Raw genomic sequence first — 99,900 nt, forward strand, 5'->3', positions numbered from 1 at the left:
TCGATAGGCAGCAGGAATGGCTTGTCAATCGCACGCTCTGGCTCTGGGATGTAAGAATCCAGGTAACCAGCCAGTTCGATGATCTTAGCTTCCCACTCAGCTTCGCCCTGCAGTGCTTTCAGTGCAGAACCGTGAACGATTGGGGTGTCGTCGCCTGGGAAGTCGTACTGTGACAGCAGGTCACGTACTTCCATCTCAACCAGCTCCAGCAGCTCTTCATCATCAACCATGTCACATTTGTTCATGAACACGATGATGAATGGAACGCCAACCTGACGACCCAGCAGGATGTGCTCACGAGTCTGTGGCATTGGGCCATCAGTCGCAGCAACAACCAGGATCGCGCCGTCCATCTGAGCAGCACCGGTGATCATGTTTTTCACATAGTCGGCGTGGCCCGGGCAGTCAACGTGCGCGTAGTGGCGAGTCGGGGTGTCATATTCAACGTGAGAAGTGTTGATGGTGATACCACGTGCTTTTTCTTCTGGTGCGTTATCGATCTGGTCGAATGCACGAGCAGAACCGCCGTAGGTTTTAGCCAGAACGGTGGTGATAGCTGCAGTCAGGGTAGTTTTACCGTGGTCAACGTGGCCGATAGTACCTACGTTGACGTGCGGTTTGGAACGTTCAAATTTCTCTTTAGCCACGACGATATTCCTTACTTTAATGCTCTCACCCTTTGGTGAGAGCATAGGATCAATATTTTAAAACTGTAGCTTATTTGCTACGAGCTTCGATAACGGCCTGAGCGACGTTGTTCGGCGCATCATCATACTTCAGGAACTCCATGGAGTAAGAAGCACGGCCTTTAGTCAGAGAACGCAGCTGAGTAGCATATCCGAACATTTCAGACAGCGGAACTTCAGCGTGAATCTGAACGCCAGTAGCGTTAGATTCTTGTCCTTTGAGCATACCACGACGACGGCTAAGGTCACCGATAACGTCACCGGTGTTCTCTTCCGGAGTCTCTACTTCAACCTTCATGATCGGCTCAAGCAGAACTGGAGTTGCTTTCTTAAAGCCGTCTTTAAACGCGATAGAAGCAGCCAGTTTAAATGCCAGCTCTGAGGAGTCAACATCATGGTAAGAACCAAAGTGCAGACGAACACCCAGATCTACTACTGGATAACCAGCCAGTGGACCTGATTTCAGCTGCTCCTGGATACCTTTATCAACCGCAGGAATGTATTCGCCAGGAATCACGCCGCCTTTGATGTCGTTGACGAACTCGTAACCTTTAGGGTTAGAGCCCGGCTCCAGTGGGTACATGTCGATAACAACATGACCGTACTGACCACGACCACCAGACTGCTTGGCGTGTTTACCTTCGATATCGGTAACTTTCGCGCGAATTGCTTCACGGTAAGCAACCTGAGGTTTACCGACGTTCGCTTCAACGTTGAATTCACGCTTCATGCGGTCAACGATGATGTCGAGGTGCAGCTCACCCATACCAGCGATGATGGTCTGGTTAGTTTCTTCATCAGTCCATACGCGGAATGATGGGTCTTCTTTCGCCAGACGGCCCAGAGCCAGACCCATTTTTTCCTGGTCAGCTTTGGTTTTCGGCTCAACAGCGATCGAGATTACTGGCTCAGGGAATTCCATGCGCTCCAGAATGATCACGCTGTCCGGATCGCACAGGGTGTCACCGGTAGTCACGTCTTTCAGACCGATAGCCGCAGCGATATCGCCCGCGCGAACTTCTTTGATCTCTTCACGTTTGTTGGCGTGCATCTGTACGATACGGCCCAGACGCTCACGAGCTGACTTAACCGGGTTGTACACGGTGTCGCCAGAGTTCACAACGCCAGAGTAAACGCGGAAGAAGGTCAGGTTACCCACAAACGGGTCGGTAGCGATTTTGAACGCCAGAGCAGCAAACGGTTCTTTGTCATCAGAGTGACGCACAGCCGGAGTGTCTTTGTCGTCGTCCAGCATACCGTTGATTGCTTCAACGTCATTTGGTGCCGGCAGGTATTCAACAACCGCATCCAGCATCGCCTGAACACCTTTGTTCTTAAATGCAGAACCACAGGTAACCAGAATGATTTCGTTTTTCAGCACGCGCTTACGCAGAGAAGTTTTGATCTCTTCTTCGGTCAGCTCTTCACCGCTGAAGAATTTCTCCATCAGCTCGTCAGAACCTTCCGCAGCCGCTTCAACCAGCTTCGCACGCCATTCTTCGGCCAGTTCCTGCATATCAGCTGGGATATCTTCGTAAACGAAGGTAACGCCCTGATCGGCGTCGTTCCAGTTGATCGCTTTCATTTTCACCAGGTCAACAACACCGGTGAATTTCTCTTCTGCGCCGATAGCCAGCTGCAATGGCACTGGGTTTGCACCCAGACGCGCTTCCATCTGACCAACAACTTTCAGGAAGTTAGCACCCATACGGTCCATTTTGTTAACGAACGCGATGCGTGGAACTTTATATTTGTTAGCCTGGCGCCATACGGTTTCAGACTGTGGCTGAACACCACCAACCGCACAGTAAACCATTACTGCGCCGTCGAGCACACGCATGGAACGTTCTACTTCGATGGTGAAGTCAACGTGTCCCGGGGTGTCGATGATGTTTACGTGGTGTGGCTCAAACTGCTTAGCCATACCAGACCAGTAACAGGTGGTCGCAGCGGAGGTGATAGTAATACCACGTTCCTGTTCCTGCTCCATCCAGTCCATGGTTGCTGCGCCGTCATGTACTTCACCGATTTTGTGGTTTACACCGGTGTAGAACAGAACACGTTCGGTCGTCGTCGTTTTACCGGCGTCGATGTGCGCACTGATACCGATATTACGGTAGCGCTCAATGGGTGTTTTACGAGCCATTTGATTCCTCTGATTCTCGGACGTTCTAAGTTAAATCCCAGCGGGTTGGTCACTTGAACGCCCACTGGGTTAATAACAACTACAGGGCTGTTACCAGCGGTAGTGAGCGAACGCCTTGTTGGCTTCGGCCATACGGTGAACGTCTTCACGTTTCTTAACTGCAGTACCTTTGTTTTCTGCAGCATCAGAAAGTTCGTTCGCCAGGCGCAGAGCCATAGATTTATCACCGCGTTTACGAGCAGCTTCTACGATCCAACGCATTGCCAGGGCATTACGACGAACCGGACGGACTTCAACTGGTACCTGATAAGTAGAACCACCAACGCGGCGAGATTTAACTTCCACGGTTGGGCGGACGTTGTCCAGGGCTACTTCGAAAGCTTCCAGCTCGTTTTTACCAGAACGCTGAGCCAGGGTCTCCAGCGCGTTATAAACGATAGCTTCAGCAGTAGATTTTTTACCATCTACCATCAGGATATTTACAAATTTGGCCAGCAGCTCTGATCCGAACTTAGGATCTGGCAGAATTTTACGCTGACCAATGACGCGACGACGTGGCATGGAAATACTCCGTTGTTAATTCAGGATTGTCCAAAACTCTACGAGTTTATTTTGACATTAAGGTTAAAACGTTTGGCCTTACTTAACGGAGAACCATTAAGCCTTTGGCTTCTTCACGCCGTACTTGGAGCGAGCCTGCTTACGGTCTTTAACACCTGAGCAGTCCAGCGCGCCACGAACGGTGTGGTAACGCACACCTGGCAGGTCTTTTACACGACCGCCACGGATCAGGATCACTGAGTGTTCCTGCAGGTTATGACCTTCACCGCCGATGTAGGAGGTAACTTCAAAACCGTTGGTTAAACGAACACGGCAAACTTTACGCAGTGCGGAGTTCGGTTTTTTAGGGGTAGTAGTGTATACACGAGTACATACACCACGTTTCTGCGGGCAGGCTTCCAGCGCAGGTACGTTGCTCTTTGCAACTTTACGTGCGCGTGGTTTGCGAACCAGCTGGTTAACTGTTGCCATTAAATAGCTCCTGGATTTAGCTTTTGCTTCGTAAACACGTAATAAATCACCTCGCGGAATCACGAGGCCGCGGAATTTTAGGGCTGAGCTTAAAAAGAGTCAAGAAATAACCAGGGGTACTGTCATTACCAGGTCATTTGCTGAGGGTTTTTAACCGCCAGCGCAACGAACTCAGTATAGCTTATCGCTGTCACGCTGGTTGAAATTTGACCAAAAAGCCCGCGAGCGTCAAGATCGTCTTTCAAAGCAAAGAGAGATATGGGGGCTTGAAGCAGTACTTCAAGTGCCGGGCTACCGGCCAGTGCGGCAATAACACCGTCCTGCATCAGCAGAACATCATCACCTTCCGCGAACAGCCGCACTACGGCATTCAGGTCACAGCGAAACGGCGAAGTCATCAAAGTATGCAGCATAGCTTCCTCAGAAAGTGAGCACCCGGTCGTATTCCGCCAGTCGACTACGCAGTTCTTCCGGGGCAAGCACTTCAGCGGGCAGTACGCGAACCGCGTCGACAGCCAACCCACGTTCCGCCAGCGCTGCTGCGCAAATATAGCAATGCTCTACGTCGTACAGCGGCAGCACGCCGAAGGTCGCAATATAGTTACGCGCCAGTATTTGCTGTGGCTGCTGCTCCGCGGTGAGCTGTAACACGCCGTCGCTGATAAAGAACAGCGCAACCTCATCACTCAATGCAGAAGTGGCCAGTACGGCATCTAATCCTTCACGGCCTGCACTCGTGCCATGCGGAGCCTGGCTGAAAACAAACGCAATACGATTCATTAAAACTGCACCATTCTGTCGCAGCTCAGTGCTGCTTCCGCCAGCGCCCCAAGGCCCGAAAGCTGAAACCCGTCTGCCAGGTTTGCCGCCGGCAGCCCCAGATTTTCCGCTTCCTGCCGATCGGTAATCCCCCGCCGCAGCGCCGCAGCCACGCAGATGTTTAAAGCAAAACCGTATTTCTGCTGTAGCTGCTGCCAGCTGCGAGTTAAATCGAACTCATCGCTGGCGGGGGCATTAAGCTGGCTGGCATTCAGCACACCTTCACGATAGAAGAACACGCTCTCAAGCTGATGCCCCTGTTCCAGCAGCGCGTTAGCGAACAGCCAGGCGCTGCTGGCCTGCTGTGTGCCGTAGGCCGGGCCGGTGACCATCAGCGCGAAACGCATTACTTATCCTGCCCGTGGAAGTCACCGTTTTTAAACTGGCGGATGTAGAGATAAACGGTGTGCTTGGAGATGTTTAAGCGGTCAGCCACCTGATTAATCGCATCTTTGATATCAAAAATCCCCTTCTCATAGAGATTCAGGACAATCTGACGATTTTTGGCATTGTTTGATACGTTACGGTCGGCGCTCACCTCTTCAATGGTGAACTCCAGCGTTTGCATCACCAGATCTTCCACCGAAGACGCAAAGTTCACCGACGAGGCGACATCAGGCGTTTCAGGCGGCATAAAGGTCGCCATAATCTGCGAGAACGGGACATCCAGGTTCATGTTGATGCACAGCAGGCCGATAACGCGCTGGTTGCCGTTGCGAATCGCGATGGTGACGGATTTCATCAGCACGCCGCTTTTAGCGCGGGTGAAATAGGCTTTGGAAACATTGCTGTCTGCATCGGTCATATCATGCAGCATACGCAGCGCGAGATCGGTAATCGGTGACCCGATTTTACGCCCGGTATGTTCACCATTAGCGATTCTCACCGCCGAGCATTTTAAATCTTCCAGTGAATGCAGCACGATCTCACAGTGCGAACCGATCAGCATGGCAAGTCCATCCACCACGGCTTCGTAAGACCTTAAAATATCAAAATCCGCTGGGACGAAGGGATGCTGCTCAAGCAGATCCGCATCCGTAATATCGGCGGGAAAAAATGAACCAGACATAGACGACACCACCCTTTGACAAGAGCCTGTCACACAGCGCAAGGGCAGACTCATTCTTATTAAATGCGCGTTGGCTAGTCTAGCAAATATCAGAAAGGTGTGTCCCGACTTTGTCGTGAAATGATGATCTAAGCAAAAAACCAGAAGAAACAGCGAGGTAAGAACGAGAAATAAAACCGCCACCCGAAGGTGGCGGCAGGCAGATATTACTGCTGTTTAGCGGCGCCTTCAGCCGGCGCGGCTTCCGGGGCTTCAGCTTTAGCCGCTGGTTTGATATCCAGCAGCTCAACGTCAAACACCAGTGTGGAGTTAGCCGGGATACCCGGAACACCGTTTTTACCGTAGGCCAGGTTCGGTGGGATAACCAGTTTGATCTTACCGCCTTTCTTAACCTGCTTCAGACCTTCGGTCCAGCCTGGGATCACGCCGTCCAGACGGAATGACAGCGGCTCGCCACGGGTGTAAGAGTTATCAAACTCGGAACCATCGATCAGGGTTCCTTTGTAGTTCACAACAACGGTATCGCTGTCTTTCGGCGCATCACCTGTACCGGCTTTCTCAACTTTATACAGCAGGCCAGATTCAGTTTTCTTCACGCCTTTCTCTTTAGCGAATTTAGCAGCGAAAGCTTCACCCTTGGTGGCATTCTCTTTCGCGTCTTTTTCCATCTTCGCCTGAGCTGCGCCTTTCACACGGCCTTCGAAGGACTGCAGCGTTTGTTCGATTTCCTGGTCGGAGAGTTTGCTTTTACCGGCAAACGCATCCTGAACGCCCGCGATCAGCTGGGTTTTGTCCAGAGCGATGCCCAGTTTTTCCTGTTCCTTCAGGGAGTTTTCCATGTAGCGACCCAGTGAAGCACCCAGTGCGTAAGCAGACTGCTGATCGTCGTTTTTGAACGCAGCATTCTTAGGTGCCTGCTCTGCCGCTTTCTGAGCCGGGGCCGCATCAGCAGCCATTGTCAGCGGAGCATTCAGCGCGAGGGCCATAGTGGTAGCTAACAATGTGACTTTAAATAATGATTTCATCCATTTCTCCAAAACCGAAGCGTCTCACCTCGGGAATCGTTTGCAGACCTTCGGTCCGTACTATAACCGGGCGCGGGAAAACAAAATACTCCCGCCTGAAATATAGAAGTTAACTTCCGACAATCCGGCTGCCGAAAAGTTTCACTGTCTGTGATGGCAACAGCCGCCTGACTTTTCAACCCTCAATCGCCAATTTACGCCATTTTACCTGTGTTAGCCTCTCTTTTGCCGTTAGAATCGGACAATTCACCCGCTCGAACGAACGGTAAGTAGTAACAAGAGGGAATAAAATGCAACAAACATTGCTGGAACAGCGAATTGAAGTGCTGGAGAGTAAACTGGCGTTTCAGGAACACACGATTGAGGAGCTGAACCAGACCGTGGTGCAGCACGAGCTGGATATGGCGCGACTGCGTGAGCAGATGCGCTTGCTGACCGATAAACTCAAGGCCGCCGCCCCTTCGCAGATCGCATCACAGTCGGAAGAAACACCTCCGCCACACTACTGAGTGTCACGCTGTACCCGCTTCCCTGTTACGCTCACACATCGAAAAAAAACCAAAAAAAAGCCGCTATCTGAGAAAGATAGCGGCTGCTCGCTTTTCAACTATCGGCGATTAGTGGCTGCAGCCACATCCGCCGTTACCACAGCCACCCTGACCGTGGTCATGGTCGTGATCGTGGTGATGGTCGTGCTCACCGTGAACGTGGCCGTGGGCCAGCTCTTCTTCGGTTGCAGCACGGATGGCGATCACTTCAACATTGAAGCTCAGATTCTGACCGGCCAGCATGTGGTTACCGTCAACCACAACGTGCTCGTCTTCCACTTCGGTGATTTCAACCGGAACCGGACCCTGGTCAGTTTCAGCCATAAATCGCATACCCACCTGCAGCTCGTCCACGCCCATAAAGACGTCTTTAGGAACGCGCTGAACCAGATTATCGTCATACTCGCCGTAGGCATCGTTAGAAGCGATTTTCACATCAAACTTATCGCCCACTTCACGATTTTCCAGCGCCTTCTCCAGGCCGGAAATCAGGGAGCCATGACCGTGCAGGTAGTCCAGCGGTGCACTCACCGGTGACTCATCAACCAACACACCATCTTCTGTACGTACCTGGTATGCCAGGCTGACCACAAGGTCTTTTGCTACTTTCATGATTTCTCCTAACCGTTGAGAGCGTTGAGCCCTTAGCTTCGCTGGCTATCATTACCAACGTTATGGACTCTAAGTGGCGTCAATTGTATCGAATTTCAATGCGGCTGTACGCTACAGCTTAAAAAAAGCTGGGCGGTAGCGCTAGTCGGGATGAAAAATACCGATCACCTGTTCCTTCTCGCGTACCTGTTCGCGGGCCTGTTTATCGGCTTCGCGCATCTGATGACCACACTTAACGCACTCAACCACATCAACATTATTCTCACGCCACAGAGCAAGAGTGTCTTTAGCCTGACAGCTGGGGCAGGTTGCACCAGCGATAAAACGTTTACGCATAATGATCCCAGAAAAATGATGATTTAGTTCTGTCGTACGGACGCTCGCCGAGAAATCGCCCGCTACTCGTTGCCGTCCCAGCCATCGAGCTGCCGTTTTTCCTGGCGCATCTCGGTCTGGAAGATATCCTCCAGCTCGCGCCGTGCCTCTTTCACCCTGGAGATATGCTGACTGTCGGTATGATTCGGCATCAGCTCACGCAGCATGCGCATATCCAGACGACGGAAGTGCTGCTGAGCGCGAAACGCCTGGTGCGGATGCATGCCCAGCGTCATCAGCGTCTTGCGGCCCAGCTCCAGCGCACTGCTGAAGGTTTCACGCGAGAACTGCATCACGCCGGCCTGCAGCAGCTCGTGGGCCTCTACTCGGCCACGGGCGCGGGCCAGAATTTGCAGATGCGGGAAATGCTGCTGGCACAGATGAACAATCTCCATCGAGTCTTCCGGACTGTTGCAGGTTATCACGATCGACTGCGCCGTTTCTGCGCCCGCCGCCCGCAATAATTCAAGTTCAGTAGCATCGCCGTAATAAACTTTGTAGCCGTATTTGCGCATCAGGCTAACGGCACTGATATCACGCTCCAGCACGGTAATGCGCTTTTCGTTCGCCATCAGCAGGCGGCCAATAACCTGGCCAAAACGCCCGAAGCCCACCACGATAACCTGCGGCTTATCATCTTCAACGAACGGTTTTTCCTGCGTGTCGTCCGCTTCGTTAAAGCGCCGGGCGAGAATACGATCCACTCCCTGCATCAGCAGCGGCGTGGTCATCATCGACAGTGTTACAGTCACCAGCAACAGCGGCATCTGATCCCCACTGAACAACTTTGCCGAAGCCGCAGCGGAGAACAGTACGAAGGCAAACTCTCCCCCCTGGCTCAGCACGCCGGCAAACTGCAAGCGCTCGGAGCTGCGCAGGCCGTAAACGCGGGCCAGCAGATAGAGAACCAGCGTCTTCACCGCCACCAGCGCGACGACGCCAACGAGGATCTCAATAATATGGGTATAGAGCACGCCAAGGTTGAGCGCCATGCCCACCGAAATAAAGAACAGCCCCAGCAGCAGGCCTTTAAACGGATCGATCGACACTTCCAGCTCGTGGCGATATTCGCTTTCTGCCAGCAGAATACCGGCGATAAAGGTGCCCAGCGCCATCGACAGCCCAAGTGCATCCATAAACAGTGCAGAGCCCAGCACCAGCAGCAGCGACGCGGCGGTAAACACCTCGCGCACGCCGGAGGCGGCAATAAAACGCAGGATCGGGCGGAGTAAATAGCGCCCGCCAATCAGCATACCGGCAAACGCCAGCACCTTGATGCCCACCTTCATCCAGTCGGTATGGCCGCTGTCGTTACCGGCCAACAGTGGAACCAGCGCCAGCGCCGGGATCACCGCCAGGTCCTGGAACAGCAGAACCGAGAAGCCGAGCTGGCCGGATTCATTGCGATTCATGCCCTTATCGCGCATCAGCTGTAATGCCATTGCCGTAGACGACATCGCCAGCCCGATCCCGCCGATAGTGGCAGCCTGCCACGAGAAATCGGTCAGATACAGCAGGCCACCCAGCACCGCGGCGCTGAGGATCACCTGCGCCGCACCGACGCCAAAAATCGAACGGCGCAGCTGCCACAGTTTCGAGGGATTCAGTTCCAGGCCGATGATAAACATCAGGAACACCACGCCCAGCTCGGAGAAGTGCAGGATCTCTTCCACGTCGCTGATAAAGCCTAAGCCCCACGGGCCAATGGCGATACCCGCCAGTAAATACCCCAGCACCGCGCCGATACCCAGGCGCGCCGCAATCGGCACCGCAATCACCGCGGCAAACAGGTATACCACGCCTGCGGTCAGGAGAGTTTCACCTTCCATTAAACACCTCCATAGGGCAGTGGATTTTCCAGCCAGTCATCGTAGGCATTGGCATAATTTTTTAATGTTTCCGGCGACTGGCGTCGCGCCCAGTAAATGATCATTGGCGTCAGCCAGTGCATCCGGCACATCTGCGCCGTCAGCTCAAACGGGCGCATGATCTCAGACATCGGATAACGGTTAAGCCCTTCCTGATGATAGGCCGCCTCCGGCTCGCCGGTGGTGATCACGCTGCGCCAGTATTTACCTTCCAGCACGTTACCGCCCGGTCCGCTGGCAAAGCCACGGGACAACACGCGATCCATCCACTCCTTCAGCAGCGCCGGGCAGCTGTAGGTATAAAGAGGATGCTGAAAAACAATGATTTGATGGTCACGCAGCAGCTGCTGCTCATGGTGAATATCAATAAAGAAATCGGGATAGTGCGCGTATAAGTCATGGACCGTCACGTGTTCCAGATTACGAGCCGGTTGCAGCAAAACACGATTAGCGATCGAATCTTGAGACTCCGGATGGGCATACAACAGCAGAACTTTAGGCGGCTGCGACATCATTCCCCTCCAAATCGTCGTCACGGACGGGGATTTCCGCTACCATGCACGACGCAACGGAATACGTGATTCCGACAAACTGATTATGATGACTTAATTTAACATACTCTGAACTTACGGCGCTTATGATTGTATTCTCCTCGTTACAAATTCGTCGCGGTGTCCGCGTACTGCTGGATAACGCTACGGCGACTATCAATCCCGGTCAGAAAGTGGGCCTGGTCGGTAAAAACGGCTGCGGTAAATCCACGCTGCTGGCTCTGCTTAAAAACGAGATAAGCGCCGATGCTGGCAGCTTCAGCTATCCCGGTAGCTGGTCACTGGCGTGGGTCAACCAGGAAACGCCCGCGCTGGACGTGGCCGCTATTGAGTATGTTATCGACGGCGACCGTGAATTTCGTCAGCTTGAGTCTGAATTAGCACACGCCAACGACATTAACGACGGCCATGCCATCGCCACGCTGCACGGCAAGCTGGATGCGATTCAGGCATGGACAATACAATCCCGCGCGGCCAGCCTTCTTAGCGGTTTGGGCTTTAGCCAGGAACAGCTACAGCGGCCGGTCAGTGACTTTTCCGGCGGCTGGCGTATGCGTTTGAACCTCGCGCAGGCCCTGCTCTGCCGTTCCGATCTGCTGCTGCTTGATGAACCGACTAACCACCTCGATCTTGATGCGGTGATCTGGCTGGAACGCTGGCTGAAAAGCTACAGCGGCACGCTGATCCTGATCTCCCACGATCGCGACTTCCTCGATCCGGTGGTGGATAAGATCCTGCATATCGAACAGCAAACTATTTACGAATACACCGGCAACTACAGCTCGTTCGAAATTCAGCGCGCCACCAAGCTGGCACAGCAGCAGTCGATGTTTGAGCACCAGCAGCAAAAAGTCGCCCATCTGCAAAGCTTTATTGACCGCTTCAAAGCGAAAGCCACCAAGGCCAAGCAGGCGCAAAGCCGTATCAAAATGCTGGAACGTATGGAGCTGATCGCCCCGGCGCACGTGGACAACCCGTTCACCTTCAGCTTCCGCGAGCCGGAAAGCCTGCCAAATCCCCTGCTGAAAATGGAAAAAGTCAGCGCGGGCTACGGCGACCGAAAAATCCTGAATTCCATCAAGCTGAACCTGGTACCCGGATCGCGTATTGGCCTGCTGGGCCGTAACGGTGCCGGTAAATCCACGCTGATCAAGCTGCTGGCGGGCGAACTGGCCCCGCTACAGGGTGATATCGGTCTGGCGAAAGGCATCAAGCTCGGCTATTTCGCCCAGCATCAGCTTGAATTCTTACGCGCGGATGAATCCCCGCTACAGCACCTGGCGCGGCTGGCACCCAAAGTGCTGGAACAGCAGCTGCGCGATTATCTGGGCGGCTTCGGCTTCCAGGGGGATAAAGTCACCGAGGAGACGAAACGCTTCTCCGGCGGCGAGAAAGCCCGTCTGGTGCTGGCACTGATCGTCTGGCAGCGCCCCAACCTGCTGCTGCTTGATGAACCAACTAACCACCTCGATCTGGATATGCGCCAGGCCTTAACTGAAGCGCTGATCGACTTTGAGGGTGCACTGGTGGTGGTTTCCCACGATCGTCACCTGCTGCGATCCACGACCGACGATCTCTATCTGGTGCACGACGGTAAAGTGGAAGCCTTTGATGGCGATCTGGAAGATTATCAGCAGTGGCTCAGCGACCTGCAAAAACAGGTCGCAGCAGAATCCGCCCCGAAAGTAGAAAGCGCCAACAGCGCACAGTCGCGTAAAGATCAAAAGCGCCGCGAGGCCGAACTGCGCACGCAGACCCAGCCGCTACGCAAGCAGATTGAAAAGCTGGAAAAGCTGATGGAGAAGCACAACCTTCAGCTGGCGGACGCCGAAGCGAAGCTGTCGGACAGCGCAATCTACGAGCAAAGCCGCAAGGCCGATCTCACCGCCGCACTGCAGCAGCAGGCGGCGGCAAAATCCGCACTGGAAGAGAGTGAAATGGAATGGCTGGACGCACAGGAACAGCTTGAAGCGATGCTAAACGCGGAATAATGCTCCATCAGGCAGAGGACGGTTTCAGCCGTCCCCTGCTCAGGCTGAACTCACACCTCGGATTCAGCCCGTATTGCCCTTCCAACTTCGTTTAGACGTTCTCTCTACGGCGGCATTATTCAGCGCGATAAAACGGCTTATCCCCGAGGATCGTCGCGCGGTGCATAATGCGCCGCTGTGGAAGATAATCCGCGTTCGCGTAGTGCTGAGTCACCCGATTATCCCAGATGGCCACATCCCCGACCTGCCAGCGCCAGCGCACCTGAAACTCCGGCTTGGTGATATGAGCAAACAGGAAACGCAGCAGCGCGTCGCTCTCTTTCTCCTTGATGCCGACAATACGCGTGGTGAAGCCTTCATTAACAAACAGCGCCTGCTTACCGCTGACCGGATGAGTCCGCACTACCGGATGCAGCAGCGGTGGATTCTTCGCGACCGCCTGCTGCCAGCGCTGGTGTTCCTCTTCGCTACCGCGATATTTGTACTCCTGGAACGATTTCTTAAAGTCATGTTCCGCCAGCAGCCCGCTCAGCAGCTGCTGCAACGGCTCGGACAGCGCATCCCAGGCGGCAATTCCGCTGGCCCACAGCGTATCGCCGCCGGTTTCCGGCAGGTGCTTCGCGGCAAGAATGGCACCGGCAGGCGGCGTCTCGATAAAGGTAACATCGGTATGCCAGTTATCATTATCCGGTGGATTATCGTCGTGGGTATCCAGCACGATAACTTCCTCCACGCCGGGAGCATGAGGATAGACCGGATGAATATGCAGATCGCCGAAGCGCGCGGCCAACGCTCGCTGCTGCTGCGGCGTGATCGGCTGATCGCGCAGGAACAGCACCTGATGGCGGATCAGCGCATGGTAAAGCTGTTCAAACTGACCGTCGCTGAGCGGAAGGCGTAAATCAAGATTGCTGACTTGAGCACCGATATACGGCCCAAGCGGTTGAATAGTAATACGTTCGTTCATGACTGTGCTCCGTGCCACGGGGTTAAACGACGCTGTAAGGCACGCAGCCCCAGCTCAAGTGCAAATGCAATCAGGGCAATCACCGCAATGCCTGCCAGCACGACGTCGGTGGCGAGGAACTCCCCCGCGGATTGCACCATAAAACCAAGGCCGCGCGTGGCCGCAATCAGCTCGGCCGCCACCAGGGTTGACCAGCCCACGCCAAGACCAATGCGTAAACCGGTGAGAATTTCCGGCAGCGCACCGGGCAAAACAACAAACCACAGGACCTGCCAGCGGCTGGCGCCAAGGGAACGTGCGGCGCGCAGGCGAACCTGCTGGGCGCTCTTCACCCCGGCCAGCGCAGACATCGCCACCGGGGCAAATATCGCCAGATAAATCAGTAAAATCTTCGAGGTTTCGCCAATGCCAAACCAGATCACCATCAGCGGCAGATAGGCCAGAGGCGGTACCGGGCGGTAAAGCTCAATCAGCGGATCGAGAATGCCGCGTACCGTCTCATTCAGCCCCATAAAAATGCCCACCGGCACGCCAATCACCACCGCCGCCAGCAGCGCAATCAGGATACGCGTCAGGCTGGCTCCCAGGTGCTGCCACAGAGTGGCATCCATAAATCCGGTCGAACCGGCGATGGTCAACAGCTTCTGCAGTACCTGCTGCGGCGGCGGCAGAAACAGCGGCGTCACCAGCTGTAGCGCGGTCACGAGCCACCACAGGGCCACTACCACCACCAGCGTGGCGCTACTCAATGTCAGCTGTCGGGACAGCGGCCAGCGTAAACGCCAGCGGCGCGGCGTGCTTTTTTCATTAATCAGTGAGCTCATACCAACACCTCGCGCTGATGGAATACCCGGCTAAGGACATATTCACGGCGTTCAATAAACGCCGGGTCAGATTTAATTGACCGGCACGGTTCGCCGTTGGCGTAGCGGCGGCCGAAATCCAGCGCAAGGCGTTCAACAATTCGGCCAGGGCCGGGCGATAACAGCACCAGCTCGCTGGCGAGAAATACCGCCTCTTCAATATCGTGGGTAATCAACAGAATTTGCTTGCCGCTGTCCCGCCAGAGCGTCAGCAGCAGCTCCTGCATCTGTTCGCGGGTGAAAGCATCCAGCGCGCCGAAAGGCTCATCCAGCAGCAGCAGCCGCGGATCGGCCGCCAGCGCGCGGGCGATGCCGACCCGCTGACGCATCCCGCCGGAAAGCTGCCAGATAAAGCGTCGTTCCGCGCCCGCCAGACCCACTTTTTTCAGCATCTGGCGGGCGATTTCCCGCCTTTCATTTTTTTCGACCCCGGCCAGCTGCAGGCCGAAGGCCACGTTATCCAGCACGTTACGCCAGGGCAGCAACCCTTCGTTTTGAAATACCACACCGCGATCGGCACCCGGCCCGTTGACCGGCTTGCCGTCCAGCGTAATGCTGCCGCTCTCGGCCGGGATGAATCCGGCAATCAGGTTCAGCAGCGTCGTTTTGCCGCAGCCGGATGGCCCCAGCACCACCAGCAGCTCACCGCTGTCGATCGACAGATTAATATCCTGGAGCGCCAGCTGGTTTTGATAGCGGGCGCTGAGATGAGAGACGGACAGCATCGGCTTTACCTCGCTTATTGCGTCAGCGGTTTAACAAAACGATCGGTGACGAAACTGCTGTAGTCGCTAGCCACCTGCGGCACCTTGCCCTGCTCTTTCAGGAAGTTAGCGGTATCAACAATCGCCTTATTCACCGGGCCGTTCAGCTCCTGCACCTGCTGCTGTGCGGTAAGATAGGTATTCCCTTTGACCAGCACCGGCACATCTTCGGTCGGTACGCCGCTCAGGCGCGACAGCTTGCTCAGGTTGTCATCCTGCTTCAGCCAGGCTTCCGGGTTGTCGATATAGGCTTTTTGCGGGGCCAGCGCGCTGCGGGCAAAGGCGGTCACCACCTCAGGATGCTTCTCGGCGAAGTCTTTACGCACTACCCAAACGTCGAGGGTCGGAGAACCCCATTTCCCCACCTGCGAGGAATCGGTCAGCACGGTGCCGTCTTTTTCCAGCTGGTTTACCGCCGGTGACCAGACGTAGGCACCGTCGATATCTCCGCGCTGCCAGGCGGCAATAATAGCCGGCGGCTGCAGGTTAATAATCTGTACCTGGCCCGGCTTGATACCCCAGTGCTTTAGCGAGGCCAGCAGGCTGTAGTGCGTTGTGGAAATAAACGGCACCGCGATGCGTTTACCAATCAGGTCCTTCGGGTCCTTGATGTTCTTTTTCACCACCAGCGCTTCGGAGTTACCGAGCTGTGATGCCAGCAGGAAGACTTCAATCGGCACGCCCTGGCTGGCCGCGACGGCAAGCGGACTGGAGCCGAGATTACCAATCTGCACATCGCCAGAGGCCAGCGCTCTCACTACGCTGGCGCCGCTGTCGAATTTGCGCCAGTCAACTTTTGCCCCGCTCTCTTTGGCAAAGGTGTCGTCGGCCTGCGCGACTTTCGCCGGTTCTGCTGATGTCTGATAGGCGACGGTCACGTCCACCGCCTGTGCGTTAAGTGCTGCCAGCCCCAGTGCCGCTGCCAGAATTGAAACTGTAAATTTACCCGCCATAGCCCGCTCCAGTATTGTTGTTATCGGTGAACACCTCCTTTGTAACCGGGCGCGACTATCGCAATAAAGTAATTAAAAATTCTTTTTTATATCTAAGTGTACTTAGTAATTTTTACGCAAAAGTTTGCCGGAAAGCGCACATAGCGCCGCGTTAAGCCGGCTTACAGATTCATCGATGCGACTCAGGCTGTTTGTCTCCTCGCCATTTCCTGTTAAGTTAAGCCCCTTAAATTACCGCATAAAAAATAAGGATATTCTTATGCCGGAACTCCCCCACTCTCCAAAGTTAACCGATAGCACCGCCCTTCCTGCTCTTAACGCAGAGGAACAGCAGCAGGTCACCGCGCTAATTGCTCAAATTGATATTGACGATCCACTAATGGCAATTGCCTATGGCGCCAATACCATGAACGGCATTTCGCGCTTTGCCGAGACGCTGATGAGTGAAGTTCGTGCGAAGAATGCAGGCGAAGTCGGGCAACAAATCACCGACCTGCTGCAGAAAGTGAAAGGTGTCGATCCCAACGTATTCGGTCAGTCAAAAAGCTGGCTGGCTGGCGTTCCGCTGATCGGCAGCCTGTTCAACCGTGTGGAACGCACGCTGCTCGAATATCAGACCCTGACCCGGCAGGTAGATGCGTTGACGCAAAAACTGCAGCAGGCGCAAACCGGATTGCTGCGTAATATTGCCACCCTGGAACAGCTGTTTCAGCGCAACCGCGACTTCTTCCAGCAAATCACCCTGCATATTATCGCCGGAAAACAGAAAGTTGAGCTGACGGAAAACCATGAACTGGCCGACGCACAGACCCGTGCCCGGGAAACGGGCGATGCGATGGATGCGCAGCGCGTGCGTGACCTGCTGGAGGCGATCCAACGCTTTGAACGCCGCCTGCACGATCTGCTGCTGTCGCGCACCCTCGCCATACAGACTGCGCCACAGATCCGCCTGATGCAAAGTAACAGCCAGTCGCTGGCAGAAAAAATCCAGAGCAGCATTCTCACCACCATCCCTGTCTGGAAAAGTCAGATGGTGCTGGGGATCTCACTCTACTCTCAGCGCCAGGCCGCGCAGCTGCAAAAAGACGTCGCCGATACCACCAATCAAATGCTGAAGCGCAATGCTGAACTGCTGCAAAGCGGTAGCCTTGAGACCGCAACCCAGGTTGAGCGCTCGGTAATCGATATCGAAACTCTGCGTGAAGTGCAAACGCGGTTACTCGGCACGCTGGAAGAGACCCTGACCATCGCGACCGATGCGCGCCACCGCCGACTGGAAGTGGAACAGGATCTGGTCAGCATGGAGCAGGAAATGAAGCAACGCCTGGCCGGAATTGTTCAGATGAAGGCAGCCTTACAGGACAAGGGCGAAACTGATGAAACCCATTGAAGCTCAACGTGCGATGGCAACAGACAAACTGAAAGGCGAAAACGAGAGCGGATTTAGCGGCTTCTACAACCGTTCACGAGGTTCAAAGCTCGCCGTACAGCTGGTGCTGTATGTTTTCGTCGCGCTGTTCATCAGCTTTTGCACAGTTTTGGGCCACTCAGAAGAATACTCCCAATCCACCAGCACCGATGGCCAGAATGGCTATCTCTTTCTCGTCTGGCCCAGCATGGTGGTACTGCTACACCTGTTTGTATACTGCCGCCGCTGTTTCTGCTGGTGCCTGTTGGCCGGAATGCTGTGGCTGTTTTTTGGCGATCCGATCGCAACGCCCTGCTGGATGGCCGCGTCAGGCTATTTTATTGCCCTCGTCAGCCGTCAAAATACTCCAGATATTTCTCCCCCGCTGCTACTGCTGGTTTCAGGTATCGCCTACGTGATGATTTACGAACACGTCGCGCATGACTGGTTTTTTGGTCTGTTTATTGCGTTAACGCTGCTTAGCGCTGTTCGGGAGAGGTGGCTTGTCGCCAGGGCCAGGCTGCACAAGGTTATTGCCACGGATGCTGAGCCGGACATCTGGTCCGGGCGAAAAAACTCATTACCGCCTACGGTGGAAAAACAGGCTGGTAGGAATGATGACAAGGCACCCAGCGACATACTGGAGGATGACGCCCCCCAGCTCCCCTTTGCCCCCTTCTGGCAGGAACTCTACCGATTACAGCAGCAGTCCCCGCTCCCGGTACTGTTACAAAAGGAGCTGGACGGGGTTATTGACTACGCGCAACGCATTCTGGGGTGTATGCAGGAGGATGCTGATGACGTTCAGCCCGGTACGGCCTTTTTACAACGCTATCTGCCGCAGGTTGCTAATGTGGTGAAGCGCGGCCTGTCGCTGTCGCAGCAGTTGAGTCTGCACGGCAGGACTGACGAAATTGAGCAGCAATGTTTACAGGCACTTGAGGCGCTGCACTCGGCGTTTGCCCAACAGCATATTCGCCTGCTGGAAAATGACACGCTGGAGTTTGAAACCGATCTCAGCGTGTTGAACAGCCTCTTAAGAACGGATGGATTTAAATCGTAGGGCGTGCCGATCACGCCCCGGAGATTAGTGCCAAATCAACAACACGCAGGCGGCGGTCAGCAGACCCATGAACACGTTGAAAATCGTCCATGCCCGACGGCTGCGCAGAATGCGGCCAATCAGCGTACCGAATCCCAGCCAGATCACCGCCGACGCAAAGTTCACGATTGCCAGCGCAATACTGATGGCGACGACGGAGCCGAGGTAACCCTTTCCGGCCAGGCTGAAGCTGGCCACCGCACCCAGCACCATCAGCCAGGCTTTGGGGTTAATCAGCTGCAGCAGACCACCCTGCCAGAACGGCATCGGGGACGCCGGGCCGTCACCGGTCTCCAGCTTCTCATATTTTGCCGTGCCGATTTTCCATGCCAGCCACAGCAGATAAAGGCTACCGGCAATCTTCATAAACAGATGCAGGGAGGGATAGAGCAGAATTAACCCGCCGATACCAAACGCCACCATCAGCAGCATGATCTGCATACCGAGCATAATGCCAACCAGCAGGGCCAGCGATCGCCAGAAACCAAAGTTGGCACCGGAGGCGGTGAGTAACATATTATTAGGGCCAGGTGTGATGGCGGCGACCCAGAGAAAACCTAACATAGACAGAAACAGGCTCAGTTCCATAGAACGGGTGCTCCCCACCCCTGAAGAAATAAACAACCCGAAGAAGCTAACAGCGAGTTATGGATACTACAAGCTCTGAACCACTGATTTTCAGTCACCTGGATGACAAATCTTTCAGGCCTCTACGCGGGGGTCGTAACCCTCATCTGCAAACCCTGCTACCCAGGCTGGTGCGCCGGCGCATCACCTTGCAGCCGCACTGGCAGCGCTTAACCCTGCCGGACAGCGATTTCGTCGATCTTGCCTGGAGTGAAGACCCGGCACAGGCGCGGCATAAACCTCGCGTGGTCCTGTTCCACGGTCTGGAAGGCAGCTTTAACAGCCCCTACGCGCACGGTCTGCTGCAGGCGTGGAAAGATCGCGGCTGGCTGGGCGTGGTGATGCATTTTCGCGGCTGTAGCGGTGAGCCGAATCGCCTGAACCGCATCTATCACTCCGGAGAGACCAGTGATGCCAGCTACTTCCTGCAGTGGCTGCGCGATGAGTGGGGCCAGGTGCCGACCGCCGCTGTCGGCGTCTCCCTCGGCGGTAATATGCTGGCCTGCCTGATGGGGCAACAGGGCGATAACTGCCTGCTGGATGCGGGCGTGGTCGTTTCCGCCCCACTCATGCTGGAACCCTGTAGCCAGCGGCTGGAGCAGGGGTTTTCCCGTATCTACCAGCGCTATCTGCTCAATCTGCTCAAGCAGAACGCCACGCGCAAGCTGATGGCCTGGCCCGGCACGCTGCCCATAGAGCTGCCGCAGCTGCGAGCACTGAAAAAGCTTCGCGCCTTTGATGATGCGATTACCGCCAGAGCCCACGGCTTTGCCGACGCGACCGACTACTATCGCCGCTGTAGCGGACTACCGCTGCTGCCCGGCATCAGCAAACCGCTGTTGATCATCCATGCGCTGGACGATCCCTTTATGACCGCTGAGGTGATCCCCGATCCGGCCCTGCTGCCGCCCAATATTGAGTATCAGCTGACCCGCTACGGTGGACACGTTGGTTTTGTAGGCGGTACGCTGCGCCAGCCACAAATGTGGCTGGAACAGCGTATACCGCAATGGCTTTCAACCTGGCTGGAACCCTGATGATTATTCCCTGGAAAGATCTCGACTCTGAAACGCTTGATAACCTGATTGAATCCTTTGTTCTGCGCGAGGGAACCGACTACGGTGAGCAGGAACGATCGCTGGAACAAAAAGTGAAAGACGTTCGCCGCCAGCTGGCCAGCGGAGACGCGGTGCTGGTGTGGTCGGAACTGCATGAAACCGTCAACATCATGCCGCGCGGGCAGTTTAACGGCTGAGGATAATTTTCCCGGTCGCCACGCGGCGAGGATGACTTTGCACCGATAAACATGTTAGGAATGATCCGTCCGCCTATCTCTCAGGGAGTTGTTTACCATGTCAGCCAAACACCCGGTTATCGCCGTCACCGGCTCCAGCGGTGCAGGAACGACCACCACCAGCGTTGCCTTCCGGAAAATATTCCAACAGCTTAATCTGAGGGCAGCGGAGGTCGAGGGAGACAGCTTCCACCGCTTTACCCGCCCCGAGATGGATATGGCTATCCGCAAAGCGCGCGATATGGGTAAACACATCAGCTACTTTGGCCCGGAGGCCAACGACTTCGGGCTGCTGGAGCAAACCTTTATTGAGTATGGACGTACCGGCAAAGGCAAATCACGTAAATACCTGCACACCTATGATGAAGCGGTACCGTGGAATCAGGTGCCGGGGACTTTTACCCCGTGGCAGCCGCTGCCCGAACCCACCGACGTGCTGTTCTATGAGGGCCTGCACGGCGGCGTACTGACACCACAGAATAACGTGGCGGAAAACGTCGATCTGCTGGTCGGTGTGGTGCCTATCGTCAACCTTGAGTGGATACAAAAGCTGGTACGCGATACCAGCGAGCGCGGCCATTCGCGTGAAGCGGTGATGGATTCGGTGGTGCGTTCAATGGAAGATTACATTAACTACATCACGCCACAGTTCTCCCGCACCCACCTGAACTTCCAGCGCGTCCCGACCGTGGATACCTCCAACCCTTTCGCCGCCCGTGGCATCCCGTCACTGGACGAGAGTTTTGTGGTTATTCACTTCCAGGGGCTGGAAGATATCGATTTTCCCTATCTGCTTACCATGATTCAGGGCTCATTTATCTCCCATATTAAAACCCTGGTAGTGCCAGGCGGAAAAATGGGCCTGGCGATGGAACTGATTATGGGCCCACTGGTTAAACGGCTTATCGAAGGGAAAAAAATCAGCTGATCGGAGGGTATCGCGACTATGACATAAGCTGCTGATGGATAAAGCCAATGTGCAGCTGAACGCCAATTGGCAGGACATCTTCATCAAGACGGAAGTGCGGATTATGCAGGCTCCAGCAGGTGCCTTTTTCCTCATTTCCCGAACCGATAAACAGGAAGCATCCGGGGATAACCTGCTGGTAGGCTGAAAAATCTTCACAGCCAAACATGGGATGCGGCATTATTTTCAACGCGTCGGCGCCCAGCGTATCCACCACATTTTTTGCGGCAAAACGACAGGCATCCGGGTGATTGAAGCCCAGCGTGTAACCCTTTGTCCATTCCAGCTTGTAGCTGGCCCCAACCGCCGCCGTCATGCCACCAAGCATCTGTTCCATCATTTTTGGGATTTCAGTGCGGGTGTTTTCACTCAGCGTGCGCAGAGTTCCTCTGAGATGCGCGGCATCCGGAATAACGTTGTAGCCCCCATCAGCTAAAAAACTGGCGATGCTAAGTACGGCACCCTCGTTAGGGTCAAGTCTGCGTGAGACGATTTGCTGCAGCTCCTGAACTACCCCGGCACCTAACACCACGGGATCGCACGCCGTATGCGGCAGAGCAGCATGCGAGCCTTTCCCCTGCAGAATCAGATCGAAATTATCACTGGCCGCGCTGAAAACACCTTCGGTGAAACTGACGGTACCGGTAGGAAAAGCCGGCATCACGTGCAGACCAAAAATCATCGAAACCCCATTAAGCACACCCAGAGAAACCAGTTCCTGTGCCCCACCCGGCGGCACCTCTTCCGCATGCTGAAAAATAAATCTCACGGTTCCGGCAATCTGTTGTTGCAGCTGGCACAGTACCCAGGCCGCTCCCATCAGCATAGCCGTATGCGCATCGTGACCACAGGCATGCATGACGCCCGCATTACGCGAGGTAAAAGGCTCCTGGTTCAGCTCGTGGATCGGCAGGGCATCCATATCAGCACGTAGCGCTATGCAGGGGCCAGGACGCGCCCCTTTTAACTCGGCCAGCACGCTGTTAGGTGTGGGACGGCTAAGGGTTAATGCACCCCATTGCTGAAGCTCGCTGGCGACGTAATCCGCAGTTTTTTGCTCATGAAAAGAGAGCTCGGCATGCTCATGAATATGTCGACGCCATTGCAGTACTCGTGGGGTGATATCTTTAATCAGTGACGCAGTTTGAGATTTCATAGTTACTCCTGTAACGGTGAAAAAGCAGCCAGAGCCGACTACCGGGCAGTGAAGCCAGTCACCCCATCCGTCACTCGCGTTCACCCGGTCAATCGCCGGGCCAACAGCCGTAGAAAACGTATTTCATGGGTAGGGTGAATAGGGTGATAAAAACACAAATCAGTGCAAGGTCTGTGGCGAACCGTGCCAAAACGGCCCTCTTACAACGGGCTTACAGATCCCTCTCAAGACAATAAAAACGACAGTCGCTCCTTTTCTCACTATGCTGAAGCGAGACAACATGACACAACACAAGACAGCCAGGTCAAGCTGTGCTACAAACGGTGCTGTATTATTATTCTGGCATTGCAATGCATGGTGAAAACGGGACAACAGGATGAGCCAGACTCTTAACGGTATGGCCCGTTTGATTTTCCTATGGGAAGCGCCTGACAGGGAACTCCTTCCCTGTGTACCCGAAATATTTCAAAAAGCAGTTAACATTTCTGCAACCTGAGTGATAAAAGGGTATATTTAGGCACGATTACAATAAGAGGATAACAGCGAATGGTTCTCGGCAAACCGCAAACAGACCCAACCCTCGAATGGTTCCTGTCACATTGCCATATTCACAAATATCCATCCAAAAGCACCTTGATCCATCAGGGTGAAAAGGCAGAAACCCTCTACTACATCGTCAAAGGCGCAGTAGCGGTGCTGATCAAGGATGAAGAAGGCAAAGAAATGATTCTTTCCTACCTCAATCAGGGCGACTTCATTGGCGAACTGGGCCTTTTCGAAGAGGGCCAGGAGCGAAGTGCGTGGGTGCGCGCTAAAAGTGCCTGTGAAGTAGCTGAAATCTCCTATAAAAAATTCCGCCAGTTGATTCAGGTTAACCCTGACATTCTGATGCGTCTTTCTTCGCAGATGGCACGCCGTCTGCAGGTCACTTCTGAGAAAGTGGGTAACCTCGCCTTCCTTGACGTAACCGGTCGTATTGCACAAACCCTGCTTAATCTGGCCAAACAGCCGGATGCCATGACCCACCCGGATGGCATGCAGATCAAGATCACCCGCCAGGAAATCGGCCAGATCGTTGGCTGTTCTCGTGAAACCGTGGGGCGTATTTTGAAAATGCTGGAAGATCAAAACCTGATTTCCGCGCACGGTAAAACTATCGTGGTTTACGGTACGCGCTAAGCGGTTGTGGATCTGTGGCGCGACAGCCTGGTCGCGCCTTTTTTTTCTGTGGTATTGGGCATGTGGCGGAGAATCATCTATCACCCTGAAGTGAACTATGCACTGCGACAAACGCTGGTGCTGTGCCTGCCGATAGCCGTTGGCTGGCTGTTGGGCGATCTTCGACAGGGTTTACTCTTCTCATTGGTTCCCGCCTGCTGTAACAACGCCGGTCTTGATACTCCCCATAAACGTTTTTTCAAGCGCCTGATTATCGGCGGCAGCCTGTTTGCCTTCTGTAGTTTTATGATCCTGTATGCCGGAGAACAGGGCGTACCGCTGCCGATCATCATGCTGGTGATGGCACTGATGCTGGGCGTCACTGCGGAAATCAGTCCGCTGCATGGCCGTCTGCTGCCCGCCTCGCTCATTGCCGCCATTTTTACCCTCAGCCTTGCCGGAAGAGTTCCCCTCTGGCAACCGCCGCTGCTCTATATTCTCGGTACCATCTGGTACGGGCTGTTTAACTGGTTGTGGTTCCGCCTGTGGAAAGAGCAGCCGATGCGTGAAACGCTTAGCCTGCTGTATCGCGAGCTGGCCGACTACTGCGAGGCGAAATATACGCTGCTGACCCGGCTGACCGACCCGCAGACGGCCCTCCCACCGCTGCTGGCGCGCCAGCAGAAAGCGGTGGATTTGATTAACACCTGCTATCAGCAGATGTATATGCTGGCCGCCAGCCAGGATAACCACTATCAGCGGCTAACGCGGGCCTTTCAGGTGGCACTGGATCTACAGGAACACATTTCCGTCAGCCTGCATCAGCCGGAAGAAGTGCAAAAACTGGTGGAACAGAGCCACGCCGAAGCGGTGATCCGCTGGAATGCGCAAACCATTGCCGCCCGGCTGCGAGTGCTGGCCGATGACATTCTCTATCATCGCTATCCTGAACGTTTCACCATGGATAAACCATTGCAGGCGCTGGAGAAAATCTCCCGGCAGAATAAAGACAATCCGGTGGGTAATTTCTGCTATTACCATTTCAGCCGCATCGCCCGTGTGCTCCGCACCCAGCGGCCGCTGTATCGACGCGATCTGATGGCGGATCGCCAGCGTCGGCTACCGCTGATCCCGGCGCTGAAGAGCTACCTGTCGTTGAAATCTCCGGGCCTGCGCAGCGCCGCACGCTATGGCGTGATGCTTGCCTTTGCCAGCTCGCTGGCGCTGTTTTTCAATCTGCCCAAGCCCTACTGGATACTGATGACGGTGATGTTCGTCAGCCTCAATGGCTACGGCGCCACTCGGGTTCGCATCCAGCACCGGGCAATGGGAACCCTGGCCGGGCTGGTGATTGCCGCCGTTATGCTGCGCCTGCACGCGCCGGAATCGGTGATGCTGCTGGTTATGCTGGCCCTGACGCTAATCGGTAATCTGTTTATCCGTAAATTCTACGGCTGGGCCACGATCGGTTTTACCATCACCACGGTATTCACGCTGCAACTGCTGTCGCTCAACGGTGTGCAGCTGCTGATACCGCGCCTGATGGATACGCTGATTGGCTGTCTGATTGCCTTTGGTGGCATGATCTGGCTGTGGCCGCAGTGGCAGAGCGGGCTGTTAAGGCAGAATGCTCACGATGCGCTGGAAGCCTATCAGGAAGCGCTGCAGCTTTTACTGGGACAGGAACAGGAACCGGCAAAACTGGCCTGGCAGAGGATGCGGGTCAATCAGGCCCACAACGCGCTGTTTAACTCACTGCATCAGGCGATGCAGGAACCAAACTTTAATGCCAGCTATCTGAAGGATATGCAGCTGTGGGTGACCCACAGCCAGTTTATTGTCGAACACATTAATGCCATGACGATTCTGGCGCGCGAGCACACCATGCTCACGGAATCACTGGCACAGCGCTATTTGCAGTCGTGCGAAATCGCACTGCAGCGCTGCCAGCAGCGCCTGGAATATGACGGCCCCAGCTCAGACAGCAACGTACTGGAAGCGCCGGAAGATTTTCATCAGGGTCCGGTGACCATCCTGGAACGGCACGTGAAGCGTATTCTCGGCCACCTCAGCACCATGCACACTATCTCGTCGCTGACCTGGAGCCAGCGCCCGCATCAGGGGCACTGGCTGTCCCGGCGTTTACGTAAGTCGCCCTAGCCTAAAACTTTTTCTACCGCTGCCGCAAAGCGCTTCATCCCTTCGGTAATATCCGCAGGATCGATAACCAGCGATGGCGCAAAGCGCATCACGTCCGTACCGGCCACCAGCACCATCACCCCTTCAGCCGCGGCGGCATTCAGAATGTCGCGCGCTTTACCGGCATGCTGCGGCTTCAGCGCGGCACCGATCAGCAGCCCCATTCCACGGATTTCGCTGAACAGATCCAGTTTGGCATCCAGCGCCTGCAGGGCATCAACAAACAGCTGACGCCGCTGCGCCACGCCGTCCAGCACCTCTGGCGTATTGATAATATCCAGCGCCGCTTCCGCGACCGCACAGGCCAGCGGGTTACCGCCGTAGGTGGTGCCGTGCACGCCAGGGGCCATCACCGATGCGATCTCGTTGGTGGTCAGCATCGCACTCACCGGGAAGCCGCCGCCCAGCGCTTTCGCCGTGGTGACGATATCCGGCTTCACGCCGTAATGTTCACAGGCAAACAGCTTGCCGCTGCGGCCCATTCCACTCTGTACTTCATCCAGTACCAGCAGCGCATTATGCTCATCACACAGCTGACGAAGCCCCTGCATAAATTCCTGAGTCGCAGGCGTTACGCCGCCTTCGCCCTGGATTGGCTCCACCACGATGGCGCAGGTGTGATCGTCGATAACCGCTTTGACCGCCGCCAGGTCGTTAAACGGCACATGGACGATGTCGGCAGGTTTCGGCCCAAAGCCGTCGGAGTACTTCGGCTGTCCACCGACGGAAACGGTAAACAGCGTGCGGCCATGGAAAGCGTTATGGAAGGCGATGATCTTGCTTTTAAACGGGCTGTGGCGCTGGGTAGCGTAATAGCGCGCCAGTTTGAATGCCGCTTCATTGGCTTCTGCACCGGAGTTAGCAAAGAACACGCGCTCAGCGAAGGTAGCCGCAATCAGCTTGCTGGCCAGGCGCAGGGCAGGTTCGTTGGTGAAGACATTGCTGGTATGCCACAGGGTTTCACCCTGGGTTTTCAGCGCTTCAACCAGTGCCGGATGGCAGTGACCGAGCGCCGTTACCGCAATACCACCGGAGAAATCGACGTACTCTTTCCCTTCCTGATCCCAGATGCGGCTCCCTTTTCCTTTTACCGGAACGAACTGCGCTGGTGCATAAACAGGCAAAATCACTTCATCGAATGTTGCCCGCGTTACCGCTAATTTTTCCGCTGCCATCAACCACCTCGCCGTTTAATCTTTGCATTAATGTGAAAATATAGTCATGAAATATGCATAAAAAATCAAAAAAAGGCAAACACTAACTCAGTAACGCAGGAAATTTTCCAGCAGCTGATGCCCCTGCTCGCTCAGGATACTTTCCGGGTGGAACTGCACGCCTTCCAGCGGCAGCGTACGGTGGCGAAATCCCATAATTTCATCCGGCTGGCCGTCGCGCAGCGTCCAGGCCGTCAGCTCAAATTCATCCGGCAGCGTCCCGGTCTCTACAATCAGCGAATGATAGCGGGTGACGGTCAGCGGATGATTCAGCCCGGCAAAAACGCCGCCGTCGTTATGCTCAATGGCCGATGTTTTGCCGTGCATCACCTGACGAGCACGAACCACTTTGGCACCAAACGCCTGGGCGATCGCCTGATGCCCCAGGCAAACGCCAAGTACGGGCAGCTTGCCAGCAAAATGACGGATCGCCGCCAGTGAGATGCCCGCTTCGTTGGGCGTACACGGACCGGGGGAGATAACCAGATGTTGAGGGGCCAGAGCGGCAATTTCAGCCAGCGTAATATCGTCGTTACGGCGAACGATGACCTCGGTGCCCAGTTCAGAAAAATACTGGTAGAGGTTCCAGGTGAAGGAGTCGTAATTGTCGATAAGCAGCAGCATGGCGAATTCCGGTAAACGATTTACGCCGCTATTTTACGGATTTTACGCCGTTTCGCTTATCTCTTTACTGTGCGGAAGATGAGGCAAAAACCTGAATCAGCCCCGCAGACCGATTCAGGCACAGTGCGTAAGCTTACGGCAGAACTTTGGCGGAGAGGATCACCACCGGAGTCACCGGCACATTCTGGTAAGGGCCGACATTCTGGGTTGGCACCTGGGCAATCTTATCAGCCACATCCATACCTTTAACCACTTTACCGAACACCGCGTAGCCAAAGTCCCGCTGGCCGTGGTCAAGGAAGGCGTTATCCGCCACGTTAATAAAGAACTGGCTGGTTGCGCTGTCTTTTTCTGCTGTACGCGCCATAGAAATGGTACCGCGTTTGTTCAGCAGGCCGTTATCCGCTTCATTTTTGATCGGAGCGTTAGGCTGCTTCTGCTGCATATCAGTGGTGAAGCCACCGCCCTGCAGCATAAAGCCCGGGATCACACGATGGAATGTGGTGTTGTTGTAAAAGCCGCTGTTGACGTAATCAACAAAGTTTTTTACCGAAACAGGGGCTTTCTGATTATTCAATTCCAGCTCAATGCTACCTGCTGAAGTGGTCAGCAGTACATGTGTATCCCCTTTCGCGGCGAATGCAGAAGCAGAGATCGATGACAGTGCGAGAACTGCCGCCACCGCGGTCAAAGTACGTTTCAACATGAAATATTCCTTACTGAGGGCAATAAGCCATAAATGCAACGCTGATTGTAAATAGGCACTTACCAACGCGCCAGCGTTTTACCTTTATTTACTCAGGAAGACATGGCTGTAAAAGTAAATGACCAATGAATAAATGTGACAAAAATCACACTAACAATGAAATTCGATAATTATTATTTCATTAAATATTCATGCAGATCACGAATATGGTTAAACTCCTACGGCATATCTCAGGTACCTCGCCTGAGAAACTTCCTTCCAGACAGGTTTCCACTATGACAAATCGCGATCGAATCGGACTTACCTGGATCAGCTTCTTCTCTTATGCGTTGACCGGTGCAGTGGTTATCGTTACCGGTATGGTACTGGAGAATATAGCAGAGTACTTCCAGCTTCCCGTGGCTCAGATGAGCAACACCTTTACATTCCTTAACGCCGGGATACTGCTGGCCGTATTCCTTAACGCCTGGCTGATGGAAATCGTGCCGCTGAAGCGCCAGCTGATGTTCGGCTTCGTACTAATGGTGCTGGCAATTCTGGGGCTGATGACCAGCCACAGCCTGAGCGTCTTCTCGCTCTGCATGTTCGTGCTGGGCGTGGTGAGCGGTATTACCATGTCGATCGGTACCTTCCTGATCACCCATCTTTATGAAGGACGCCAGCGTGGTTCGCGCCTGCTGTTTACCGACTCCTTCTTCAGCATGGCCGGTACTATCTTCCCGATTATCGCTGCCGCTCTGCTGGCGCGTGCGCTGCCGTGGTACTGGGTGTACGTGTGTATCGGCGTGATCTACGTGGCGATCTTTGTTCTGGCGCTGTGCTTCGAATTCCCGGTACTCGGCAAAAAAACGGCCAGCGGCGAGCCGGTCAAAAAAGAAAAATGGGGCGTGGGCGTTGGCTTCCTGGCGGTTGCCGCTCTGTGCTATATCCTCGGCCAGCTGGGCTTTATCGGCTGGGTTCCGCAGTATGCGACCAAAAGCATGGGCATGGATATCGGCCAGGCCGGTAGTCTGGTGGGCAACTTCTGGACCGCCTATATGGTTGGCATGTGGGCGTTCAGCGCCATCCTGCGCTTCTTCGATCCGCAGCGCATCGTTACCCTGCTGGCCCTGCTGGCTACCGCACTGATGTACTGGTTCATCACCACCACCGACGCCTCAATGCTGAAATGGATCATGCTGAGCCTGGGCTTCTTCTCCAGCGCTATCTACACCACCATCATCACCCTGGGTTCCCTGCAGACCAAAGTCTCTTCACCAAAACTGGTGAACTTTATTCTGACCTGCGGCACCGTAGGGACCATGCTGACCTTCGTGGTCACCGGCCCTATCGTGGAAAAAGGCGGCGCTCACGCAGCACTGGCAACGGCTAACGGCCTGTACGCGGTGGTGTTTGTGATGTGTCTGCTGCTGGGCTTCGTCAGCAAGCACAAGCTGCATGGCCATATGAACTCGCATTAATTCTCGACCCTTAATGCAGCTAAAAAGCCGGTGTCTGTGCACCGGCTTTTTTTATATTTCATTCCGGTAAATCATCCGTTACCCCTCCTCAATACCCGACCGACTTTCCTCTCACGTTAAAAATCATAAAAGCTATGATTTCATAATGTTATGTAGCTAACATTTTTTTTGCCACCTACCCACTAATGGGTATTTGCCGGGGGGGATTGATACACATCAATAACCGCGATATCTGAGCGGTTATCGTACGACCAGAATCTTATTAATGAGGCAAAGCATGAGTATCAAACTCGCCATCATTGGCAACGGTATGGTCGGCCACCGCCTGATCGAAGAACTGGTGGAAAAGTCACAGCCCGGACAGTTTGAGATCACTGTCTTTTGCGAAGAACCTCGCGTGGCCTACGACAGGGTCCACCTTTCCGCTTACTTCTCTCACCACACCGCTGAAGAGCTGTCGCTGGTGCGGGAAGGTTACTATCAGAAGCACGGCATCAATATTCTGATTGGTGAGCGCGCTATCCTGATTAACCGCGAAGAGAAAGTGATTCACGCCAACAGTGGCCGCCTGGTGCCCTATGACAAGCTGGTGCTGGCTACCGGTTCACGCCCGTGGGTGCCACCGATCCCTGGTGCAGAAGGTGCAGACTGTTTCGTTTACCGCACGATTGAAGATCTGAACGGCATTGAAGCCTGTGCCCGCCGCAGCAAACGCGGTGCGGTCGTCGGCGGCGGCCTGCTGGGGCTGGAAGCCGCTGGCGCACTGAAAAACCTCGGCATTGAAACTCACGTTATCGAATTTGCCCCGGTGCTGATGGCTGAACAGCTCGATCGCATGGGCGGCGAGCAGCTAAGACGTAAAATCGAGAGCATCGGCGTGCAGGTGCATACCGGGAAAAATACCCGGCAGATTGTGCATCACGCCCCCAGAGGTAAAACCCTGCAGTTTGCCGATGACAGCCAGCTCGAAGTCGACTTCATCGTCTTCTCCACCGGCATCCGCCCACAGGATGCGCTGGCAAGACAGTGCAATCTGGCTACCGGTGCGCGCGGCGGCATAGTGATTAACGACAGCTGCCAGACCAGCGATGCGGATATCTATGCCATTGGCGAGTGTGCCTCATGGCGTGAGCATGTCTATGGTCTGGTCGCACCGGGCTATAAAATGGCGCAAATCGCCGCCGACCATCTGTTAGGCGGCAGCAGCCACTTCGAAGGCGCGGACATGAGCGCCAAGCTCAAGCTGCTGGGCGTGGACGTGGGCGGTATCGGCGATGCCCACGGGCGGACTCCCGGCGCACGCAGCTACGTTTATCTCGATGAGAGTAAAGAAGTCTATAAACGCCTGATCGTCAGCGCGGATAACAAAACGCTGCTGGGCGCGGTGCTGGTAGGCGACACCAGCGACTATGGCAACCTGCTGCAGCTGGCGCTGAATGCGATCGAACTGCCGGCCAATCCGGATGCGCTGATTCTGCCTGAACACGCCGGAGCCAAACCGTCGATTGGCGTTGAATCGCTACCGGACAGCGCGCAGATCTGCTCCTGCTTTGACGTCACCAAAGGCACGATCGTCCAGGCGGTACAAAACGGCTGTCACAGCGTTGCCGCGCTGAAGGCGGAAACCAAAGCCGGAACCGGCTGCGGTGGCTGTATCCCGCTGATCACTCAGGTGCTGAATGCGGAACTGAGCCGCCAGGGCATCGAGGTAAACCATCATCTGTGCGAACACTTCCCGTGGTCACGCCAGGAGCTGTATCACCTGATCCGCGTCAATAACATCCGGTCGTTTAATCAGCTGATTAACAAATATGGCAAAGGCTACGGCTGTGAAGTGTGTAAGCCAACGGTGGGATCGCTGCTGGCATCCTGCTGGAATGAATATGTGCTGAAGCCGGAACATACGCCATTGCAGGACAGTAACGACCTGTTCCTCGGTAATATTCAGAAGGACGGCACCTACTCGATTATCCCTCGCTCGGCGGGCGGTGAGATCACGCCAGAGGGTCTGATGGCGATCGGCAACGTTGCCCGTCAGTACAACCTGTACACCAAAATCACCGGTTCACAGCGTATTGGCCTGTTTGGCGCACAGCAGGACGATCTGCCGGCCATCTGGGAGCAGCTGATTGCCGCCGGGTTTGAAACCGGTCACGCCTACGCCAAAGCGCTACGCATGGCGAAAACCTGCGTGGGCAGCACCTGGTGTCGTTTCGGCGTCGGTGACAGTGTCGGCTTCGGCGTCGAGTTGGAAAATCACTACAAAGGCATCCGTACGCCGCACAAGATGAAATTCGGTGTCTCCGGCTGTACCCGCGAGTGTGCCGAAGCACAGGGCAAAGACGTGGGGATTATCGCCACCGAAAAAGGCTGGAACCTTTACGTCTGTGGTAACGGCGGCATGAAGCCCCGCCATGCCGACCTGCTGGCCGCCGATCTCGACCGCGATACGCTGATGCACTATCTGGACCGCTTTATGATGTTCTATATCCGCACCGCCGATAAGCTTCAGCGCACTTCGGTGTGGCTGGATAATCTGGAAGGCGGTATCGACTATCTGCGGCAGGTGGTGATTCACGACAAACTGGGTATCAACGCGCAGCTGGAAGAAGAAATCAATCGTCTGCGCGCGCAGGTAGTTTGCGAGTGGACTGAAACGGTTAATGATGCGCAGCAGCGCGCTCGCTTTGCCCACTTTGTTAACAGCAGCGCACGCGATCCGCTGGTTCAGATGGTGTCGGAACGCGAGCAGCATCGTCCTGCTCGGGTGCAGGAACGCATTGAGATTATCCAACTGGAGGAAAATGTATGAGCCAGTGGCAGGAGATTTGCCCGTTGACCAGTATTCTGCCCGCAACCGGCGTTTGCGCGCTGGTTGGTAGCCAGCAGATTGCCATTTTCCGCCCGGGTGAAGATGAGCAGGTGTTCGCGTTAAGCAATATCGACCCGTTTGCCCACGCCAGCGTGCTGTCGCGCGGTATCATCGCCGAGCACCAGCAGGAGCTGTGGGTGGCCAGTCCGCTGAAAAAACAGCGTTTCCGCCTGCGCGATGGCCTGTGCATGGAAGATGAAAGCCACTCAGTTCCGAGCTATCCGGCTCGGATCAGTCACGGAATGATTGAGATAAACCTTGCGGCGGAAACCTCCGCCGCCTGACACATCCCTTACCGGCCGCACGCACCTTCGCATGCGGCCATCCTGCCGTTTTCTTTTGTGAGTCTTTATGGATTTTCTTCCTCTGTTCTGTCAGCTGCGTGATAAGCCCTGCCTGCTGGTTGGCGGTGGCGACGTCGCCGAGCGTAAAGCCCATCTGCTGTTGGCGAGCGGTGCCCGCCTGCGCGTCTGCGCCCGTGAGTTTTCACCGCAGTTCCAGCTCTGGCAGCAGGCGGGTAAAGCCACGCTGATTACCGATCCGTTTAGCCCGTCGTTGCTGGATGACTGCTGGCTGGTGATTGCCGCCACCGACGATGAGGCGCTGAACCAGCGGGTCAGCCAGAGTGCCGACGCGCGGCGGATGTTCTGCAACGTAGTCGATGCGCCGCAGAGCGCCAGCTGCATTATGCCGTCGATTATCGATCGGTCTCCGCTGATGATCGCCGTCTCTTCCGGCGGGAATGCGCCGGTCATGGCCCGGATGCTGCGTGAAAAGCTGGAAGCCCTGCTGCCGCTGCATCTTGGCAGGCTTGCAGCCTGGGGCGGTGCTCAGCGGCAGCGGGTTAAACAGCAGTTCAGCAGCGGGCAGCGCCGCCGCTTCTGGGAAAAACTGTTTAACCATCAGCGGCTGGCGCAGTCGCTGGCCAACGGCGACAGCCAGCAGGTAGAGCGGCTGAGCGAACAGTTATTTAACGAACCGCTGGAGCAGCGGGGCGAAGTGGTGCTGGTCGGCGCCGGCCCGGGTGATGCCGGGCTGCTCACTCTGAAAGGACTGCAACAGATCCAACAGGCCGACGTGGTGGTTTACGATCGTCTGGTATCCGATGAGGTGCTGGCCCTGGCGCGACGCGACGCTGAACGCATCTTTGTCGGTAAACGCGCGGGGCACCACTGCGTTCCCCAGCAAGAAATCAACCAGATCTTGCTACAGCAGGCGCAGAGCGGCAAACGGGTGGTTCGTCTTAAAGGCGGCGACCCGTTTATCTTTGGCCGCGGTGCGGAAGAGCTGGAGGCCCTACAGGGGGCCGATATCCCCTTCTCCGTGGTGCCAGGTATCACCGCCGCATCGGGCTGTTCGGCCTATAGCGGCATTCCGCTGACCCACCGTGACTACGCACAAAGCGTACGGCTGGTCACCGGCCACCTGCAGCAAAACGGCGAGCTGGAGTGGCAGCATCTGGCCGCAGAGCGGCAAACTCTGGTCTTTTACATGGGGCTGGCCCAGGCGGCAGAAATACGTCAGCAGCTGATCGCACACGGTATGTCACCGCAGATGCCGGTCGCACTGGTAGAAAACGGCACGTCTACGAGGCAGCGTGTGGTCTCAGGTTCACTGGCTGAGCTGGCAGAATTGGCTGAAGAAGTGGAAAGCCCGGCGCTGATTATCGTCGGCGAGGTAGTGGCACTGCGCGAGCAGCTGAGCTGGTTCTGACAAACAAAAACGGGTGGCAGGAAGCCACCCGTTTTTATATTCAGGATTACGGCTGGGCGACGAAGCCGACGGCAGCGTAAACCTTTTTCAGGGTTTCCTGCGCACGAGCACGGGCTTTCGCCGCACCGTCACGCATAATCTGATCGAGGAAGGCTTCATCGTTGCGATAACGATGATAGCGCTCTTGCAGCTCACTCAGCATACCGGATACCGCATCCGCTACGGCCCCCTTCAGGTGACCATACATCTGACCGTCGAACTCTTTTTCCAGATCGGAGACGGACTTACCGGTAACGCCAGCCAGAATATCCAGCAGGTTCGAGACACCCGGCTTGTTTTTCACATCGTAACGTACGACAGGTGGCTCATCGCCATCGGTCATCGCACGCTTAATTTTTTTCACCACCGACTTCGGATCTTCCAGCAGGCCGATGACGTTATTACGGTTGTCATCAGATTTGGACATTTTCTTGGTCGGTTCCAGCAGCGACATCACGCGCGCACCTGATTTCGGAATAAACGGCTCAGGAACCTTGAAGATATCACCGTAGATGGCGTTAAAGCGTGCGGCAACGTCACGGCTCAGCTCCAGATGCTGCTTCTGATCTTCACCCACCGGCACCTGGTTGGTCTGATACAGCAAAATATCTGCCGCCATCAGCACCGGATAATCAAACAGCCCGGCGTTAATGTTCTCTTCATAGCGCGCGGACTTGTCCTTGAACTGGGTCATACGGCTCAGTTCACCGAAGTAGGTGTAACAGTTAAGAATCCAGCCCAGCTGAGTGTGCTCCGGCACGTGCGACTGCACAAAGATAGTGCTTTTCTGTGGGTCGATCCCACAGGCAAGGTATAGCGCCAGCGTATCCAGCGTTGCCTTACGCAGCGCAACGGGGTCCTGGCGTACAGTAATCGCGTGCAGGTCAACAATGCAGTAAACACAGTGATAGTCATCCTGCATCTGTACCCACTGACGCAGCGCTCCCATATAGTTACCGATGGTCAGTTCACCTGAAGGCTGTGCGCCGCTAAATACAATGGGTTTCATGTTTCCGTCCTGATAATTACAGCCCTAACGCGGGCATTAAATCGTTAAAGTGATCGAGCGTGATGTCAGGCTGACTGGTGGCTACGGGCTCACCGTAGTTGTAGCCGTAATTCATGCCGATACAGGGACATCCTGCCGCCTGTGCCGCCAGAATATCATTGCGGGAGTCCCCTACAAACAGCAACTCACCGGGTAGCAGACCAAATTTTCCCAACACCATAAACAGCGGCGCAGGATGTGGTTTTTTGGCGGCGACGTCATCTCCGCCGATAACCAGCGAGAAGTAGTCCGCTATACCTAAAGACTGCAACAGCGGTGCGACAAACGGCGTCGGTTTATTCGTGACGATCGCCATCGGCAGATTCTGTGCCGCCAGCTTTGCCAGCGTCTCCTGCACATGGGGATAGAGCAGGCTACCGCTTTCTACGGTGTCGGCGTAGTGCTTATCAAACAGAATGCGCGCTTCACGCAGCGCCTCTTCACGCGGGGCGTGGCCCTGCGCCCAGTTCAGGGCGCGCTCGATAAGTATGTCGGCACCGTTGCCAATCCATGTCGAAACACGTTCTATCCCTGCCGCAGGCAGCCGCAGCTCGGTTAAAGCCGCATCAACTGCACTTGCCAGCCCCGGCGCACTGTCCACCAGCGTACCGTCGAGATCGAATGCCAGTGCGCGAATATCAGTGAAATGAGCCATGGCGGGATTTGTCCAGTTCAGTGCGCATATCGTCGATCACTTTTTTGTAATCGGGATGACCAAAAATTGCTGAACCGGCCACAAACATATCGGCACCGGCCGCTGCAATTTCGCCAATGTTATCGACCTTCACGCCACCATCGACTTCCAGGCGGATATCGTAGCCGCTGTCGTCAATCAGTTTACGAACCTCACGCAGCTTGTTCAGCGTACCGGGGATAAACGACTGACCGCCGAAGCCAGGATTTACCGACATCAGCAGAATGATGTCCAGTTTATCCATCACGTACTCAAGAATGCTGAGCGGCGTAGCCGGATTCAGCACCAGACCCGCTTTACAGCCGTGCTCTTTGATAAGCTGCAACGTGCGATCGACGTGTTCAGAGGCTTCAGGGTGGAAGGTGATGTAGTTAGCGCCCGCTTTGGCAAAATCAGGGATCAGACGATCGACCGGCTTAGCCATCAGATGCACATCGATTGGCGCAGTAATGCCATAATCGCGCAGGGCTTTTAAGACCATCGGTCCCATCGTCAGGTTGGGAACGTAATGATTATCCATCACATCGAAATGTATCACATCACCACCGGCAGCCAGCGCCTTCGCCGTATCTTCACCCAGGCGGGCAAAATCTGCTGCAAGGATTGATGGGGCGATTAAAAACTGTTTCATCCGTTTCTCCCAGGCTAAACCCCTGATAGCCGTGGCGGCAGCCGATGCGACTGCCGCCCGGGCCAAAGGGTCAGATCATTGTTGTTCACCGGCCAGCATAGAGCGCCAGTAATTCACTCACTTTACTCCGCGTGTTGCCACTGCGGCTAATCGAGCGGCGTACCTCAATCTCATGCAGTACCGCTCCCTGATACCAGTTCCGCGTGAGCGGCGTATCATGGTTAGAAATCAGCACCGTAATACTACTGTCCTGTGACAGTGTAGAAGCCAGCTCGGCAAGATGCTGCTGTTCACGCAGGCTGAAGCTGTTCGTGTGATAAGCCGTAAACTTAGCGGTAGCCGAAAGAGGGGCATACGGCGGATCGCAATAGACTACCGAGCCCGTCTTCGCCTTAGCCAGGGTAACATCATAAGATTCACAAACAAAGGTGGCATTCTGCGCACGTTCGGCAAACCAGAACAACTCGGCTTCAGGGAAATAAGGTTTACGATAGCTGCCAAACGGCACGTTGAATTCGCCGCGCAGGTTATACCGACACAGGCCGTTGTAGCAGTGACGATTAAGATACAGAAACAGCATCGCCCGGCGATACGGGTCCTGGCTGAGGTTGAACTCCTGCCGCCGGGCGTAGTAGACGACTGAGTCATTCGACTCAATTGTAAACAGCTTACGCACATCCTCAACAAAAGCATGGGGACGTTCCTTGACAATATTGTACAGGTTGATCAGGTCGCTATTGATATCAGCAAGGATATAGCTTGGATAGTGGGTGTTAAGGAATACCGATCCGGCACCGACAAACGGCTCGATCAGGCAATCACCTTCTGGCAGATGGCGTCTAATATCGTCAAGCAATGGATACTTGCCGCCTGCCCACTTAAGAAAAGCGCGATTCTTTTTCATGCCGTCGTTAATTTTTTACTCATCAGGCTGTGGCTACACCGACAGCATATCTGCGCTTTAAAAGGTCTGCGTGTCGTCACACACTCACACTTCATGAATAGCCGGGTTACCCCGGCACGGGATTAATTTCCTGCTTCTTTTTTAACCTGGCTCACCGGTTTTACCCAGGGATTTTGAGCTCGTACTTCAGCAGGCAGTGATGCCACTGCGCGTTTCGCATCAGCGGACGTATTATAGGAACCACTAACCAGGACATACCAGGGTTGCCCGTTACGCGTTGTCTGATACACGTGATAGCCGCTCAGGTTCTGTTTTCTCGCCCATGCGTTTAACGTGTCAGATCGCGAGGCACTGCTCAGCTGTAACGTGTAGTTACCACCGGGTTTAGCCGCACTGGAAACGCTGGTCGGTGTTTGAGCTCGCGGTGCAGCACTATGGCTGGCGGTCGCGGAAGGCTTACTTTCCTTAACTACCGGCTTAGCTGCTGAAGGTTTGCTGTGTACGGCAGCAGGTTTATTCTGCGGCACGGCGTTTTGATGCGGAACATTGGCAGTTTTGGTCGCAGCAGGTTTGCTGCCGGAACCCCCAACAGTGGCCTGCCCGGTAGGTAACGAAGACGAACCGATTCCGGCTTGAGAAGCCGCATCAACCTGCCCCTGCTGATTGTTCAGGGCGTTGTTAAGGTCACCAGGCAGCTCAACGCGCTGTTGATTCTGTGGTGTCTGCAACGGTGCAGCTTCAGTCGGCGTCGATGAAATTTGCGGAGCGCTAAGTTCCTGTGGGGACGAAGATTGACCAGCAGAGTTCGGCTGGCCAGCAGTTTGCCCACTCATGGAAGACGTACCGGAAAGATCGATATTTTTCTCACTACCTGAACGCCCACCGGCAGCAGGCTGCTGAGCCGTCTGGCCACCCGGCGCATCCGGGGTTTTCAACGCTGAACCAATACCCAGCACCAGGAGCAGCAGCACCAGAATACCCACGCCCATCATCATATGCTGACGTGAAACAGGGACTTTCGGTAGTGAAGACGTTTTGCGCGACCGCGGTGGTCGGCGGTCGCTGGTGTCAGGTTTCAACTCGTCTTCCGGTTTAAACTCGTCCATTTAGCCTCCTCCCATAGAGCGGTTACGCCGTTCACATCCTTTGAAAGGCGATAACTTCAGAATAGCAGCCATCAGGCCGATCTGATAATAACATTAAGAGTCAAGGCTTTTGGCAATCCTGAATGGATGCCAGCACCATATCATGCGGTACTCCGCTGCGCACTTCGGCTTTACCGATAGCGAGAGGTAACACCAGACGTAGTTTGCCTGCCAACACTTTCTTATCACGCATCATATGCGGCAAATAGTCTTCAGCAGCCATACTTTCAGGGCCATTGACCGGCAATCCGGCGCGCTGTAACAGTGCGATAATACGGTCGGTATCCGCCGGGTCGAACTGCCCAAGACGTTCGGCATTTCGTGCCGCCATCACCATTCCGGCAGAGACTGCTTCACCGTGTAACCAATTACCATAGCCCATATGCGCTTCAATCGCGTGACCGTAGGTGTGGCCTAAATTCAGCAACGCCCGCAGCCCGTGTTCATGCTCATCGGCGGCGACCACTTCGGCTTTCAGCTCGCAACAGCGGCGAATACAGTACGCCATTGCGCTGCCATCCAGAGCCAGTAGCGCATCCAGATTCTCTTCAAGCCAGCTGAAGAATTCGCCGTCAAGAATGATGCCATATTTGATCACTTCCGCCAGCCCGGAAGAGAGCTCACGTGACGGTAGCGTCTTCAGACAATCCAGATCAACCACCACTGCAGCGGGCTGATAAAACGCCCCAATCATATTCTTGCCCAGTGGGTGGTTAACGGCGGTTTTACCGCCAACGGAAGAGTCTACCTGTGCCAACAGTGTGGTAGGGACCTGGATAAAACGCACGCCACGCTGATAGCTGGCTGCGGCAAATCCCGTCAGATCGCCAATAACACCACCACCCAGTGCGATGAGGGTCGTATCGCGGCCATGAGGTTTTTCTAATAGAGCGGTGAATACCTGGTCCATAACGGCCAGACTTTTAAACTGTTCGCCATCGGGCAGGATAACCTGATCGACAACCACGCCAGCCCCTTCAAGGCGCTTGCGCATTGCATCAAGGTAAAGAGGGGCCAGCGTTTGGTTTGTCACCAGCATGGCCATATCGCCAGCCTTAAGCGGCCAAAAAGAAGCCGGATCTGCAAACAACCCGGCGGCGATAGTGATGGGGTAGCTACGTTCCCCAAGAGTAACGGTAATCCTCTCCATGACGCTGTATCACCTTTTCTGCTTTGCCCGCAGGCGAACAATCAGAGCATTAATCAGCTCTTTTCCAACATGTTGATAATTTGGTTAGCCACCACTTTCGCGCTCTGATCGTCAGTGCGAATTGTCACGTCGGCAATCTCCTCATACATTGGATTGCGTTCGCCAGCTAATGCTTCAAGCACTTCACGTGGTGGAGAATCAACCTGCAACAGCGGGCGCTTTTTGTCGCGCTGTGTCCGTGCCAGCTGTTTCTCGATAGTGGTTTCAAGATAAACGACTACACCGCGAGCAGAAAGACGATTGCGCGTTTCACGAGATTTGACGGAACCGCCACCTGTCGCCAGCACAATGCCCTGCTTTTCAGTTAGTTCATTGATAATTTTTTCTTCGCGATCGCGGAAGCCTTCTTCGCCTTCAACGTCGAAAACCCAGCCTACATCCGCTCCGGTACGTCGCTCAATTTCTTGATCGGAATCGAAAAATTCCATATTGAGTTGCTGAGCCAACTGACGCCCAATAGTGCTTTTGCCGGCACCCATAGGCCCAACCAGAAAGATATTGCGTTTCTCTGCCATTTTTTCGGTATTACTAAGACAATTCGTGGATGATACCCCGCCTAAACCAGACAGGACATGAACTGAAACCTCATGAGCTAAAGTGCGAGAGTCAGACGAAAAATTATCTCAACACTGAAGGGGTTTTGGCAACCGATTAAATTTACCTTGCTCATTGCACGCAGTAATCTGGCACGTTTCAGTCCGCTTCATTTATCAGCCGGATATGGTTGCATCGGCTACGCCGTTTGCGCGCGATAAAAAACGGTTATAATGTATTCGCTACTTAAGGCCACAGGCCTGATATTCAAAATCGCTAAACCTTGTAAGCTAATTCAGCCCTTGCGTCAAACGCAACCGTAACCAATTCAGGAAAAAACATACTGCCTATGTTTTTTGTCGCAAAAATCCTTAATCACTTCGAATTAGCCGAGGTGTGATGAAGATCACTAATTCTCTCCTTTTCTGCTCCCGTACGCTGTGACGGAACAGCCCACCCAGCAACGGAATTTCCCCCAGTAGCGGAACCCGAGTCTGCCCGGTGGCACTCTGCTGCTGGAAAATACCCCCCAGCGCCAGCGTCTGCCCGTCCTTTAACGCCACCTGCGTATCGATTTCCTGTTTATCAATCGTCAGCACCTCGTTTTCACCGCTGCGCATGGTGCGGCCCGGCACATTCTGGCTGATGTGCAGCTTCAGTAAAATCCGGCCGTTACCCTGAACTACGGGCGTCACTTCCATCCCAAGCACCGCTTCTTTAAATTCCATGGTCGTTGAACCACTATTACCGGTAGCCACTTCGTAAGGGATCTCAGTTCCCTGCTTAATGCTGGCCGTTTGCTGATGGGAAGTGAACAGCCGCGGACTGGCGATAATATCAGCCTGGTGTTCACGTTCCAGCGCGCTTAATTCCAGATCCAGCAGCCGGCCGTCCAGCTTCGCCAGGGTCAATCCCAGCATACCTGCGGGGCGCGCAACGCCAAGATCCACGCGAAGCTGGCTGGCGCGCAGCGCACCGGCGACCTGCTCTTCACCATTCAGCCCCCAGTTCACACCCAGTTCCCTCAATCTCTCTTCGCTGATAGTGACAATCTGCGCAGCAATCTCAACCTGTTCCAGAGGCACGTCCAGCTGCTGCAGCCAGCGGATGGTTTGATCCAGCGCCTTCCGGGTATCGCGAAGCAAAAGCGCATTGGTACGAGTATCTAAGGTCACACTGCCACGTGCGGTCATCAGCCTGCTGCGCTCATTTTGCAGGCTGGTATTTAACGCAGCAGCATCGGCATATTTGAACATCACCGTCTTCGTATGCAGTGGGCTGTTCAGCTCTGCGGCTTCTCGCTCTGCCTCGGCGCGCTGCTGTTTCTCCTGTTCACGCTCTTCCGGGAACACCAGCATCACGTTGCCTTCCCGTTCAATACTGAGCCTGCCCATTTTCATCACCAGCTCCAGTGCCTGCTGCCATGGAACATCCTGCAGCCGCAGCGTCAGCGAACCGTCTACTTCAGGGGCCACCATCAGGTTCAGCTGCTGGTACTCTGCCAGAGCCTGTAATACCTGGCCTATCGGCGCATCTTCAAATACCAGAGAGATGGGCGCTGCGCCTCTGCAGAACCCACTAACCAGAATCAGCCCCCACGCGATTTTCCTTAACATGATTTTCTCCTTTAAATGTCAGCTTCTGCGGTGGATGGCAGGCCTGTTCATCTGTCAGGGTGATGCCTCGCAGATCGATATGCTTAACCTGCCACCCCGCACCGGCAGGCCAATCGTTAACGCTGACGTGCAACCGCTTTCCTGAAAGAGAGATCAGCCAGCCCTCAAAGCGATCTGGCCGCCCGATAATGCCCTGAAGCCGCCACGGCACCGTAACCGCATTGCCTGCCGGGCAATGCCCCGCACCGGCCGGTAAAAACGGGTCCCTTGCCCCGACATCCATCGCCAGAAGTAAAAACAGCAGTGCGCTAAATTTCATAATGAAGTTGAATCAGCAAATGTAACCGTGGAGATTGCCCCTCTAGCGTCATCAAAGGGATCGTTACCGCCGGTCTCAACGTCATCAGATAACCGAGAAGATCGGTAAACTGCTGCCAGCGAAGAGAAATCGACAGTTCACCGCCGCGTTCATTCGGTTGCCAGTGTTCAAGCTCCCCGCCGCAGGCTGCCAGCAGTGCAGGTAAAGAGAAATGATGGTTATCTTCCACAGCAGCCTGCTCACCCAGCTGTTCAATCTGTTGTTCCAGCGTTGAAAGCGGCGGCAGCCGGCGCAGTACCGCAATTCGCTGCTGATAGCGAGATACAGACTCATCGGCCTGTTTGTCCAGCCGGTGCGATTTTTGCCCGGCCGGATATAGCCAGAACTGCCACATCAGCAGTGCCATTAGTGCCCCCACGCCGATAACGCTGAACATGTGAAGCCGGATATCCGCTTCCAGCCACCCCGCCAGCCAGCGATTACTCATTGTTCCAATCCTTGTTACCCAGCGTGAGTTGCATGCTGAAACTCACATCGGCAGACGGCTCACGACGAAGAGCGCCAAGCTTTACGGACGGTATTTCCTGTTGCTGATGCAGCCGGTCGCGAAAATGATGAAGCTCGGCGATGCTGCGGCTGAACCCCTTAAGTGAAACGCTCTGCTGATGCTTCTCCAGGCCTTTCAGCCAGATATTCTGCGGGATTTCCGCACTCAGCCGCTGGATAAACGCCGACCATCGGGAAAGATCCTGCCGCTTTAACATCTGCTGTCGTTGTGACTCTCTCAGCTGATCGAGCCGCTTTTGCGCCGCCAGAGTACGATTGTGCAGAGCAGCAACATCCTGCTGTATGACGGGCCATAAGCTGAGCAGCACCGCTCGCTGATGATTAAGCCGCTGCTGCCAGTATCCGTTTTGCATACCGAGGAGAATCAGCGCCAGCATCAGCGCTCCCAACAGCCGCCATTTCTGCCAACGCTGCCGCTGTCGGCGGTCTCGCCAGGGCATCAGATTAATGCAGACCATCAGCGATCCTCTGGGCGCATTGCCAGCCCTGCTGCAATGGTATAAGCCCCACCGCAGACCGGCAGCGGCGGCTGAAGGAATTGCAAGGCGGCAAAGGGGGAAAGCGCCGTGGTCCCTTCCGGCGGCGCATCATCCAGCGCAGAGCTGTACCAAACCGCGCTCTGCGGCGGCAGGTAGCGCTGCTGAAGTGCAGAAAAATCCGGAATATCTTCCCGCGGGCACCATCCCCAGGGGCGCTCAGCATGCTGTGGCGAATACCACAGCCAGTGGTCGCTCAGCCGATGAACCAGCGAAGCATCGGGTGCCAGCGTCAGTGCCCGGGCCAGCACGGAGAGCGCCGACGGCGTCAGGTCCATCACATCCGGAACCAGCCCAACCTGCTGCAGGCAGTCCAGCCAGCCCTGTAGCGCTTCCCGGCGGGTTGCGGTTAACGTCAGCTGGTTTTCGCCCCCGTCGCTCAGGCGAAAATCCAGCGCCAGTGCTTCCGGTTCAATCGGGAAAAAACGCTTTGCCGCCGCGTGAATATAGTCACTACGCGCGGCTTCACGCAGGTGTGTAGCGGGCAGGCTAAGCTGGCGCTGCATCACCAGCTGGGGCGGGAATCCTACGCGCAGCGCAATCCGCGATGGCAGCAACCTGCGCCAGCGCTGCAAAATGGAGATGAGGATCTCTGGCCGTTGCACCAGGCCATTTCTTAACGTATCTTGCGGCAACGTATGCTGCCACCAGTGGCGCAGCTGCCAGCCGTTGCGGCGGCGCTGGATAGCGATGGCGCAGAGCTGCCCGTTTTGTATATCCAACCCGACCTGCCATGTCTGAAAAGCCATTGACGAAATCTCCTTATCGTCAGTTACAAAAGGACGTATCCAAGGTACTGGCTTGCCTTTATACTACCGCGCGATTGTTTATAAACTGCCCAATCGACTCTTAATGGGAAATATCAGGTGAAGTTCGTAAAGTATTTATTGATCCTTGCAGTGTGTTGCATCTTGCTGGGAGCCGGCTCGATCTATGGTTTATACAAATACATAGAGCCGCAGCTTCCTGACGTTGCCACGCTGAAAGATGTGCGTCTGCAGACGCCAATGCAGGTCTACAGTGCCGATAACGAGCTTATCGCGCAGTACGGAGAAAAACGCCGTATCCCGCTGACCCTGCAACAAATCCCCCCAACGATGGTGAAGGCGTTTATCGCCACCGAAGATAGCCGTTTTTATGAGCATCACGGTGTCGACCCGATCGGTATTTTCCGTGCTGCCAGCATCGCGCTGGTCTCCGGTCATGCCTCACAGGGTGCCAGTACCATTACTCAGCAGCTGGCACGTAACTTCTTCCTCAGCCCGGAAAAAACCCTGCTGCGCAAAATCAAAGAGGTCTTTCTTGCCGTTCGCATCGAACAGATGATGAGCAAAGATGAGATCCTTGAGCTTTACCTGAACAAAATCTACCTCGGCTATCGCGCATACGGCGTGGGTGCTGCGGCTCAGGTTTACTTCGGTAAAAATATCGATCAGCTGTCCCTGAGTGAAATGGCGATGATTGCCGGTCTGCCAAAAGCACCGTCAACTTTCAACCCGCTCTACTCCCATGAACGTGCCGTGCAGCGCCGTAATACGGTTCTGGCACGTATGCTGGACCAGCATTACATCACCCAGGCTCAGTATGACGAGGCGCGTAATACCCCGCTGGTGGCAAACTATCACGCGCCGGAAATTGCCTTCTCTGCCCCGTATCTGACCGAAATGGTGCGCCAGGAGATGGTGAAACAGTACGGTGAAGATGCCTATAACGACGGCTACAAGGTCTATACCACCGTCACCCGCAAGCTGCAGCTGGCGGCGCAAAAGTCAGTTCAGGATAACGTGCTGGCTTACGATATGCGCCACGGCTATCGCGGCCCGGCCAGCGAACTGTGGAAAGCCGGTGAACCGGCCTGGGGCCAGGCGGAAATTCTGAAAACGCTGAAGTCCCTGCCGGTATACGGCCCGCTGTTCCCGGCGGTCGTCACGCAGAGCAACAGCGATTCCGCAACGGTGCAGATGCGCGACGGCAGCACCACGGATCTGAATCTGGATGCCGTACGTTGGGCACGTCCGTTCAAGTCCGATACGTTGCAGGGTGCAACCCCACGTGCCGTGAATCAGGTCCTGCAGCCGGGCCAGCAGATCTGGGTGCGCCATGCGGATAACGGCTGGATGCTGTCGCAGGTGCCTGACGTTAACTCATCGCTGGTCTCACTCGATCCCCATGACGGTTCGGTGCGTGCGCTGGTCGGTGGATTTGATTTCACCCTGAGCAAGTTCAACCGCGCCACCCAGGCACTGCGCCAGGTGGGCTCGAACATCAAACCGTTCCTCTATACGGCGGCGATGGATCGCGGGCTGACGCTGGCGTCGATCCTCAACGACCTGCCGATTTCCCGTTGGGATGCCGGTGCCGGTGCCGACTGGCGTCCCAAGAACTCCCCCAACACCTACGCTGGCCCGATTCGTCTGCGTCAGGGGCTGGGCGAGTCGAAAAACGTGGTGATGGTCCGTGCCATGCGCGCGATGGGCGTTGATTATGCGGCAGAATATCTGCAGCGCTTTGGTTTCCCGGCGCAAAACATTGTCCATACCGAGTCACTGGCGCTGGGTTCAGCATCCTTCACGCCGTTACAAATGGTGCGCGGCTATTCGGTAATGGCCAACGGCGGCTTCCTGGTTGACCCTTACTTCATCACTCGTATTGAAAATGAAGCGGGCGATAAGGTGTTTGAAGCGAAACCAAAAGTAGCCTGCCCGGAGTGCAATCTGCCGGTTATCTACGGTGAAACGCAAAAAGCAGTCGCACTGAGCGAAGACAGCGTGGAAAACGTCGCGGTTTCGCAGGAAGGGAAAACCGATGCCGTACCGCAGCCTCAGCTGGAACAGGTAACGCAGCAGCAGGTTCAGCAGGACGGCGAGCCGCAGTACGCACCGCACGTCATCAATACCCCGCTGTCGTTCCTGATCAAGAGCGCACTGAACTCAAACATCTTTGGTGAACCGGGTTGGATGGGGACCGGCTGGCGTGCCGGACGCGATCTGAAGCGTAACGACATCGGCGGAAAAACCGGGACCACCAACAGTTCGAAGGATGCCTGGTTCTCCGGCTACGGTCCGGGCGTTGTAACGTCGGTATGGATTGGTTTTGACGATCATCGCCGCGATCTGGGCCGTACGACGGCTTCCGGAGCCATCAAAGATCAGATTTCTGGCTATGAAGGCGGAGCGAAGAGTGCCCAACCGGCCTGGGATGAGTATATGCAGTCAGCGCTGGATGGCGTACCGGTACAGCCGCTTACGCCGCCGGAAGGTGTCGTGTCGGTGACCATCGATCGCAGCACCGGCAAGCTGGCCAACGGTGGAGGCAACACCCGCCAGGAGTACTTTATCGACGGTACGCAGCCGACTGAATACTCGGTACATGATGTGGGCACCACGCTGATGGATAATGGCGAAACCCACGAACTGTTCTGACAGATATTAACGCCTTAAAACGAAGAAGCCGGATTAATCCGGCTTCTTTTTTTGGTCAGAACAGAGAGCAGATCGCTGGCGGTCAGTAGCTGAGCCGCCCCTGCTTCACCAGCCATTCCCGCACAAGGAACAGCGCACTGACGTTACGCGCTTCACGAAAATCCGGCTCATCCAGTAAAGCCAGCAGGTTATCCAGCGGCCAACGCAGCTGCGGCAGCGGCTCCGGTTCATCCCCTTCCAGCTTTTCCGGATAAAGGCCCTCGGCCACCACAATATTCATCTTGCTGGAGAAATAGGAGGGAGCCATGGTGAGCTTACCCAGCGTTTCAAGCTGCTGTGCTCCGAAACCGGCTTCTTCTTTCAGCTCGCGATTTGCTGCTTCAAACGGTGTTTCACCTGGATCAATCAGCCCCTTGGGAAAACCCAGTTCATAACTTTCCAGGCCAACGGCATACTCCTGAATCAGGATCAGATGATTGTCGATAATCGGAACAATCATCACCGCTTCGCGGTCGGAGGGACGCATCCGCTCATATACCCGGCGGGCCCCGTTGCTGAAGACCAGATCCACGGCTTCAACGGTAAACAACCGCGAGCGGGCAACGGCCTCAACATTGAGGATTTCAGGTTTCTGTAATTGTCTGGTCATAAGGGCCCCAGGAATAAGCCGAAGATTAAACGTCATCGCCTGCACAAGGCAGAACGCTGACCATATTTACACTATTGTGCGGTAGCCGCATCAGGATGCCAATCATCGCACGGATCATTTTGCTTATTTATAACAAATCATTGTTAATATGAGGAAAATCTTTTAATAAAAGTCAATCTTAGCGGTGGGAAATAGGATTATACCGATTCTTAATACTGCAAATGCCTGGTAAGATTTAGGCAAGGAAAGGCATGCTATTATTTTATCATTATGATTTTAATAACTATTTTTGATTTCACCGCGGATTGTCAGCACAATCTGAGCCCACCGTTATTGGTTTAGATATGACCGAAGCCGTTCGCCAGAACCGTAACAGGAGCACCGTGGCAGGAATGAGGGAAGCATGGGCACACTAGTTAGCATATTGCTTGCCATACTGGCCTGCTCAATTGTAGCGGGTTGTGTATTTTGGTATGCACTACGCCGTCGCTCACCGCTGGCTAAGCCTCTACCATTCTTAAGCCCACCCCAACGTAAGCTGAGCGACGAAGAGCGCGCGGCCGTTGAGCGCTACCTGTCATCTCTGGCCCGCAGCCGTTCCACCATCTTACCTACCGGTGCCAGCAGCGCGCAGGAACAGCTGGTGCTGACTTCACAAAGTAATAACGTCTATCCCGTCACGCGTGCCATCACCCGCTACGGGCTTTCCACGGACGAACCGCATAAGTGGCGCTACTATCTTGATTCGGTTGAAGTTCACCTCCCGCCGCAGTGGGAACAGTACATTACCGACGAAAACTACGTCGAGCTGATCAAAACGCAGACCATCCCACTGGTGATCTCGTTGAACGGGCACCAGCTGACCCAGTACAACTGGGATATGCCCGTTTTACCACCCGCGCTGCGAACAACGACGCCGAATGCCTCCATCCGCAAAGCGGAAAGCGAACAAATTGAACTGCTCAGCGTCCGTAAAGAAAGCCCGGAAGAGTATGCACTCAGCCGTCCGGAAGGCACGCGTGAAGCACTGGTGATTGGCACCGCCCTGCTGCTATTTTTCTTCAGCCTTATCAGCCCCATCATGCTGACACCGTGGCTGGTACTGGCCGGAATAACCATGATACTGGTGAGCGGATGGTTCCTTTACCGTCGCCCTGCCGACAGCGATCTGCGGGAAATACACTGCCTGAGAGGCGCGCCAAAGCGCTGGGGACTGTTCGGTGAATCAAACCAGGGGCAGGCGAGCAATATCTCTTTAGGCAGTATTGATCTGATTTATCCCACGCACTGGCAGGAGTATCTGGCCCAGGACCTGGGGCAAACGACTGAAATTGATATCTACCTTAACCGTCATGTTGTGCGTCAGGGGCGCTTTCTGTCGTTACAGGATGAGGTGCGTAATTTCCCTATACAGCGCTGGCGAAAAAACCTCGTGCTTGCCGGCTGCTCGCTGGGGGTGATGGTGCTGTTGATTGCCCTTATCCCTTTGAGTATGCCGCTTAAACTCAGCATGGCCTGGATTAAAGGCACCGACAGCCTGCAGGTTACCCGGATTGCAGACCTGGAGAAAACCACGCTCCACGTCGGTGACAGCCTGAAGGTTCAGGGGACAGGTATGTGCTCCATCCCTGCGGCCTACCAGGGCAATCGTAGCTACGCTTTCATGCCTTTCGACTGCTCGGCACTCTACTGGAATAACGCTCCGGCCCTGCCTCTGCCGCAGTCGGATATTATCGATAAGGCAACGGCACTGCTGGACACCACGCGCCAGCAGCTCCATCCGCAAACCAGCACTGACCCAAAACTGAATCCGCAGCTGGCGACGGCGATTCAGAAGTCCGGCATGATCCTGCTGGATGATTTTTCAGATATCGTGCTGAAAACTCAGGACCTGTGTAGCCAGAAGCTGGACTGCGTACGGTTGAAAAACGCGCTGGTTAACCTCGGTAATGCCAAAGACTGGACCACGCTGGTGCGCCGTGCCAATTCCGGGGCACTGAGCGGTATGAACGTCCTGCTGCGCCCGGTGAGCGCCGAGGCGCTGGAAAATCTGGTGAATACCGCCACATCCACGTTTTTCTATCGCGAAACGCGCCGCGCCGCGGAGATGCTCAACAGCCCGCCGCCGGGAGGTTTTTTAATCTATAGCGATGAAGGCCGTTCTCTGGTCAGCCACCCGGCACCTTCCGTGTCGCTGTTTGATTATAATGCTCCCGATCAGTGGCCGGAGCTGCAGCGGCTGGCCGGTATGCTGCTGCAAACGCCGTTTACCGCCAACGGCATCGTCACCAATATCTCAACGGATGCCAATGGCACCCGACACATTGCGCTTCACAGCGAACCGAATTCAGTGACTCTGTGGCGCTATCTCGGCACCAGTCTGCTGCTGCTGATCCTGGCGGCAACGGTGACGATCAATCTGCTGCTGGCACTGCGCAGGATGAACCGCAATCGCGTTCGCCTGCAGGAGATCCAGCGTTATTACGATACCTGTCTTAATCACACCCTGAGTAACATCCGCTCCGTGCGGCCAATGTTTTGACCCGCGCATCTGTGCTATTTTTAAGACTGTTTATTTCCATCCTCAACGCATACCAACCTGCAGCTTGAAAGACGCGGGAATGACCCATACATAAGGGGCTTCCCGACAGGAGCAGCGATGAAAGAAAAACCCACAGAAGGGGTCAGACTCGATAAATGGCTCTGGGCTGCGCGTTTTTATAAAACCCGTGCCGTCGCGCGTGAAATGATCGAAGGTGGCAAAGTCCATTACAACGGTCAGCGCAGCAAACCCAGCAAACTGGTAGAAGTGGCCGCAGAGCTGACCCTGCGCCAGGGTAACGATGAACGTACGGTCGTTATTCAGGCGGTCAGCGACAAACGAGGCCCGGCAACGGAAGCACAGCTTCTGTACCGCGAAACGGAACAGAGCATTGAAAAACGGGAAAAAGTGGCGCTGGCGCGAAAAATGAACGCGCTCACCATGCCGCATCCTGACCGGCGACCGGATAAAAAAGAGCGCCGTGACCTGATGAAATTTAAAAATTCTGGCGACGAGTAATCCGCCATTAAGAGAGAAAAATTATGTCCCAGCAAGACCAAATGCATCGTTACCTGTTTGAAAACCACGCCGTGCGTGGTGAACTGGTCACCGCTTCCCAAACCTGGCGCGATATCATCGACGGCCACGATTATCCGCAGCCGGTTCAGCAACTCCTCGGCGAACTGCTGGTGGCGACCAGCCTGCTGACCGCAACGCTGAAATTTGACGGCGATATTACCGTTCAATTACAGGGTGACGGCCCGCTGAATCTGGCAGTGATCAACGGCAATAATCAACAGGAAATGCGCGGCGTAGCCCGCACTCAGGGCGAGATCGCTGAAGGCAGCAGCCTGAAAGAGATGGTCGGTAATGGCTACCTGGTGATTACCATTTCTCCGAAAGAAGGCGAACGCTATCAGGGCGTGGTTGGCCTGGAAGGCGATACGCTTGCTGCCTGCCTGGAAGACTACTTCATGCGTTCTGAGCAGCTGCCAACACGACTGTTTATTCGCACCGGCGAGCACAATGGTTTACCGGGTACCGCAGGTATCCTGCTGCAGGTGCTGCCGGCTCAGGATGCGAGTCTTGATGACTTTAATCACCTCACCACCCTGACCGAAACCATCAAAACTGAAGAGCTGCTCGGCCTGCCGGCCAACGAGGTGCTGTGGCGTCTGTATCACGAGGAAGAGGTGACCGTTTACGATCCGCAAAGCGTGGTCTTCAAATGCTCCTGCTCCCGTGAACGCTGTGGTGAAGTGCTGCTCTCCCTGGCGCAGGATGAAGTGAATCAGATTCTGGAAGAAGATGGCCAGATTGATATGCACTGTGACTACTGCGGCAGCCATTATGTTTATGATTCTGTAGATATTGCGGCAATCCGCAATGGTTCAGCGGGCGAGGTGGAACAGGTTCATTGATTCGCCGCAATGGCTAATAACCCATTGAAATATAAAGGAGCAGCTACGTTAGCTGCTCTTTTTTTTGGCTTTTTTACCTCGTTACATCCAATTTTAAAATCAACTTACAGGCAATCAGCACCGGTACTACGACCGGTTATAAATCAGCATCCGCTGTATTAGTGATGCAATGGCAATAAGATCACTCTACTCACCCGATGTTATCGTTTATTCACAGTTGAGGCTTTAAAAAATCAAACTGCGCTGACATCGGGGAAATAACTTTTTCATCAATACTTACCACCCACAAAGACCCAAAAATCACTCATATAATGCGTTATTCAGCGGTACTTTTCAGTGATTTATGCTCCTGCTCTCATTTCTGCCTTCAGCTCCTTTCCCTCCCGGATGAGAAGAGTAAACTGCGCGCGATCGTGATGGCTCCCCCCTCCCGCATCAGGAACCTGCGGGTTATCACGGTGAAGCAATCGAAATACCCTTACACTTTGCTGTAGTAAAAAAACCGAGATAAGGAGCAGTTATATGCGCACTAACGACCTGACCGGCCTGGACCTCGTCGCTTATGGCATCACTGATACGGTTGAGGTGGTTCATAATCCAGATTATGACACGCTGTTTAAGGAAGAGACCCAACCCGGTTTAACCGGCTTTGAGCGCGGCACGGTCACGCAATCCGGTGCAGTTGCCGTTGATACCGGGATTTTTACCGGCCGTTCGCCGAAAGATAAATATCTGGTCCGTGATGACACCACCCGCGACACGCTGTGGTGGAGCGACGAAGGGAAGGGGAAAAATGACAACCATCCTCTTTCGCCGGAAACCTGGCAGTCGCTGAAATCGTTGGTCTCCCGACAGCTTTCCGGCAAACGCCTGTTCGTGGTGGATACCTGGTGCGGTGCCAATCCGGATACCCGCCTCAGCGTGCGCTTTATTACCGAAGTCGCCTGGCAGGCCCACTTCGTCAAGAACATGTTTATCCGCCCGGATGCCGAAGGGCTGGCTAATTTCGTGCCGGATTTCGTGGTGATGAACGGGGCTAAGTGCACCAACCCGAACTGGCAGCAGCAGGGGCTGAATTCAGAAAACTTTATTGCATTTAACCTGACTGAGAAGATACAGCTGATAGGCGGTACCTGGTACGGTGGCGAAATGAAGAAAGGACTGTTCGCCATCATGAACTATCTGCTGCCGCTGAAGGGGATTGCTTCCATGCACTGCTCGGCCAACGTCGGTGAAAAAGGTGACGTTGCGGTGTTCTTCGGTCTGTCGGGCACAGGTAAAACCACCCTCTCCACCGATCCGCTGCGCAGGCTGATTGGCGATGATGAACACGGCTGGGATGATGACGGCGTGTTTAACTTTGAAGGCGGCTGCTACGCGAAGACCATCAAGCTCTCCGAGCAGGCTGAACCGGAGATCTATCATGCTATCCGCCGCGACGCGCTGCTGGAAAACGTCGTCGTGCGTGCTGACGGTTCGGTAGACTATGACGATGGCAGTAAGACGGAAAACACCCGCGTTTCTTATCCGATTTATCATATCGATAATATCGCCAAGCCCGTTTCAAAAGCGGGCCATGCGAAAAAAGTGATATTCCTCACCGCTGATGCTTTTGGTGTATTGCCGCCGGTATCACGTCTCACGGCCGATCAAACCCAGTACCACTTCCTTTCCGGCTTTACGGCTAAGCTGGCCGGCACCGAGCGCGGTATTACCGAGCCAACGCCAACCTTCTCTGCCTGCTTCGGTGCAGCCTTCCTGACGCTGCATCCCACCCAATATGCTGAGGTGCTGGTAAAAAGAATGGAAGCCGCCGGAGCGCAGGCGTGGCTGGTCAATACCGGCTGGAACGGCAGCGGTAAACGTATTTCGCTGAAGGATACTCGGGCGATTATCAATGCGATTCTGAGCGGTGAGATTGATAAAGCCGATAACGTCACGCTGCCCGTCTTTAATCTGGAAATCCCGCTGTCGCTGCCGGGCGTCGATGCCAGCCTGCTGGACCCACGCCATTCCTGGGGCGGCGAAGCAGAGTGGGAAGCGAAGGCACGCGACCTGGCGCAGCGGTTTATCGATAACTTCGATAAATTTACCGACACCAAAGCCGGTGCAGCGCTGGTGAAAGCGGGACCGAAGCTGTAAAAAAGCAAAAAAATGGACCGCATGGCGGTCCATTTTTTACTCATCAGCTACGATGCTGTGGCAGTCCACCCGCACCGGGAGCAGGAAACTCAGGTAGGGGAAGCCAGGCACGAACCGACAAGCCGCCTTTTTCACTTTTACCAATCTCCAGTCCCCCCTGGTGGGCATCAATAATGCGCTGCACTATCGCCAGGCCCAGCCCGGTGCCGCTGGTACTGCGGGCACTGTCACCCCGTACGAAAGGCTGGAACAAATGCTGAAGCTGATCGGGTTCAATACCCGGACCATCGTCCTCAATCTGGAACCAGGCACGCTGGAGTTCGCGACCTGAACTGACTTTAATCCAGCCGTTACCATACCGCGCAGCGTTGACCACCAGGTTAGCTACCGCACGTTTGATCGCCAGCGGGTTGATATCGACCATCAGTTCGACCGGCATCACCGAGCTTTCAATCTCTCTTTCGTAACCGCTTTCTGCCGCGATAACTTCACCCAGCACGCCGTTAAGATCGGCGTATTCAAACTGCATTTCCTGCCCGGTGCGCAGATAGTCGATAAACTGTTCGATAATCGCATTACACTCTTCGATATCTTTGTTGATCGACTCGGCCAGATAGCCGTCCTGCTCCGACATCATCTCCGTTGCAAGGCGAATACGAGTCAGCGGCGTGCGCAGATCGTGGCTGACACCGGCCATCAGCAGCGTACGGTCATCAGCCAGCTGCTTAACCCCTGCAGCCATCTGATTAAATGCACGCGTGACCGAACGGACTTCAGAAGCACCGTATTCACGCAGCGGTGGCGGGATCACGCCTTTACCCACCTGCAGGGCGGCATGCTCCAGCTCGACGAGGGGTCGGTTTTGTATTCGTATAAACAGCCAGGCACCGCCTATCGCCAGTAACATGATCGCCAGCGTATAGCGGAACAGCGGAGAGAAGTCTCCCTGATGGATTTCAGTCAGCGGCACGCGCACCCAGATATCCGGAGACAGCCAGGTTTTCAGCCAGACAACCGGGGAATTTTTGTTAACTTCAACGCGCACATCGGTCGGGCCGCCCAGCTGCTGCGCCATCTGCTGGCTAAGGAACTCGTAATGCTGCGCCCAGCGTAATCCGCTCTCTTCCGCCGCCGCATTGGTGTACAGCGAAATGCCCAGCTCGCGATAAATCTCACGACGGAACGCAGGCGGGACTTCCAGCTGCGTGCCATCCTCAAGCTGCAACCTGTCGGTCATCAGCATGCGCACTTCGTAAGCCAGCACCTTATTAAACTGCTGCAGGCTCGGCAAAATGGCAAAGTTCAGAACGACCAGATAGGTCGTTACCAGGCTGACAAACAGCAGGGTAACGATCAATAACAGGGTTCGGGCAAATGAACTGCGGGGTGAGAAGCGGATTCGCCTCATGCTTTACTGCCGTCCGGCACGAATACGTAACCCAGGCCCCAAACGGTCTGGATGTAACGCGGGTGCGCAGGATCTTCTTCCACCATACGGCGCAGGCGTGAAATCTGCACGTCGATAGAACGTTCCATCGCGCTGTACTCGCGGCCACGGGCCAGGTTCATCAGTTTGTCGCGTGAAAGCGGCTCACGTGGATGGCTAACCAGCGCCTTCAGCACCGCAAACTCACCGCTGGTCAGCGGCATGGGCTCATCTTCACGGAACATTTCGCGGGTGCCGAGGTTGAGCTTAAACTTGCCGAAGGCGATAACCGCTTCTTCCTGAGATGGCGCACCCGGCAGCTCGTTAGCCTGACGGCGTAACACGGCACGAATACGGGCCAGCAGCTCACGCGGGTTAAACGGTTTTGGAATATAGTCATCGGCACCGATTTCCAGGCCAACGATACGATCCACTTCTTCGCCTTTAGCCGTCACCATAATGATCGGCATCGGGTTGCTCTGACTGCGCAGACGGCGGCAGATAGATAATCCATCTTCACCAGGTAGCATCAGGTCCAGCACCATCAGATGGAAGGATTCACGGGTCAGCAAGCGATCCATCTGCTCGGCATTCGCTACGCTGCGCACCTGGAAGCCCTGCTCGGTTAAATAACGCTCCAGCAACGCACGCAAACGCATGTCGTCATCTACTACCAGAATTTTGTAGTTCTCTTGCATTTCGATACTCCCAAGGCGCTATTGCCTGAAGCTGATATTTTCAAAAAATAAGCCTGAATGTAACAGCCAATAATGGTTTATATTGTAGCTGAAATTGTTACAAAGCATATTAAACAGTAGGTTATCCTTAAAATTCATCGCTAAACGCGCTACCGATCACGTACGTAAATAAAAAATTCTTAGCGCAAACAGCGGCTAAAGTGCTCATCCCTCAGATGATTCGCTATTTCGAATCATGCTACCGCAGGTTTACATTACCGGGCATTAAAGCTTGTCTTCTGTCTCGCTACTGTTACCATCAATAATGATTCTCATTAACATTCAATGATGTCACCGCAGCCCCTCCTCCGTGCTGACGCCAGGGCTGAATTTATTCTGATAATTGTCAATTCATTTCACATTGGGAAAGAGTCAATGGCGGGTACTGCAAGGCGTTTTTTTCGTGTAAAACGGCATAACCCCGCCGCACTCAAGGAACTGAAAGCGCTGTCAATTCCCGAAAGCTGGGCGCGAATCATGCAGGTGGATCATCCGCGGGAAGGGGTCAATATTTGCTGCATGAACGGACGACCCGATGCGCCATGGACTTTCCCGGTCGAAGGTGGCGCATCGTTTTCAATGAGTATTTTGCAAAAAGGCTGCATTGAAGCGGGTTTTGACAATGGTGAGCGGTTCCGTCTTGAAGGCGGTTACGTCAGCCTGACTGCCACCGGAGAACACCTCTCCGGCTGGGATACTTTTACTGCCGAACAGGGATTTCGCCTGGTGAATATTCATCTTACGCCGGAGGCACTTTGCGGCCTGACCGGGCTGAACATGGATGATGTGCAAAGGTATATGAAATCCGCAATCGGCGTAATGCCGCATATCAATGCCAGTGTCGCGATGATGCCGATTTTTAGCAGTCTGCAAAGGCTGGCCGCCGAGATCGCCCAATGTAGCTATCTGGACAGCAAAGCGAGAAACGTCTTTCTCTGCGCTAAAGTCTGCGAGGCGATTGCCGCGATGCTGGACACCTGTTCCCGTGAGCAGGGCAGTGCCTCAACCCTGAAGGCGGTTCCGTCCGATCGCCTGCGACTACTACAGGCGCGCGCCATGCTGGAAGATCGTCATCATGAATCATGGAGCGTGCAGTCCCTGGCCCAGGCCGTTGGGCTGAATGAAAAACGACTGCAGGCAGGTTTTAACGCGCTTTACGGCAGCACTGTGCACGAATCTCTGACCCGAATCCGCCTTGACGTTGCGCTGGCAATGCTCTCTTCCGGTGCTAACGTGACGGATACTGCCCAGGCGGTGGGCTTTGCCAACGTCAGCCACTTCAGCAAAGTGTTTCGCAACACCTTTGGCATCTCCCCTAAGCGCTGGGTCCACGGCCACCGCGCCACGGAATAATCCCGATCTAACCCCGATTTCCTACAGAATAATCCCCACATTCCCGCATCACGGCGTAAGCAACATGTAAAAATGTTGCCGGATTAGACAACTTTTGTCTGAAATGCGGTAGCAGCGATTTTCGCCTTCCCCTAGCATCCTGGCTTCGGCAAAAAATGTGCGAGTCAATTACGAAATAATTCTAATTATCACTATCACTCGCATTTCTATAACCATGCAAAAGGTTATTCCTCTTCCTAACAGGCTGATAAAGACATGACTCGGGATCGTAAAGGGGCCAAAGACGGCGGCACTCTCACCAAAATCACCTTTCTTACTCTGATTTCATTATCCGGCGGGCAGGCGCTGGCACAGCAAACCACCGCAGATAGCTCAGCAGAATCGCCTGCAAAGCCTGCCACATCGGTGCCTGCGGATACCCTGACCGTGACCGAAAGCACCCCGGCTCCCCTGCCGCCTAAAAGCGGGATAAACGCCGGAGCCAGCAGAAAAGATATTGAGCGCCGCAATGCCAGCCATCTGAGCGACATCGTGGACCAAATCTCCGGGACCTCGATGAACAGTCTGTATGCACGCCCCGATGTGTCTATAGGTATTCAGGGCGTTGCCGGTTTTGGTCGCGTCTCCCAGCAGTTGGAAGGGGTCTCACAGAACTTTACCGCTTTCACCAAAGACATCGGCCAGACCGGCTCGATCTACGTGGAGCCGCTGTTCCTGCAGTCCATCGATGTCAGCCGCGGCGTCAACACCTCAACCAGTACTCTGGGCAGTCTTGGCGGCAGCGTGAACTTCCGCTATCTGGATATGGATGACGTGTTGCGCCCGGGTAAAAATCTGGGTGGCCTGGTACGGGGTTCCACCGGCTTCAGCCAGTACGGTAACGGACAGGAACCCTCCGGAGCGGCTTTCCTCGCCGGGCGCGATGAAAACTGGGACGTACTGTTGGGGGTATCCCGCAGTAAAAACGACGCCTACCGCATCGGCAGCCATTTTAATCAGGGCGCAATGTTGAATGGCTTTCACGCTACCAACATGCAGTTCTCTGACGATCAAAACAATACCTATTATTCTGCAGAAAACTGCCGCTACGGTAGCATCAACGGTATTTCAGGCGGCTATCAGGACGGCCTGAGCAACTGCATGCTTACCCCGCAGCGCCTGCAATGGTTACAGCAGGCGGCCAAATCCGGCGCATTAAAAGGCACCGAGCGCAAAGCCGATTCACAGATGCTGAGGCTGCGCCATTTCTTCAATGATGAGGCCACCCAAAGTCTGGAACTGTTCGCCTCCGCCAGCCATTCCCGCTATGAAAGCGATCAGCAGCCGAACGTGAAAGCGCTGAATGACGGTACGGAAGCGGAATGGGGCAGTAGCCCCTGGTCGGTAAAAAACGATCTCGACAGCCGGATGCTCAGCCTGAAGTATCAGGCGGCGTTCACCGATCTGTTCAATCCAAGCGTGCAGATTTATCACGAACAGCAGCGGCGTAAACAGGGGTGGCTGGGATCGGCAGGCTCATACGCTTATAACCAGGACATGCACTACAACGTTGATAACAAGTCCAACGGCATCAAACTGGCCAACAGCAGCCATTTCAGCCTGCCGGTTGTCGGGGACTGGCGGCTGGATAGCGGCGTGGAGTACCGCAGCGAAAAGAAAAAGGTCGACGCCTTCACCGAAGAGGATGCGTTACACAAGCAGTATCTGAGCTGGGGCTACGACTACCCGATCCCAAAGTGGGATAACGATTCCCGCACCACCACCAAAAGCCTTGCACTGGCGCTAAGCACCGATGATAACGGCCCGCTGCAAATTAGCGCAGGGGTGGGCTATCAGCGGGTGGATATGACGATCTACGATCCCCACTATCGCAGCGGTAACACCAGCAAGGCTGGCACGATCGCCAGTTTCGGTACATTGATCGACGGTTATGTTGGGCAGGGTTATGACTACAATCAAGCCTACGATCTGGCTTTTCAGGATCTCAGCGCCCAAACCAATGACCTGAAGATTGATCCAGAAGAAGGCACCACGCGCTGGGTCACCGATAATCAGAAACAGCATTACAACCTGAAATCCGGCAACCTCGCGGTGCAGTATACCCTTGCGGATACCGGGCTGACCCCTTACGCCTCACTGGGCTACAGTGAGCGCGCCCCCACCAGCAGTGAAATGTATGTTTCCGGAGTCTGGATGCGGCAGGCATTTCTGGTTAATCCCGACCTGAAACCGGAAAAAAACCTGTCGTTACAGCTGGGCGTCAATTATCACCGCCCTGCGCTGTTTATCGCTTCGGATGAGTTTACCGCCGGCGTGGGCTTCTATCGCAACCGGATCAAAAACTATATCGGCTACGGCCCGCTATGGATGCGCGATGATGTTATCGGGGAAAGTGGCGGCAGCACAGGCCAGAGCGTCGGTAACGTGAATAACCTCAACGCCGTGATCCGCCAGGGTTTTGAATTTAATCTGGCGTATAAACAACCGCTGTTCTACATCCGCAGCAATTTGACGGTTCCACTTCGCCACGACAATAAGATGTGCAGCGCGAATTCGCCAAGCGGAAGTTATTATCATCAGAGCTATAACGAAGCGGGTGACACCATCTATACCCAGGGCGGCGGCAACGGCGGGTCGCAGTGCTATTCCGGCTGGAACTGGATGGAAACCAGCCTGATCGAGCCAGTGCGGGGCAGTATCACCGCCGCAATCACCCCATATCACGGTAAGTTAGAGCTGGGAACCACCCTGCAATATCGCGGTAAACAGCGCGCTTCCTACTGGTATGTCAAAGATGCGCAGGCCGGTCCTTATGCGGAGCAAAATTCTCAGCTGCCGCTACCCGATGGCGACGGCTGGCTCACCGCCAACCTGTGGCCAAAAACCATTAAAGTCGATCTGTTTGCCAACTACCAGGCCACGGAAGATTTGAAGCTGGGAGTATACCTGGCCAACCTGACCGACCAGATGGACGGCACCCCGACCAGCATGGGCTACAACTTCTACCCGGGCCGCACGTTAACGGCGAATATGGAGTATCGCTTCTGATCGCATGGCCGGGTGGATTCCCGGCCTGATTCTTTTTTGGGGAGACCCATCTCCCCGCTGCTTTCTCATCATCCTGTGGGTTGCATCCCCGCCTCATCTCATCACAAAATAGCGTTTTCTCTGGTTACGGCATGGGTTAACGATGAAAACCAAACTGATCACCCGCGGCGGCTACAACCTGCTGAAGCAGGAACTGGACTACCTGTGGCGTGAAGAACGCCCGGAAGTGACAAAAAAAGTCACCTGGGCTGCCAGCCTCGGCGACCGCAGCGAAAACGCCGACTACCAGTACAATAAAAAGCGCCTGCGTGAAATCGACCGCCGGGTGCGCTATCTGACCAAGTGCCTGGAGCAGCTGCGCATTGTCGATTATTCCCCGCAGCAGGATGGCAAAGTCTTTTTCGGCGCCTGGGTTGAGGTGGAAAACGACGACGGCGACATCAAGCGCTTTCGCATCGTCGGCTACGACGAAATCTTCGGGCGCAACGACTATATCTCTATCGACTCGCCGATGGCCCGTGCGCTACTGAAAAAAGAAGTGGGCGATGCCGCCACCGTGCATACCCCGGTAGGTGACGCGCTGTGGTACGTGAACGATATCAGCTATATAGAAGAGTCCTAATTACGCGGCGATAACCGGTTGCATCACGATTACACCGCCTCAGGGTTGGCATTTTTCGCCTGCAATCCGTATAACTGTCCCCTATTTCTTAAGCCAAAAAAGTATCCCAATGATGAAAGATTCGCTGAGCCGCATTATTGCAGATGAACTCAAGGCCAGAGCAGAACAGGTAGAAGCCGCTGTTCGCCTGCTGGACGAAGGCAATACCGTTCCGTTTATTGCCCGCTATCGTAAGGAAGTGACCGGAGGGCTGGACGATACCCAGCTGCGTACGCTGGAGACGCGCCTCGGGTATCTGCGCGAACTGGAAGATCGCCGCCAGTCGATTCTGAAATCCATCGATGACCAGGGCAAGCTGAGCAACGAGCTTGCCGCCGCCATTAACGGCACGATGAGCAAAACCGAGCTGGAAGATCTCTACCTCCCTTATAAACCGAAGCGCCGCACCCGCGGGCAGATCGCCATTGAAGCCGGGCTGGAGCCGCTGGCCGATACGCTGTGGCAGGATCCGTCGCAGGACCCTGAACAGCGGGCTGCGGGCTTTGTCGATGCGGATAAAGGCGTCGCAGATGTGAAAGCCGCCCTCGACGGCGCGCGCTATATCCTGATGGAACGCTTTGCCGAAGACGCATCGCTGCTGGCGAAAGTGCGTGATTATCTGTGGAAAAACGCCCACCTGGTATCCCGCGTCATTGAAGGTAAAGAGGACGAAGGTGCCAAGTTCCGCGACTACTTCGACCATCATGAAGCGCTGGCCACCGTGCCTTCACACCGCGCGCTGGCGATGTTTCGCGGCCGCAACGAAGGTATTTTGCAGCTGTCGCTGAACGCTGACCCGCAGTTTGATGAGCCGCCGCGCGAAAGCCACGGTGAGCAGATCGTCACCGATCATCTCGGCCTGCGCCTCAACAACGCGCCCGCCGATGCCTGGCGTAAAGCCGTGGTCAGCTGGACCTGGCGCATCAAAGTCCTGCTGCACCTGGAAACCGAGCTGATGGGCACGGTACGCGAGCGTGCGGAAGATGAAGCGATTAACGTCTTTGCCCGTAACCTGCACGACCTGCTGATGGCAGCACCGGCGGGCATGCGCGCCACCATGGGCCTTGACCCGGGACTGCGCACCGGGGTGAAAGTGGCCGTGGTTGACGCCACCGGCAAGCTGGTTGCCACGGATACCATTTACCCACACACCGGGCAAATCGCCAAAGCGGCTTCCGCCGTTGCCGCGCTGTGTGCGAAACACCATGTGGAGCTGACCGCTATCGGTAACGGAACCGCCTCCCGCGAGACCGAGCGCTTCTACCTGGATGTACAAAAACAGTTCCCGCAGGTACAGGGCCAGAAAGTGATCGTCAGCGAGGCCGGTGCATCCGTTTACTCGGCTTCCGAGCTGGCAGCACAGGAATTCCCCGATCTGGATGTATCGATTCGCGGCGCGGTCTCCATTGCCCGCCGCCTGCAGGACCCGCTCTCCGAGCTGGTGAAAATCGACCCGAAATCCATCGGCGTTGGTCAGTACCAGCACGACGTCAGCCAGAGCCAGCTGGCGAAAAAGCTGGATGCGGTCGTCGAAGACTGCGTTAACGGCGTCGGCGTGGATCTCAACACCGCCTCAGTACCACTGCTGACCCGAGTGGCGGGCCTGAGCAAAATGATTGCCCAAAACATTGTCAGCTGGCGCGATGAAAACGGCCGTTTCCAGAACCGCCAGCAGCTGCTGAAAGTCAGCCGTCTGGGGCCGAAAGCGTTTGAGCAGTGCGCCGGCTTCCTGCGCATCAGCCAGGGCGATAACCCGCTGGATGCCTCCACGGTTCACCCGGAAGCCTATCCGGTCGTCGAGCGTATTCTGGCGTCAACCGGGCAGTCACTGGGCGACCTGATGGGCAATCCCAGTGAACTACGCAACCTGAAGGCGGTGGATTTCACCGATGAGCGCTTTGGGGTGCCGACCGTCAGCGACATCATCAAAGAGCTGGAAAAACCAGGCCGCGACCCGCGCCCTGAGTTTAAAACCGCCCAGTTTGCTGAAGGCGTGGACACCATGAACGATCTGCTGCCGGGCATGGTGCTGGAAGGATCGGTGACCAACGTCACTAACTTTGGTGCCTTCGTTGATATCGGCGTACATCAGGACGGGCTGGTGCATATCTCCTCGCTGTCGGATAAGTTTGTCGACGATCCGCACAAAGTGGTGAAAGCCGGGGATATCGTTAAAGTGAAGGTCATGGAAGTGGATTTACAGCGTAAGCGCATCGCCCTGACCATGCGTCTTGACGAACAGCCGGGGGAAACCAACGCCCGTCGCGGCGGCGGCAACAATAACAGCAGCGCCAATAACCGGGACAACGCCCGCCCGGCGAAAAGCACTAAACGCCCTGCCGCACAGCCTGCGGGCAACAGCGCGATGGGCGATGCGCTGGCTGCCGCATTCGGTAAAAAACGCTAACAGCTCCACGGGCGGATCGATCGATCCGCTCTCTTTGCTACGATCTGCTGCCACATGCAGTGCCAACATTGCGCCATATCAATACCATCGATAATCACTCTCATTAAAATTTTCATTGGTTGATTATCACTCATTTTTATCTACATGGCGGGCACAGGCATGCAACTGATACCAAAACAGCGTTATCGCATTCTTCGTTTTTCTCCCGAGGTCAGTCCGGTATTCCGCCAGAAACTGATGGCCCTGGGCTTACTGCCCGGTTCAACATTCCAACTGGTTCGCATCGCACCACTCGGCGATCCGTTACAAATTAAAACGCCGCGCATCAGCCTGATGCTGCGGAAGAAAGATCTCGCCCTGCTTCAGCTTGAAAGCCTTGCGGCCGCCGGGGCAGAAATATGAAATCCTGTACTATCGCACTCACCGGTAACCCCAATGTGGGTAAAACCACCCTTTTTAATCAGCTGACCGGATCGCGGCAGCGGGTCGGTAACTGGGCGGGCGTCACCGTTGAACGCAAGGAGGGAATGTTCAGCACCCCGCAGAATCAGGTGCGGCTGGTTGATCTTCCCGGCACCTACTCACTCACCACGCTGTCTACGCAGGCGTCGCTGGACGAGCAGATTGCCTGCCATTACCTGCTCAGCGGAGAAGCGGAGCTGGTGATTAACGTGGTGGATGCCAGTAATCTGGCGCGCAATCTTTATCTCACCACTCAGCTGCTGGAAATGGGGCAGCCCTGCATCGTTGCGCTGAATATGCTGGATATCGCCGAGCGCCAGCAGATTCATATTGATAGCAACGCGCTCTCGCTGGCGCTGGGTTGCCCGGTAATACCGCTGATCTCCACCCGTGGCAAGGGCATCGATGCGCTGAAACAGGCTATCGATCGCCACGATCGGACCGGGCCAGAGATGATCGTTGACTACCCGCAACCGCTACAGGAGGCAATCGATCGTCTTGTCGCCGCGCAGCCGGAAGCATTACCGGACAAACAAAAGCACTGGCTGGCGCTGCAAATGCTGGAGGGTGATATCTGGAGCCGACAGCAGGCCGGTGAAGCCACCGCGCTACTGGCGGATCTCCTCCATAACCTCGGCGACGATGCCGCGCAGTCCATTGCCAGCAGCCGTTACCAGAAAATCGATGCGCTGTGCATTGATGCCATCGCCCACGGCACAACCGGTGCCAGTTTTTCGCAGCGGCTCGACCAGCTGGTAATGAACCGCTGGCTGGGGCTACCGATATTTTTCCTGGTGATGTATCTGATGTTCTTTATGGCGATCAACCTGGGCGGTGCGCTGCAGCCACTGTTCGATCTCGGTTCCGCCGCCATTTTTATTCAGGGTACCCAGTGGCTGGGCGCCACTCTGCATTTTCCGGACTGGCTGACGCTGTTCCTCGCTCAGGGAGTCGGCGGCGGGATCAATACGGTGATGCCGCTGGTACCGCAGATTGGCTTGATGTTTCTGTTTTTATCGCTGCTGGAAGACTCCGGCTATATGGCGCGTGCCGCCTTTGTGATGGATCGCCTGATGCAGGCGCTGGGGCTACCCGGTAAATCCTTTGTACCGTTAATTGTCGGCTTTGGCTGTAACGTTCCCTCTGTGATGGGAGCCCGTACGCTCGATGCACCACGCGAACGCTTAATGACCGTCCTGATGGCGCCGTTTATCTCCTGCGGTGCGCGTCTGGCCATTTTCGCCGTTTTCGCCGCGGCTTTCTTTGGCCAACACGGTGCACTCATTGTCTTCAGCCTTTATGTCCTGGGCATTGTGGTCGCTATTCTGACCGGGCTGGTGCTGAAACACACGCTGATGCGCGGCACCGCCAGCCCGTTTGTCATGGAGCTACCGGTCTGGCACATTCCGCATCTGAAAAGCCTGCTGCTGCAAAGCTGGCAGCGTCTGCGCGGTTTCGTACTTCGTGCTGGCAAGGTAATCGTGCTGGTCAGCATGCTGATTGGGGCACTGAATAGCTTTTCGTTAAGCGGAGAACCCGTCAGCGATTTGAACCAGTCCGCCCTTGCCAGCGTTAGCCGCACGCTAACGCCGCTGCTTTCCCCAATCGGCGTGACGGACGATAACTGGCAGGCGACCGTCGGCCTGCTAACCGGTGCCATGGCGAAAGAAGTCGTGGTCGGTACGCTGAATACGCTGTATACCGCAGAAGCTATCCAACATCAGCCGTTTGATGCCGCGGAGTTCAGCCTCTCCCACCAGCTGCTGGAAGCCCTTAACGAAACCTGGCAGGGGGTGAAAAGCACCTTCAGCCTGAGCGTACTCTCTAACCCGATTGAAGCCAGCAAAGGTGATGCTGAAATGGCCGGCGGCGCAATGGGGACCATGCACAGTAAATTTGTCAGCGATGCTGCGGCCTACAGTTATCTGATTTTCGTTCTGCTGTATGTTCCCTGTGTATCGGTAATGGGCGCAATCGCTCGTGAAAGCAGCAGCCGCTGGATGCTGTTTTCCATTTTCTGGGGGCTGGATCTCGCCTGGTCTCTGGCTGCGATGTTTTATCAGCTAGCCAGCTTCCAGCAGCACCCGGGGAGCAGCAGCCTGATTATCGCTATCGTCGTGCTGGTCAATATTGTGGTGCTGGCGCTGCTGCGCAGGATCAAGCTTAAACCGATGCTAATCCCGGTTAAAAATATTACCCACGCCTGCAAAGGCTGCGAGCAAAGTAAAAACTGCCACTAATATTCTGCGGCGGAAAGGACAGAAGAAGTTGCGAATCTGATACCAGAGTCTACAGTGAAAAATAACGCCTGAACTCTTCGCCTGCGGTGGCCCGTTCACGACACATGGATATCATCAGTAGCTTAATCGATCGCATCTATGACGCTTCCTTTCCCCCTGCCGCGCTGCATCGGCTGCGCGCGCAAATTGACGATGCGCGCGAGCGTATATGCTATCAGCGCAAGCCGCACTGGGATGAAAAAGATGTGGTACTGATAACCTATGCCGACCAGTTCCGCGAGGACGACACCGCCACATTAACCACCTTTACCCGCTTCTATCTGCAACATCTGCAAACAACGTTTAACCTGGTTCATCTGCTGCCTTTTTTCCCGTGGTCCTCGGACGATGGCTTTTCCGTTATTGATTACCACCGCATCGATCGGCACTGCGGAGACTGGCAGGATATTGCCCGGCTCCACCAGCATACCCGGCTGATGTTCGATTTTGTCTGTAATCATATTTCGGCAGAAAGCCGCTGGTTCAAAGGCTATCTGGCACAGGACCCACGCTGGGATGACTTTTTTATCAGCATGCCACCCGCTACCGATCTGAGTGCCGTCACCCGCCCGCGCACCTCCCCGCTGCTAACGCCGTTCACTCTGGCAGATGGCGAAACGCGCTTTGTCTGGACAACCTTCAGCGCTGACCAGATTGACCTCAATTTTGCCAACCCGGAAGTGCTGATAGACATGATGGCGGTGCTGCTGGACTATCTGCAAAAAGGGGCAGACTACGTACGGCTGGATGCGGTTGGCTATATGTGGAAAACTCCCGGCACCTCCTGCATTCACCTGGAGAAAACTCATCAGCTGGTTAAACTGATGCGCGCCGTTGCCGATGAGGTCGCGCCGGGGACGGTGATCCTGACGGAAACCAACGTGCCGCACAAAGATAACATTAGTTACTTTGGCAGCGGCACGGATGAAGCGCAGATGGTTTACCAGTTCTCACTGCCGCCGCTGGTACTGCACGCCATCCATTACGGGTCGTCACGCGCCCTGAAGCAGTGGGCCGCATCGCTCGACGCCAACAGCGGTAGCACCACCTTTTTTAACTTCCTTGCCTCCCACGACGGCATCGGACTGAACCCGCTGCGCGGCATTCTGCCGGAAACCGAGATCGTCTCGCTGGTGCGCGACCTGGCAAACGAAGGCGCGCTGATCTCCTATAAAAACAATCCCGACGGCACCACCAGCCCGTACGAAATTAACGTCACCTACATGGATGCGTTAAATAAAAAGGATGATGACGACGACACCCGCCTGCGGCGCTTTATGCTGGCGCACGCGCTGCTGCTGGCGTTTCCCGGCGTACCGGCGGTCTATGTGCAAAGTCTGCTTGGCTCGCGCAACGATGTTGAAGGGGTCAGGCGTGCCGGCTACAACCGGGCCATCAACCGAGAGAAGTATTCACTGGGTGATATCGAACAGGCACTAACCGATCCCGCCACGCTACGGCATCGGGTGTTTAATGCGATGCGTGAACTGATTCAGGTTCGCCAGCGGCAGCCTGCTTTCCATCCCGATAATCCACTAAAAATTCTGGAAAGCGAAAACACGCTGCTGGTGATGCAACGCGAAGCACCGGGCAGCGGAGATACCCTGCTGTGCATCTACAATTTGAGTGAGAAGGCGATGAGCTACGCGCTACCGGATGACAGGCTGTATCGCGACGTGATTAATGGAAATCGGATGAACAAAGCGGGGCCACTCAGTCTGGCCCCGTGTGATTATTACTGGCTGCAGGCGGAATAAAGCGCCATGCAACGGGGCTTATTTATAAACTTCAGCTTCTGCCAGCGTACGGCCACGCTCTTCAGCGGCGATAATCACGTAGTAACGGCCGCCTAATTTATCCGCCTTGGCAGACAGATCCGCTTTAGCATCCATTGGCGCATTGGTGCCGGTAGTGGTAATCACACCAATTTTATCCAGATTCATGTCCTGAACCTGCTGGCGGCTGATTTCTTGGGCGGCTGAAGCATTAAATGCTAACGTTGCTGTGAATAATAATGCAGTAGCAGAAATAATTTTTTTCATGATTTGTCCTCTCCTTAGGCTAGATCCGAATAACTTCGGCAGCGTAAAGACTCTCACGCCGCCGACTTCATTATTAACCGGATCTGACAGACAAACCAACCGGATAACCTACGATATTATGGACAAAAAGTGGCATTTCCCTGTCCATCATTCGCTTATTTTTTACACTCATCATTATTGGCCGTCTGAGAGCAAAAAAATGGGTTATCAAAAAGTTAAACCATATGATGGGTTTTATATTATTTTGTAAAATCAATAATATATTGGCTAAACTCTTCGGGGTGAGAAATAAACGGCGCGTGCGCGGCTTTTTCCATGATAATGCTGGAACTGGCTGGCCATAGCGTATCCAGCAGCGGGGCAACCTTACGCGGCACCAGACCATCGAGTTTACCGTACACACGCAGCAGCGGAAGATTCAGTGAAATCAGGTCCGTTCTTAAATCAACATCCCTGAGTATTTCCAGCCCGGCATTCAACACCTCAACGGACGGCATCGGATGATCCAGCACCGCGCTTTTCAGCGATCGGGCGTCCTGACGGGCGCTCTCAGTACCGAGGGTTTGCAGGGCAAGAAAGCGTTCAACCGTTCGCTGGAAATCTTCACTGAGCTGCTGCTGAAAGCCGCTCAGCGTTTCAGGCCGGATACCCGGCCAATCCTCTGCTGCGCTGAAACGTGGTGAAGACGCTACCGTAATCAGTGCTTCAACCCTGTCGGGATGCTGGAGCGCAAGTCTGCTGGCAACCAGTCCGCCCAGCGACCAGCCAAGCCATACCGCCTTCTCGGGTGCCTGCGGCAGTATCGATGCCACCATTTCATCCAGCGACATCGCCGGAAAGCCCTGGCTGCGGCCATATCCCGGCAGATCCACCAGGTGCAGACAAAAATGCGCGCTGAGTCGATCGCTGATGCAATGCCACACGCTGGCATTCAGCCCCCATCCGTGCAGCAGCACAAGATGACGATCTCCCTGGCCAATGGTCTCCCAGTAAAGCGGCTTCATAGGTTATGGTCCTGTGTTTTACGTCGATGAGGTGATCATGCTACCAATGCCAGCCGCCTGTTGGCTATGCCAGATGCCGCTGAATCTGGCACACCACGGCGTATGCAGCGTCTGCCTGCGCCCTTTACTGCGGCAATACCCCAGCTGCCCGCGCTGTGGTTTAGCCAGCGGCCATTCATCACGCCCCTGCGGGCGCTGCCTGCTGCGCCCACCGCCCTGGCAGCATCTGCTGGCCGTAACGCCGTGGCAGCCGCCGTTAAAGATCTTAGTGAACCGGCTAAAATTTTATCGTGCCACCGCACAGGCGGTGATGCTGGCGCGGCTGATTTTGTTAAGGTGGTTAGATACACGCCGCAATAACGGGCTGTTACGCCCTGATTTATTACTGTGTGTGCCGCTGCATTCCCGCAGAGCGTGGCATCGCGGCTATAATCAGTTAGATGATATGGCGCAGTGCCTGGCCCACTGGACGCGCTGCCGCTACGACCGCCGGGGCCTGATGCGCATCCGCAAAGGGAAAATCCAGCATCGACTCAATGCGCTGGCCCGCCGCCGCAACCTGCGCGGTGCTTTTCGGGTCATGGCGGAGGTCAGCGGGCGTCATATTGCCCTGCTGGATGATGTCGTGACTACCGGCAGCACGGTTGCCGAAATCAGCCGTATACTACTGGCCGCCGGTGCCGCCAGCGTACAGATATGGTGCCTGTGCCGAACCTTGTAGCGGGTCGGAGATGGGCGTATTATAACCAATGAATTTTGTTAACTATTGAGCAATCGCCATGATCGTTATTACTGACTCTGCACAAGAGCACTTTGCAAAACTGCTGTCAAAGCAGGAAGATGGCACCCAGATTCGCGTATTCGTTATTAACCCGGGTACGCCCACCGCCGAGTGCGGCGTTTCCTACTGCCCGCCCGATGCAGTAGAAGCAACCGATACTGAACTGAAGTTTGACAAGCTGTCGGCATTCGTTGACGAGCTCAGCGCACCGTACCTGGAAGACGCAGAGATCGATTTCGTTACCGATAATCTCGGCTCACAGCTGACGCTGAAAGCGCCAAACGCCAAAATGCGTAAAGTGAACGATGATGCCCCTCTGGTTGAGCGCGTTGAGTATCTGCTTCAGGCGCAAATCAACCCACAGCTGGCCAGTCACGGCGGTAAAGTTTCGCTGATGGAAATCACCGACGAAGGCTTCGCCATTCTGCAATTCGGTGGCGGCTGTAACGGCTGTTCCATGGTTGACGTCACGCTGAAAGAAGGGATTGAAAAAGAGATGTTGCAGGCCTTCCCTGAACTCAAAGGCGTGCGCGATCTGACCGAACATCAGCGCGGCGAGCACTCCTTCTACTGATCGCAGCCGGTTATTCTCTCTTCCCGGGCGGCCTTATGGCCGCCTTTTTCATTTATGCCTTCGCTATTTCTCTCACTTTTGCATCTAAAAAAAGTTCGTTATACAGAAAGAGCTTAACGCAGGTTTAGCTATGGATCTTTCAGCTTACACGTGTACACTGAAATTTCCTTTCGTAACCCGGGTGAAAGCATTATCTATGAATAATATAAGAGTGGTTATTACCGGCATGGGGCTAACAGGCCCTCTGGGAAACGGCGTGAACGGCAGCTGGCAGCGCCTGGTTGCAGGTAAATCAGGTGTTTCTGCACTCCCTGCAGATGCCTACGGCGACACGGCCATACGCGTGGGTGGACAGGTTCCCGATGTGAATCAGGACCCTGAGTATGGGTTAGATCTTGATGCTTTAATCCCGCATAAAGAACAGCGAAAATCCGATCGTTTTATTCATCTGGCGCTGGCTGCGGCCGAAGAAGCGGTCAACCAGGCTAACCTGCGTAACCTTAGCGAAGCGGCACGGGTGCGGGTTGCCACCATTATTGCCACCGGTATTGGCGGCTTCCACGCTATCAGTAATGCGGTAAAAACCGTGGCGGAAAAAGGCAGCCGTCGCCTCTCCCCCTTCACGATTCCTTCGTTTATTGCCAACCTTGCCGCGTCACAGGTAGCGATAAAATATGGCTTTAAAGGCATGCTGGGCACGCCGGTTTCCGCCTGTGCCGCCAGCATTCAGAGCATTGGCGATGGCCTGCGCGCCATTCGCTGTGGCGAAGCCGATATCGCCGTGGTCGGCGGCAGTGAGTCCTGCATCAATCCGGTTTCGCTGGGCGGTTTCCAGGCCGCGCGCGCACTTTCTACCGCCTGGAACGAACAGCCGGAACGGGCATCAAGGCCGTTTGATGCCGGGCGGGACGGTTTCGTGATGGGTGAAGGAGCAGGCATGCTGGTGCTGGAAGAACTCGAGCACGCTCGCCAGCGCGGTGCAACCATCCTCGGAGAGGTTGTTGGCTACGGTACCACCTCGGATGCTTATCACATTACCTCCGGGCCGGAAGATGGCGAAGGCGCCGTCAGATCGATGCAGATGGCTCTGGCACAGGCGAAGCTAACCGGCAGTGATATCGACTATGTTAATGCTCATTCCACCTCAACCCCGGTGGGCGATCTGGCGGAAATTAACGCCCTGCTGAAAGTGCTGGGGGAAGGCGCGAAAACCGCGATTTCGTCTACCAAGTCGGCTACCGGTCACCTGCTGGGTGCGGCCGGAGCGGTAGGTTCGATCTTCTCTCTGATGGCAATACGTCAGCAGATAGCACCGCCGTCGCTGAATATTGAGCGGCTGGATGACGCAGCGAAAGGATTAGACGTGGTGCGGAATACCGCCCGTCCGATGGCGATCCACACCGCGCTGGTAAACGGATTTGGCTTCGGCGGCGTGAATGCCTCGGTAATATTTAAAGCCTTTAAAGAGTAATCTGTGGCCGCCTCCGCCACGCTAAGTGACAGAGGCGGCAGTTCAGGCGTTTTTTCCTGCTCTGCGGCGTCGATCGAGGTCGCTAATCAACCGGTTTATCCCTTCATCAGCAAACATGTCCTCTATGCTGAGGCTGAGTTTTCTGCGCCAGTTGGGGTACTGATCGGTGGTACCGGGTACGTTGACCGGCTTCGCCATATCCAGCCAGTCCTCCGGTTGCAGTCCCAGCAGCGCGCTGTTGCTGTCGGCAATGTAACGCTGCATCCCGCGATTCAGGGTGGCATCCATTTCACGTTTATCCGCCCGCTTAGCATAGCGCTTTGGTACGCAGCCGAAGCGGTGTAACGCATCCAGCAGCGCCTGCTTCTGCTTCGCACGGTCAGCAAACAGCCCGCTTAGCACCACTTTATCCGGATACAGGCCCAGCGTTTCTCCCAGGGTTAAATCCCCGACATTCCAGAACCCACGCAGCGTTGGCAGATCGTGCGTAGTCGCGCTGGCCATGGACTGACGCGGCCAGTCAGCCGGTGGTCGCCAGGTGTCTTTATCCTGCTGCTCGAAGTACAGCACCTTCCACGAATAGATCCCGCTGTCACGCAGCTTACCGACGATTTCAGCCGGAACGGTGCCCAGATCCTCACCGATCACCATGCACTGATGACGCTCGCTTTCCAGCGCGAGGATCGCCATCAGATCGTCAACCGGATAGTAAACGTACGCGCCAAAATTGGCGGTTTCACCATAGGGTATCCACCACAGGCGCAGCAGCGACATCACATGATCGATACGCAGCGCGCCGCAGCTGGCCATATTGGCCCGCAGGAGATCGATAAAGGGCTGATAGCCGCGGGCCGCCATCACATGCGGGTCCATCGGCGGCAGCCCCCAGTTTTGCCCCAGCGGCCCGAGAATATCCGGCGGAGCGCCTACCGATGCCTTCAGACAATACAGCTCGCGATCGCACCAGGTTTCCGAACCGCCCTCGGCAACGCCAACCGCCAGGTCACGATAAAGGCCAATCGGCATGCCCTGCTGCTGGCTGAACTGCCAGCATTCATCAAACTGGCGGTGCGCCTGCCACTGCAACCACAGCCAGAAGCGCACCTCATCCTCGTGGCGCTGGCAGAACTGCTGCACCGCATCGCTGTCGCCATGCTGCCAGGCTTCCGGCCACACCGGCCAGCCCCAGCGGCTGGCATCCTCTTGCAGCATATAAGCGTGGATAGCATCGTAGGCTGCCTGGTTAAACAGGCTTTCCCCACCGCAGGTAATAAACTGCTCGAATTCCAGACGCGTCCGGTCCTCGGGCAGCCGGCTGCTGAAGTGCTGCCACGCATAGCGCAGGCCCTGAATTTTTAGCGCGCCCACCGGGCCATAATCCACCCAGTCGGCTTCGCGTACCGCCGCCAGCGTGGCCTGAGTTTCGCTCTGCTGCCACCAGCGCTGTGCTTCCTCGCTCTGCTGGAAATCAACTATTGCCGCAACGTCGATATACATCACGTTCAGCCAGCGACGGGAGGATGGACTGTACGGACTGGCATTCTCCGGCGCGGCCGGATAGAGGGCGTGAACGGGGTTCAGGCCGATAAACGCGCCGCCTCGCTGAGCCACTTCGCCGACCATCCGCTTCAGATCGCCAAAGTCGCCCATCCCCCAGTTATGGGCGGAACGCAGAGTATAAAGCTGGACGCAGGAACCCCACAGCTTCTCGCCCTGCTTCAGGGCGGCAGGCTCATAGCAGCGCTTCGGCGCGATAATCACCCGGCACAGCCACTGCTTTTTCCCTTGGCTAAGCAGCAGCTGATGGTAGCCGTTCGGCAGGCGTGACGGCAGTGTCAGCGTTTCTCCCGCCGCAACTCGCCCGTGAAACTCTTTGCCCTTTTCCGTATGAAAATGCCACTGGTACTCACCGCTGCCGCCGATGCTGAGCCGCTGCTCGCGCTTGCTGAGCAGCACTTTGCACGGCGGCAGCGGCACGCGATCGGCTTTTGGCACCTCGTGCATCGCCGCCAGCAGCTTTTGCCGCGTTGCCAGCGGAATCACTTCCGGCTCACCTTTGGCGTTGATGTATTCCGCTGCGATACCTGCGGCAGCGGCGGCATGTTCAAATTGCTGATGATCCATAGGCTGTCCTTAGCGTTTTGCCTGCCAGATGCGCTGCTGATAATCGCGGATTGAACGATCGGAGCTGAACATTCCGGTACGCGCGGTGTTGAGAACGGCCGCGCGGCTCCAGGCTTCCTGGTCGCGATACAGTGCTTCCACCCGCAGCTGCGCCTCGCAGTAGCTGGCAAAGTCCGCCAGCACCAGCCACGGATCGCCGCCTTTCGTCAGGCTGTGCAGCATCATATCGAAGGCGTGTTTATCGCCGCCGCTAAAGAAGCCGTTCTCCAGCTCTTTCAGCAGGCTATCCAGGTGCTTATCTTTTTTACGCAGCTTCAGCGGATCGTAGCCTCCGGCCTTCAGCGCCTTCACATCGTCCACGCGGTTACCAAAGATAAAGATGTTCTCTTCGCCAACCTGCTCGGCAATCTCAACGTTAGCGCCGTCCATCGTGCCGACAGTCAGCGCGCCGTTCAGCGCCAGCTTCATATTGCCGGTACCGGAAGCCTCATAGCCCGCCGTGGAGATCTGCTCGGAAAGATCCGCCGCCGGGATCATCAGCTCCGCCGCCGTAATGCGGTAGTCAGGGATAAACACCACTTTCAGCTTATCGCCGATCAGCGGATCGTTATTGATCTTCTCCGCTACCTTATTGATGGCAAAGATAATATTTTTTGCCAGATAGTAGCCCGGCGCGGCTTTGGCACCGAACAGGAAGACCCTCGGCACCCAGTCCTGCTTCGGATTGTCGCGCAGGCGCTTATAGCAGGAGAGGATATGCATCAGCCCCAGGTGCTGGCGCTTGTATTCGTGCAGGCGCTTGATCTGCACGTCGAACAGGGCATCCGGGCTGACCACAATGCCGGTGCGCTGCTTAATGTACTCCGCCAGGCGCACTTTATTATCGTGCTTGATCTGGCGGTAGCGCTGACGGAAGGCCTTGTCATCGGCGTACTTTTCCAGCCCGCGCAGGGCATCCAGATTATTGGCCCACTCTTCCTTCAGCGTCTCGTCGATCAGCGCAGAGAGCGCCGGGTTACACTGCTTCAGCCAGCGGCGCGGCGTAATGCCGTTGGTGACGTTATGGAATTTCTCCGGCCACAGCTGGTGATACTCAGGGAACAGATCCTTAACCACCAGATCGGAGTGCAGCGCCGCTACGCCGTTAACGGCAAAGCCGCTGACCACGCACAGGTTCGCCATCCGCACCTGCTTGTCATGAACGACAGCCAGCTTCGCCCAGACTTTTTCATCCCCCGGCCACTGCTTTTCAACCTGCTTTTTAAAGCGGCGATCGATCTCTTTGATCAGCGTAAAGTGGCGCGGCAGCAGGCTGCGAACCAGACGCTCGTCCCAACGCTCCAGCGCTTCCGGCATTAGAGTGTGGTTGGTGTAGGCAAAGGTTTTGCTGACGATCGCCCAGGCGTCGTCCCAGCCGAGCTGATGCTCGTCAATCAGCACCCGCAGCATTTCCGGGATAGCAATGGTCGGGTGGGTGTCGTTGAGCTGGATCACTTCGTAGTCCGGCAGCTCGTGCAGTTTGCGGCCGGCCTGGTGATGGCGGCGCAGAATGTCAGCCACCGAGCAGGCGCACTGGAAATACTGCTGCATCAGGCGCAGGCGCTTGCCTTCCTGATGGTTATCATTCGGATAAAGCACCTTGGTCAGCTTCGCGGCATCAATGCCCTGCTGTTCCGCCTTGAGGAATTTGCCATCGTTAAACAGGGTGAGATCGAACGGATGGGCATGCGTCGCCTGCCACAGGCGCAGCGGCTGCACCACACCGTTGCGATAACCGGTGACAGGCAGATCCCAGGCCTCGCCGCGCAGGGTAAAAGCGGGCTGCCAGCTAAAACCGCCGGAGCCATTCTTCACCACCTTACCGCCGATGCCGACATTCACATCCAGCGCCGCGTTGTGGCGGAACCACGGATAGCTCTCACGGTGCCAGTCATCCGGGGCCTCTTTCTGCTGACCGTCGGCAAACGACTGCCGGAACAGGCCATACTGATAGTTGAGGCCGTAGCCGGTTGCCGACTGCCCCACTGTAGCCATGGAGTCAAGATAGCAGGCCGCCAGGCGTCCAAGACCGCCGTTGCCCAGCGCCGGATCAACCTCCTCTTCCAGCAGTTCGCTCAGGTCACGCTGGTGTTCCGCCAGTGCGGCTTTCACCTCGTCATACCAGCCGAGATTCAGCAGGTTATTGCCGGTCAGTCGTCCAATCAGAAATTCCATCGAGATATAGTTAACGTGCCGCTGCTTTTTATCCACTTTTGCCACCGGCTGCGCCGCCAGCAGTTCGGCCAGCGCACCGCTAATCGCCTGCCACCACTGGTGAGAATTCATCTCAGCGGCGGAGGAATAGCCCAGATGCTGCCACTGACGCGTCAGAGCCGCGTCAAAACGTGCTTTATTGAATTGCTGTTGCGACATAACTTCCCTCACAAAATGGTTTCAAATTGACCAACTACCGTCATGACCCGAAATACTGTGATAAACCGATGCGCACATGCTAACGACGCCGGATGACAGGGCATCATCCCCGGGCAATTTTTACCAGGGAGGAGCCGTGGGGCGTAGGTGAAAATGTGATCGCCAGCACCTTACAGTTAAGACGCCAATGCGAAAAAAAGCTCATCGCATAATGCGATGAGCAAATAAATAACAAGAATGACAATCAGAGGGTATAGCTTGCCGGACCCGTGGCCCGGATGAAACGCACAATCAATCGGCAAAGCGCACTGCCTGGCTAAAAAAAGGTGAGGGAGGTGTGTGTTAAAAGTAATGCGATGTAATTAAGTATGAGTCAATTCATTAATCGCGCCAGCATCTCACGATGTAAAAAATCATAAGGAAATGTGATGCAGTGCAACTTACAGAACGTCCATTTACGCTGCGTCTTGCAATACACGTTATCCTGGTCGAAGGTACTTTAATTACACGCTGCGAAATAATTCATTTTATTTCTTCTTTCGCCATCACACAGTGAAGTGTTCGCCATGCTGATACCCTCAAAACTAAGCAGACCGCTAAGGTTAGAGAATACGCTGGTACGCGATCGCCTGATCGCCAGGCTGGCCAACAGCCATCTGTACCGTCTGGTGCTGGTCACCAGCCCGGCAGGCTACGGTAAAACCACACTGATGGCCCAGTGGGCAGCGGGGAAAAATAACCTGGGCTGGTATTCTCTCGATGAGAGCGATAACTATCCCGAACGCTTCGCCAACTATTTTATGGCGGCCATTCAACAGGCGACCGGCGGCCACTGCGTGCGCAGTGAAGCTCTGGCGCAGAAACGTCAGTATGCTTCACTCAATGCGCTGTTTTCACAGCTGTTTATTGAGCTGGCCGAATGGCAGACGCCACTCACCATTGTGATTGACGATTATCACCAGCTTAATAATGACGTGATCCATCAGGCGATGCGCTTTTTCCTGCGACATCAGCCGGAAAACCTGACGCTGGTGATCCTCTCCCGTAACCTGCCGTCGTTGGGCATTGCCAATCTGCGCGTGCGCGAGCAGCTGCTGGAAATTAACAGCCAGTCGCTGGCCTTCACCCATGAAGAAACCCGCGCGTTTTTCGCCGGCCGCCTGCAGCAGCCGATAGCCGAACAGGAATCACAGCGGCTGTGTGATGAAGTGGCCGGATGGGCCACCGCGCTGCAGCTCATCGCTCTCTCCGCCCGCCAGTCCAATACGCCAACCCATCAGTCTGCCCAGCGTCTGGCCGGGATTAACGCCAGCCACCTGGCCGATTATCTGGTGGATGAGGTGCTGGACTGCGTCGACGATGCCACGCGAAACTTCCTGCTGCGCAGTTCGGTGCTGCGCTCGATGAACGACGGGCTGATTGCCCGCCTGACCAGCGAAGAGTGCGGCCAGCGGCGACTGGAAGAAACTGAACGCCAGGGGCTGTTTATTCAGCGCATGGATGAACACGGCGAGTGGTTTAATTTCCACCCGCTGTTTGCTTCATTCCTGCGACAGCGCTGCCAGTGGGAGCTGGGCAGCGAACTCCATGCGATCCACCGCGCCGCTGCCGAAGGCTGGATGGCGCAGGGTTACGCCGGTGAGGCGATTCATCACGCGCTGGAGGCGGAAGATATTCCGCTGCTGCGCGATATCCTGCTGCGCCACGCGTGGACCCTGTTTAACCACAGCGAGCTGACGCTGCTGGAAAAAGGCTTACATGCGCTGCCCTGGAAACAGCTGGTCGAGAATCCCCGGCTGATCCTGTTGCAGGCGTGGCTGGCGCAGAGTCAGCACCGTTATAACGAAGTCGACCGCCTGCTGGCGCGTGCCGAACAGGAAATGGCGCTGGAGCAGGTAGTGGTGGACGATCTGCTCAGCGCCGAGTTTAACGCGCTGCGCGCGCAGGTGGCGATCAACGCCGGTCGCCCGGATGAAGCCGACCGCCTGGCGCTGCTGGCGTTAGATACCCTGCCGCTGAGCTGCGCCTTCAGCCGTATCGTCGCCACCTCGGTGCGCGGCGAAGTGCTGCACTGTCGGGGTGAGCTGGCGATGGCGCTGATGATGATGCAGCAGACCGCGCAGATGGCACGGCAGGAGAACGTCTGCCACTACGCGCTGTGGGCGCTGCTGCAGCAGAGTGAAATACTGATTGCCCAGGGCTATCTGCAAACCGCCTGGGATACGCAGGAGCAGGCTTTCCGCCTGATTGCGGAAGAAGGGCTGGAACAGCTGCCGATGCATGAATTCCTGCTGCGCCTGCGTGCGCAGCTGTTGCTCTCGTGGGCACATCTGGACGATGCGGAGAAAGCCGCTCGCGCCGGGCTGAAGGTGCTGGAGAACTTTCATCCGCAGCAGCAGCTGCAGTGCCTGACGGTGCTGGCGAAATGCGCCCTGGCGCGCGGCGATCTGGATAACGCCCGCCGCTATCTGACCCGCTGTGAGAATCTGCTCAGCAACGGCCACTACCACAGCGACTGGGTCACCAACGCCGATGAGGCGCGGGTGATCTACTGGCAGATGACTCACGACGTCACCACCGCTGGCAGCTGGCTGGGCCTGACCCTGAAACCGGCGGATGCGGATAATCACTTCCTGCAGGGTCAGTGGCGCAATATCGCCCGCGCACAGATCCTGCTCGGGCAGTTCAGCCAGGCGGAAGTGGTGCTGGATGAACTGAATGACAATGCACGCCGCCTGCTGCTCACCAGCGATTTAAACCGCAATCTGCTGCTGGCCAACGCGCTCTACTGGCGGGAAAGTCGCAAAGCCGAAGCCCAGCAGGCGCTGATTGAGGCGCTTACCCTGGCCAACCGTACCGGCTTTATCAGCCACTTTGTCATTGAAGGCGAACCGATGGCGCAGCAGCTCCGCCAGCTGTTACAGCTCAACACGCTGCCGGAAATGGAGCAGCGGCGCGCTCAGCGCATCCTGCGCGATATTAATCAGCACCACCGCCACAAGTTCGCCCACTTCGACGAAAGCTTTGTCACCCGCCTGCTGACCCATCCGCAGGTGCCGGAACTGATCCGCACCAGCCCGCTGACCCAGCGCGAGTGGCAGGTACTGGGGCTGATTTATTCCGGCTACAGCAACGAGCGCATCGCAGGCGAGCTTGACGTGGCGGCCACCACCATCAAAACCCATATCCGCAATCTGTATCAGAAGCTTGGCGTGGTACATCGTCAGGAGGCGGTACAGCAGGCACAGCAGCTGCTACAGCTGATGGGGATGGGCGTAAGTAACTGACAAATAAACCGGGCCGAACGGTTTACGTCGGCCCGGCTGCTGTCAGTATCCTGCCGTTAAATCATCAATCGTACGCGGATCGGAAGCGCCATAGCGCATGCCGTCCGGCCCCAGCATAATGCTCTGGGTACTGCCCATCGCCGGCATCACCTTCACCTGCTGGCCCTTCTCGCCCAGCAGCTTCAGCGTATCCGGGCTGAAGCCTTTCTCCACCCGCAGCTGGTCCGGCAACCACTGATGGTGGAAGCGCGGCGCGTTGGTGGCTTCCGCCACGTTCATACCAAAATCGATGCTGTTGACCACCATTTGCAGCACGGTGGTGATAATACGGCTGCCGCCCGGGCTGCCGGTAACCAGCCAGGTTTTACCGTCTTTCGCCACAATGGTCGGCGACATGGAAGAGAGCGGGCGCTTATACGGCTGCACCGCATTGGCCTCACCACCGACCAGACCGTACACATTTGGCGTGCCGGGCTTGGCGGAGAAGTCATCCATCTCGTTATTCAGCAGAATGCCGCTGTCACTGGCTACGATGCCGCTGCCGAAGTTGGTGTTCAGCGTGTAGGTCACCGCCACCGCATTGCCGTCTTTATCCACCACCGAGAAATGCGTGGTCTGATCGCTTTCATACGGGGCCAGCTTGCCCGGCTTGATCTCCGACGACGGGCGCGCCTTCGCCAGGTCGATCTGCTGCGCCAGGGTTTTCGCATAGGCTTTGCTGGTCAGTGCCTGAGTCGGCACCTTAACGAACTCCGGATCGCCGAGGTATTCCGAGCGGTCGGCATAGGCATATTTCTCGGCTTCCGCCATCACCTGGATCGCATCCGCACTGCCGAAGCCCATTTTCGCCAGGTCAAAGTTTTCCAGAATATTGAGGATCTGCACGATGTGGATACCGCCGGAGGACGGTGGCGGCATGGAATAGACTTCATAGCCGCGATAGCTGCCGCTGACCGGCTTGCGCTCGATGGCACGATAGTTGGCCAGGTCCGCTTTGCCAATCAGCCCGCCGTGCTGCTCCATTTCCGCCGCGATTTGATCGGCAATTTTCCCTTTATAAAACGCATCCGGCCCCTGGCGGGAAATCAGCTCCAGGCTGTTCGCCAGATTACGCTGCACCAGCTTCTCGCCTTTCTGCCACGGCGTGCCGTCGGCCTTAAAGAAGATCGCCTTGCTGTTCGGATGGCTGAGCAATACCTCTTTGCCGTAGACGCTGAGATCGTCGGCCAGCGATTCGTTGACCACAATCCCCTTGCGCGCCAGCTCCAGCGCGGGCTGGATTAGCGTGCTCAGCGGCAGCGTGCCGTACTTTTGGTTCGCCAGAGAGAAGCCCGCTACCGTGCCGGGAACGCCGGACGCCAGGTGAGAGGTCAGTGATTTTTTACTGTCGGCATTGCCCTGCGCATCAAGGAACATATCGCGGCTGGCGCGCACCGGAGCCATTTCACGGAAATCAATCGAGGTGGTGTTACCGGAGGCGGTACGCAGCAGCATAAAACCGCCGCCGCCCAGGTTACCCGCCTGTGGATGGGTCACGGCCAGCGCATAGCCGACGGCCACCGCCGCATCCACCGCGTTACCGCCCTGCTCAAGGATCTTCACGCCGACCGCCGTAGCGGTGGCATCCACCGAGGCCACCATGCCGTGCGCCGCTTTCACCGGATGGAAGGTATCCGCGCCTACTCCGTAGGAAACCGGTGCCGCTGCCGGAGCAGGCTGCGCCGTCGGCGTGTCGGTGGGGGCTGCACCTGCCCCCTGCCAGACCAGTAACCCGGCCAGCAGTGACAAGGACAGGCGACGCATCTTACCTTGTGTCATCATTGTTACATCCTTTAAGTTTATTTACGTTATGTTTGCCATTGATAAATATGCACAAAAACGACAGGTTCGCGAACTTTGCGTGAAATCAGGAGCACTCCTGGCCTCAGTACATTGCGTCTGACGTAAAATAAGGGAAGTAACACGGAGGAATCACAATGAAAACGAAAGTGTTAGTGATGCTTGCCGCCCTGCTGCCGCTGAGCGGTATGGCGAATATGTTAAACAACGGCAATAACCCGAATCAGCCGGGCTATAACCCCAGCACGCAGCGAATGCAGCAGCAGATGCAGAGCCAGCAGTCTCAGCAGAAGCTGAAACTTCAGCAGGATCAGCAGCGGCAGCAGCAGGATCTGCAGCGTAAAATTCAGGAGCAGCGCGACAGCGCCTCGCAGCGCACGTTGAACAATCAGCCGGGCCACAGCAACAACACGCAGCCGTCTAACTAACCCCGCGCGATATTGCCCGTTTTCTTTACTCCCATGCCCTGTCGGTTAGCCGCCAGGGCATTTTTTCGTGGCAAACAGGCAGAACATCGTCGCTGACGGCAGGCTTAGCGCAGGCTTTTTTCAAACGGCAACTCGCCACCCCGGGCTTCGGGGTCGCCCTCAAGATCGAACAGCGGCGTATAGCCCGCAGTGCCCTCAGCGAAAATCCGGCCCGATCACGTCAATGCGGTCGGTACAAATCGCATCCACGCCCCACTGCAGCAGCTGATGCGCGCGCTCCGGCTCGTTAACCGTATACACCAGAATACGCAGCCCGGCCTGCTTAAGTTCGGCGGTGCGCTGTTCATCCAGCAGTTTGTGATTCAGATGGATGGAGAGGCAGCCCAGCGCGTCGGTCATCTGCCGCCAGTTATCATCCCACTCATGCAGCAGCAGGCCACGCGGCAGCTCCGGAGCGGCTTTCTGCGCCGCTTCCAGTGCTTCGTAAGAAAACGAAGAGAGCAACGGTGCTACCTGATCCTGCCACAGATCGCGCGCGGCCAGCGCCACTACCCGACCGGTTTCAACTTCAAGGCCGGTAGTCGGCTTGATTTCGATATTCGCCATCAGTCGATGCTGGCGGCAGCGATCCGCCACCTGCGCCAGCAGCGGCAGGCGCTCGCCGTCGAAGGTTTTGCCAAACCAGCTCCCGGCATCCAGCTGCACCAGCTTATCCCAGGGCAGCTGCCCCGCCACGCCCCAGCCGTTGCTGGTGCGGTCGAGCGTGTCGTCGTGCAGCAGGAAAATCTCACCGTCCTGCGACAGTTTGGCGTCAAACTCGATCATCAGATGGCCCAGCTGCGCGCCAAGATCGATAGCGGCCAGGGTATTTTCCGGGGCCAGTTTACCGCCGCCGCGATGGGCGACAATCGGTGGGTAAGGCCAGGCACGATTAATCATTCAGTACGTTGTCCATTTTGGTCAAAGAAGTGCAGCGAGTGCGGTGGCAGATGCAGCCACAGGGTGCTGCCTGCTTCCGGACGCAGCGAGTGCGGCAGGCGCACCACCAGCTTATGCTGGCCCCATTTGCCGTGCGCCAGGTTGTCTGCTCCCAGCATTTCCAGCGTGTCCACCACCAGCGGAATCCCGCCGGCTTCGGCAGAAGACAGCTCAATATGCTCCGGGCGAATACCCAGCGTCAACGCCTGCCCGGCCTTGCCTGCCGATGGCGCACTGATCGGCAAGGCAAAACGCTCATCCAGGCTGAAGCGAGAGCCGTCGGCGCTGAACTGACCGTCCAGCAGATTCATGGCGGGCGCACCGATAAAACTGGCGACGAAGCGCGTCGCCGGTCGCTCGTAAATTTCGGTTGGCGTACCCAGCTGTTCCAGCACGCCTTTGTTCATCACCATCACGCGCTGCGCCAGCGTCATCGCTTCCACCTGGTCGTGGGTAACGTACAGGCTGGTGGTTTGCAGGCGGCGGTGCAGCTGCTGAAGCTCAAGGCGCATCTGCACGCGCAGGCGGGCATCCAGGTTCGACAGCGGCTCATCAAACAGGAACACCGCCGGTTCGCGGACGATAGCGCGCCCCATCGCCACGCGCTGGCGCTGGCCGCCGGAAAGCTCACGCGGACGGCGCTTCAGCAGCGGTTCCAGCTCCAGGCTGCGCGCCGCTTCCAGCACCTTTTGCCGGATCTGCTCTTTGCCCATGCCGCGAATTTTCAGGCCCCAGGCCATATTCTCTTCCACGCTCATATGCGGATAGAGCGCGTAGTTCTGGAATACCATCGCGATGCCGCGATCTTTTGGCTCTTCATCGGTGACGCGGCGGGAATCGATATAGATATCGCCCGTGGTCACTCGTTCCAGCCCCGCCACCATCCGCAGCAGGGTCGATTTTCCACAGCCGGACGGCCCGACCATCACCATAAATTCGCCATCCTGAACGGTCACGTCCAGCGGTTGGATGATCTGGATTTTTCCGTCGTAGGATTTGGTTACTGCCTGAAGTCTTACACCAGCCATAGATTATTTCTCACTCTCTACCAGACCGCGCACGAACGCACGCTGCATGACTAATACGATCACCACCGGTGGGATCAGGGTTAACAGCATCGCCGCCATCACTTCATTCCACTGCGTTGGCGAACCGCTGGTGGAGATCATGCTTTTTATGCCCGCCACGGCGGTGCTCATCGACGCATCGTTGACGATCAGCAGCGGCCACAGATACTGGTTCCAGCCGTAGATAAAGGTAATGACAAACAGCGCCGCCAGATTGGTTTTCGACAGCGGCAGCACAATGTCACGGAAGAAGCGCATCGGGCTGGCACCGTCAACGCGCGCCGCTTCCATCAGCTCATCCGGCATCGACATAAAGAACTGGCGGAACAGGAAGGTGGCGGTAGCCGAGGCCATCAGCGGCAGCGTGAGGCCGCTGTAGCTGTCGAGCATATTCAGATCGGCAATCACCTGCACCGTCGGGAAAATACGCACCTCCACCGGCAGCATCAGGGTGATAAAGATCATCCAGAAAAACAGACCGCGCAGCGGGAAGCGGAACCATACCAGCGCAAATGCCGAAATGATGGAGACGCTGATTTTGCCGATGGTGATCGCCAATGCCATCAACAGGCTGTTCATCAGCATCAGGCTGAAGGCCGGTCCACTGCCGTTCACCCCCCGCACCCAGATATTGCTGATGTTTTCCCACAGATGGCTGCCGGGGATCAGCGTCATCGGCACCTGATAAACGGCATTGTTATCCAGCGTGGCGGCCACAAAGGCCACATACAGCGGGAACAGGATGGTCAGGATGCCGAGGATCAGCAGGGTATGGCTGAAGATATCCAGCCCGCGACGATTTTCAATCATTGGTAACGCACCTTACGCTCAACAAAGCGGAACTGAATCACCGTCAGCACAATCACCAACAGCATCAGCACCACCGACTGGGCGGCAGAGGAAGAGAGATCCAGCCCGGCAAAGCCTTCGCGGTAAATTTTATAAATCAGCGTGGTGGTGGCCTGCACCGGGCCACCGCCGGTGGCGGCATCGATCACCGGGAAGGTATCGAAGAAGGCATACACCAGGTTCACCACCAGCAGGAAGAAGCTCACCGGGGTAATCAGCGGCAGCGACAGCGCGAAGAAGCGCCGTACCGGGCCAGCACCGTCAATCGCCGCCGCCTCAACCAGCGACTTCGGAATCGACTGTAGTGCGGCAAAGAAAAACAGGAAGTTGTAGCTCATCTGCTGCCAGATGGAGGCCAGCACAATCAGAAACATCGCCTGGCCGCTGTTCTGCGCGTAGTTCCAGTTGTAGCCCCACTGGTTCAGCAGGTGGCTGAACAGCCCCAGCCCGGGGTTAAACAGAAACATCCACAGCACCGCCGCTACGACCGGTGCCACGGCATAAGGCAGCAGCAGCAGCGTCTGATAGGTTTTTTTCAGGCGGATAACATAGTCCACCAGCGCCGCCAGCAGCAGCGACAGCCCCATGCCGAAGAACGTCACCAGCCCGCTGAATTTGATGGTGGTCCAGAATGACTCGAGGTACAGACCGTCGCTGAACAGCCGCTCAAAGTTCTCCATGCCCACAAAAGTACTGGAGATACCAAACGGATCGATGCTTTGCAGCGAATACCAGAGCGCTTCGCCCGCTGGCCAGATAAAGAAAATCGCCGTAATTACCAGCTGCGGCAACAGCAGCAGATAGGGCAACAAGCGATTGCGAAAGACGGGACGGGGCTGAGCCATAGTGGATTATCTCGTGCGGAACGGGGTCGGTATTAACGAGCACATCACCGATCGCCCCACGGGAGAGATCGGTGATGTGCCTTTGCAGGCAGACCGCCGCCCGGCCCGGAGGCGAGCGGCGGTCTGCACCGGCAACAGGTTACTTCGTCTGCTGCTCGAAGCGGCGCAGCAGCTCGTTACCACGCTTAACGGCGTTATCCAGCGCGGCCTGCGGCGTTTGCTTACCGGTCCATACGCCTTCCAGCTCTTCATCAACAATGGTACGGATCTGCGGCATGTTGCCCAGACGCATCCCTTTGGTAAACGGCAGCGGATCTTTGTTCAGCATCTGGCGAGTCGCGATATCCGCACCCGGGTTCTTGTCATAGAAGCCCTGCTGTTTGGTCAGCTCGTAGGCGGCGGTAGTGATCGGCAGGTAGCCGGTTTTTTGATGCCACTCGGCAGCGATTTCCGGCTTAGCCAGGAACTGCATAAACTCGGCGACGCCCTTATAGGTGGCATCGTCTTTGCCCTTCATCACCCACAGGCTGGCTCCGCCGATAATGGCGTTCTGCGGCGCGTTCGGCACGGTTTCGTCGTACGGCATCATGCCCACGCCGAAGTTAAACTTGGCGTATTTGCGGATGTCGGCCAGCGAGCCGGAAGAGGCGGTGGTGATCGCACAGTCGCCGTTGTAGAACTTGGAAGTGGATTCATCTTTACGGCCGAAGTAGGTGAAATCACCCTTCTTGTTCAGATCTTCCAACATCTGGATGTGGCGCACCTGCACCGGCTTGTTGAACTCCAGCACGGCATCGGTGCCGTCGAAGCCGTTATTTTTGGTGGCGACCGGGAGACCGTGCCAGGCGCTGAAGTTTTCAATCTGAATCCAGCCCTGCCAGCCGCTGGCGTAGCCGCAGGACATGCCCGCTTTACGCAGCGCGTCGGTATCCTTCGCCAGTTCCTGCCAGGTTTTTGGCGGCTGGTCCGGGTTCAGACCGGCTTTTTTGAAGGCGTCTTTGTTGTAGTACAGCACCGGCGTGGAGCTGTTGAACGGCTGGGAAATCAGCTCGCCTTTCGAATCGCTGTAGTAACCGGCTACCGCAGGCACGAACTGCTTCGCATCCATCGCGATACCGGCTTTTTTAAAGACTTCATTAACCGGGACGATGGCTTTCGATGCCATCATTGTGGCCGTACCCACTTCATATACCTGCAATACAGCCGGTGCTTTGCCGGTACGCACGGCAGCAATACCCGCCGCCAGGCTCTGTTCGTAGTTGCCTTTGTAGGTCGGCACAATTTTGTAATCGGGGTGAGTTTCGTTAAAACGCTTCGCCAGTGAGTCAACCTCTACGCCCAGCTCGCCTTCCATCGAGTGCCAGAACGGAATTTCGGTAGCGGCCAGCGCGCTGCCGCTGAAGGTCAGTCCCAGCACCATGCTGAGAGCGGTACGACGGAATGCGGTAGATGACATATCGGTTTCCTGTGCCCGTTTTAATGATGCGCGATTCCGCGCACTGTGTGAGTCGGCAAGTAACATGCCACGGCTAAATGACAGATTAATAATAGTGATGTGACGGAAATGTGACGGACGAATGACGGGAATTTCGAAACGCGACGGCAGAAGTGAGAGGAATGTAACAACTTTGGTAATCAACAGAGAGAAGACGATCACAGATTTAGCGCACAATTGCCCGCACGTTCGGGGCAAAAAAAGGGCAGCCGCGTGGACTGCCCTTATGGTTTAACCGCCGAGGTAGGCGCTTCTGACCGCCTCGTTGGCGAGCAATGCCTCACCCGTGTCTTCGAGCACCACATGACCGTTTTCGAGCACGTAGCCGCGGTCCGCCAGCTTCAGCGCCTGATTCGCATTCTGCTCAACGAGGAAGATGGTCATCCCCTCTTTGCGCAGCTGTTCGATGGTGTCGAAAATCTGCTGAATGATAATCGGCGCCAGGCCCAGCGACGGTTCATCCAGCAGCAGCAGGCGCGGCTGGCTCATCAGCGCACGGCCAATCGCCAGCATCTGCTGCTCGCCGCCGGACATAGTTCCGGCGCGCTGAATGCGGCGCTCCCACAGGCGCGGGAACAGTTCGTAAACGCGCTTGATGCGTTCCTGATACTGCTGACGCTCGGCAAAGAAACCGCCCATCGCCAGGTTCTCTTCCACCGTCATGCGGGAAAATACCCGGCGGCCTTCCGGCACGATGGCGATGGCTTCCCGCATAATGCGCGCGGTCTGCCAGTCGGTAATATCCTGACCATCGAAGACGATAGTGCCTTGAGTCGCACGCGGTTCGCCGCACAACGTGCCCAGGATAGTGGTTTTACCCGCACCGTTGGCACCAATCAGGGTGACAATTTCCCCCTGATTAATATGCAGGCTGACGTTGTGCAGCGCCTGGATTTTCCCGTAGTGCGCGCTGATGTTATTCAGAGAAAGCATGGGTTTACTCATCTTATGCCTCCCCGAGGTAAGCGCGGATCACATCCGGGTTGTTACGAATTTCTTCCGGCGTACCGTTCGCCAGCGGCGTGCCCTGGTTCACCACGTAAATACGGTCAGAAATGCCCATTACCAGTTTCATATCGTGTTCAATCAGCAGTACCGAGACTTTATGCTCACCGCGCAGTTCTGCAATCAGCTCATCCAGCTCGTGAGTTTCTTTTGGGTTAAGCCCCGCCGCCGGTTCGTCCAGCATCAGGATTTCCGGGCGCGTCACCATGCAGCGGGCGATTTCCAGACGGCGCTGCTGGCCGTAGGCGAGGTTACCCGCCTGACGGTTAGCCAGCTCCAGCAGCCCGACGCGCTTCAGCCAGGTGGCGGCGCGGTCCAGCGCATCGCTTTCCGCCCGGCGGAAGGCCGGGGTTTTCAGCAGGCCGGAAAAGACGCCGCTTTTCAGATGCTGATGCTGTGCCACCAGCAGGTTTTCAATCACCGTCATTTCACGGAACAGGCGCACGTGCTGGAAGGTACGCACCACGCCCATGCGGGCGATCTGCTGCCCCGGCAAACCGGCGAGCTGTTTATCGCCCAGCATAATCGAACCGCCGGTTGGCTTATAGAAGCCGGTCAGGCAGTTGAACACCGTGGTTTTACCCGCCCCGTTCGGGCCGATAAGCGAGACGATTTCCTGCGGACGGAGTTCAAGCTGAACGTTGTTGACCGCCAGCAGACCGCCAAAGCGCATCATCAGGCCATTGACTGCTAACAAAGGCTGACTCATGCCTGCTCTCCTTTTTCCGCATTTTTCAACTTCAGGTGCGGACGCTTCATCGGCAACAGCCCCTGCGGACGCCAGATCATCATCAATACCATTAATCCACCGAGCACCAGCATGCTGTACTCGTTGAGGTCACGCATCAGCTCACGCGATACCACCAGCAGAATTGCCGCAAGGATTACCGCAAACTGCGATCCCATGCCGCCCAATACCACGATCGCCAGAACAAAGGCGGACTCAGCAAAGGTGAAGGATTCCGGGCTGACGAAGCCCTGACGGGCGGCGAACAGGCAACCGGCGAAACCGGCAAACGCGGCGCTGATGGTGAACGCGGTCAGCTTGATGCGCGTCGGGCTGAGGCCCAGCGAGCGGCAGGCGATTTCGTCTTCACGCAGCGCTTCCCACGCGCGGCCCAGCGGCATACGCAACAGGCGGTTGATCACGAACAGGGTGATCACCACCAGCAGCAGCGCCACCATGTAGAGGAAAATAATACGGTCGCTTGGGTCGTACTTCAGGCCGAAGAAGTTATGGAAGGTGTCCCAGCCGCCGTCGCGTACGCTGCGGTTGAACTCCAGACCGAAGAAGGACGGTTTCGGGATCTGGCTGATGCCGTTCGGGCCACCGGTGATTTCGGTGTTGTTCAGCAGCAGAATACGCACGATCTCGCCGAAACCGAGCGTCACAATCGCCAGATAGTCACCGCGCAGACGCAGTACCGGGAAGCCCAGCAGCAGGCCAAATCCTGCAGCGACCATACCGGCCAGCGGCAGCGACTGCCAGAAGCCCAGGCCGTAATAGTGATTCAGCAGCGCAAAGGTGTAGGCACCGATGGCGTAGAAACCGCCGTAGCCCAGCACCAGCAGGCCGGATAGCCCGACGACCACGTTCAGCCCCAGGCCGAGCATCACATAGATCAGCGTCAGGGTAGCGATATCCACCGTGCCGCGTGAAACGATAAACGGCCACACCGCCGCCGCGACGATCAGCGCCAGCAGGAACAGCTTCTGTTTCGGCGTTGAGCCATCAATGCCCGGCAGCACCAGCGAAGGGCCGGAGACTTTTTTCAGGCTGCTCTGTACCAGCGGGCGCAGCATCTGGAAGATAAACACCACACCGCAGCCGACGGCGATCCAGTTCCAGCGCACGTCTCCGGCGTTGTTAACCACCAGATGTGTACCGTCGAGGTTCAGCCGCAGGCCCATAAAGAACGCGGCCAGCACCAGCAGCATCAGGGAGGAAACGAGCGCATTCAGCAGGTTAAGCTTTTTCATACTTTCTCAACCTCCGGACGGCCCAGAATACCGGTTGGCATCACCAGCAGCACCACAATCAGCAGCGCAAATGACACCACGTCTTTGTACTCGGTGCTCAGATAAGCGGAGGTCAGCGCCTCGGCAATACCGAGGATCAGTCCGCCCAGCATCGCGCCTGGGATACTGCCGATGCCGCCCAGTACCGCAGCGGTGAAGGCTTTCATCCCGGCCATAAAGCCGATGTACGGGTTGATTACACCGTAGAACTGGCCCAGCAGTACGCCGGCCACCGCCGCCATCGCCGCACCAATCACAAAGGTCAGCGAGATCACACGGTCGGTATTAATACCCAGCAGGCTGGCCATTTTCAGGTCTTCAGCACAGGCGCGGCAGGCGCGGCCCATGCGGGAGTAGCGAATAAACAGCGTCAGCGCCAGCATGGCGAGGAAAGTCACCGCCCAGATCACCATCTGCATGGTAGAGATGGTGGCGGCAAAGCCGTTGCTTTCTCCCAGCGTCCACTGTCCGGTGACCAGGCTTGGCAGCGCGAGGTCGCGCGAGCCCTGAGTCAGGCTGACGTAGTTTTGCAGGAAGATGGACATCCCGATAGCGGAGATCAGCGCGATCAGGCGCTTGGAAGAGCGTACCGGCTTGTAGGCCACGCGCTCGATGCTCCAGCCGTAGCAGCTGGCGATCACCACCGCCACCACAAAGCCGCAGCCGATCAGCAGCCAGCTGGCATCGATCCCCATCATCATCAATGCAGCGATGACGATAAACGAGACGTAGCTGCCGATCATATAGACTTCGCCGTGGGCAAAGTTAATCATGCCGATGATGCCGTACACCATGGTGTAACCGATGGCGATCAGCGCATAGGTGCTGCCCAACGTCACACCGTTGAACATTTGTTGCAGGAAATAGAGAAACTGCTCGGACATACCTGAATACCTTACGATTCCTCCTGCGCAGGCAGGGCAGAAGGATGAATACAACAAAGGGCCGGGCAGGCCCGACCCCAACGGGGGATAGTCATCTCGCCGCAGGGGCCAGGCTGACCTGGCCCGCAGACAGGTTTATTTCACCGCCGAGGAAGAACCATCAGCATGCCATTTGAAAACGCCGAACTCGAAGCCTTTCAAATCGCCCTTCTCATCCCAGTTGAGATCGCCCATTACGGTTGGCACCGCCGCACCGGTTTTCAGGTTGTTGGCGATATCGGCTGGCTCTTCGCTCTTGCTGCGCTCCATACCGGCAGTCAGAGACTGCAGCGCGGCATAGGTTGTCCAGACGAACGGACCGGTTGGGTCCAGTTTTTTCGCTTTCAGCGCATCAACGATTGGCTGGTTAGCCGCAACCTGATCGTAACGCTTAGGCAGCGTCACCAGCATGCCCTCTGATGCCGCACCGGCAATGTTAGACAGTGAAGAGTTGCCCACGCCTTCCGGACCCATAAACTGAGTTTTCAGGCCTGCCGCACGCGCCTGGCGCAGGATCTGGCCCATTTCCGGGTAGTAGCCGCCGAAGTAAACGAAGTCGACGTTCTCTTTCTTCAGGCGCGCAACCAGCGTAGAGAAGTCTTTATCACCGGCGGTGATACCTTCAAACATCACCACGTTGCCGCCGGATTTTTTCAGGCTGTCCTGAACGGAACGCGCCAGGCCTTCACCGTACTGCTGTTTGTCGTGAACCACGGCGATGCGCTGCGGTTTGATGTCGTTCAGGATGTATTTGGCAGCGGTTGGGCCCTGATCGGAGTCCAGACCGGTGGTACGCATCACCAGCTTATAGCCACGGCTGGTCAGATCCGGTGCGGTAGCCGCCGGGGTGATCATCAGCACGCCTTCATCTTCATAGATATCTGAAGCAGGCTGAGTAGAAGAAGAGCACAGGTGGCCGATCACGTAGCGGATACCGTCGTTGATCACTTTGTTGGCAACCGCAACGGCCTGTTTCGGGTCACAGGCATCATCGTATTCCACGCCTACCAGTTTATTGCCGTTCACGCCGCCTTTGGCGTTGATGTCAGCAATCGCCTGCTTGGCACCGGTAAACTCCATGTCGCCATACTGCGCCACCGGACCGGACATCGCACCCACGATCGCCACTTTGATATCTTTTGCTAACGCAGCGTGGCTCATCGCCAGGGCTACGCAGCCCGCCAGGAACGCACTACCTTTACTGATTTTCATCCGAACTTCCCCATCTGTTGTGATTTGGCTATTTTCTGCCGTCATTTTTCCTAATCGCTTTACAAAGAAAGGCTTAGGGATTAATGCGGCATTTTTTTGGTATAAAGGCGTTAAATTTCAGGTTATTAAACAGGAATATTCTGCTGTAAATCAACTGACATATTCACTAAATCGCGGATGCAGCAGCATAATAAGCTGGCATTAACGATTGCTTTTAAGCCAGTTAACCAGCTTTTTATGCTGGACAATTACTAACCGAATAATGATTTACTCGGTAAATTGTTTAAATCAGAAACAGAACAGCTCGTTTTTGTACAGAAAAACTTCCACGCTTTAGTATGGTCAACTTCGCTACAATATGCCTTTCTGACCGACGAGTTTTTACAATGAAACTAACCATCATTCGCCTGCAACAATTCTCATTGCAGGACCACAGCGATCTGCAAAAAATCTGGCCACAGGCCGATAGCCACGCGCTGGAACAGCAGCTGGATGACCAACATCAGCTCTACGCCGCGCTATTTAATGAACGACTGCTGGCGGCGGTACAGGTTGTGATTACCGGAAATGAAGGCAGGCTGTCGCAGCTGATGGTGCGGGAAGTGACGCGCCGACGCGGCGTCGGGCTGTATCTGCTGGAGGATACGCTGGCGCAGAATCCACATATTACTCGCTGGCAGGTGGCAAACGACGGTGACGACAGTGCAGAGGCTATCGCCGCCTTTATGCAGGCGGCGGGTTTTCAGTTTGATGCGGAACTACAGCACTACATCCACCAGCAGAGTAAATAGAACACCGCCAGAATCAGCAGCACGCTGAGTACCATATTGCGCACCCGCGCGGCAATCAGCACGCCCGCCAGTGCGCCATACAGATAGGGATTATCGCTCAGGGCGCGGACTTCACCGTGATTCAGCAAAATAATCGGTCCGCAGATTGCGGTCAGCAGGCAGGGCGCGGAATATTTCAGCGCTTCGCGGATTGCGGCGGGCAGCCTGACCGGCACCGCCGGTTCAAGGAACAGATAACGGTTAAAAAACACGACCGCCGCTAGCGTTAACAGTAAAAACCAGCTCATCATGCCTCCTGCCGCAAACGGGCAATCATTACCGAACAGAACATGCCGCACACCCCGGCAATGGCGATGGCCCCTTCAATCTGATACAGACTAAGCACCATCGACAGCAGCAGCGAAACGATCACGCCGCACAGCACGTTAAGGTTTTTTATCATCGGCACCACGATGGTGATAAAGGTGGCGACGATCGAGAAATCAAGATGATAGCGATCCAAATCCGGGATCGAGGACGCCATGGCAATCCCCATCAGGCTGAACAGCGCCCAGCTGAGATAAAACGTCAGCCCTGCGCCAATCAGATAGCCCGGCGTCAGCTTCTCTTTCGGCTGCGCGCAGCTCAAAGCAAACAGCTCGTCGGTCAGCAGAAAACCGATCGGCAGGCGATATCGCGTTTTCAGCACTGACACGGTTTCGCGCATCGTCAGGCCGTACAGAAAATGTTGGGCGGTGATAAAAAACACCGAAATGACAATAGTCGCCACGCTGGCACCGGACAGCATCAGTCCGAGCGTCACCAGCTGCGCCGCGCCGGCGAAAATCACCGTCGACATGGCGATACTTTGCGACAGGCTCAGCCCGCTCTGAATGGCCATCGATCCCGCCAGGATGCCCCACGGCACCACAGACAGGCAGAGAGGCAGCATGCCGCTGGCTCCGCGCCAGAAGCCGGACCACGGCGCGGGCTGCGGGGAAGAAAGGGAAGTAACGGGATGATTCATCTGACGGCTCCTGAGTAGATTCAGCAGCAGTGTGGCAGGCAGCATCGGCGGAGGATTGAATAAAATTGCCTGACTCGGCCAGGGCAACGCTTTTAACTCAGCCGTCACCATAAGATTCGATCCGCTCATTCCTGCATCATCAGCCAATACAACTGCAGAGGCTGTGTTTCTGTTTATCCCCGGCGGCCCCGTTTCAGCGCCTGCACGTATTCGCCCGGCGTAACGCCCATCGAGTTTTTGAAATGGCGGGTGAAATGGCTTTGATCGGAGAAACCGCACAGGCTGGACACCTGAGCGATAGTCTCTCCCTGCTTCAGCCGTGCCTGCGCTTTCTGCAGCCGGGCCTGCACCAGCCAGGCGTGCGGCGTCATACCGATGCTTTTCTTAAACTGGCGCAGGAAGTGCCACGGGCTGAGACAAGCGACATCAGCGAGCTGCTGCAGCGACCAGTTCTTTTCCGGGCAGCTGGCCATCAGCTCCTGCACCGGCAGCACCGCGCGGCAGGCATCGGCCAGGTCGGGCGGCACAACGCGCGTGCGGCTGTAGCGCATCACCAGCCAGGAGAAGGCCGTCAGCAGCAGAGACTCTTTCAGCAGGCTGTTGCCCTGCTCCGGCAGCAGCGAGAACACCAGCCGCAGCTGGGCGGACAGCAGCGGATCGTGCAGCACCGCATCGGGGAACCACGGCACCGGGCCTGGCTCGCTGCCTGCCGACAGCCGGGCGAAAAGATCGGGATGAGGATAGATAGCGCGATAGGACCAGCCGCCCGCCACTTCCGAGCAGCCGGTGTGCACTTCGTCGGCGTTAACCAGAATGATATCGCCGCTCGGCGCTACGTGATCGCCCCCGGATCGCCAGAAGCGCTGCGCGCCGGTCTCAATCACCCCAACGCAGAAGGTGTCATGCACGTGGCGGGGAAAGCGGCGATGGCGATAGCTGGCATCCAGCATATTCATGCCGTTGAATTCCTCCACGCAGAACAGCGTGGCGCGCTCCTGCGGCGTATTCAGCGTCTCCATTTTCCCTCTCCCGCTTTAGAATAAAATTGCTGTGCTGGTTGGTTTATTCTGACAACAAAAAACCGCCCCTGGAGGCGGTTTTTTTGTCTGGGCATCGCAGACGCCCGAAGCATTATGCTCAGGCTTCGATAGCCATACGCAGTTTCTTCATGGCGTTCTTTTCCAGCTGACGAACGCGCTCTGCGGAAACGCCGTAGCGATCGGCCAGCTCCTGCAGCGTGGTTTTGTTGTCGTCGTCCAGCCAGCGTGCGCGAATGATGTGCTGGCTGCGTTCGTCCAGTCCCTGCATCGCGTCGGACAGCTTATCGGCAGCGTGATCTTCCCAGTTATCTTCCTCGATGCCGTTGGCAAAGTCAGAAGTTTTATCCTGCAGATAGAGCATCGGTGCCATAGAACGACCTTCGCCTTCATCTTCCGGCGTTGGGTCAAAGGTCATGTCCTGCGCGGCCATGCGTGATTCCATTTCGCGAACGTCTTTGCTGCTCACGCCCAGCTCGCGTGCCACCATTTCCACTTCGTCCTGGTTGAACCAGCCCAGACGCTGCTTGGTTTTACGCAGGTTAAAGAACAGCTTACGCTGAGCTTTGGTGGTGGCGACTTTCACAATACGCCAGTTGCGCAGCACGTATTCATGAATCTCGGCTTTAATCCAGTGCACGGCAAAGGAAACCAGGCGCACACCCACTTCCGGGTTAAAACGGCGCACGGCTTTCATCAGGCCGATATTACCTTCCTGAATCAGGTCTGCCTGCGGCAGGCCGTAACCGGAGTAGTTACGAGCAACATGAACAACAAAGCGCAGGTGAGACAGGATCAGCGTCTTAGCTGCTTCCAGATCGCCCTGGTAATGCAGCCGTTCAGCCAACGCTTTTTCCTCTTCTGCCGTCAGCATAGGCCAGGCATTAGCCGCCCGGATGTAGGAATCCAGGTTGCCTAAAGGAGCAATAGCTAAAGTTTGCATTTCTTTGGTCATTCAAACCCTCTCAGTGTTTAGCATCGTGACTACGTCAGATCCTGACGCGACTGATACCCTACGCGAAGTACAGCGCTAAATAGAAAGCATTCCGTGCGAATATCAATCTCAACAGGGATAAGACGCCGAAGTTATCCACAAGTTCAATTTTAATCAGGGATAATTTATACACGTTCTTAATGCCGTTGGCGAGTGCCGGATGAACAGCGGGAAGCGATGCGTTTTAACTTCCTCTGCGGCAAACGCTGATGCAGCAGAGGAGATTATATCAAAAAAACGTGTAGAGGGGTTACTGCGGCGTAAATCGACGTAAATGTTGTACCGTCGCCAGCCAGGCGGCAATCCAGCCGATCATCGCAGCAATCAGCAGCAGCAGCAGGCTTTCATCCCACGTCATGCCGTGCAGAACAAAGGTGGTGCCGAACACCGTCGCAACCTGAGCCACAACGGACTCCAGCCGCATGACCAGCACGCCGGAAAGCACCAGCGACAGCAGTGCACCGCTGAAGCCCAACAGCGCCCCGCCGTACAGGAACGGACGCAGCACAAAGCCATCGGTCGCGCCTATCAGCTTCTGCACGTTAATGGTATCGCGGCGGGCAAAGATGCTGAGGCGCACGCTGTTGCCGATAACCAGGAACACCGCCACAATCATCAGGATGCCGATCATCGCTGCCACCTGCCCGACCAGCCCGGTCAGCGCAGCCAGCCGCGCAAACCAGCTGTCATCCATCTTCACTTCGTCCACGCCTTCCACTTTCGACACCCGCTCGCGCAGGCTGTCCATCGTGTTGGAACTCTGGAAGTTCAGCTTCGGGGTGATAATTGCCACCGCCGGTAGCGGATTCTGCTCCAGCATATCCATCGCGCCGCCGAAGCCAGACCAGTTGCGGAACTCGCCCAGCGCCTCTTCGCGCGACAGATAATTCACTTTATCCACGCCATCTTCGGCCTTCAGCTTCGCCACCACACCTTCAGCCGCATCGTCATCCAGCGTTTTGCTGAAATAAACGGTGAGCTGCGGGGCCGGATACCACTGATCCGCTGCGGTACTGACGTTTTTCCACACCATATAGCACACGCTGGGCAGGGTCAGCGAAATAGCGATCACCATCACCGTCAGCAACGTAGCCAGTGGCTGACGCCACATTTCAGACAGCGATCCGCGCATCGCATAGCGCCACTGTTCCTGCCAGCCGCCCTTCAGCGCTTTGCTTTTTGACGGCATTTTAGGCTTTGCGGCTTTCGCAGCGGCCGGGCGGGCGTTACGTTTATTCACCACGATAACCTCCGTGCAGACGGCCCTGGTTCAGCGTCATCAGGCGGTAGTTACGGCGGGCAATCAGCCCCATATCGTGGGTGGCCATTAACACGGTGACGCCCACGCGGTTGAACTCTTCAAACAGCCGCAGGATATCCTCAGACAGCGCTTCATCAAGGTTACCGGTCGGCTCATCCGCCAGCAGCACCGCTGGCTTATTCACCACCGCACGGGCAATGCCCACGCGCTGCTGTTCACCGCCGGACAGCTGAATGGGGAAACTCTTCGCTTTGTCGAGCAGGCCAACCTTATCCAGCGCGGCCGACACGCGGCGGCGGATATCTTCCCCGCTGGCACCGGCGATAATCAGCGGGATCGCGACGTTGTCATAGACCGAACGATCCATCAGCAGATGGTGATCCTGGAATATCATGCCGATCTGGCGGCGCAGAAACGGCACTTCGCGGCTTTTCAGACGGCTGATATCGTGGCCGCTGAACCAGATATGCCCGGCGCTCGGGCGCTCAATGCCACAAATCAGCTTCAGCAAGGTACTTTTCCCTGCCCCGGAATGTCCGGTCAGAAACGCCATTTCGCCGGGGCGCAGATGAAAATCCACCCCCTGCAGCGCTTGCCGACCGCCGAGATAAGCCTTACTGACTTCTTCAAAGCGAATCATCCTAAATTAATCCTCTCGGGCAAATAGTGCCTCTATAAAATCGTCAGCCTTAAACGATCGCAAGTCTTCAATACTTTCACCTACGCCAATATAGCGGATAGGAATGTTAAACTGGTCAGCCACCGAGAAGATCACTCCCCCCTTCGCCGTGCCGTCAAGCTTGGTCAGCGTAATGCCGGTCAGGCCAACGGCTTCATGGAACAGTTTAGTCTGGCTGATAGCATTCTGTCCGGTGCTGGCATCAATGGTCAGCATAACCTCATGCGGCGCATCCTCATCCAGCTTCTTCATCACGCGGGTGATTTTCTTCAGCTCTTCCATCAGATGCGATTTATTCTGCAGACGACCGGCAGTATCGGCAATCAGCACGTCCACACCGCGCGCCTTCGCCGCCTGAATGGCGTCAAAGATCACCGAGGCGGAATCTGCACCGGTATGCTGGGCCACCACCGGAATATTGTTGCGCTGCCCCCAAACCTGCAGCTGCTCCACCGCCGCCGCACGGAAGGTGTCACCCGCCGCCAGCATCACCGATTTGCCTTCGGCCTGGAACTGGCGCGCCAGTTTACCAATCGTCGTGGTTTTACCCACGCCGTTAACGCCCACCATCAGGATCACAAACGGCGTCTTGCCGCTGACGTCCAGCGGTGCTTCAACGGTAGACAGGATGCCCGCCATTTCGGTTTTCAGCAGACCGTACAGCGCTTCGGCATCGCGCAGATCCTTACGGGTGGCCTGAGCGGTCAGGTTAGCAATAATACGGCGGGTGGTTTCCACACCCACGTCGGCGATCAGCAGCTGCTCTTCCAGCTCTTCAAACAGATCGTCATCAATTTTTTTGCCACGGAACAGGCCGATAAAGCCGGAACCGAGGTTCTGGCGGGTTTTCACCAGGCTGCGCTTCAGGCGGGCAAAGAAGCCTTCCTTCGTGGGGCGAACCTGCTCGGCGGTAGCGGCAGCTTCGGCTTCCGCTTCGGCACGGGCGGCAGCTTCGGCTTCTGCACGGGCGGCAGCTTCGGCTTCAGCACGGGCGGCAGCTTCGGCTTCAGCGCGGGCAGCGGCTTCGGCTTCAGCGCGGGAAACGGCTTCTGCTTCAGCGCGGGCAGCAGCTTCCGCATCAGCACGGGCAGCAGCTTCCGCATCAGCACGGGCGGCGGCTTCGGCTTCGGCACGGGCGGCGGCTTCCGCTTCTGCGCGAGCGGCAGCTTCAGACTCTGCACGGGCAACGGCTTCCGCTTCAGCGCGGGCAGCGGCT

Annotated in this window: 90 protein-coding genes; 31 read left to right on the top strand and 59 right to left on the bottom strand. The window is 55.9% G+C overall.

Annotated elements, in window-relative coordinates:
* The 9 genes from JOE09_RS24175 to fkpA form a co-directional block, all read right to left on the bottom strand.
* A partial coding sequence (locus JOE09_RS24175; RefSeq protein WP_205067632.1) for a GTP-binding protein occupies positions 1-647 on the bottom strand: 647 nt, incomplete at its 3' end.
* A 70-nt stretch (positions 648-717) separates the two neighbouring features.
* A complete protein-coding gene (gene fusA / locus JOE09_RS24180; RefSeq protein ID WP_205067633.1) occupies positions 718-2,832 on the bottom strand; it encodes an elongation factor G in 2,115 nt (704 codons plus the stop codon).
* A gap of 90 nt (positions 2,833-2,922) precedes the next feature.
* Positions 2,923-3,393, bottom strand: a complete 471-nt coding sequence (gene rpsG, locus JOE09_RS24185) for a 30S ribosomal protein S7 (protein ID WP_105594005.1) — start codon at positions 3,391-3,393, stop codon at positions 2,923-2,925.
* Between the two features lie 96 nt (positions 3,394-3,489).
* Positions 3,490-3,864 carry a 30S ribosomal protein S12 gene (gene rpsL / locus JOE09_RS24190; protein ID WP_075182598.1) on the bottom strand — a complete coding sequence of 125 codons (375 nt, stop codon included), beginning with the start codon at positions 3,862-3,864 and terminating at the stop codon, positions 3,490-3,492.
* Between the two features lie 125 nt (positions 3,865-3,989).
* Positions 3,990-4,277, bottom strand: coding sequence for a sulfurtransferase complex subunit TusB (gene tusB / locus JOE09_RS24195; protein WP_205067634.1), 288 nt, complete (start codon positions 4,275-4,277; stop codon positions 3,990-3,992).
* A 7-nt stretch (positions 4,278-4,284) separates the two neighbouring features.
* Positions 4,285-4,644 carry a sulfurtransferase complex subunit TusC gene (gene tusC / locus JOE09_RS24200; protein WP_205067635.1) on the bottom strand — a complete coding sequence of 120 codons (360 nt, stop codon included), beginning with the start codon at positions 4,642-4,644 and terminating at the stop codon, positions 4,285-4,287.
* Positions 4,644-5,030: a sulfurtransferase complex subunit TusD gene (gene tusD, locus JOE09_RS24205; protein WP_105594008.1), complete on the bottom strand. Its 387-nt coding sequence runs from the start codon at positions 5,028-5,030 to the stop codon at positions 4,644-4,646. The genes tusC and tusD overlap by 1 nt, the downstream gene beginning before the upstream one ends.
* A complete protein-coding gene (locus JOE09_RS24210) occupies positions 5,030-5,752 on the bottom strand; it encodes a helix-turn-helix transcriptional regulator (protein ID WP_105594009.1) in 723 nt (240 codons plus the stop codon). Before JOE09_RS24210 ends, tusD begins: the two co-directional genes overlap by 1 nt.
* A gap of 206 nt (positions 5,753-5,958) precedes the next feature.
* The gene (fkpA, locus tag JOE09_RS24215) at positions 5,959-6,777 is read right to left on the bottom strand and encodes an FKBP-type peptidyl-prolyl cis-trans isomerase (protein WP_205067636.1); all 819 of its coding nucleotides are present in this window, start codon (positions 6,775-6,777) and stop codon (positions 5,959-5,961) included.
* 290 nt (positions 6,778-7,067) lie between these two features.
* Between fkpA and JOE09_RS24220 the strand changes: the two genes are divergently transcribed.
* Positions 7,068-7,286, top strand: a complete 219-nt coding sequence (locus tag JOE09_RS24220) for a protein SlyX (protein WP_105594011.1) — start codon at positions 7,068-7,070, stop codon at positions 7,284-7,286.
* 108 nt (positions 7,287-7,394) lie between these two features.
* Here the strand turns inward: JOE09_RS24220 and slyD are convergent, their stop codons facing one another.
* From slyD to kefG, 4 genes are all read right to left on the bottom strand, one after another.
* Positions 7,395-7,937, bottom strand: coding sequence for a peptidylprolyl isomerase (gene slyD, locus JOE09_RS24225; protein WP_205067637.1), 543 nt, complete (start codon positions 7,935-7,937; stop codon positions 7,395-7,397).
* Positions 7,938-8,078: 141 nt separating this feature from the next.
* Entirely contained in the window at positions 8,079-8,279 is a 201-nt protein-coding gene (locus JOE09_RS24230; protein WP_105594013.1) for a YheV family putative zinc ribbon protein, read from the bottom strand.
* Positions 8,280-8,335: 56 nt separating this feature from the next.
* Positions 8,336-10,141 carry a glutathione-regulated potassium-efflux system protein KefB gene (gene kefB, locus JOE09_RS24235; RefSeq protein ID WP_205067638.1) on the bottom strand — a complete coding sequence of 602 codons (1,806 nt, stop codon included), beginning with the start codon at positions 10,139-10,141 and terminating at the stop codon, positions 8,336-8,338.
* Positions 10,141-10,692 (bottom strand): glutathione-regulated potassium-efflux system ancillary protein KefG, encoded by a 552-nt coding sequence (gene kefG, locus JOE09_RS24240; RefSeq protein ID WP_205067691.1) that lies wholly within the window; start codon positions 10,690-10,692, stop codon positions 10,141-10,143. The genes kefB and kefG overlap by 1 nt, the downstream gene beginning before the upstream one ends.
* A 125-nt stretch (positions 10,693-10,817) precedes the next feature.
* On the opposite strand from kefG, the gene JOE09_RS24245 reads away from it, so the two are divergent.
* On the top strand, positions 10,818-12,722 hold the full coding sequence (locus JOE09_RS24245) for an ABC transporter ATP-binding protein (RefSeq protein WP_205067639.1): 1,905 nt from the start codon (positions 10,818-10,820) through the stop codon (positions 12,720-12,722).
* Positions 12,723-12,837: 115 nt separating this feature from the next.
* On the opposite strand, the gene tauD is transcribed toward JOE09_RS24245, so the two are convergent.
* Genes tauD through tauA form a run of 4 tightly spaced genes read right to left on the bottom strand, consistent with a single transcriptional unit; the run spans position 12,838 to position 16,269 of the window.
* On the bottom strand, positions 12,838-13,689 hold the full coding sequence (gene tauD / locus JOE09_RS24250) for a taurine dioxygenase (protein ID WP_205067640.1): 852 nt from the start codon (positions 13,687-13,689) through the stop codon (positions 12,838-12,840).
* Positions 13,686-14,513, bottom strand: a complete 828-nt coding sequence (gene tauC / locus JOE09_RS24255; protein WP_205067641.1) for a taurine ABC transporter permease TauC — start codon at positions 14,511-14,513, stop codon at positions 13,686-13,688. The genes tauD and tauC overlap by 4 nt, the downstream gene beginning before the upstream one ends.
* Complete coding sequence (gene tauB / locus JOE09_RS24260) at positions 14,510-15,277, bottom strand: taurine ABC transporter ATP-binding subunit (protein ID WP_105594019.1); 768 nt, start codon at positions 15,275-15,277, stop codon at positions 14,510-14,512. Before tauB ends, tauC begins: the two co-directional genes overlap by 4 nt.
* A 14-nt stretch (positions 15,278-15,291) precedes the next feature.
* Positions 15,292-16,269: a taurine ABC transporter substrate-binding protein gene (gene tauA, locus JOE09_RS24265; protein WP_105594020.1), complete on the bottom strand. Its 978-nt coding sequence runs from the start codon at positions 16,267-16,269 to the stop codon at positions 15,292-15,294.
* Between the two features lie 259 nt (positions 16,270-16,528).
* Between tauA and JOE09_RS24270 the strand changes: the two genes are divergently transcribed.
* Both JOE09_RS24270 and JOE09_RS24275 read left to right on the top strand, forming a co-directional pair.
* Positions 16,529-17,659, top strand: a complete 1,131-nt coding sequence (locus JOE09_RS24270; RefSeq protein ID WP_205067642.1) for a toxic anion resistance protein — start codon at positions 16,529-16,531, stop codon at positions 17,657-17,659.
* Positions 17,646-18,740 carry a hypothetical protein gene (locus JOE09_RS24275; RefSeq protein WP_205067643.1) on the top strand — a complete coding sequence of 365 codons (1,095 nt, stop codon included), beginning with the start codon at positions 17,646-17,648 and terminating at the stop codon, positions 18,738-18,740. Before JOE09_RS24270 ends, JOE09_RS24275 begins: the two co-directional genes overlap by 14 nt.
* 24 nt (positions 18,741-18,764) lie before the next feature.
* Here JOE09_RS24275 and JOE09_RS24280 read toward each other — a convergent pair whose 3' ends face one another.
* Positions 18,765-19,367 carry a LysE family translocator gene (locus tag JOE09_RS24280; protein ID WP_200546721.1) on the bottom strand — a complete coding sequence of 201 codons (603 nt, stop codon included), beginning with the start codon at positions 19,365-19,367 and terminating at the stop codon, positions 18,765-18,767.
* Between the two features lie 59 nt (positions 19,368-19,426).
* Between JOE09_RS24280 and JOE09_RS24285 the strand changes: the two genes are divergently transcribed.
* From JOE09_RS24285 to JOE09_RS24295, 3 genes are all read left to right on the top strand, one after another.
* Positions 19,427-20,443, top strand: coding sequence for a hydrolase (locus tag JOE09_RS24285; RefSeq protein ID WP_205067644.1), 1,017 nt, complete (start codon positions 19,427-19,429; stop codon positions 20,441-20,443).
* Positions 20,443-20,661 carry a YheU family protein gene (locus JOE09_RS24290; RefSeq protein WP_105594023.1) on the top strand — a complete coding sequence of 73 codons (219 nt, stop codon included), beginning with the start codon at positions 20,443-20,445 and terminating at the stop codon, positions 20,659-20,661. Before JOE09_RS24285 ends, JOE09_RS24290 begins: the two co-directional genes overlap by 1 nt.
* 97 nt (positions 20,662-20,758) lie before the next feature.
* Entirely contained in the window at positions 20,759-21,628 is an 870-nt protein-coding gene (locus tag JOE09_RS24295; protein ID WP_205067645.1) for a phosphoribulokinase, read from the top strand.
* A 16-nt stretch (positions 21,629-21,644) separates the two neighbouring features.
* Here the strand turns inward: JOE09_RS24295 and JOE09_RS24300 are convergent, their stop codons facing one another.
* Complete coding sequence (locus JOE09_RS24300) at positions 21,645-22,823, bottom strand: amidohydrolase (protein ID WP_205067646.1); 1,179 nt, start codon at positions 22,821-22,823, stop codon at positions 21,645-21,647.
* A gap of 546 nt (positions 22,824-23,369) precedes the next feature.
* On the opposite strand from JOE09_RS24300, the gene crp reads away from it, so the two are divergent.
* Together crp and JOE09_RS24310 are read left to right on the top strand one after the other, a co-directional pair.
* Positions 23,370-24,002 carry a cAMP-activated global transcriptional regulator CRP gene (crp, locus tag JOE09_RS24305; protein ID WP_048917664.1) on the top strand — a complete coding sequence of 211 codons (633 nt, stop codon included), beginning with the start codon at positions 23,370-23,372 and terminating at the stop codon, positions 24,000-24,002.
* Positions 24,003-24,062: 60 nt separating this feature from the next.
* Complete coding sequence (locus JOE09_RS24310) at positions 24,063-26,141, top strand: YccS/YhfK family putative transporter (RefSeq protein ID WP_205067647.1); 2,079 nt, start codon at positions 24,063-24,065, stop codon at positions 26,139-26,141.
* Here the strand turns inward: JOE09_RS24310 and argD are convergent.
* The 3 genes from argD to ppiA form a co-directional block, all read right to left on the bottom strand.
* On the bottom strand, positions 26,138-27,355 hold the full coding sequence (gene argD / locus JOE09_RS24315) for a bifunctional acetylornithine/succinyldiaminopimelate transaminase (RefSeq protein WP_205067648.1): 1,218 nt from the start codon (positions 27,353-27,355) through the stop codon (positions 26,138-26,140). The two genes, JOE09_RS24310 and argD, sit on opposite strands and share 4 nt — an antisense overlap.
* An 87-nt stretch (positions 27,356-27,442) precedes the next feature.
* Complete coding sequence (locus JOE09_RS24320; RefSeq protein ID WP_205067649.1) at positions 27,443-28,018, bottom strand: aminodeoxychorismate synthase component II; 576 nt, start codon at positions 28,016-28,018, stop codon at positions 27,443-27,445.
* A 133-nt stretch (positions 28,019-28,151) separates the two neighbouring features.
* Complete coding sequence (gene ppiA / locus JOE09_RS24325) at positions 28,152-28,724, bottom strand: peptidylprolyl isomerase A (RefSeq protein WP_105594028.1); 573 nt, start codon at positions 28,722-28,724, stop codon at positions 28,152-28,154.
* Between the two features lie 275 nt (positions 28,725-28,999).
* Between ppiA and tsgA the strand changes: the two genes are divergently transcribed.
* From tsgA to cysG, 4 genes are all read left to right on the top strand, one after another.
* Positions 29,000-30,184, top strand: coding sequence for an MFS transporter TsgA (gene tsgA, locus JOE09_RS24330; protein WP_105594029.1), 1,185 nt, complete (start codon positions 29,000-29,002; stop codon positions 30,182-30,184).
* Positions 30,185-30,461: 277 nt separating this feature from the next.
* On the top strand, positions 30,462-32,996 hold the full coding sequence (gene nirB, locus JOE09_RS24335; protein ID WP_205067650.1) for a nitrite reductase large subunit NirB: 2,535 nt from the start codon (positions 30,462-30,464) through the stop codon (positions 32,994-32,996).
* Positions 32,993-33,340 (top strand): nitrite reductase small subunit NirD, encoded by a 348-nt coding sequence (gene nirD / locus JOE09_RS24340; RefSeq protein WP_205067651.1) that lies wholly within the window; start codon positions 32,993-32,995, stop codon positions 33,338-33,340. Before nirB ends, nirD begins: the two co-directional genes overlap by 4 nt.
* Before the next feature lie 67 nt (positions 33,341-33,407).
* Complete coding sequence (gene cysG, locus JOE09_RS24345) at positions 33,408-34,769, top strand: siroheme synthase CysG (RefSeq protein ID WP_205067652.1); 1,362 nt, start codon at positions 33,408-33,410, stop codon at positions 34,767-34,769.
* Positions 34,770-34,815: 46 nt separating this feature from the next.
* Here the strand turns inward: cysG and trpS are convergent, their stop codons facing one another.
* The 12 genes from trpS to pilM all read right to left on the bottom strand — a co-directional run bounded on the left by trpS (position 34,816) and on the right by pilM (position 44,761).
* Entirely contained in the window at positions 34,816-35,817 is a 1,002-nt protein-coding gene (trpS, locus tag JOE09_RS24350; protein ID WP_205067653.1) for a tryptophan--tRNA ligase, read from the bottom strand.
* Between the two features lie 16 nt (positions 35,818-35,833).
* Positions 35,834-36,511 carry a phosphoglycolate phosphatase gene (locus JOE09_RS24355; RefSeq protein WP_205067654.1) on the bottom strand — a complete coding sequence of 226 codons (678 nt, stop codon included), beginning with the start codon at positions 36,509-36,511 and terminating at the stop codon, positions 35,834-35,836.
* Entirely contained in the window at positions 36,495-37,181 is a 687-nt protein-coding gene (rpe, locus tag JOE09_RS24360) for a ribulose-phosphate 3-epimerase (RefSeq protein ID WP_200546730.1), read from the bottom strand. Before rpe ends, JOE09_RS24355 begins: the two co-directional genes overlap by 17 nt.
* 85 nt (positions 37,182-37,266) lie before the next feature.
* A complete protein-coding gene (dam, locus tag JOE09_RS24365; RefSeq protein WP_205067655.1) occupies positions 37,267-38,085 on the bottom strand; it encodes an adenine-specific DNA-methyltransferase in 819 nt (272 codons plus the stop codon).
* 122 nt (positions 38,086-38,207) lie between these two features.
* A complete protein-coding gene (locus JOE09_RS24370) occupies positions 38,208-39,191 on the bottom strand; it encodes an SPOR domain-containing protein (RefSeq protein ID WP_205067656.1) in 984 nt (327 codons plus the stop codon).
* A gap of 100 nt (positions 39,192-39,291) precedes the next feature.
* Positions 39,292-40,380 (bottom strand): 3-dehydroquinate synthase, encoded by a 1,089-nt coding sequence (gene aroB / locus JOE09_RS24375; RefSeq protein WP_200546733.1) that lies wholly within the window; start codon positions 40,378-40,380, stop codon positions 39,292-39,294.
* A 53-nt stretch (positions 40,381-40,433) separates the two neighbouring features.
* A complete protein-coding gene (aroK, locus tag JOE09_RS24380; RefSeq protein WP_105594039.1) occupies positions 40,434-40,955 on the bottom strand; it encodes a shikimate kinase AroK in 522 nt (173 codons plus the stop codon).
* Between the two features lie 390 nt (positions 40,956-41,345).
* A complete protein-coding gene (hofQ, locus tag JOE09_RS24385; protein ID WP_205067657.1) occupies positions 41,346-42,590 on the bottom strand; it encodes a DNA uptake porin HofQ in 1,245 nt (414 codons plus the stop codon).
* Positions 42,553-42,909: a HofP DNA utilization family protein gene (locus JOE09_RS24390; protein ID WP_205067658.1), complete on the bottom strand. Its 357-nt coding sequence runs from the start codon at positions 42,907-42,909 to the stop codon at positions 42,553-42,555. The genes hofQ and JOE09_RS24390 overlap by 38 nt, the downstream gene beginning before the upstream one ends.
* Positions 42,899-43,396, bottom strand: a complete 498-nt coding sequence (locus JOE09_RS24395) for a HofO family protein (RefSeq protein WP_205067659.1) — start codon at positions 43,394-43,396, stop codon at positions 42,899-42,901. The genes JOE09_RS24390 and JOE09_RS24395 overlap by 11 nt, the downstream gene beginning before the upstream one ends.
* Complete coding sequence (locus JOE09_RS24400; RefSeq protein ID WP_205067660.1) at positions 43,389-43,934, bottom strand: PilN domain-containing protein; 546 nt, start codon at positions 43,932-43,934, stop codon at positions 43,389-43,391. Before JOE09_RS24400 ends, JOE09_RS24395 begins: the two co-directional genes overlap by 8 nt.
* On the bottom strand, positions 43,934-44,761 hold the full coding sequence (pilM, locus tag JOE09_RS24405; RefSeq protein WP_205067661.1) for a type IV pilus biogenesis protein PilM: 828 nt from the start codon (positions 44,759-44,761) through the stop codon (positions 43,934-43,936). The genes JOE09_RS24400 and pilM overlap by 1 nt, the downstream gene beginning before the upstream one ends.
* A gap of 117 nt (positions 44,762-44,878) precedes the next feature.
* On the opposite strand from pilM, the gene mrcA reads away from it, so the two are divergent.
* Positions 44,879-47,434 (top strand): peptidoglycan glycosyltransferase/peptidoglycan DD-transpeptidase MrcA, encoded by a 2,556-nt coding sequence (gene mrcA, locus JOE09_RS24410; RefSeq protein WP_205067662.1) that lies wholly within the window; start codon positions 44,879-44,881, stop codon positions 47,432-47,434.
* Between the two features lie 82 nt (positions 47,435-47,516).
* On the opposite strand, the gene nudE is transcribed toward mrcA, so the two are convergent.
* On the bottom strand, positions 47,517-48,083 hold the full coding sequence (nudE, locus tag JOE09_RS24415; protein ID WP_205067663.1) for an ADP compounds hydrolase NudE: 567 nt from the start codon (positions 48,081-48,083) through the stop codon (positions 47,517-47,519).
* Between the two features lie 403 nt (positions 48,084-48,486).
* Here nudE and JOE09_RS24420 point away from each other — a divergent pair, with 403 nt between their 5' ends.
* From JOE09_RS24420 to pckA, 4 genes are all read left to right on the top strand, one after another.
* A complete protein-coding gene (locus JOE09_RS24420; RefSeq protein ID WP_205067664.1) occupies positions 48,487-50,625 on the top strand; it encodes an intracellular growth attenuator family protein in 2,139 nt (712 codons plus the stop codon).
* Positions 50,626-50,742: 117 nt separating this feature from the next.
* Positions 50,743-51,144, top strand: coding sequence for a ribosome-associated heat shock protein Hsp15 (gene hslR / locus JOE09_RS24425; RefSeq protein ID WP_105594048.1), 402 nt, complete (start codon positions 50,743-50,745; stop codon positions 51,142-51,144).
* Positions 51,145-51,167: 23 nt separating this feature from the next.
* Positions 51,168-52,046, top strand: coding sequence for an Hsp33 family molecular chaperone HslO (hslO, locus tag JOE09_RS24430; RefSeq protein WP_205067665.1), 879 nt, complete (start codon positions 51,168-51,170; stop codon positions 52,044-52,046).
* A 522-nt stretch (positions 52,047-52,568) separates the two neighbouring features.
* The gene (gene pckA, locus JOE09_RS24435) at positions 52,569-54,188 is read left to right on the top strand and encodes a phosphoenolpyruvate carboxykinase (ATP) (RefSeq protein ID WP_205067666.1); all 1,620 of its coding nucleotides are present in this window, start codon (positions 52,569-52,571) and stop codon (positions 54,186-54,188) included.
* 43 nt (positions 54,189-54,231) lie between these two features.
* Here pckA and envZ read toward each other — a convergent pair whose 3' ends face one another.
* Together envZ and ompR are read right to left on the bottom strand one after the other, a co-directional pair.
* Positions 54,232-55,596, bottom strand: coding sequence for a two-component system sensor histidine kinase EnvZ (envZ, locus tag JOE09_RS24440; RefSeq protein ID WP_105594053.1), 1,365 nt, complete (start codon positions 55,594-55,596; stop codon positions 54,232-54,234).
* Positions 55,593-56,312, bottom strand: a complete 720-nt coding sequence (gene ompR / locus JOE09_RS24445) for an osmolarity response regulator transcription factor OmpR (protein ID WP_001157751.1) — start codon at positions 56,310-56,312, stop codon at positions 55,593-55,595. The genes envZ and ompR overlap by 4 nt, the downstream gene beginning before the upstream one ends.
* Positions 56,313-56,726: 414 nt before the next feature.
* On the opposite strand from ompR, the gene JOE09_RS24450 reads away from it, so the two are divergent.
* The 7 genes from JOE09_RS24450 (at position 56,727) to JOE09_RS24480 (ending at position 68,318) form a co-directional block, all read left to right on the top strand.
* A complete protein-coding gene (locus JOE09_RS24450) occupies positions 56,727-57,704 on the top strand; it encodes a helix-turn-helix transcriptional regulator (RefSeq protein WP_105594054.1) in 978 nt (325 codons plus the stop codon).
* 255 nt (positions 57,705-57,959) lie between these two features.
* Entirely contained in the window at positions 57,960-60,752 is a 2,793-nt protein-coding gene (locus JOE09_RS24455; protein WP_205067667.1) for a TonB-dependent receptor domain-containing protein, read from the top strand.
* Positions 60,753-60,894: 142 nt separating this feature from the next.
* Complete coding sequence (gene greB / locus JOE09_RS24460; RefSeq protein ID WP_105594056.1) at positions 60,895-61,374, top strand: transcription elongation factor GreB; 480 nt, start codon at positions 60,895-60,897, stop codon at positions 61,372-61,374.
* Between the two features lie 109 nt (positions 61,375-61,483).
* A complete protein-coding gene (locus tag JOE09_RS24465) occupies positions 61,484-63,820 on the top strand; it encodes a Tex family protein (protein ID WP_205067668.1) in 2,337 nt (778 codons plus the stop codon).
* Positions 63,821-63,979: 159 nt separating this feature from the next.
* Positions 63,980-64,222, top strand: a complete 243-nt coding sequence (feoA, locus tag JOE09_RS24470; protein WP_205067669.1) for a ferrous iron transporter A — start codon at positions 63,980-63,982, stop codon at positions 64,220-64,222.
* Positions 64,219-66,522: a Fe(2+) transporter permease subunit FeoB gene (gene feoB, locus JOE09_RS24475; protein ID WP_205067670.1), complete on the top strand. Its 2,304-nt coding sequence runs from the start codon at positions 64,219-64,221 to the stop codon at positions 66,520-66,522. Before feoA ends, feoB begins: the two co-directional genes overlap by 4 nt.
* 104 nt (positions 66,523-66,626) lie before the next feature.
* Complete coding sequence (locus JOE09_RS24480; protein WP_205067671.1) at positions 66,627-68,318, top strand: alpha-amylase family glycosyl hydrolase; 1,692 nt, start codon at positions 66,627-66,629, stop codon at positions 68,316-68,318.
* An 18-nt stretch (positions 68,319-68,336) separates the two neighbouring features.
* Here the strand turns inward: JOE09_RS24480 and JOE09_RS24485 are convergent, their stop codons facing one another.
* Complete coding sequence (locus JOE09_RS24485) at positions 68,337-68,603, bottom strand: YdgH/BhsA/McbA-like domain containing protein (protein WP_205067672.1); 267 nt, start codon at positions 68,601-68,603, stop codon at positions 68,337-68,339.
* A gap of 239 nt (positions 68,604-68,842) precedes the next feature.
* Complete coding sequence (gene bioH, locus JOE09_RS24490) at positions 68,843-69,607, bottom strand: pimeloyl-ACP methyl ester esterase BioH (protein ID WP_205067673.1); 765 nt, start codon at positions 69,605-69,607, stop codon at positions 68,843-68,845.
* A gap of 37 nt (positions 69,608-69,644) precedes the next feature.
* On the opposite strand from bioH, the gene gntX reads away from it, so the two are divergent.
* The 3 genes from gntX to fabF all read left to right on the top strand — a co-directional run bounded on the left by gntX (position 69,645) and on the right by fabF (position 72,433).
* A complete protein-coding gene (gntX, locus tag JOE09_RS24495) occupies positions 69,645-70,328 on the top strand; it encodes a DNA utilization protein GntX (RefSeq protein WP_205067674.1) in 684 nt (227 codons plus the stop codon).
* 58 nt (positions 70,329-70,386) lie between these two features.
* The gene (nfuA, locus tag JOE09_RS24500) at positions 70,387-70,962 is read left to right on the top strand and encodes a Fe-S biogenesis protein NfuA (RefSeq protein ID WP_105594063.1); all 576 of its coding nucleotides are present in this window, start codon (positions 70,387-70,389) and stop codon (positions 70,960-70,962) included.
* Between the two features lie 196 nt (positions 70,963-71,158).
* Positions 71,159-72,433: a beta-ketoacyl-ACP synthase II gene (fabF, locus tag JOE09_RS24505; protein ID WP_205067675.1), complete on the top strand. Its 1,275-nt coding sequence runs from the start codon at positions 71,159-71,161 to the stop codon at positions 72,431-72,433.
* Positions 72,434-72,475: 42 nt separating this feature from the next.
* On the opposite strand, the gene malQ is transcribed toward fabF, so the two are convergent.
* Positions 72,476-74,557 (bottom strand): 4-alpha-glucanotransferase, encoded by a 2,082-nt coding sequence (malQ, locus tag JOE09_RS24510; RefSeq protein WP_205067676.1) that lies wholly within the window; start codon positions 74,555-74,557, stop codon positions 72,476-72,478.
* 9 nt (positions 74,558-74,566) lie between these two features.
* Positions 74,567-76,969: a maltodextrin phosphorylase gene (gene malP / locus JOE09_RS24515; protein ID WP_205067677.1), complete on the bottom strand. Its 2,403-nt coding sequence runs from the start codon at positions 76,967-76,969 to the stop codon at positions 74,567-74,569.
* Positions 76,970-77,535: 566 nt separating this feature from the next.
* Here malP and malT point away from each other — a divergent pair.
* On the top strand, positions 77,536-80,256 hold the full coding sequence (gene malT, locus JOE09_RS24520) for an HTH-type transcriptional regulator MalT (RefSeq protein WP_205067678.1): 2,721 nt from the start codon (positions 77,536-77,538) through the stop codon (positions 80,254-80,256).
* A gap of 42 nt (positions 80,257-80,298) precedes the next feature.
* On the opposite strand, the gene ggt is transcribed toward malT, so the two are convergent.
* Positions 80,299-82,077: a gamma-glutamyltransferase gene (gene ggt / locus JOE09_RS24525; protein ID WP_205067679.1), complete on the bottom strand. Its 1,779-nt coding sequence runs from the start codon at positions 82,075-82,077 to the stop codon at positions 80,299-80,301.
* Positions 82,078-82,232: 155 nt separating this feature from the next.
* Here ggt and JOE09_RS24530 point away from each other — a divergent pair, with 155 nt between their 5' ends.
* Positions 82,233-82,523, top strand: a complete 291-nt coding sequence (locus JOE09_RS24530; RefSeq protein WP_205067680.1) for a DUF2756 domain-containing protein — start codon at positions 82,233-82,235, stop codon at positions 82,521-82,523.
* A gap of 195 nt (positions 82,524-82,718) precedes the next feature.
* Here the strand turns inward: JOE09_RS24530 and ugpQ are convergent, their stop codons facing one another.
* From ugpQ to JOE09_RS24580, 10 genes are all read right to left on the bottom strand, one after another.
* A complete protein-coding gene (gene ugpQ / locus JOE09_RS24535; protein ID WP_205067692.1) occupies positions 82,719-83,459 on the bottom strand; it encodes a glycerophosphodiester phosphodiesterase in 741 nt (246 codons plus the stop codon).
* Entirely contained in the window at positions 83,459-84,529 is a 1,071-nt protein-coding gene (locus JOE09_RS24540) for a sn-glycerol-3-phosphate import ATP-binding protein UgpC (RefSeq protein WP_205067681.1), read from the bottom strand. The genes ugpQ and JOE09_RS24540 overlap by 1 nt, the downstream gene beginning before the upstream one ends.
* A 3-nt stretch (positions 84,530-84,532) precedes the next feature.
* The gene (ugpE, locus tag JOE09_RS24545; protein WP_205067682.1) at positions 84,533-85,378 is read right to left on the bottom strand and encodes a sn-glycerol-3-phosphate ABC transporter permease UgpE; all 846 of its coding nucleotides are present in this window, start codon (positions 85,376-85,378) and stop codon (positions 84,533-84,535) included.
* Positions 85,375-86,262 (bottom strand): sn-glycerol-3-phosphate ABC transporter permease UgpA, encoded by an 888-nt coding sequence (gene ugpA, locus JOE09_RS24550; RefSeq protein WP_105594073.1) that lies wholly within the window; start codon positions 86,260-86,262, stop codon positions 85,375-85,377. The genes ugpE and ugpA overlap by 4 nt, the downstream gene beginning before the upstream one ends.
* A 139-nt stretch (positions 86,263-86,401) precedes the next feature.
* A complete protein-coding gene (gene ugpB, locus JOE09_RS24555) occupies positions 86,402-87,718 on the bottom strand; it encodes a sn-glycerol-3-phosphate ABC transporter substrate-binding protein UgpB (protein ID WP_205067683.1) in 1,317 nt (438 codons plus the stop codon).
* A gap of 270 nt (positions 87,719-87,988) precedes the next feature.
* Complete coding sequence (livF, locus tag JOE09_RS24560; RefSeq protein ID WP_205067684.1) at positions 87,989-88,702, bottom strand: high-affinity branched-chain amino acid ABC transporter ATP-binding protein LivF; 714 nt, start codon at positions 88,700-88,702, stop codon at positions 87,989-87,991.
* 1 nt (position 88,703) lies between these two features.
* Positions 88,704-89,471 carry a high-affinity branched-chain amino acid ABC transporter ATP-binding protein LivG gene (gene livG, locus JOE09_RS24565; RefSeq protein WP_205067685.1) on the bottom strand — a complete coding sequence of 256 codons (768 nt, stop codon included), beginning with the start codon at positions 89,469-89,471 and terminating at the stop codon, positions 88,704-88,706.
* Positions 89,468-90,742, bottom strand: a complete 1,275-nt coding sequence (locus JOE09_RS24570; protein WP_105594077.1) for a high-affinity branched-chain amino acid ABC transporter permease LivM — start codon at positions 90,740-90,742, stop codon at positions 89,468-89,470. Before JOE09_RS24570 ends, livG begins: the two co-directional genes overlap by 4 nt.
* Positions 90,739-91,665 (bottom strand): high-affinity branched-chain amino acid ABC transporter permease LivH, encoded by a 927-nt coding sequence (gene livH, locus JOE09_RS24575; protein WP_123334125.1) that lies wholly within the window; start codon positions 91,663-91,665, stop codon positions 90,739-90,741. Before livH ends, JOE09_RS24570 begins: the two co-directional genes overlap by 4 nt.
* A gap of 135 nt (positions 91,666-91,800) precedes the next feature.
* Positions 91,801-92,916 (bottom strand): branched-chain amino acid ABC transporter substrate-binding protein, encoded by a 1,116-nt coding sequence (locus JOE09_RS24580; RefSeq protein WP_205067686.1) that lies wholly within the window; start codon positions 92,914-92,916, stop codon positions 91,801-91,803.
* Positions 92,917-93,302: 386 nt separating this feature from the next.
* Here JOE09_RS24580 and panM point away from each other — a divergent pair, with 386 nt between their 5' ends.
* Positions 93,303-93,707 carry an aspartate 1-decarboxylase autocleavage activator PanM gene (gene panM / locus JOE09_RS24585; RefSeq protein ID WP_205067687.1) on the top strand — a complete coding sequence of 135 codons (405 nt, stop codon included), beginning with the start codon at positions 93,303-93,305 and terminating at the stop codon, positions 93,705-93,707.
* Here the strand turns inward: panM and JOE09_RS24590 are convergent.
* From JOE09_RS24590 to ftsY, 7 genes are all read right to left on the bottom strand, one after another.
* Positions 93,683-93,994 carry an AzlD domain-containing protein gene (locus tag JOE09_RS24590; protein ID WP_105594081.1) on the bottom strand — a complete coding sequence of 104 codons (312 nt, stop codon included), beginning with the start codon at positions 93,992-93,994 and terminating at the stop codon, positions 93,683-93,685. The two genes, panM and JOE09_RS24590, sit on opposite strands and share 25 nt — an antisense overlap.
* Positions 93,994-94,713, bottom strand: a complete 720-nt coding sequence (locus JOE09_RS24595) for an AzlC family ABC transporter permease (RefSeq protein WP_205067688.1) — start codon at positions 94,711-94,713, stop codon at positions 93,994-93,996. The genes JOE09_RS24590 and JOE09_RS24595 overlap by 1 nt, the downstream gene beginning before the upstream one ends.
* A 173-nt stretch (positions 94,714-94,886) precedes the next feature.
* Positions 94,887-95,732, bottom strand: coding sequence for a helix-turn-helix transcriptional regulator (locus JOE09_RS24600; RefSeq protein ID WP_205067689.1), 846 nt, complete (start codon positions 95,730-95,732; stop codon positions 94,887-94,889).
* Positions 95,733-95,850: 118 nt separating this feature from the next.
* Positions 95,851-96,705 carry an RNA polymerase sigma factor RpoH gene (gene rpoH, locus JOE09_RS24605; RefSeq protein ID WP_105594083.1) on the bottom strand — a complete coding sequence of 285 codons (855 nt, stop codon included), beginning with the start codon at positions 96,703-96,705 and terminating at the stop codon, positions 95,851-95,853.
* Between the two features lie 289 nt (positions 96,706-96,994).
* Entirely contained in the window at positions 96,995-97,987 is a 993-nt protein-coding gene (gene ftsX / locus JOE09_RS24610; protein WP_200546764.1) for a permease-like cell division protein FtsX, read from the bottom strand.
* Positions 97,977-98,645, bottom strand: coding sequence for a cell division ATP-binding protein FtsE (gene ftsE, locus JOE09_RS24615; RefSeq protein WP_105594085.1), 669 nt, complete (start codon positions 98,643-98,645; stop codon positions 97,977-97,979). Before ftsE ends, ftsX begins: the two co-directional genes overlap by 11 nt.
* Positions 98,646-98,651: 6 nt before the next feature.
* A partial coding sequence (gene ftsY, locus JOE09_RS24620) for a signal recognition particle-docking protein FtsY (RefSeq protein WP_205067690.1) occupies positions 98,652-99,900 on the bottom strand: 1,249 nt, incomplete at its 5' end.

The sequence above is a fragment of the Pantoea coffeiphila genome (assembly GCF_016909495.1).
Lineage (GTDB): Bacteria > Pseudomonadota > Gammaproteobacteria > Enterobacterales > Enterobacteriaceae > Erwinia > Erwinia coffeiphila.

What these genes read in the sequence shown, in the direction of transcription:
- fusA (WP_205067633.1), bottom strand. Translation starts at nt 2,832, where the DNA reads ATGGCTCGTAAAACACCCATTGAGCGCTACCGTAATATCGGTATCAGT.
- rpsG (WP_105594005.1), bottom strand. Translation starts at nt 3,393, where the DNA reads ATGCCACGTCGTCGCGTCATTGGTCAGCGTAAAATTCTGCCAGATCCT.
- rpsL (WP_075182598.1), bottom strand. Translation starts at nt 3,864, where the DNA reads ATGGCAACAGTTAACCAGCTGGTTCGCAAACCACGCGCACGTAAAGTT.
- tusB (WP_205067634.1), bottom strand. Translation starts at nt 4,277, where the DNA reads ATGCTGCATACTTTGATGACTTCGCCGTTTCGCTGTGACCTGAATGCC.
- tusC (WP_205067635.1), bottom strand. Translation starts at nt 4,644, where the DNA reads ATGAATCGTATTGCGTTTGTTTTCAGCCAGGCTCCGCATGGCACGAGT.
- tusD (WP_105594008.1), bottom strand. Translation starts at nt 5,030, where the DNA reads ATGCGTTTCGCGCTGATGGTCACCGGCCCGGCCTACGGCACACAGCAG.
- JOE09_RS24210 (WP_105594009.1), bottom strand. Translation starts at nt 5,752, where the DNA reads ATGTCTGGTTCATTTTTTCCCGCCGATATTACGGATGCGGATCTGCTT.
- fkpA (WP_205067636.1), bottom strand. Translation starts at nt 6,777, where the DNA reads ATGAAATCATTATTTAAAGTCACATTGTTAGCTACCACTATGGCCCTC.
- JOE09_RS24220 (WP_105594011.1), top strand. Translation starts at nt 7,068, where the DNA reads ATGCAACAAACATTGCTGGAACAGCGAATTGAAGTGCTGGAGAGTAAA.
- slyD (WP_205067637.1), bottom strand. Translation starts at nt 7,937, where the DNA reads ATGAAAGTAGCAAAAGACCTTGTGGTCAGCCTGGCATACCAGGTACGT.
- kefB (WP_205067638.1), bottom strand. Translation starts at nt 10,141, where the DNA reads ATGGAAGGTGAAACTCTCCTGACCGCAGGCGTGGTATACCTGTTTGCC.
- kefG (WP_205067691.1), bottom strand. Translation starts at nt 10,692, where the DNA reads ATGTCGCAGCCGCCTAAAGTTCTGCTGTTGTATGCCCATCCGGAGTCT.
- JOE09_RS24245 (WP_205067639.1), top strand. Translation starts at nt 10,818, where the DNA reads ATGATTGTATTCTCCTCGTTACAAATTCGTCGCGGTGTCCGCGTACTG.
- tauD (WP_205067640.1), bottom strand. Translation starts at nt 13,689, where the DNA reads ATGAACGAACGTATTACTATTCAACCGCTTGGGCCGTATATCGGTGCT.
- tauC (WP_205067641.1), bottom strand. Translation starts at nt 14,513, where the DNA reads ATGAGCTCACTGATTAATGAAAAAAGCACGCCGCGCCGCTGGCGTTTA.
- tauB (WP_105594019.1), bottom strand. Translation starts at nt 15,277, where the DNA reads ATGCTGTCCGTCTCTCATCTCAGCGCCCGCTATCAAAACCAGCTGGCG.
- tauA (WP_105594020.1), bottom strand. Translation starts at nt 16,269, where the DNA reads ATGGCGGGTAAATTTACAGTTTCAATTCTGGCAGCGGCACTGGGGCTG.
- JOE09_RS24270 (WP_205067642.1), top strand. Translation starts at nt 16,529, where the DNA reads ATGCCGGAACTCCCCCACTCTCCAAAGTTAACCGATAGCACCGCCCTT.
- JOE09_RS24275 (WP_205067643.1), top strand. Translation starts at nt 17,646, where the DNA reads ATGAAACCCATTGAAGCTCAACGTGCGATGGCAACAGACAAACTGAAA.
- JOE09_RS24280 (WP_200546721.1), bottom strand. Translation starts at nt 19,367, where the DNA reads ATGGAACTGAGCCTGTTTCTGTCTATGTTAGGTTTTCTCTGGGTCGCC.
- JOE09_RS24285 (WP_205067644.1), top strand. Translation starts at nt 19,427, where the DNA reads ATGGATACTACAAGCTCTGAACCACTGATTTTCAGTCACCTGGATGAC.
- JOE09_RS24290 (WP_105594023.1), top strand. Translation starts at nt 20,443, where the DNA reads ATGATTATTCCCTGGAAAGATCTCGACTCTGAAACGCTTGATAACCTG.
- JOE09_RS24295 (WP_205067645.1), top strand. Translation starts at nt 20,759, where the DNA reads ATGTCAGCCAAACACCCGGTTATCGCCGTCACCGGCTCCAGCGGTGCA.
- JOE09_RS24300 (WP_205067646.1), bottom strand. Translation starts at nt 22,823, where the DNA reads ATGAAATCTCAAACTGCGTCACTGATTAAAGATATCACCCCACGAGTA.
- crp (WP_048917664.1), top strand. Translation starts at nt 23,370, where the DNA reads ATGGTTCTCGGCAAACCGCAAACAGACCCAACCCTCGAATGGTTCCTG.
- JOE09_RS24310 (WP_205067647.1), top strand. Translation starts at nt 24,063, where the DNA reads ATGTGGCGGAGAATCATCTATCACCCTGAAGTGAACTATGCACTGCGA.
- argD (WP_205067648.1), bottom strand. Translation starts at nt 27,355, where the DNA reads ATGGCAGCGGAAAAATTAGCGGTAACGCGGGCAACATTCGATGAAGTG.
- JOE09_RS24320 (WP_205067649.1), bottom strand. Translation starts at nt 28,018, where the DNA reads ATGCTGCTGCTTATCGACAATTACGACTCCTTCACCTGGAACCTCTAC.
- ppiA (WP_105594028.1), bottom strand. Translation starts at nt 28,724, where the DNA reads ATGTTGAAACGTACTTTGACCGCGGTGGCGGCAGTTCTCGCACTGTCA.
- tsgA (WP_105594029.1), top strand. Translation starts at nt 29,000, where the DNA reads ATGACAAATCGCGATCGAATCGGACTTACCTGGATCAGCTTCTTCTCT.
- nirB (WP_205067650.1), top strand. Translation starts at nt 30,462, where the DNA reads ATGAGTATCAAACTCGCCATCATTGGCAACGGTATGGTCGGCCACCGC.
- nirD (WP_205067651.1), top strand. Translation starts at nt 32,993, where the DNA reads ATGAGCCAGTGGCAGGAGATTTGCCCGTTGACCAGTATTCTGCCCGCA.
- cysG (WP_205067652.1), top strand. Translation starts at nt 33,408, where the DNA reads ATGGATTTTCTTCCTCTGTTCTGTCAGCTGCGTGATAAGCCCTGCCTG.
- trpS (WP_205067653.1), bottom strand. Translation starts at nt 35,817, where the DNA reads ATGAAACCCATTGTATTTAGCGGCGCACAGCCTTCAGGTGAACTGACC.
- JOE09_RS24355 (WP_205067654.1), bottom strand. Translation starts at nt 36,511, where the DNA reads ATGGCTCATTTCACTGATATTCGCGCACTGGCATTCGATCTCGACGGT.
- rpe (WP_200546730.1), bottom strand. Translation starts at nt 37,181, where the DNA reads ATGAAACAGTTTTTAATCGCCCCATCAATCCTTGCAGCAGATTTTGCC.
- dam (WP_205067655.1), bottom strand. Translation starts at nt 38,085, where the DNA reads ATGAAAAAGAATCGCGCTTTTCTTAAGTGGGCAGGCGGCAAGTATCCA.
- JOE09_RS24370 (WP_205067656.1), bottom strand. Translation starts at nt 39,191, where the DNA reads ATGGACGAGTTTAAACCGGAAGACGAGTTGAAACCTGACACCAGCGAC.
- aroB (WP_200546733.1), bottom strand. Translation starts at nt 40,380, where the DNA reads ATGGAGAGGATTACCGTTACTCTTGGGGAACGTAGCTACCCCATCACT.
- aroK (WP_105594039.1), bottom strand. Translation starts at nt 40,955, where the DNA reads ATGGCAGAGAAACGCAATATCTTTCTGGTTGGGCCTATGGGTGCCGGC.
- hofQ (WP_205067657.1), bottom strand. Translation starts at nt 42,590, where the DNA reads ATGTTAAGGAAAATCGCGTGGGGGCTGATTCTGGTTAGTGGGTTCTGC.
- JOE09_RS24390 (WP_205067658.1), bottom strand. Translation starts at nt 42,909, where the DNA reads ATGAAATTTAGCGCACTGCTGTTTTTACTTCTGGCGATGGATGTCGGG.
- JOE09_RS24395 (WP_205067659.1), bottom strand. Translation starts at nt 43,396, where the DNA reads ATGAGTAATCGCTGGCTGGCGGGGTGGCTGGAAGCGGATATCCGGCTT.
- JOE09_RS24400 (WP_205067660.1), bottom strand. Translation starts at nt 43,934, where the DNA reads ATGGTCTGCATTAATCTGATGCCCTGGCGAGACCGCCGACAGCGGCAG.
- pilM (WP_205067661.1), bottom strand. Translation starts at nt 44,761, where the DNA reads ATGGCTTTTCAGACATGGCAGGTCGGGTTGGATATACAAAACGGGCAG.
- nudE (WP_205067663.1), bottom strand. Translation starts at nt 48,083, where the DNA reads ATGACCAGACAATTACAGAAACCTGAAATCCTCAATGTTGAGGCCGTT.
- JOE09_RS24420 (WP_205067664.1), top strand. Translation starts at nt 48,487, where the DNA reads ATGGGCACACTAGTTAGCATATTGCTTGCCATACTGGCCTGCTCAATT.
- hslR (WP_105594048.1), top strand. Translation starts at nt 50,743, where the DNA reads ATGAAAGAAAAACCCACAGAAGGGGTCAGACTCGATAAATGGCTCTGG.
- hslO (WP_205067665.1), top strand. Translation starts at nt 51,168, where the DNA reads ATGTCCCAGCAAGACCAAATGCATCGTTACCTGTTTGAAAACCACGCC.
- pckA (WP_205067666.1), top strand. Translation starts at nt 52,569, where the DNA reads ATGCGCACTAACGACCTGACCGGCCTGGACCTCGTCGCTTATGGCATC.
- envZ (WP_105594053.1), bottom strand. Translation starts at nt 55,596, where the DNA reads ATGAGGCGAATCCGCTTCTCACCCCGCAGTTCATTTGCCCGAACCCTG.
- ompR (WP_001157751.1), bottom strand. Translation starts at nt 56,312, where the DNA reads ATGCAAGAGAACTACAAAATTCTGGTAGTAGATGACGACATGCGTTTG.
- JOE09_RS24450 (WP_105594054.1), top strand. Translation starts at nt 56,727, where the DNA reads ATGGCGGGTACTGCAAGGCGTTTTTTTCGTGTAAAACGGCATAACCCC.
- JOE09_RS24455 (WP_205067667.1), top strand. Translation starts at nt 57,960, where the DNA reads ATGACTCGGGATCGTAAAGGGGCCAAAGACGGCGGCACTCTCACCAAA.
- greB (WP_105594056.1), top strand. Translation starts at nt 60,895, where the DNA reads ATGAAAACCAAACTGATCACCCGCGGCGGCTACAACCTGCTGAAGCAG.
- JOE09_RS24465 (WP_205067668.1), top strand. Translation starts at nt 61,484, where the DNA reads ATGATGAAAGATTCGCTGAGCCGCATTATTGCAGATGAACTCAAGGCC.
- feoA (WP_205067669.1), top strand. Translation starts at nt 63,980, where the DNA reads ATGCAACTGATACCAAAACAGCGTTATCGCATTCTTCGTTTTTCTCCC.
- feoB (WP_205067670.1), top strand. Translation starts at nt 64,219, where the DNA reads ATGAAATCCTGTACTATCGCACTCACCGGTAACCCCAATGTGGGTAAA.
- JOE09_RS24480 (WP_205067671.1), top strand. Translation starts at nt 66,627, where the DNA reads ATGGATATCATCAGTAGCTTAATCGATCGCATCTATGACGCTTCCTTT.
- JOE09_RS24485 (WP_205067672.1), bottom strand. Translation starts at nt 68,603, where the DNA reads ATGAAAAAAATTATTTCTGCTACTGCATTATTATTCACAGCAACGTTA.
- bioH (WP_205067673.1), bottom strand. Translation starts at nt 69,607, where the DNA reads ATGAAGCCGCTTTACTGGGAGACCATTGGCCAGGGAGATCGTCATCTT.
- gntX (WP_205067674.1), top strand. Translation starts at nt 69,645, where the DNA reads ATGCTACCAATGCCAGCCGCCTGTTGGCTATGCCAGATGCCGCTGAAT.
- nfuA (WP_105594063.1), top strand. Translation starts at nt 70,387, where the DNA reads ATGATCGTTATTACTGACTCTGCACAAGAGCACTTTGCAAAACTGCTG.
- fabF (WP_205067675.1), top strand. Translation starts at nt 71,159, where the DNA reads ATGAATAATATAAGAGTGGTTATTACCGGCATGGGGCTAACAGGCCCT.
- malQ (WP_205067676.1), bottom strand. Translation starts at nt 74,557, where the DNA reads ATGGATCATCAGCAATTTGAACATGCCGCCGCTGCCGCAGGTATCGCA.
- malP (WP_205067677.1), bottom strand. Translation starts at nt 76,969, where the DNA reads ATGTCGCAACAGCAATTCAATAAAGCACGTTTTGACGCGGCTCTGACG.
- malT (WP_205067678.1), top strand. Translation starts at nt 77,536, where the DNA reads ATGCTGATACCCTCAAAACTAAGCAGACCGCTAAGGTTAGAGAATACG.
- ggt (WP_205067679.1), bottom strand. Translation starts at nt 82,077, where the DNA reads ATGATGACACAAGGTAAGATGCGTCGCCTGTCCTTGTCACTGCTGGCC.
- JOE09_RS24530 (WP_205067680.1), top strand. Translation starts at nt 82,233, where the DNA reads ATGAAAACGAAAGTGTTAGTGATGCTTGCCGCCCTGCTGCCGCTGAGC.
- JOE09_RS24540 (WP_205067681.1), bottom strand. Translation starts at nt 84,529, where the DNA reads ATGGCTGGTGTAAGACTTCAGGCAGTAACCAAATCCTACGACGGAAAA.
- ugpE (WP_205067682.1), bottom strand. Translation starts at nt 85,378, where the DNA reads ATGATTGAAAATCGTCGCGGGCTGGATATCTTCAGCCATACCCTGCTG.
- ugpA (WP_105594073.1), bottom strand. Translation starts at nt 86,262, where the DNA reads ATGGCTCAGCCCCGTCCCGTCTTTCGCAATCGCTTGTTGCCCTATCTG.
- ugpB (WP_205067683.1), bottom strand. Translation starts at nt 87,718, where the DNA reads ATGTCATCTACCGCATTCCGTCGTACCGCTCTCAGCATGGTGCTGGGA.
- livF (WP_205067684.1), bottom strand. Translation starts at nt 88,702, where the DNA reads ATGAGTAAACCCATGCTTTCTCTGAATAACATCAGCGCGCACTACGGG.
- livG (WP_205067685.1), bottom strand. Translation starts at nt 89,471, where the DNA reads ATGAGTCAGCCTTTGTTAGCAGTCAATGGCCTGATGATGCGCTTTGGC.
- JOE09_RS24570 (WP_105594077.1), bottom strand. Translation starts at nt 90,742, where the DNA reads ATGAAAAAGCTTAACCTGCTGAATGCGCTCGTTTCCTCCCTGATGCTG.
- livH (WP_123334125.1), bottom strand. Translation starts at nt 91,665, where the DNA reads ATGTCCGAGCAGTTTCTCTATTTCCTGCAACAAATGTTCAACGGTGTG.
- JOE09_RS24580 (WP_205067686.1), bottom strand. Translation starts at nt 92,916, where the DNA reads ATGAAAATCAGTAAAGGTAGTGCGTTCCTGGCGGGCTGCGTAGCCCTG.
- panM (WP_205067687.1), top strand. Translation starts at nt 93,303, where the DNA reads ATGAAACTAACCATCATTCGCCTGCAACAATTCTCATTGCAGGACCAC.
- JOE09_RS24590 (WP_105594081.1), bottom strand. Translation starts at nt 93,994, where the DNA reads ATGAGCTGGTTTTTACTGTTAACGCTAGCGGCGGTCGTGTTTTTTAAC.
- JOE09_RS24595 (WP_205067688.1), bottom strand. Translation starts at nt 94,713, where the DNA reads ATGAATCATCCCGTTACTTCCCTTTCTTCCCCGCAGCCCGCGCCGTGG.
- JOE09_RS24600 (WP_205067689.1), bottom strand. Translation starts at nt 95,732, where the DNA reads ATGGAGACGCTGAATACGCCGCAGGAGCGCGCCACGCTGTTCTGCGTG.
- rpoH (WP_105594083.1), bottom strand. Translation starts at nt 96,705, where the DNA reads ATGACCAAAGAAATGCAAACTTTAGCTATTGCTCCTTTAGGCAACCTG.
- ftsE (WP_105594085.1), bottom strand. Translation starts at nt 98,645, where the DNA reads ATGATTCGCTTTGAAGAAGTCAGTAAGGCTTATCTCGGCGGTCGGCAA.